Annotated in this window: 95 protein-coding genes, 2 tRNA genes and 1 pseudogene (2 of these 98 only partly in view); 74 read left to right on the forward strand and 24 right to left on the reverse strand. The window is 53.4% G+C overall.

Annotated elements, in window-relative coordinates; translation table 11 throughout:
* From BSR28_RS03525 to BSR28_RS03600, 16 genes are all read left to right on the forward strand, one after another.
* Positions 1-1,219, forward strand: the 3' end of a protein-coding gene (locus tag BSR28_RS03525; protein WP_233120602.1) for an HAD-IIA family hydrolase. 1,358 nt of this gene lie to the left of the window's left edge; the window shows 1,219 of its 2,577 coding nt (coding positions 1,359-2,577); the start codon falls outside the window, past its left edge; the stop codon is at positions 1,217-1,219.
* A complete protein-coding gene (locus BSR28_RS03530) occupies positions 1,212-1,418 on the forward strand; it encodes a hypothetical protein (protein WP_073708985.1) in 207 nt (68 codons plus the stop codon). The genes BSR28_RS03525 and BSR28_RS03530 overlap by 8 nt, the downstream gene beginning before the upstream one ends.
* Positions 1,411-2,256: a TlyA family RNA methyltransferase gene (locus BSR28_RS03535; protein ID WP_073713366.1), complete on the forward strand. Its 846-nt coding sequence runs from the start codon at positions 1,411-1,413 to the stop codon at positions 2,254-2,256. The genes BSR28_RS03530 and BSR28_RS03535 overlap by 8 nt, the downstream gene beginning before the upstream one ends.
* Positions 2,249-3,082, forward strand: coding sequence for an NAD(+)/NADH kinase (locus tag BSR28_RS03540; protein WP_073708987.1), 834 nt, complete (start codon positions 2,249-2,251; stop codon positions 3,080-3,082). Before BSR28_RS03535 ends, BSR28_RS03540 begins: the two co-directional genes overlap by 8 nt.
* 3 nt (positions 3,083-3,085) lie before the next feature.
* Positions 3,086-4,780 carry a DNA repair protein RecN gene (gene recN / locus BSR28_RS03545; protein ID WP_073713367.1) on the forward strand — a complete coding sequence of 565 codons (1,695 nt, stop codon included), beginning with the start codon at positions 3,086-3,088 and terminating at the stop codon, positions 4,778-4,780.
* Positions 4,777-5,988, forward strand: coding sequence for a putative cytokinetic ring protein SteA (gene steA / locus BSR28_RS03550; RefSeq protein ID WP_073708989.1), 1,212 nt, complete (start codon positions 4,777-4,779; stop codon positions 5,986-5,988). The genes recN and steA overlap by 4 nt, the downstream gene beginning before the upstream one ends.
* Entirely contained in the window at positions 5,985-6,932 is a 948-nt protein-coding gene (locus tag BSR28_RS03555; protein WP_073708990.1) for a copper transporter, read from the forward strand. The genes steA and BSR28_RS03555 overlap by 4 nt, the downstream gene beginning before the upstream one ends.
* A 7-nt stretch (positions 6,933-6,939) precedes the next feature.
* A complete protein-coding gene (locus BSR28_RS03560) occupies positions 6,940-7,587 on the forward strand; it encodes an NUDIX domain-containing protein (protein ID WP_073713368.1) in 648 nt (215 codons plus the stop codon).
* 125 nt (positions 7,588-7,712) lie between these two features.
* Positions 7,713-8,429: a helix-turn-helix transcriptional regulator gene (locus tag BSR28_RS03565; RefSeq protein WP_073708992.1), complete on the forward strand. Its 717-nt coding sequence runs from the start codon at positions 7,713-7,715 to the stop codon at positions 8,427-8,429.
* Positions 8,430-9,875 carry a Fe-S cluster assembly protein SufB gene (sufB, locus tag BSR28_RS03570; RefSeq protein ID WP_073708993.1) on the forward strand — a complete coding sequence of 482 codons (1,446 nt, stop codon included), beginning with the start codon at positions 8,430-8,432 and terminating at the stop codon, positions 9,873-9,875.
* Positions 9,875-11,089: a Fe-S cluster assembly protein SufD gene (gene sufD / locus BSR28_RS03575; RefSeq protein WP_073708994.1), complete on the forward strand. Its 1,215-nt coding sequence runs from the start codon at positions 9,875-9,877 to the stop codon at positions 11,087-11,089. The genes sufB and sufD overlap by 1 nt, the downstream gene beginning before the upstream one ends.
* Positions 11,086-11,427, forward strand: coding sequence for a Rieske (2Fe-2S) protein (locus BSR28_RS03580; RefSeq protein ID WP_073708995.1), 342 nt, complete (start codon positions 11,086-11,088; stop codon positions 11,425-11,427). Before sufD ends, BSR28_RS03580 begins: the two co-directional genes overlap by 4 nt.
* Before the next feature lie 5 nt (positions 11,428-11,432).
* Positions 11,433-12,185, forward strand: a complete 753-nt coding sequence (gene sufC / locus BSR28_RS03585) for a Fe-S cluster assembly ATPase SufC (protein ID WP_073708996.1) — start codon at positions 11,433-11,435, stop codon at positions 12,183-12,185.
* A gap of 7 nt (positions 12,186-12,192) precedes the next feature.
* The gene (locus BSR28_RS03590) at positions 12,193-13,497 is read left to right on the forward strand and encodes an aminotransferase class V-fold PLP-dependent enzyme (protein ID WP_073713369.1); all 1,305 of its coding nucleotides are present in this window, start codon (positions 12,193-12,195) and stop codon (positions 13,495-13,497) included.
* Positions 13,490-13,984: a Fe-S cluster assembly sulfur transfer protein SufU gene (gene sufU, locus BSR28_RS03595; protein ID WP_073708998.1), complete on the forward strand. Its 495-nt coding sequence runs from the start codon at positions 13,490-13,492 to the stop codon at positions 13,982-13,984. The genes BSR28_RS03590 and sufU overlap by 8 nt, the downstream gene beginning before the upstream one ends.
* Complete coding sequence (locus BSR28_RS03600) at positions 13,981-14,424, forward strand: metal-sulfur cluster assembly factor (RefSeq protein ID WP_233120603.1); 444 nt, start codon at positions 13,981-13,983, stop codon at positions 14,422-14,424. Before sufU ends, BSR28_RS03600 begins: the two co-directional genes overlap by 4 nt.
* A gap of 105 nt (positions 14,425-14,529) precedes the next feature.
* Here the strand turns inward: BSR28_RS03600 and BSR28_RS03605 are convergent, their stop codons facing one another.
* Positions 14,530-16,221 carry an AMP-binding protein gene (locus BSR28_RS03605; protein ID WP_073713370.1) on the reverse strand — a complete coding sequence of 564 codons (1,692 nt, stop codon included), beginning with the start codon at positions 16,219-16,221 and terminating at the stop codon, positions 14,530-14,532.
* 148 nt (positions 16,222-16,369) lie between these two features.
* On the opposite strand from BSR28_RS03605, the gene BSR28_RS03610 reads away from it, so the two are divergent.
* Both BSR28_RS03610 and BSR28_RS03615 read left to right on the forward strand, forming a co-directional pair.
* Positions 16,370-17,983 carry an ABC-F family ATP-binding cassette domain-containing protein gene (locus BSR28_RS03610; protein WP_073713371.1) on the forward strand — a complete coding sequence of 538 codons (1,614 nt, stop codon included), beginning with the start codon at positions 16,370-16,372 and terminating at the stop codon, positions 17,981-17,983.
* Positions 17,984-18,023: 40 nt separating this feature from the next.
* Positions 18,024-18,524, forward strand: a complete 501-nt coding sequence (locus BSR28_RS03615; RefSeq protein ID WP_158020317.1) for a SixA phosphatase family protein — start codon at positions 18,024-18,026, stop codon at positions 18,522-18,524.
* A gap of 86 nt (positions 18,525-18,610) precedes the next feature.
* On the opposite strand, the gene glgC is transcribed toward BSR28_RS03615, so the two are convergent.
* On the reverse strand, positions 18,611-19,846 hold the full coding sequence (gene glgC, locus BSR28_RS03620) for a glucose-1-phosphate adenylyltransferase (RefSeq protein WP_073709002.1): 1,236 nt from the start codon (positions 19,844-19,846) through the stop codon (positions 18,611-18,613).
* 121 nt (positions 19,847-19,967) lie between these two features.
* Between glgC and glgA the strand changes: the two genes are divergently transcribed.
* The 6 genes from glgA (at position 19,968) to BSR28_RS03650 (ending at position 27,836) form a co-directional block, all read left to right on the forward strand.
* Entirely contained in the window at positions 19,968-21,188 is a 1,221-nt protein-coding gene (gene glgA / locus BSR28_RS03625; protein ID WP_073713372.1) for a glycogen synthase, read from the forward strand.
* A gap of 10 nt (positions 21,189-21,198) precedes the next feature.
* Positions 21,199-21,984 (forward strand): ABC transporter ATP-binding protein, encoded by a 786-nt coding sequence (locus tag BSR28_RS03630; RefSeq protein WP_073709004.1) that lies wholly within the window; start codon positions 21,199-21,201, stop codon positions 21,982-21,984.
* A 2-nt stretch (positions 21,985-21,986) separates the two neighbouring features.
* A complete protein-coding gene (locus BSR28_RS03635; protein ID WP_073709005.1) occupies positions 21,987-22,439 on the forward strand; it encodes an NfeD family protein in 453 nt (150 codons plus the stop codon).
* A 34-nt stretch (positions 22,440-22,473) separates the two neighbouring features.
* Positions 22,474-23,364, forward strand: coding sequence for an SPFH domain-containing protein (locus tag BSR28_RS03640; protein WP_073709006.1), 891 nt, complete (start codon positions 22,474-22,476; stop codon positions 23,362-23,364).
* 117 nt (positions 23,365-23,481) lie between these two features.
* The gene (locus BSR28_RS03645) at positions 23,482-24,819 is read left to right on the forward strand and encodes a glutamine synthetase family protein (RefSeq protein WP_073709007.1); all 1,338 of its coding nucleotides are present in this window, start codon (positions 23,482-23,484) and stop codon (positions 24,817-24,819) included.
* A gap of 11 nt (positions 24,820-24,830) precedes the next feature.
* Complete coding sequence (locus tag BSR28_RS03650; protein ID WP_073713373.1) at positions 24,831-27,836, forward strand: bifunctional [glutamine synthetase] adenylyltransferase/[glutamine synthetase]-adenylyl-L-tyrosine phosphorylase; 3,006 nt, start codon at positions 24,831-24,833, stop codon at positions 27,834-27,836.
* A gap of 87 nt (positions 27,837-27,923) precedes the next feature.
* Here BSR28_RS03650 and BSR28_RS03655 read toward each other — a convergent pair whose 3' ends face one another.
* The 4 genes from BSR28_RS03655 to BSR28_RS03670 all read right to left on the reverse strand — a co-directional run bounded on the left by BSR28_RS03655 (position 27,924) and on the right by BSR28_RS03670 (position 31,492).
* On the reverse strand, positions 27,924-28,709 hold the full coding sequence (locus tag BSR28_RS03655; RefSeq protein ID WP_073713374.1) for an amino acid ABC transporter ATP-binding protein: 786 nt from the start codon (positions 28,707-28,709) through the stop codon (positions 27,924-27,926).
* Complete coding sequence (locus BSR28_RS03660) at positions 28,706-29,665, reverse strand: amino acid ABC transporter permease (RefSeq protein WP_073713375.1); 960 nt, start codon at positions 29,663-29,665, stop codon at positions 28,706-28,708. Before BSR28_RS03660 ends, BSR28_RS03655 begins: the two co-directional genes overlap by 4 nt.
* A gap of 25 nt (positions 29,666-29,690) precedes the next feature.
* A complete protein-coding gene (locus tag BSR28_RS03665; RefSeq protein ID WP_083563007.1) occupies positions 29,691-30,596 on the reverse strand; it encodes an ABC transporter substrate-binding protein in 906 nt (301 codons plus the stop codon).
* A gap of 191 nt (positions 30,597-30,787) precedes the next feature.
* Positions 30,788-31,492 carry a DUF4191 domain-containing protein gene (locus BSR28_RS03670; RefSeq protein WP_073709012.1) on the reverse strand — a complete coding sequence of 235 codons (705 nt, stop codon included), beginning with the start codon at positions 31,490-31,492 and terminating at the stop codon, positions 30,788-30,790.
* Positions 31,493-31,624: 132 nt separating this feature from the next.
* Between BSR28_RS03670 and BSR28_RS03675 the strand changes: the two genes are divergently transcribed.
* Complete coding sequence (locus BSR28_RS03675; protein WP_073713377.1) at positions 31,625-32,953, forward strand: protein kinase domain-containing protein; 1,329 nt, start codon at positions 31,625-31,627, stop codon at positions 32,951-32,953.
* A gap of 106 nt (positions 32,954-33,059) precedes the next feature.
* Here BSR28_RS03675 and sucB read toward each other — a convergent pair whose 3' ends face one another.
* The 5 genes from sucB to BSR28_RS03700 form a co-directional block, all read right to left on the reverse strand.
* Entirely contained in the window at positions 33,060-34,796 is a 1,737-nt protein-coding gene (gene sucB, locus BSR28_RS03680; RefSeq protein WP_073713378.1) for a 2-oxoglutarate dehydrogenase, E2 component, dihydrolipoamide succinyltransferase, read from the reverse strand.
* A gap of 24 nt (positions 34,797-34,820) precedes the next feature.
* A complete protein-coding gene (gene lpdA, locus BSR28_RS03685) occupies positions 34,821-36,197 on the reverse strand; it encodes a dihydrolipoyl dehydrogenase (RefSeq protein WP_073709015.1) in 1,377 nt (458 codons plus the stop codon).
* Positions 36,198-36,349: 152 nt separating this feature from the next.
* Positions 36,350-37,798 (reverse strand): leucyl aminopeptidase, encoded by a 1,449-nt coding sequence (locus BSR28_RS03690; protein ID WP_073713379.1) that lies wholly within the window; start codon positions 37,796-37,798, stop codon positions 36,350-36,352.
* A gap of 47 nt (positions 37,799-37,845) precedes the next feature.
* Positions 37,846-38,307, reverse strand: a complete 462-nt coding sequence (locus BSR28_RS03695; protein WP_073713380.1) for a tRNA (cytidine(34)-2'-O)-methyltransferase — start codon at positions 38,305-38,307, stop codon at positions 37,846-37,848.
* Positions 38,308-38,402: 95 nt separating this feature from the next.
* The gene (locus tag BSR28_RS03700) at positions 38,403-38,933 is read right to left on the reverse strand and encodes a YbhB/YbcL family Raf kinase inhibitor-like protein (protein WP_073709018.1); all 531 of its coding nucleotides are present in this window, start codon (positions 38,931-38,933) and stop codon (positions 38,403-38,405) included.
* A gap of 147 nt (positions 38,934-39,080) precedes the next feature.
* Here BSR28_RS03700 and BSR28_RS08915 point away from each other — a divergent pair, with 147 nt between their 5' ends.
* From BSR28_RS08915 to BSR28_RS03730, 7 genes and pseudogenes are all read left to right on the forward strand, one after another.
* A complete protein-coding gene (locus tag BSR28_RS08915) occupies positions 39,081-39,632 on the forward strand; it encodes a hypothetical protein (protein ID WP_073709019.1) in 552 nt (183 codons plus the stop codon).
* Between the two features lies 1 nt (position 39,633).
* Positions 39,634-40,044 (forward strand): annotated as a pseudogene (locus tag BSR28_RS09280) (Y-family DNA polymerase); the annotation flags it as partial.
* 195 nt (positions 40,045-40,239) lie between these two features.
* A complete protein-coding gene (locus BSR28_RS09170) occupies positions 40,240-41,307 on the forward strand; it encodes a DNA polymerase Y subunit UmuC family protein (RefSeq protein WP_233120604.1) in 1,068 nt (355 codons plus the stop codon).
* 72 nt (positions 41,308-41,379) lie between these two features.
* Positions 41,380-42,018: a thymidine kinase gene (locus BSR28_RS03715; protein ID WP_073709021.1), complete on the forward strand. Its 639-nt coding sequence runs from the start codon at positions 41,380-41,382 to the stop codon at positions 42,016-42,018.
* A 27-nt stretch (positions 42,019-42,045) separates the two neighbouring features.
* Positions 42,046-45,360: a DEAD/DEAH box helicase gene (locus BSR28_RS03720; RefSeq protein WP_073713382.1), complete on the forward strand. Its 3,315-nt coding sequence runs from the start codon at positions 42,046-42,048 to the stop codon at positions 45,358-45,360.
* 238 nt (positions 45,361-45,598) lie between these two features.
* Positions 45,599-46,747, forward strand: a complete 1,149-nt coding sequence (locus tag BSR28_RS03725) for a lipid II:glycine glycyltransferase FemX (protein WP_233120605.1) — start codon at positions 45,599-45,601, stop codon at positions 46,745-46,747.
* Positions 46,748-46,829: 82 nt separating this feature from the next.
* Complete coding sequence (locus BSR28_RS03730) at positions 46,830-49,961, forward strand: error-prone DNA polymerase (protein WP_073713383.1); 3,132 nt, start codon at positions 46,830-46,832, stop codon at positions 49,959-49,961.
* Here BSR28_RS03730 and BSR28_RS03735 read toward each other — a convergent pair.
* Entirely contained in the window at positions 49,852-51,252 is a 1,401-nt protein-coding gene (locus BSR28_RS03735; protein ID WP_073713384.1) for an AI-2E family transporter, read from the reverse strand. The genes BSR28_RS03730 and BSR28_RS03735 overlap by 110 nt on opposite strands.
* A gap of 155 nt (positions 51,253-51,407) precedes the next feature.
* Here BSR28_RS03735 and BSR28_RS03740 point away from each other — a divergent pair.
* The 6 genes from BSR28_RS03740 (at position 51,408) to BSR28_RS03765 (ending at position 55,858) form a co-directional block, all read left to right on the forward strand.
* Positions 51,408-51,495, forward strand: a tRNA-Leu gene (locus tag BSR28_RS03740).
* A gap of 86 nt (positions 51,496-51,581) precedes the next feature.
* A complete protein-coding gene (locus BSR28_RS03745) occupies positions 51,582-52,664 on the forward strand; it encodes a GNAT family N-acetyltransferase (protein WP_073709025.1) in 1,083 nt (360 codons plus the stop codon).
* Between the two features lie 56 nt (positions 52,665-52,720).
* Positions 52,721-53,815, forward strand: coding sequence for an FAD-dependent oxidoreductase (locus BSR28_RS03750; protein ID WP_073709026.1), 1,095 nt, complete (start codon positions 52,721-52,723; stop codon positions 53,813-53,815).
* A gap of 137 nt (positions 53,816-53,952) precedes the next feature.
* Positions 53,953-54,294 (forward strand): hypothetical protein, encoded by a 342-nt coding sequence (locus tag BSR28_RS09015; protein WP_073709027.1) that lies wholly within the window; start codon positions 53,953-53,955, stop codon positions 54,292-54,294.
* Positions 54,295-54,314: 20 nt separating this feature from the next.
* Positions 54,315-55,169: an undecaprenyl-diphosphate phosphatase gene (locus tag BSR28_RS03760; RefSeq protein WP_073709028.1), complete on the forward strand. Its 855-nt coding sequence runs from the start codon at positions 54,315-54,317 to the stop codon at positions 55,167-55,169.
* A gap of 2 nt (positions 55,170-55,171) precedes the next feature.
* Positions 55,172-55,858, forward strand: coding sequence for an HAD family hydrolase (locus BSR28_RS03765; protein ID WP_158020319.1), 687 nt, complete (start codon positions 55,172-55,174; stop codon positions 55,856-55,858).
* Between the two features lie 4 nt (positions 55,859-55,862).
* On the opposite strand, the gene BSR28_RS03770 is transcribed toward BSR28_RS03765, so the two are convergent.
* Positions 55,863-56,747 (reverse strand): RecB family exonuclease, encoded by an 885-nt coding sequence (locus BSR28_RS03770; protein WP_083563012.1) that lies wholly within the window; start codon positions 56,745-56,747, stop codon positions 55,863-55,865.
* A 98-nt stretch (positions 56,748-56,845) separates the two neighbouring features.
* Between BSR28_RS03770 and BSR28_RS03775 the strand changes: the two genes are divergently transcribed.
* The 9 genes from BSR28_RS03775 (at position 56,846) to BSR28_RS03815 (ending at position 66,977) form a co-directional block, all read left to right on the forward strand.
* The gene (locus BSR28_RS03775; protein WP_125899185.1) at positions 56,846-57,919 is read left to right on the forward strand and encodes a tRNA (adenine-N1)-methyltransferase; all 1,074 of its coding nucleotides are present in this window, start codon (positions 56,846-56,848) and stop codon (positions 57,917-57,919) included.
* Between the two features lie 14 nt (positions 57,920-57,933).
* Positions 57,934-59,442: a proteasome ATPase gene (arc, locus tag BSR28_RS03780; protein WP_233120611.1), complete on the forward strand. Its 1,509-nt coding sequence runs from the start codon at positions 57,934-57,936 to the stop codon at positions 59,440-59,442.
* Between the two features lie 11 nt (positions 59,443-59,453).
* A complete protein-coding gene (locus tag BSR28_RS03785; RefSeq protein WP_073713386.1) occupies positions 59,454-61,199 on the forward strand; it encodes a proteasome accessory factor PafA2 family protein in 1,746 nt (581 codons plus the stop codon).
* A 34-nt stretch (positions 61,200-61,233) separates the two neighbouring features.
* Positions 61,234-61,452 (forward strand): ubiquitin-like protein Pup, encoded by a 219-nt coding sequence (locus BSR28_RS03790; protein ID WP_073709033.1) that lies wholly within the window; start codon positions 61,234-61,236, stop codon positions 61,450-61,452.
* A complete protein-coding gene (locus BSR28_RS03795) occupies positions 61,449-62,990 on the forward strand; it encodes a proteasome accessory factor PafA2 family protein (RefSeq protein ID WP_073713387.1) in 1,542 nt (513 codons plus the stop codon). The genes BSR28_RS03790 and BSR28_RS03795 overlap by 4 nt, the downstream gene beginning before the upstream one ends.
* Before the next feature lie 97 nt (positions 62,991-63,087).
* On the forward strand, positions 63,088-64,035 hold the full coding sequence (locus tag BSR28_RS03800; RefSeq protein WP_143237567.1) for a hypothetical protein: 948 nt from the start codon (positions 63,088-63,090) through the stop codon (positions 64,033-64,035).
* 1 nt (position 64,036) lies between these two features.
* Complete coding sequence (gene lgt / locus BSR28_RS03805; RefSeq protein ID WP_073709036.1) at positions 64,037-64,909, forward strand: prolipoprotein diacylglyceryl transferase; 873 nt, start codon at positions 64,037-64,039, stop codon at positions 64,907-64,909.
* A gap of 88 nt (positions 64,910-64,997) precedes the next feature.
* Positions 64,998-66,425 (forward strand): pyruvate kinase, encoded by a 1,428-nt coding sequence (gene pyk, locus BSR28_RS03810; protein WP_073709037.1) that lies wholly within the window; start codon positions 64,998-65,000, stop codon positions 66,423-66,425.
* 351 nt (positions 66,426-66,776) lie between these two features.
* Entirely contained in the window at positions 66,777-66,977 is a 201-nt protein-coding gene (locus tag BSR28_RS03815; RefSeq protein WP_073709038.1) for a hypothetical protein, read from the forward strand.
* Positions 66,978-67,053: 76 nt separating this feature from the next.
* Here BSR28_RS03815 and BSR28_RS03820 read toward each other — a convergent pair.
* Positions 67,054-67,130 (reverse strand) — tRNA-Leu (locus BSR28_RS03820).
* Positions 67,131-67,215: 85 nt separating this feature from the next.
* Here BSR28_RS03820 and BSR28_RS03825 point away from each other — a divergent pair.
* Entirely contained in the window at positions 67,216-67,833 is a 618-nt protein-coding gene (locus tag BSR28_RS03825; protein ID WP_073709039.1) for an ANTAR domain-containing response regulator, read from the forward strand.
* Positions 67,834-67,958: 125 nt separating this feature from the next.
* On the opposite strand, the gene BSR28_RS03830 is transcribed toward BSR28_RS03825, so the two are convergent.
* Entirely contained in the window at positions 67,959-68,399 is a 441-nt protein-coding gene (locus BSR28_RS03830) for a PaaI family thioesterase (RefSeq protein WP_073713389.1), read from the reverse strand.
* Between the two features lie 248 nt (positions 68,400-68,647).
* Between BSR28_RS03830 and BSR28_RS03835 the strand changes: the two genes are divergently transcribed.
* The 3 genes from BSR28_RS03835 (at position 68,648) to rpsA (ending at position 74,868) form a co-directional block, all read left to right on the forward strand.
* Positions 68,648-70,228, forward strand: coding sequence for a peptide ABC transporter substrate-binding protein (locus BSR28_RS03835; RefSeq protein WP_073709041.1), 1,581 nt, complete (start codon positions 68,648-68,650; stop codon positions 70,226-70,228).
* A 125-nt stretch (positions 70,229-70,353) separates the two neighbouring features.
* The gene (gene polA, locus BSR28_RS03840; RefSeq protein ID WP_073713390.1) at positions 70,354-73,209 is read left to right on the forward strand and encodes a DNA polymerase I; all 2,856 of its coding nucleotides are present in this window, start codon (positions 70,354-70,356) and stop codon (positions 73,207-73,209) included.
* Between the two features lie 192 nt (positions 73,210-73,401).
* Positions 73,402-74,868: a 30S ribosomal protein S1 gene (gene rpsA, locus BSR28_RS03845; protein ID WP_073713391.1), complete on the forward strand. Its 1,467-nt coding sequence runs from the start codon at positions 73,402-73,404 to the stop codon at positions 74,866-74,868.
* A gap of 136 nt (positions 74,869-75,004) precedes the next feature.
* Here the strand turns inward: rpsA and BSR28_RS03850 are convergent, their stop codons facing one another.
* The gene (locus tag BSR28_RS03850; protein WP_073713392.1) at positions 75,005-75,694 is read right to left on the reverse strand and encodes an SDR family oxidoreductase; all 690 of its coding nucleotides are present in this window, start codon (positions 75,692-75,694) and stop codon (positions 75,005-75,007) included.
* Positions 75,695-75,887: 193 nt separating this feature from the next.
* Between BSR28_RS03850 and BSR28_RS03855 the strand changes: the two genes are divergently transcribed.
* Positions 75,888-76,946 carry a hypothetical protein gene (locus BSR28_RS03855; protein WP_125899187.1) on the forward strand — a complete coding sequence of 353 codons (1,059 nt, stop codon included), beginning with the start codon at positions 75,888-75,890 and terminating at the stop codon, positions 76,944-76,946.
* Positions 76,947-76,992: 46 nt separating this feature from the next.
* Here BSR28_RS03855 and BSR28_RS03860 read toward each other — a convergent pair whose 3' ends face one another.
* Complete coding sequence (locus tag BSR28_RS03860) at positions 76,993-77,355, reverse strand: hypothetical protein (protein ID WP_073709045.1); 363 nt, start codon at positions 77,353-77,355, stop codon at positions 76,993-76,995.
* Between the two features lie 197 nt (positions 77,356-77,552).
* On the opposite strand from BSR28_RS03860, the gene BSR28_RS03865 reads away from it, so the two are divergent.
* The 4 genes from BSR28_RS03865 (at position 77,553) to BSR28_RS03880 (ending at position 83,413) form a co-directional block, all read left to right on the forward strand.
* Positions 77,553-79,136 carry a hypothetical protein gene (locus BSR28_RS03865; protein WP_073713393.1) on the forward strand — a complete coding sequence of 528 codons (1,584 nt, stop codon included), beginning with the start codon at positions 77,553-77,555 and terminating at the stop codon, positions 79,134-79,136.
* Positions 79,137-79,213: 77 nt separating this feature from the next.
* The gene (locus tag BSR28_RS03870) at positions 79,214-79,726 is read left to right on the forward strand and encodes an NUDIX hydrolase (RefSeq protein ID WP_083563014.1); all 513 of its coding nucleotides are present in this window, start codon (positions 79,214-79,216) and stop codon (positions 79,724-79,726) included.
* Positions 79,727-79,859: 133 nt separating this feature from the next.
* Complete coding sequence (locus BSR28_RS03875; RefSeq protein ID WP_073713395.1) at positions 79,860-81,620, forward strand: variant leucine-rich repeat-containing protein; 1,761 nt, start codon at positions 79,860-79,862, stop codon at positions 81,618-81,620.
* A 56-nt stretch (positions 81,621-81,676) separates the two neighbouring features.
* On the forward strand, positions 81,677-83,413 hold the full coding sequence (locus tag BSR28_RS03880) for a variant leucine-rich repeat-containing protein (protein ID WP_143237568.1): 1,737 nt from the start codon (positions 81,677-81,679) through the stop codon (positions 83,411-83,413).
* 24 nt (positions 83,414-83,437) lie between these two features.
* On the opposite strand, the gene BSR28_RS03885 is transcribed toward BSR28_RS03880, so the two are convergent.
* Both BSR28_RS03885 and BSR28_RS03890 read right to left on the reverse strand, forming a co-directional pair.
* Positions 83,438-83,992, reverse strand: a complete 555-nt coding sequence (locus tag BSR28_RS03885; RefSeq protein ID WP_073713397.1) for a GNAT family N-acetyltransferase — start codon at positions 83,990-83,992, stop codon at positions 83,438-83,440.
* Between the two features lie 11 nt (positions 83,993-84,003).
* Entirely contained in the window at positions 84,004-85,038 is a 1,035-nt protein-coding gene (locus tag BSR28_RS03890; protein ID WP_073713398.1) for a LacI family DNA-binding transcriptional regulator, read from the reverse strand.
* A 134-nt stretch (positions 85,039-85,172) separates the two neighbouring features.
* Between BSR28_RS03890 and BSR28_RS03895 the strand changes: the two genes are divergently transcribed.
* The 8 genes from BSR28_RS03895 to coaE all read left to right on the forward strand — a co-directional run bounded on the left by BSR28_RS03895 (position 85,173) and on the right by coaE (position 95,358).
* On the forward strand, positions 85,173-88,475 hold the full coding sequence (locus BSR28_RS03895; RefSeq protein ID WP_073713399.1) for a glycoside hydrolase family 2 TIM barrel-domain containing protein: 3,303 nt from the start codon (positions 85,173-85,175) through the stop codon (positions 88,473-88,475).
* A 100-nt stretch (positions 88,476-88,575) separates the two neighbouring features.
* Positions 88,576-89,898, forward strand: coding sequence for an ABC transporter substrate-binding protein (locus tag BSR28_RS03900; protein WP_073713400.1), 1,323 nt, complete (start codon positions 88,576-88,578; stop codon positions 89,896-89,898).
* A 69-nt stretch (positions 89,899-89,967) separates the two neighbouring features.
* Positions 89,968-90,897, forward strand: coding sequence for a carbohydrate ABC transporter permease (locus BSR28_RS03905; RefSeq protein WP_073709055.1), 930 nt, complete (start codon positions 89,968-89,970; stop codon positions 90,895-90,897).
* Positions 90,897-91,808: a carbohydrate ABC transporter permease gene (locus BSR28_RS03910; protein ID WP_073713401.1), complete on the forward strand. Its 912-nt coding sequence runs from the start codon at positions 90,897-90,899 to the stop codon at positions 91,806-91,808. Before BSR28_RS03905 ends, BSR28_RS03910 begins: the two co-directional genes overlap by 1 nt.
* Before the next feature lie 51 nt (positions 91,809-91,859).
* Entirely contained in the window at positions 91,860-93,284 is a 1,425-nt protein-coding gene (locus tag BSR28_RS03915) for an alpha-L-fucosidase (protein WP_073713402.1), read from the forward strand.
* Positions 93,285-93,409: 125 nt separating this feature from the next.
* Positions 93,410-93,973 carry an NADPH-dependent FMN reductase gene (locus BSR28_RS03920; RefSeq protein ID WP_073709058.1) on the forward strand — a complete coding sequence of 188 codons (564 nt, stop codon included), beginning with the start codon at positions 93,410-93,412 and terminating at the stop codon, positions 93,971-93,973.
* A gap of 133 nt (positions 93,974-94,106) precedes the next feature.
* Positions 94,107-94,517 carry a hypothetical protein gene (locus tag BSR28_RS03925; RefSeq protein ID WP_073709059.1) on the forward strand — a complete coding sequence of 137 codons (411 nt, stop codon included), beginning with the start codon at positions 94,107-94,109 and terminating at the stop codon, positions 94,515-94,517.
* A 130-nt stretch (positions 94,518-94,647) separates the two neighbouring features.
* Positions 94,648-95,358, forward strand: a complete 711-nt coding sequence (gene coaE, locus BSR28_RS03930) for a dephospho-CoA kinase (RefSeq protein WP_073713403.1) — start codon at positions 94,648-94,650, stop codon at positions 95,356-95,358.
* Between the two features lie 158 nt (positions 95,359-95,516).
* On the opposite strand, the gene BSR28_RS03935 is transcribed toward coaE, so the two are convergent.
* Entirely contained in the window at positions 95,517-96,044 is a 528-nt protein-coding gene (locus BSR28_RS03935) for a hypothetical protein (protein ID WP_073713404.1), read from the reverse strand.
* A 183-nt stretch (positions 96,045-96,227) separates the two neighbouring features.
* Here BSR28_RS03935 and uvrB point away from each other — a divergent pair, with 183 nt between their 5' ends.
* From uvrB to BSR28_RS03950, 3 genes are all read left to right on the forward strand, one after another.
* Positions 96,228-98,333: an excinuclease ABC subunit UvrB gene (gene uvrB / locus BSR28_RS03940; RefSeq protein ID WP_073709062.1), complete on the forward strand. Its 2,106-nt coding sequence runs from the start codon at positions 96,228-96,230 to the stop codon at positions 98,331-98,333.
* Between the two features lie 111 nt (positions 98,334-98,444).
* Entirely contained in the window at positions 98,445-99,749 is a 1,305-nt protein-coding gene (locus BSR28_RS03945; RefSeq protein ID WP_073709063.1) for a dicarboxylate/amino acid:cation symporter, read from the forward strand.
* Positions 99,750-100,043: 294 nt separating this feature from the next.
* Entirely contained in the window at positions 100,044-101,042 is a 999-nt protein-coding gene (locus tag BSR28_RS03950) for a TerC family protein (protein ID WP_073709064.1), read from the forward strand.
* 135 nt (positions 101,043-101,177) lie between these two features.
* On the opposite strand, the gene BSR28_RS03955 is transcribed toward BSR28_RS03950, so the two are convergent.
* Both BSR28_RS03955 and BSR28_RS03960 read right to left on the reverse strand, forming a co-directional pair.
* Positions 101,178-101,819 carry a MarC family protein gene (locus BSR28_RS03955; RefSeq protein ID WP_073709065.1) on the reverse strand — a complete coding sequence of 214 codons (642 nt, stop codon included), beginning with the start codon at positions 101,817-101,819 and terminating at the stop codon, positions 101,178-101,180.
* Between the two features lie 17 nt (positions 101,820-101,836).
* Positions 101,837-102,814 carry a bile acid:sodium symporter family protein gene (locus tag BSR28_RS03960; RefSeq protein WP_073709066.1) on the reverse strand — a complete coding sequence of 326 codons (978 nt, stop codon included), beginning with the start codon at positions 102,812-102,814 and terminating at the stop codon, positions 101,837-101,839.
* 142 nt (positions 102,815-102,956) lie between these two features.
* Here BSR28_RS03960 and uvrA point away from each other — a divergent pair, with 142 nt between their 5' ends.
* Both uvrA and BSR28_RS03970 read left to right on the forward strand, forming a co-directional pair.
* Positions 102,957-105,788: an excinuclease ABC subunit UvrA gene (gene uvrA / locus BSR28_RS03965; RefSeq protein WP_073713405.1), complete on the forward strand. Its 2,832-nt coding sequence runs from the start codon at positions 102,957-102,959 to the stop codon at positions 105,786-105,788.
* Between the two features lie 66 nt (positions 105,789-105,854).
* A complete protein-coding gene (locus tag BSR28_RS03970; protein WP_073713406.1) occupies positions 105,855-106,358 on the forward strand; it encodes a methylated-DNA--[protein]-cysteine S-methyltransferase in 504 nt (167 codons plus the stop codon).
* Positions 106,359-106,390: 32 nt separating this feature from the next.
* Here BSR28_RS03970 and BSR28_RS03975 read toward each other — a convergent pair whose 3' ends face one another.
* Positions 106,391-108,199: an AMP-dependent synthetase/ligase gene (locus tag BSR28_RS03975; RefSeq protein ID WP_073713407.1), complete on the reverse strand. Its 1,809-nt coding sequence runs from the start codon at positions 108,197-108,199 to the stop codon at positions 106,391-106,393.
* Positions 108,200-108,512: 313 nt separating this feature from the next.
* Positions 108,513-109,937, reverse strand: a complete 1,425-nt coding sequence (gene glnA, locus BSR28_RS03980) for a type I glutamate--ammonia ligase (protein ID WP_073713408.1) — start codon at positions 109,935-109,937, stop codon at positions 108,513-108,515.
* Positions 109,938-110,027: 90 nt separating this feature from the next.
* Between glnA and uvrC the strand changes: the two genes are divergently transcribed.
* The 5 genes in view from uvrC to whiA are tightly spaced (at most 49 nt apart) and all read left to right on the forward strand, a layout consistent with a single transcriptional unit that may run on beyond the window.
* A complete protein-coding gene (gene uvrC / locus BSR28_RS03985; RefSeq protein WP_073713409.1) occupies positions 110,028-112,064 on the forward strand; it encodes an excinuclease ABC subunit UvrC in 2,037 nt (678 codons plus the stop codon).
* On the forward strand, positions 112,061-113,269 hold the full coding sequence (purT, locus tag BSR28_RS03990; RefSeq protein WP_073713410.1) for a formate-dependent phosphoribosylglycinamide formyltransferase: 1,209 nt from the start codon (positions 112,061-112,063) through the stop codon (positions 113,267-113,269). Before uvrC ends, purT begins: the two co-directional genes overlap by 4 nt.
* 49 nt (positions 113,270-113,318) lie before the next feature.
* Complete coding sequence (gene rapZ / locus BSR28_RS03995) at positions 113,319-114,260, forward strand: RNase adapter RapZ (RefSeq protein ID WP_073713411.1); 942 nt, start codon at positions 113,319-113,321, stop codon at positions 114,258-114,260.
* On the forward strand, positions 114,257-115,240 hold the full coding sequence (locus BSR28_RS04000; RefSeq protein ID WP_073713412.1) for a gluconeogenesis factor YvcK family protein: 984 nt from the start codon (positions 114,257-114,259) through the stop codon (positions 115,238-115,240). Before rapZ ends, BSR28_RS04000 begins: the two co-directional genes overlap by 4 nt.
* Positions 115,231-115,343, forward strand: the 5' end (the start) of a protein-coding gene (whiA, locus tag BSR28_RS04005) for a DNA-binding protein WhiA (protein ID WP_073713413.1). Its footprint extends 865 nt past the window's final position; the window shows 113 of its 978 coding nt (coding positions 1-113); it begins with the start codon at positions 115,231-115,233; its stop codon lies beyond the right edge, outside the window. Before BSR28_RS04000 ends, whiA begins: the two co-directional genes overlap by 10 nt.

Raw genomic sequence — 115,343 nt, forward strand, 5'->3', positions numbered from 1 at the left:
AGACCTACGTGGTTGCTCCGTTACCCTAACCAGCGCCTACGACGTGGCCCTATACGACCTAGACGGCGTTTGCTACCGCGGCACCGACCCGATCGAGTATGCTGCCGAGTCCATCGAAAAGGCTCGCGAAGCCGGACTAGTCGATGTCTACGTAACTAATAACGCCTCCCGCACTCCTAAGCAGGTTGCCAAGAAACTCAAGGGCCTAGGCATCAACGCCGACCCCGGTCACGTCATGACTGCCGCACTAGACATCGTGGGCATCATGGAAGGCGACCTAGAACCCGGCGCTAAGGTACTAGTGGTCGGCGGTGACGGACTCAAAGAAGCCGTAAGCGAAGCTGGCTTCGAAGTTGTCAAGACCGCCGCTGAAGAACCGGCCGCCGCCGTCCAGGGATGGGCCAGCGACGTCGACTGGGCACAGCTCTCCGAAGTGGCCTACGCAGTCAACAACGGTGCCCGCTACTACGCCTCAAACCTAGACGCTTCACTGCCCACCGAGGTTGGTTTCGCCCTAGGTAACGGTGCTTTGGCCGCAGCCGTAATCGAATGCACTGGCCGTCGCCCCTTCGCCGGTGGCAAGCCCTTCCCGGGCATCTACCGTAAGGCAGCCGCACTAGTAAGCGAAGACGCCAAGGTCCTCAGTGTCGGAGACCGTCTAGAAACCGATATTCAGGGCGCCCGCTCCGCACGCATCCCGGCACTTCACGTCCTCACCGGCGTACACGGCCCGCGTGACGTAGTCATGTGCCAGTCCAACCAGCGTCCCTCTTTCGTCGGTTTGGACCTACGCGCCCTTGACGCCTCTCACCCGCAGCCCCGTCACCACACTGACGGCGCCTGGTCCTGTGGCACCTCGGAACCCGTACACGTTGACCGCTGGGGCAATATCTTCATCGGTGAAGAAGAACTAACCACAGATTCTTCTCTCACCCTTGACCATTACCGGGCACTACTAGCAGCCGCTTGGGAAAAGCTTGACGCTGGACACCGCGTCAAGTGCCCCCAGTTCCAGGTCGTCCCGAACGAAGAAGGCAACAACATCATTCCGCTTCCCGAACCCGAGTTCGACGAAGAAGCAGCTGATGACGAAGACCAGGATCTCTTCGAGGAAAATGAAGCCGAATCTGACCTAGACGAAGAACTAGCAGACGAAGCTGACCTCGACGATGAACTGCTCGATGATGAAGACGACGACAACGACGAGGTAGATGACTAATCAGTCCGAAACCTCGACTCCAGTCGAGACCGCATCAAGTTCCCCCTCCACCAAACCGGTCGAGGGGGAACTACCAGCACGTCTACTGGCCTGCCAAGAACTAATCGAAGCTGAAGCAGGCCCAGAAGGCGCAAAAGAACTAGGAAAAATCCTCGACCACCTCGATCAGATCTTGGCCGAAGCGAAATACGATGGGTAAGTTAAGACGACTCGATAGCGAAATGGTCCGTCGCCAACTGGCACGTTCCAGGACCCAAGCTGCCCAATTAATTGCCGCCGGTCAAGTCAAGGTATCCGGGGAAACCGTTCTCAAAGCCGCCCGACAAATCGACCCGGCCGAACCCATCGTGCTAGACGAAGCGGCCGCCGATCAATACGTTTCCCGTGGTGCCTTCAAACTAGCCGGCGCCCTTGACTACCTAGGGGATAAAGCCCCCAAAATCAACGGGGCCCTCTGCCTAGATGCCGGAGCCTCCACCGGAGGTTTCACCGACGTACTGCTCAGACGAGGCGCGCAAAAAGTCACCTCCGTGGACGTGGGCTACGGCCAGCTAGCCTGGAGCCTACAATCAGATCCACGGGTAGAGGTCATGGACCGAACCAATGTTCGTAACCTCCAGCCAGAACAATTACCCTACCGGCCAGAAATCCTTGTTGGCGACCTCAGTTTTATCTCTCTGACACTGATCATCCCCGCCCTAGCCCGGTGTGCCCTGCCCACTGCCAACTACCTACTAATGGTGAAACCACAGTTTGAAATCGGCAAAGAACTACTAGGCGCCGGGGGAGTAGTCCGCAACCCTGACCACCACGAACAGACCGTCAACACCGTCGCTAAATGCGCCCTCGAAAATGGGCTTAAGGTGCAGGCTGTCGCTCCCTCGCCATTACCCGGACCAGCCGGGAACGTCGAATACTTCTTACATCTTAGCGGACCCGAAACTGAAGGTGGCTTGAGCGCCGAAGAAATTCCCCAAGCCATTGCCACGGCAGTAGCAGCCCGACCACAAGCAGAAAAGGACGGACACCATGCTTAAGCACGTCACCCTGGTTAAGCACGCCTCCCGCCCGCATACCGAACAGGTTGCTTTTCAGATAACTGAAAAACTCCGGGCTCACGGAATTACCGTACATGCTCCCGAAGACCCTGCTGCAGAGCAGAGCGAACTGGTAATCGCCGTCGGAGGCGATGGCACCCTGCTGTGGGCCGCGGAAGAAGCCCGCCCATACCAGCAAGCCATCATCGCTTTCAATACCGGACACATGGGCTTCCTCACCGAGGTCGATAGCGAAGACCTAGATCGCGCCATTGCCGCGCTGTGCGAAGGCGAATACCGGGTTGAAAACCGCGCCACCATTGACGTTACGCTACAGCACGAAGACGGCTCCAGCAGTGAACACTGGGCTCTTAACGAGGCTGCCATCGGCCGCACCGGGCTATCCCACCCAGCCAACCTAGTGGTAGGCGTCGATGGGCGCGCAGTCTCTGCCTATGCCGCTGACGGCATCATCATTTCAACCCCCACCGGTTCAACCGCCTACGCTTTCTCTGCGGGTGGTCCCATTGTTTGGCCTGATGTCTCCGCGATGCTCCTAGTCCCCCTAGCAGCTCATGGACTTTTTACCACCCCCTTGATACTGGGTGAAGGCAGCCAAATTGAAGTACAGATTGCCCGCAGTCAGGCTCAGAATCTACAGGCCTGGTTCGACGGTCGACGCCAGGTAGAACTACGTGCCGGTGACCGCCTAGTTTCACGAATTAGCAAAGACCCCGTGCGGTTAGCGCGCATTCAGACCGACTGCTTTGCCCAACGACTTGTTAACAAATTCCAACTTCCAGTTTCATCCTGGCGGGGAGCCTAATAGATGCTCAGCGAAATCACCATCCAAAACGTGGGTGTGATCGACCAAGCACACCTAGAACTAGGCCCCGGACTAACCACCATTACCGGTGAAACCGGCGCCGGTAAAACCATGGTGCTCTCGGGCCTAGGGCTGCTGCTAGGTGGCCGTGCCGACGCCAGCGTTGTTCGACTAGGAGCCAAAGAAGCCCGCGTCAACGGGGTCTTCGACCTCTCCGTCTACCGTCCCGAAAAGGTCCTTACTGAACTCGACCTAGAACTAGAAGCAGACGAAAACGAAATCATCGTCAACCGGACCCTAAGCGCCCAAGGTCGCTCACGCGGTCGAATCCAAGGCCTCGCCCAACCAATCAGCGCCCTCGCCCAGCTGGGCCAAGAATTCGTTACCGTCCACGGCCAATCAGACCAAATTGCACTCAAACAAGCACAGGTACAACGCGACCTACTAGACCAATTCGGGGGCGCCAAGCTCGAAACGGCAAAACAAAAATACCGAGAAGCCTGGGCACAAGCAGTCCAAGCCAAGCGCACCCTCGACGAATGGCAACAAAATGCCGCCCAATACGAACTAGAAGCCAGCGCCCTGCAGCAGGGACTGGACCTAGTCAACGAACTTGCCCCGAAAGCCGGGGAAGAGGAAGAACTAAAAACCCAAATCGAACGACTCAGTAACGTCCACGAACTCTCTGAGCATGTCCAACTAGCCGCCGGAGCACTACGCCAACCAGACCTCAGCCCCGATGCTTCCTCGCTGACTCAGAGTGCTGCCAATGCCCTAGAGAAGGCCTCAGGCCTCGATAACTCACTAAGCGAACTGGCTAGTCGCGCCCACCAGCTCTCCGTCCAACTAGCAGACCTAGCGGACGAAGTAGAAAACTACCTTGACAATCTAAGTGCCGACCCGGAAGCACTTAGTCGTGCCCATGCCCGCCGGGCCAAGCTAAACCGCGCCCTCGCTGGTCGCGCTGCCGATATTCCCGGACTCCTAGCTTGGGCACAGGAAGCTGCCGAACGCTTGGCGGCCGTGGGGGACACTGAAGGGCATACTCAAAAACTCACCGAACAGCTCCACCAAGCCCAAGAAAATGTTTGGGAAGCCGGGCGCGGACTCTCCCAAGCACGTGCGGAAGCCGCCCAGAAACTAGGGGAGGACGTTACCGCTCAACTAGCCTCACTAGCCATGCCAAACGCGCAGTTCACCGTGGCGTTAAATGAAACCCCCAAACCCAAGTCACACGGTCTAGAAGACATTGTCTTCAACCTCCAAGCACACCCGCATGCGCCGCAACGGCCACTTGCGCAGGGAGCCTCTGGTGGTGAACTATCCCGCGTCATGCTGGCCTTGGAAGTTGCCCTTGCACAAGCTAGTGGAAACCTAGCTGGCCGCACCTTCATCTTCGACGAGGTCGACTCCGGCGTGGGCGGGCAAGCAGCCATTGAAGTGGGACGTCGTTTAGCGCAGTTAGCGAAAACCGCCCAAGTCATCGTGGTCACCCACCTGCCGCAGGTAGCCGCCTTCGCTGACGCCCATGTCAAACTCGAAAAAACCGGCAATAGCACCAGTCTGCAGCTCTTGGATGAATCCCAAAGAGCGGCCGAATTGGCCCGAATGCTTTCCGGAGAAGCCACCCCAGAAGCGGCACGCGCCCACGGCCTTGAGCTACTTAAGGTCGCAAAGATGGCACAATCTAAGATGTGAGTGAAAAGAAAACCTCTGCTAAAAGAACGCAAATTAGCGGGTTGGTGCGTCTAGGTGACGATACCACCTCGGTAGCTGCGCACCTTGAACCCGGTGATATCGCAGTTATTGACCACCCTGATTTGGACCGTGCTACAGCTCTGGAACTGATTGAAGCCCAACCGGCGGCAGTCTTGAACGCAGCCCCCTGTGTCACCGGACGCTATCCCACCAAGGGTGCTCTGACCCTGCTTAACGCGGGAATCCCACTACTTGACACCCTAGGCACGGCGATCCTCTCCCTCCGGGAAGGTCAGCGTGTTGAAGTACGTGAGGACGGTGTTTACCTAGCTGATCAGCTTATCGCTCAGGGGAATCGGGTCACCCAGGAATCAAACGAAGCTGCCTGCGCCGCCGCCCAACTAGGCATGGCTGACCAGCTGGAATCCTTCGCCGGAAACACCTCCCAGTTCCTAAAGAGCGAAGAAGCCCTACTGCTAAACGGGCAGGGCCTAGACAAGCTGAAGACCCGCTTCACTGGCCGTCCAGTAGTGGTCGTAGGTCCCGGACAGCAGGCTGCCGAAGAGCTCAAAACTCTTAAGCATTTCATATCTGATACGAATGCCGCCCTAATCGCGGTGGGCTCGGGTGCGAAAACGATTCGCCAAGCCCGACTCAAGCCCGAACTTATCACCGGCAATATCCGCGCGGTGGAAGAACAAAGCTTAAAAAGTGGCGCCGAAATCGTAATCCATTCGCCACGCCTAGTGCAGGCCAGCGACCCTCGCCTCGATGCAATGGGTCTGGCCTACCATAATATTTCTTCCTCCCTCTCCGATATTGACCTAGCTATCGTGATCGCGCACCATCTAGATGCTGAACTGATCGTGCCGCTAGGCCAATACCGCGACGTGGAAGAGTTCTTCGATTTAGGACGACTCAAGATGTCATCGGCCTTCTTTACCCAATTGGTCGCCCACGGACAGTTGGTCTCACCCAAAGCGATTGCCCGGGCCAACTCCCGGCCCATTCCCGTTTCTTATCTTTGGACCCTACTAGCCGGGGGCCTAGCGGCCCTGCTGGTGGCCCTGTGGATCACCCCCTTCGGGCAGGCCGTCTGGGTGCTAATGCCTGAGTGGGGACACTGGCTAAGCTTTGGCATTTTGGGCTTTATCGGCCTAATTACCTTAAGTTCATTACTACTATCCTTCCGGAGGCCTCGAAAATGAAAGATTTCCGCTATCACCTGGTGTCGCTAGCCAGCGTGTTCCTAGCGCTTGCGATCGGGGTCGTCCTAGGAGCCGGCCCGCTACAAAGCACCCTTCAATCAGCCCTTTCTGGTCAAGTAGGGGATTTAAAAACCCAAAACCAGTCGCTAGAGCAACAACTGGGCGTCGCGCACGAACAGAATGAACTAGATCAGAAGTACTTGAAGGCATTGGCTCAGAGCAGTAACCAAGGAATGCTTAACGGTCTTTCCGTGGGACTAGTGCTGCTACCCGGCGTTGTCGATGCGCAGGTCAAAGACGTTACCGATACTTTAACCGCTGCCGGCGCTAAGGTAACTGGGCAAGTAAAGCTCAAGGATGCCGCTTTCCAACAGCCCTATCAGCAATACCGTAGTTCTTTGGCCCCGCAGTTAGGCCAGTACCTAGCCAGTACGCCTGAGCCTACAGCCTCGGCGGAAACCATTCTGGGTAAAGCAGTACTGACCATTTTGGAAAAGGGGGCCGAACCGTCTGCCACCCTAAAGCAGATTTTGGCTGCCCCAGAAAACCCTATCGCTGAGGTACTCCAGGCTACCGGTGGTACTCAGGCCATTGTGGTGATTACGCCGCCGCAGCAAAAAGCTACCGCAGATTCAACGCAAAACCAGGCTGCCAGCCCCGAGGCAGCACAAAACTTGACCGAGGACGCGCAGAACCTAGCAGAGTTCTTAAATGCCCTCGGCACCGCCCCTAAGTCCGCAGTGGTTCTTGGGTCTGCGGTTGATGACCAGCAGCTGCTCACTCACCTACGTGACACCAGCCTGCAGTTGACCACCATCGATAACTGCCCCTCTGCATCCTGTGATGCTTCCTTGCCGCCAGCGCTGCTAACGGCAGATAACAGTGCCCGTCACTTTGGATCCCAGCAGGGCGCCACAAACGTAATGCCATCACGCATTAAGTAGGTTAAAAATGAGCCAATACCCAGACCTGAAGTCAGAGGAACTCCACGATTCAAAACAGCAGTATCCCGTGCTCGCACATGAGGATATCTGGCAGGGGAGAATCGTTTCGCTCCATGCGGAGGACGTCCAACTTGGTGCGGATGGACCTGTGGTTCGACGCGAGTATGTCAAACACCCGGGAGCCGTGGCTGTGGTTCCGCTTCGAATTCAGAACGGACGAGAACAGGTGTTGATGATTCGTCAATATCGTCATCCCGTTGCTAAGAATCTGTGGGAATTCCCTGCTGGCTTGCTTGATATTGAGGGTGAAAACTATCTGGTGGCCGCCCAGCGTGAGCTAGCCGAAGAGACCGACCTAGCCGCCGACACCTGGAATGTTTTGGTGGATTACTACGCTTCCCCGGGCGGTTACACGGAATCTTTGCGGGTCTTCCTCGCCCGCGATCTAAAGGTGATTGAAAAGCCGGAGTTTGCGCGTGAAGAAGAGGAAGCCCTATTCCAGTGGGGGTGGGTGGACCTTGACGAGGCCGTTAAGGCCGTTCACGAGGGACGACTCCAGAACCCGTCCGCCGTTTTGGGTATCTTAGCTACCACCTCGGCTCGGGCCCAGAACTGGAAGAATCTGCGTCCTGCAGATGCGCCTTGGGAACGTTAATTATTGCTTGGTGTGCCATTAGTCCCATGTGGGTTAATAGACGCACAGTTTTACGTCACGACTCTTTTGCGAAATAGCGTTATCATAGATGAGATAACGCTCGCACTGACGGAGGGGAGAATCGGTTGAATAAAAACACCGACGAAGCCGGCACACGTCAGGCGGTTCTAGACCTAGTGGTCGAAAAGGGCCCCGTCACTGCCACAGTGATCGCCCAAATTCTTCGATTAACCGCAGCTGCTGTTCGTCGGCACATTACTGCCTTAGAACACCAGGGTGCCATTGAGGTCCTAGAGCTTCCAGTCAGCGAAAGCCGCGGTCGAGGTCGTCCCGCCAGACACTACGTGGCTACCGAAGTAGCACACGGCAAACTGCCTCAGGAATACTCTGATCTAGCCTCTCGAGCAATCGAGTACCTTGGTCAAGTAGCCGGAGAAGACGCCATCGACGCTTTCGCCGCCGCCCGTTCGCGCGAAATCGAACGCCGCTATTCGCAGGTAGTTCGAGACGCTGGAACCGATCCGCAGGCCCGAGCAAAAGCCCTCGCAGATGCACTAACCGCTGATGGCTATGCCGCCACCGTCCGACAGGTCGGAAACGGCTTTGCTATCCAGCTCTGTCAAGGCCACTGTCCCGTCCAGGACGTAGCCCATGACTTCCCGCAGCTGTGTGATGCAGAGACTCAAGCGTTCTCTAGGCTGTTAAACGTTCACGTGCAGCGTCTAGCCACTTTGGCTGGGGGAGAGCACGTGTGTACGACCCACGTACCAATCGGTATGCCGGCGGTACGAAATGGGAATTTAAGATCCGCCTCGCGCGGAAACCAGTTAGGAAGGAAGTAGATGACTTCATCAGCTTCAACTCCCGCGGAAAACAAACCCGCATCGGATGAAGAAATTATTGCCTCAATTGGCGCCTATGGTTATGGTTGGCACGATTCAGATGCCGCCGGTCAGGCCGCTAAACGAGGATTAGACGAAAACGTCGTAAAAGATATCTCTGCTCGAAAAGAAGAACCCGAATGGATGACCAAGCGTCGCCTAAAGGCTCTGAGCCTATTCGAAAAGAAGCCGCTACCCACCTGGGGTGCGGACCTTTCTGAGATTGATTTTGACTCGATCAAGTACTACGTTAAGTCCACCGAACAGGTCGCTACCTCATGGGAAGACCTACCGGAAGACATTAAGAACACCTACGATCGCCTAGGCATTCCGGAAGCGGAAAAGAAGCGCCTAGTGGCCGGTGTCGCTGCTCAGTATGAATCCGAGGTCGTCTACCACCAGATTCGCGAAGACCTAGAACGTCAGGGCGTCATCTTCCTTGATACTGACACCGGTCTACGCGAACACCCGGAAATCTTTGAAGAGTACTTCGGTAAAGCAATTCCCTCCGGTGACAACAAGTTCGCAGCCCTAAACACCGCTGTTTGGTCCGGTGGCTCCTTCGTCTACGTCCCCAAGGGCGTACACGTGGAAATCCCGCTCCAGGCCTACTTCCGTATCAACACGGAAAATATGGGTCAGTTCGAACGCACCCTAATCATTGCTGATGAAGACTCCTACGTACACTACGTTGAAGGCTGCACCGCCCCGATCTACAAGTCGGATTCACTGCACTCTGCCGTCGTAGAAATCTTCGTCAAGAAGGGCGCCCGCGTCCGCTACACCACCATCCAGAACTGGTCCAACAATGTCTACAACCTAGTCACCAAGCGTGCCATGGTTGAAGAAGGCGGCACCATGGAATGGATCGACGGTAACATCGGCTCCAAGGTCACCATGAAGTACCCGGCCGTTTACCTACTAGGTGAGCACGCCCGCGGTGAAACCCTGTCCATCGCATTTGCTGGTGAAGGCCAGCACCAGGACACCGGTTCGAAGATGGTGCACCTAGCTCCGCACACCTCGTCTTCTATCGTCTCCAAGTCCGTCGCCCGTGGCGGTGGCCGCAGCGCCTACCGTGGCCTAGTGCAGGTCATGGAAGAAGCTCGCCACTCGAAGTCCAACGTGCTCTGTGACGCCCTGCTGGTCGATCAGATCTCCCGCTCGGACACCTACCCCTACGTCGATGTTCGCACCGACGACGTGGAAATGGGACACGAAGCCACCGTTTCCAAGGTGAGCGAAGACCAGCTGTTCTACCTCATGAGCCGTGGCCTTGAGGAAACTGAAGCTATGGCCATGATCGTTCGCGGATTCGTGGAACCCATTGCCCGTGAGCTTCCCATGGAATACGCCCTGGAACTCAACCGCCTGATTGAACTGCAGATGGAAGGATCGGTGGGCTAATGACTACCCAGAACATGAGCACAGACCACTCCCGCGCCGTCCTCGACGGAGCACACAGCCACGGTGGCGGCACCAAGCCGCTAGGCTCCCGCGCCGACCGTGCAACCTCATTCAACATTGCCGACTTCCCGGTTCCCAACGGTCGCGAAGAAGACTGGCGCTTCACCCCGCTAGCACGCATTGAAGCCCTCTTCGCCGAGGAACTAACCGGCACTGGCCCCCAGGTTCAGGTCTCCGCACCCGAATCCGTCCAGGTCAGCGAAGTTAGCGCCGATCGCGCCGAAGAACTCAAGCTAGTGGGCGCCCCGGAAGACCGCACTGCGGTCACCTCCTGGGCAAACTTCAAGGCCGCAACGGTCGTTGAACTACCCGCCCAGACCGAACTAGACGAGCCTGTCCTGGTCCGCCTAGAAGGCGCCGATTACGAAGCCTCTGCCGGCCACCTCGTCATTAAGGCGGGGGAGCGCGCTAAGGGCGTCGTCGTGGTCAGCCACACCGGCAAGGCAAAGTTCAACCAGACCGTCCAGGTAGTCGCTGGCACCGACAGTGAACTAACCGTCGTAGCCACCCACGAATGGGACGGCCAGTCCACCCACGCCGCTAACCACCGGATCGCCGCTGCTACTGGCGCCCAGGTTAAGCACATCATTGTCACCCTAGGTGGCGACCTAGTGCGCGTCTGCACCGACGCTCGCATGAGCGAACCCGGTGCCAACGTTGAACTGCTAGGCCTGTACTTCACCGACAGCAAGCAGCACCACGAACACCGACTATTCGTCGCTCACGAAAACCGCAACTGCATCTCCCGCGTCACCTACAAGGGTGCACTACAGGGCGAAGATGCACACGCTGTCTGGGTTGGCGACGTCCTCATTGGCGCCGAAGCCTTCGGTACCGACACCTACGAACTCAACCGTAACCTAGTTCTAACTGAAGGCGCCCGCGCCGACTCAGTGCCGAACCTAGAAATTGAAAACGGTGAAATCGAAGGCGCCGGCCACGCTTCTGCCACCGGCCGTTTTGATGACGAACAGCTCTTCTACCTGACCTCTCGCGGCATCCCCGCAGAGATCGCCCGAAAACTAGTCGTTCGCGGTTTCTTTGCCGAACTAATCAACCAGATCGGCGTCCCCGCAGTGAGCGAACACCTAATGGAACTGATTGAAGCTGAACTAGCTGAAACCGAAGCAATCGCAGAGGAACAGGCTAAATGAGCTTAAATCGCGTCTGTTCAGTCCACGACCTGGAACTAGGGGAGGCCCTCGAAGCCACCCTAGCCAACGATGAAGGCACCGAGGTTAAACTCGCCATCATCCGCGACCCAGAAGATCAGTGGTACGCCATTGAACGGATGTGCCCGCACGGTGAAGTCTCACTCGCAGAGGGAGAAATCGAAACCTGCGCCGTTGAATGCTGGGCCCACGGGGCCCGCTTCAACCTAGCCACCGGTGAAGCAACCCTGCCGTCACCAAGAAACATAAAAACTTATGAAATCACACTTCACGGCGAGGACGTCCTCGTCGACGTCAATGCCCTGAGGGAAGGAAAATAAATAAAATGGCAACTCTAAAGATTGAGGACCTCCACGTATCCGTGGACACCCAGGATGGCGAAAAGCAGATCCTCAAAGGCGTTAACCTAACCGTTAACTCCGGCGAAATCCACGCAATCATGGGCCCCAACGGCTCCGGCAAGTCCACCCTAGCCTACTCGCTAGCCGGCCACCCCAAGTACACCATCACCTCCGGTCACGCCTACCTAGACGGCGAAGACCTAACCGAGATGAGTGCCGACGAGCGCGCCAAGGCGGGCCTCTTCCTAGCTATGCAGTACCCGGTCGAGGTGGCAGGCGTTACCGTCTCCAACTTCCTCCGTACCGCCAAGACCGCCATCGACGGCAAGGCCCCGGCCCTGCGCCAGTGGGTTAAGGACGTTGACGAAGCCATGGGCCGCCTCCGTATGGACCCGGCTTTCGCCCAGCGTGACGTCAACTCCGGCTTCTCCGGCGGTGAAAAGAAGCGTCACGAAATCCTACAGATGGAACTGCTAAAGCCCGCTTTCGCCGTCCTCGACGAAACCGACTCCGGCCTAGACGTTGACGCCCTACGCATCGTCTCCGAGGGCGTTAACCGCGTCCACGAAGAGGTTGGCTCCGGCATCCTGCTAATCACCCACTACACCCGCATCCTAAACTACATCAAGCCCGATTTCGTACACGTCTTCGTTGACGGTCGCGTGGCTGATGAAGGCGGCCCGGAACTAGCAGAACGCCTAGAAAACGAAGGTTACGACCGCTACCTCGGACTGTGAGCCGAGCGTGCTAGAACGCCTTGAAAACACCAGCTCGGCCCCTTTCTCGGGGGCCGAGCTGGCCCATTTACGCAATGACTTCCCGATCCTCACGGTACCGGGCCGATCCGGTGAGCCCATCGCGTACTTCGATGCGGCAGCCACCAGTCAAAAACCACAGTGCGTAATCGACTCCCTCGTGCAGTTCTACGGGGGCCAGAACGCGGCGGTAAACCGTGGCACGCACCTGTTAGGTGATCTAGCCACCACCGAGTTTGAAAATGCGCGTGAGGCCGTTGCACACTACCTTGGGGCGCAACCAGAAGGCCTGATCTGGACGAAAAACGCCACCGAAGCCCTAAACCTGCTGGCCTATTCGCTCAGTGCCCCGCAAAGCGCCGCCCGGACCGCAGACTTTAAACCCCTTGGTCCCGGTGACGAAATCTGTATTACCCGCCTAGAGCACCACGCCAATCTCGTACCGTGGCAAGAGGCCTGTAAACGTACCGGCGCGAAACTCACCTGGCTGGAAGCTACCGAAGACGGCCGCCTAGATCCGCAGAGTTTCGAGAGAATCAACGAACGCACCCGCATCTTGGCCTTTACCCACGTTTCCAACGTTACGGGTGCCCTGAGCCCGGTAGCAGACCTAGTGGCGCGCGCGAAAGCCGTCGGCGCCGTTACCGTTCTGGATTCCTGCCAGTCCACCGCCCATGGTCCCTTCAACTTCCGGGAACTAGACGTGGACTTTGCGGTTGCTTCCTCCCATAAGATGCTGGGACCCACCGGTATCGGGGCACTTATCGCACGGCCGGAACTGGTTGACCAACTCCCACCTTTCCTTACGGGCGGGGCGATGGTGACCTGGGTAGAGATGGATTCTGCCACCTTCCATGAGGGGCCAGCAGGTTTTGAAGCCGGAAGCCAACCGGTAGCACAGGCGGTGGGCTGGGCCCGAGCCTGCGAATACCTGCAGCTGGTAGGTCCCGAACGGATTGCGGCCCATGAGCACGCCCTCGGAGAAGAGCTACTGGCAGGACTCCTTGAGATTCCCGGCTTACGCCTACTTGGGCCAACCACAATGGAACAGCGAGCAGCGGTATTCGCGTTCGCACTCCCCGGGATTCATCCCCATGACGTGGGACAGCTGCTGGACTCTAAGGATGTGGCTGTCCGGGTCGGTCACCACTGCGCGATTCCCCTACATCAGCATTTTGGTGTTCGTTCTTCCGCCCGAGCTTCGGTATCCTTGACTAATACGTCTGCAGAGGTTGATCGCTTACTGGCAGCCATCGTAGAAACTCAGAGGTTCTTTGGAGGTACCAATGTCTGATCTAGAGCAGCTCTACCAGCAGGTAATTCTCGATCACGCACGAGCCCGCACCGGCTCTGGCGACCTGCCCGAACAGTACGACGGTAAATCACATCAGGTGAACCCCACCTGTGGGGATGAAGTTACCCTAGCTGTGTCCGTGGATGATAAGGGCATCATCGACCAGATTCACTGGGAAGGCGACGGCTGCTCGATCTCGCAAGCTTCACTTTCAGTAATGAGCGAAATGCTTCCCGGCATGGCCGTTGATGACCGTGAAGCTACCTTGGAAGCCTTCATGAAACTGATGCGTTCGCGCGGGCATGATGAGCTTTCCGAGGAAGAACTAGACCTCCTGGGAGACGCTAACGCTTTTACCGGCGTCGCCAAATTCCCAGCCCGGGTAAAGTGCGCCCTACTTGGTTGGATGGCCCTAAAAGACGCACTTGCCCAAGCCCAGAACTCTGGGACTGACACTGAAGAACTCCCGGAAGGGGAAAATAAATGACGGAGAAATTTGAACCCATGAATACCTCCCTCTCTGAGGAAGAGAACCCTATGGCTGATGCTTCTGAGGTGCCCCAGCGTTTTGCGCCCGCACCCGCACCCGGTGAGGGCCCGGAGCTCTCTTCTCACGGCACCCTCGCCGCCGAGGACGTAGCTGAGGCAATGCGCGACGTAATCGACCCGGAACTGGGCATCAACGTTGTCGACCTGGGCTTGGTTTATGGCATTACCGTAGAAGAGGACAATCATGTTGCCATCGATATGACCCTAACCTCTGCTGCCTGCCCGCTAACCGACGTCCTTGAACAGCAGACCCAGATGGTCCTAGAACCGATCGCTAATGGCGCCACCATTACTTGGGTTTGGATGCCGCCGTGGGGCCCGGACCGTATTACGGAAGATGGTCGTGCCCAGCTGCGTGCGCTTGGCTTTAACGTCTGAGCTACCGCCTTGTTAAAGCGCCCGCGTAGCTAAGCTGCGCCTAAGCTTTTCGGCCGTACTTAAACTTATCCCCGATTACTAGTGGATAGTAATCGGGGATTGAGTTTATTCGGGGGAATCTTGACCTAGAATCTGGCGTCGCACCTCATGCCTTAGGACCTTACCCATAACAGAACGAGGTAGCTCCTCAAGTCGGTGAATCGCCTTAGGCAGCGCATACCTGGGTAGAGTCTGGCTGGCCAGTTCGCGAAGCGACTCTAGACTGGGCATCTGGCTTTCGTCTTCGGGCACAACCGCGGCGGTTACTACCTCGCCCACAATATCGTCGGGAGTACCCACGATGGCCACAGACTTAACCTGAGGGTGCTTCTCTAGGACCTTCTCTACCTCAGAAGGATAGACATTAAAGCCGGAGGTAATGACCAGTTCCTTTAGACGGTCAGCCATCACTAGGAAGCCATCTTCATTACGGGCAATATCTCCCGTGCGGAACCAGCCATTATGGAAAGCATTCTTAGTGGCTTCTTCATCATCCAGATAGCCTGAGAATACCTGCGGACCCTGAACTAGGATCTCACCGGGTTCGCCATCGGGAACCTCCACGTCCGGATTATTCGGATCAACCAGTTTCACATGGGTGGAGGGGAACGGTAAGCCTAGGGCCCCGTGACGGCGTTCAGGGGTTAGGGGAGAGCCACAGATTGTCGGTGAGGTTTCACTAAGCCCATAGCCCTCGATGATGAAGTGACCGGTGGTGTCTTCCCAGGTCTCAGCGATTGAACGTGAGAGGGGCATACCACCGGAAATGGCGTACTTGATGGTGCTGATATCCACCTTTTGCTTCCTTGCGGCTTTTGCGATCCGGTCAAACATGGGCGGGACGCCTACAAAGAAAGAGACTGGGCGACGCTTATGGGCTTTTAGTGCTAAGTCCACATCAAAGGTCGGCAGCACAATCTGGCAGGCGCCCAAGGAGACGGAAGCCACCATAAAGAAGGTCATACCAAAGGCATGGAAGTAGGGTAGTAGGGACCAGAAGGTCTCTGCCGCAGGCTTGAGTTTGTAAACCCAGAAGGTATTTTGGTTCGAGTTGGCCCAAATATTCTGGTGCGTCAGCGGGACCGATTTCGGAATGCCATTGGTGCCACCGGTGTGCAAAATAACCGCAATATCGCGGGCTTCCGCGTGGGGAACGTCATCGGCAATACGACGCTGTCGACGAATTGCCTGATCCCAGCTTTTAGCCCAGTCGGGGCGGGGGCCACGCATCTTTGATTTAACCTTGCGAGCACTCTTTAGCGGAAGTTTAAGAGCAGCCCTCATATGGGCTGGCATCATGGCGCTAATATCGACGGTGAATACTTCACCACCGGACTGGGCGATCGAGGCAAAGTTTTCGGCACACTGTTCCCAGACAACGGCGACCTTGCCGCCGTGTCGACCCAGCTGCTGTTCGATCTGACTCTTGGGAGCTAGCGGATTATGTTCTGCCGCGGTGGCACCCAAACGCATCAAGGCATAGAAAACAATGAAGTGCTGGGGGCAGTTGGGAAGTGCTAGCGCTACCGTATCGCCACGTTTTACTCCGGCGGCCGCAAGCAGATTAGCGCCTTTTTCCGCGGCGGCAAGAATCTGGGAGTAGGTCCAAGTAGCGCCAAAGTAATCGATTGCAGTCTGGTTCGGGTAGGCTTCAGCGGTGCTCTTTAGCAAGAAGTAGAGAGACTGGTCCGGGATTGGGATTTCGTGGGGGACACCGCGGTCATAGTGTTCCCAAGCGGTTTCCCAAATGTTTCCCATATTTAAGCGCTCCCAGTTTTAGTCCGGACTTTTTGGCGATGCTATTACTTTACCGCGCAAATCTAGATTTTGTGTGTATTAGGACTGAAAGTGACTCATTGAAGAAGCTAGGGAAGAGTTCCATTCGGACAGCCGATACAATATCCGGGTGATTAACGTTTCTGATTTGAGTATCCGCATTGGGGCTCGCACCCTTGTTCAACACGCTAGCTTTAAGGTTGATAAAGGGATGCGTATCGGTCTAGTTGGGCGCAATGGCGCCGGCAAGACCACCACGATGCGTTTACTGGCAGGACAGGAGGATCCTCGCGGCGCAGTAGAAACCAGCGGGGAAATTCATGTCAATGGCACGGTAGGTTACCTGTCCCAAGATCCACGTGAGGGGGACGCTGAACAGACCGCCCAGCAGCGCATTATTGAGGTCCGTGGCATTGATAAGATCATTGCCCGAATCAAAAAAGCCGAACATGAAATGTCCACCCAGACGGGTGCCCGCGCGCAAAAAGCGATGGAAAAGTATGTGCGTTTGGACCATGAGTTCACGGTTGCCGGCGGCTGGGCCGCCAATGCGCAAGCTGCTCAGATTGCCGCCAGCTTGGGGATTTCCAAAGAACAACTAGCCCAGCCGCTTAACACGCTTTCCGGCGGTCAACGTCGACGGGTAGAACTGGCACGCGTACTCTTTTCCGAGGCGGACGTACTCCTCCTCGACGAACCTACCAACCACCTCGACCATGATTCGATCCTGTGGTTGCGTGACTACCTACGCGCCTACCCGGGTGGTTTTGTCGTGATTTCTCACGATGTCAAACTGCTAGATGAGACGGTAAACCAGGTCCTTTATCTAGACGCTAACCGGGGCGTCCTCGATCCATACCATATGGGCTGGCAGGCCTACCTGAAACAGCGTGCAGCAGATGAGAAACGCCGTCGGGCACAGCGCGCTACGGCAGAAAAGAAAGCCGCGGCGCTACGTGCCCAGGGTGAAAAGATGCGGGCTAAGGCGACTAAAGCGGTGGCCGCGCAACAGATGCTGCGTCGCGCGGACGAACTCTTGGCTCAGGTTGAGCCCGAAACGCAGATTGAGAAGGTCGCGAACTTGCGCTTCCCCGACCCGGCTCCCTGCGGCAAAGTCCCCTTGGAAGCTGATTCAATCACCAAGTCTTATGGCTCTCTAGATGTTCTCATGGGAGTTGACCTGGCCATCGATAGGGGCGCGAAGGTTGTGGTGCTGGGGCTTAACGGTGCCGGTAAGACCACCTTGCTGCGAGTTTTGGCTGGGGTTGAGGAACCCGATGATGGGAAGGTTGTGGCCGGTCATGGTTTGAAGCTTGGCTACTACGCGCAGGAACATGAGACCCTTGATGTGCATGCCACAGTCTTAGAGAATCTGGCGGCTGTCGCGCCCGATTTTGATGATACTAAGGTCCGAAACGTACTGGGCCAGTTCCTTTTCACCGGGGATGATGTGGAGAAGCCGGCGGCGGTCTTGTCCGGCGGCGAGAAGACTCGTCTCGCCTTGGCGACCCTGGTGGTTTCGGCTGCGAATGTTTTGCTATTAGACGAACCCACTAACAACCTGGACCCGGCATCCCGGGATGAGATTCTTAAGGCCCTTAACAGTTACGAGGGAGCGGTAGTACTAGTCACCCACGATCCGGGGGCCGTCCAGGCGCTAAACCCCGATAGGGTGCTTTTGCTGCCGGATGCGGATGAGGACCTCTGGTCTGATGATTACCTTGACTTGGTCACTTTGACGTAGGAAATAGCTTTTCCTGCTAGTTAACGATAAAATGTGTGACATGAGAAACACTATTGTTCTGGTTCGACACTCGACCGCTGAGAGGTTTTCGGCCAACGGAGACCTTGGGCGTGCCCTGACTCCAGAAGGTCAAGAACAAGCAATAGAGTTGGGAAAACTACTGGTCAAAGAGCTAGGCCCAAGTGTTGACTGTCTAGTTGCCTCCCATGCTGTGCGAGCCCAAGAGACCGCTGATGCCATTGGACAGAACCTAAAGATCGAGAATCTTTGGATGGACCGCGCAATCTACGATTCCGATGTCGATAGCCTGCGCGAGATCGTGCATTCATGTGAGCGTAAGACGCTGGTGATTGTGGGGCATGAGCCGACAATTTCCGTTTTTGCCGCTGCCCTAATCTGTGACGACTGCCCGGGCCGAGAACTGGTCTACGGCGGAGTCCCTACGGCCTCTGCGATTGTCCTAAAGACGGACCTGCCCTTTGACCAAGTTTGTTGCGGCAGTTGTGATCTAGAAGCGTTCCTACACGCTGAGATCGGTTAGCTTTTAAAAGACAAAATATTCGGGGTGCTAGATCTGATTGATCTAGCACCCCGAATATCGTTATTGCTATGGGATTGCTGGTCGGATTACTTTGGAATGACCATGCCCTTAGGTGCGACTACTAGGCCAGTTTCGGTGACGGTCAAGCCGCGTTCACGGTCATGATCCAAGTCCACACCAATCTGAGCGCCGGCCTCTACGACACAGTTCTTGTCGAGGATGGCACGGTGAACGACCGCCCCACGACCTACGCGAACATTGTGCATAAGCACCGATCCGGAGACATCTGCCCACGAGTGAACGTAAACCCCGGGGGAGAGGACCGAACGCTGAACTTTACCGCCCGAAATGATCACCGAGGGGGAAACAATCGAATCGATTGCCACACCCATACGATCAGCCGAACCGTAAACGAACTTAGCCGGTGCTAGGGAACCGGAAAGACCGGTGTAGACGGGCCAATCCTGGTTGTAAAGGTTGAAGACCGGGTTAATCGAGATGAGGTCCATATTGGCTTCATAGTAAGCATCTAGGGTACCTACGTCGCGCCAGTAGTCACGGTCGCGTTCGAGTGAACCAGGAACATCATTATCAATGAAGTCATAAACTCCAGCAGCACCCTGTTCGACGAAATAGGGAACAATATTGCCGCCCATATCGTGTTTTGAGGTGGGATCGTTGGCGTCCTGATGAAGCGCCTCGATGAGCTCCTTGGTGGAGAAGATGTAGTTACCCATGGAGGCTAGTACCTGATCGGGGGCATCCGGCAGGCCCTCAGCATTTTCGGGCTTCTCAAGGAAGTTAAGAATCTTGCCGTCTTTGGCGTCGATTACCCCGAACTGGTTTGCAAGGGAGAGTGGCTGACGAATACCGGCCACGGTACAGGGCAAGCCCGAAGCGATGTGGTGATCCAGCATCTGGCTGAAATCCATCCGGTAAATATTGTCCGCACCGGTAATCACGATGTAGTCCGGCATTTCATCATTAACGATGTTGAGGGACTGATAGATAGCGTCGGCGCTACCTAGATACCAGTGCTTACCCATGCGCTGCTGGGCGGGGACAGGTGCAATAAAGTTGCCCAACAGGTTAGACATACGCCAGGTCAAAGTGACGTGACGGTCTAGCGAGTGAGACTTGTACTGCGTAAGAACCACTACTTGAAGAAAACCTGAGTTGACGATATTCGACAGTGAAAAGTCAATCAGTCGGTAGTGGCCTGCAAAAGGAACCGCGGGCTTAGCGCGGTCGATGGTCAGGGGCATCAGACGCTTGCCTTCGCCGCCTGCCAGAACAATAGCGAGAACTTTTTTGGTTGCCATGGTCACATTCTAGCGAGAAGTTGCACAACATTGCGCGTCGAGATTCGTTAGAATGAGCATAATAAATCATAAGCCAGCTACAAATGCTGTTTTTTCACAAGACTGAAGGTGAGGCTTCACAATGCGTGTAGACCTGTTAACAAAAGAATTTCCCCCCTTTGTATATGGCGGCGCCGGGGTTCACGTTGATGAGCTCGCTAAGGTCCTAAAGGCCCATGTCGAGGTTCAGGTGCATGCTTTCGGTGGTCCCCGAGAGGGGATGTCGGGCGTAACCGGTTACCCCGATGTGTCTGAACTCAAAGACGCCAACGGGGCGCTTCAGTCACTAGGCGTGGATCTAGAAATCGCCCAGGGAACCGCAGGGGCGGACCTGGTCCACTCCCATACCTGGTACGCCAATATGGCCGGGCACTGGTCAAAGCTGCTACACGGCGTTCCCCATGTGATCTCGGCTCACTCCCTAGAACCACTACGTCCGTGGAAAGCTGAACAGCTAGGTGGTGGCTACCGAGTCTCCTCCTGGGCAGAAAAGACTGCTTACGAGGCTGCCGACGGCATTATTGCCGTTTCGAATGCCATGCGTGACGACATCCTACGTTGCTACCCAGCTATCGACCCGAAACGGGTTCATGTAGTTCACAATGGCATTGATCTTGACGCCTGGCAGCCTGACCACTCTGAGGCTGGACAAGAAGCTGCCAAGGCGACCCTGGCTCGGCTAGGAATCAAACAGGGCGTCCCCACCGTGGTCTTCGTGGGCCGTATTACCCGTCAAAAAGGCTTGCCCTACATGCTGCGCGCACTTCGTGAAATCCCCCAGGACGTCCAGATCGTCCTCTGCGCAGGTGCTCCCGATACCCCCGAAATCATGAAGGAAGTAATCGGTCTAGTAGATGAACTGCGTCAGACCCGTGAAGGGGTCATCTGGGTAGAGGAAATGCTGCCTCGTCACGAACTTGTTCAGGTATTGGATAACTCCACCGTTTTCGTAACTCCTTCGGTTTATGAACCACTGGGCATCGTGAACCTAGAGGCGATGGCAGTTTCTCTACCCGTAGTCGGTACTGCGACCGGTGGTATTCCGGACGTAATCGTCGACGGCGAAACTGGCGTGCTAGTCCCGATCGAACAGGTCGATGACGGTACCGGCACTCCGCTAGATCCCGATCGTTTTGTGGCCGACCTAGCTGCCGGAATCAACCAGGTACTAGCTGATCCAGAAAAGGCCCGCAAGATGGGCGAGGCCGGACGCAAGCGCGCTGAAGAACATTTCTCCTGGAAAGCAATCGCAGAACGCACTGTGGCCGTGTACCAAGCCGTACTTGAATCAGTAGCAAGGTAAGATGATTCCTATGAACGCTGTTTTTGAACTTTCTGAGGTAACGGTAGAACGTTCGGGTCAAACTATCTTGGATCACCTGAACTGGACGGTTACGGAAGGCGAACACTGGGCAGTACTGGGCCCCAACGGTGCCGGTAAAACTACCCTTGCCAAGGTCCTAACCGGACGCGAGCGTCTGACTGGGGGAGAACTCGAAGTCTTAGGCGAACCCATCAGCGATCTTCCAGTAAATGAACTGGCTCGCATGATTGGTCTTTCCTCCGCTGCCTTGAGTGCTAAGTTTGCTGCACGGATTACGGCCTTGGATGTAGTTATCTCGGCCGCGCACGGTCTCACCAAGCGCTTCCAAGAAACCTACGAAGAAATGGATTTCCAACGCGCAAACGATCTACTGGCCGCCTTCGGAGTCTCCCACCTAGCAGAGCGCCAGTTCAGCACCCTTTCTGAGGGCGAAAAACAGCGCGTCCAGATAGCGCGGGCATTTATGGCCGATCCGCAGGCACTAATCCTAGATGAGCCCGGAGCTGGCCTTGATCTGGGTGCTCGTGAGAATCTGATGCTGGCACTATCCGAACTGGCCGGGGACCGTCGCTCTCCGGCAATGGTAGTGATTACGCACCACATTGAAGAAATCGCTGCCGGCTTTACTCACGCCCTAATTCTTAAATCTGGTCAGGCAATCGCTGCTGGTCCGATTGCTGAAGTACTAAATAGCCAGAACCTCAGCACTGCCTTTGGCCTTGAGCTAGAGGTATCCCAAGTAGACGGCCGTTTTTCGGCACGTGGAAAGAGGTAACTATGACATCACTGATGTGGTGGTTAATTGCCGCACTAGTCTTCGTGCTAGTTGAACTAGTAACGGTTGATCTGACCTTCCTAATGCTCGCCGTGGGCGCACTGGTCGGTGGAATCACGACTTTTGCTCTAGGACCAGAATGGTTCTATACCCCGGTTATCGTATTCGCTGTCGTCTCCGTACTATTGATCTTCCTAGTTCGTCCTTGGGCCAAAGCCTATCTGCAGCGTTCTATCCCGAAATATGCCTCCAATGCTGACGGCATGGTCGGTAAGAACGGACTGGTCGTAGAAACGGTTGCGGCACATGATGGTCTAGTACGCATTGACGGACAGGACTGGACCGCCCGGTCTGCCGACGGCAGCCAGATTTCGCCAGATGAAACCGTTTATGTAGCCCGCATCGACGGTGCTACCGCATACGTTAGCCGAACTGCCCCTTCGGAAACCCACTGAATGCCCTAGGGCAAAACAAGGAGTACCAAAACCAATGGAAGACACTTCATTCGTGCCGCTAATCGTAGTGGCGCTGTTGGTGATCATTGCGATCATCATTCTTCTTAAAACCGTCACCATCGTTCCCCAGGCACGCGCCGTGGTGGTGGAACGACTAGGTAAGTTCCGTGCTGAATGGAAAGCCGGGATGCATTTCCTAGTTCCTTTCGTCGATCGGGTAGTCGCCAATATCGACCTTCGTGAGCAGGTCGTATCCTTCCCGCCCCAGCCGGTTATTACCTCCGATAACGTCACCGTGTCGATCGACTCGGTCGTTTACTACCAGGTCAACCAGCCCTCACGTGCAACCTACGAAATCGCAAACTTCATTCAGGCAATCGAACAGCTAACCGTTACCACCCTACGTAACGTGATTGGTTCGATGGACCTAGAAGCCACCCTAACCAGCCGCGACCACATCAACGGTCAGCTCCGTGGCGTCCTAGACGACGCTACCGGTAACTGGGGTATTCGTATTAACCGTGTGGAACTAAAGGCCATTGAACCGCCGCCCTCGATCCAGCAAGCCATGGAAAAGCAGATGCGCGCGGAACGTGACAAGCGTGCCGCAATTCTTACCGCTCAGGGTCTACGTGAATCTGAGATTCTAACCGCTGAAGGTGAGAAGCAGTCCGCGATTCTTCGTGCTGAAGGTCAGGCCCAGTCTGCCGTTCTTCGCGCACAGGGTGAATCGGAAGCTATCCAGAAGGTCTTCCAAGCAATCCACGAAGGCGATCCGGATCCCAAGCTTCTGGCCTACCAGTACCTGCAGATGCTGCCGAAACTCTCAGAGGGCGAATCCTCTAAGGTCTGGGTTGTCCCGACTGAGCTAACTGCTGCTCTCCGGGCTGTTTCTGAAGGCTTTGGAAACAACTCCCACAACTAGAAAAACTAGATGAGTCTGAGGGCCGTGTGAATCCTTGTTTATGGAACACACGGCCCTCAGCTATACTCAGAACATTGAAGTGCGCAAACCATGGGAAACGTCCCGGGAAGGTCAAAGATGAACAGCGTTGAAGAACATGTCTTAGAGCGAGTACATAGCCGGGGCATCGAATTTATCACCCTCTGGTTCGCTGACGTCTCCGGGGTCCTTAAAGGCCTTTCCATTGCCCCTGAAGAACTCGAAGATGCCTTTAACGAAGGCATCGGATTCGACGGCTCATCGATTGAAGGCCTGACCCGTATCTACGAATCCGACATGCTACTGGCACCTGATGCCCGTACCTTCCAAGAAATCCCCTGGGAAAATGAACATCGTGTGGCCCGCATGTTCTGCCGCGTCCTTGGACCCGATGGACAGCCCGCTTTCCGTGATCCGCGCGGGGTACTTGAACGCCAGCTAGAACGTGCCGCTGAACTAGGCTTCACCTTCCATGTCCACCCAGAGGTAGAGTTTTACCTACTTCGCTCCGTGGCCTCACTTTCGGAAGAGCCAGAACCCCTTGACCGTGCCGGCTATTTCGACCACGTTTCTGGTGGTAAGGCACATGCCTTTAGACGCCGGGTCGTTTCGGCCCTTGAAAGCATGGGAATCTCAGTCGAATTCTCCCATCATGAGGGCGGGCCCGGGCAGTCCGAAATCGACCTGCGTTCCGCGCCGGCACTAATCGCCGCCGACAATATTATGACCCTACGGACGGTTGTCGAAGAACTAGCCTCCCGTGAGGGGATTACCGCCACCTTCATGCCAAAGCCCTTCGTGGACGAACCCGGTTCCGGCATGCACGTCCACCTCTCCCTTTTCGAAGGGGAAGAGAATGCCTTTTACTCGGCCGGAGGCCAATACCAACTATCACCTACCGGTCGTCGCTTCGTCGCGGGGGTGCTGGCGCACGCTAGAGAGATCAGCGCAATTACCAATCAGCATGTGAACTCTTACAAGCGATTATGGGGCGGGGGAGAAGCCCCCAGTTACGTCTGCTGGGGACACAATAACCGTTCGGCCCTAATCCGCGTTCCCCTCTACAAACCGGGGAAGAGTTCCTCGGCCCGCGTCGAATTCCGCGGCATGGATTCAGCCGCTAACCCCTACCTAGCGCTAGCGGTTATCCTTGCGGCTGGCCTAGATGGAATCGAACAAAAACTAGACCTTACTGATGAAACTGAAGATGATGTCTGGGCATTAAGCGACTCCGAACGGCAGGCCCTTGGGATTGAAGCCCTCCCGACCTCACTCTCTTCAGCCGTGAAGGAAATGGGCCGCTCAGACCTGGTCCCAAGCGTCCTCGGCGAGGAAGTATTCGCCTATTTCCAGCGCAATAAGGTTGCCGAGTGGGCCGAGTACCGCCGGCAGATTACCCCCTTTGAATATGCTCGTTTCCTTTCGGTTAATCCCTGACCCTGATTCCTATGGAAGCCTGCGATCTAAGTCTTAGTGATCTAAGTAGCCTAGGTTTTTCACGTCCCCAAACCGCGAAACAACAACTGGGGGACCCGGGGCTAGATTTTCCCCTGGCGCAGATACAGATCTTTTCGCACTGTGCTGATCCGGATGCCGCCCTAGTTTCACTGCTGAACTTTAGCGCCCAAAATCCGGGGCCCTGGCAAGCGATTAAAACCAAGACTGAAGAACTGGCAGCTTTCTTACGCCTGCTAGGGGCCTCAGAAGCTCTAGGGCAGATGATCCAATCCGACCCCAGCCTGTTGGCTCATTTAGCGGTACCCAATCTACACCAGGTGCATCCTCCCACAGCCCAGGTGGAGGAACCCGCAGCTAACCCAATCGAGCTCCCTGAAACCGAGGTCCAAGACCCCGGATATCGTCAGATCTTTATTGATTTCTTTAGTGCCAACCGGGGGAGCGATCCAGATACGTTCCGGCGGTGCTACTATGCGCTGCTGATCGAAATTGCCACCCTCGATCTGAACTCTCCCGACCCCCGAGCCTACCTGCCCACGGTTTGCCGGCAGGTCTCTGCGTTGGCAGATGCCGCCCTGGAAATGGCCATGGAACAAACCCGCACCCAGGTGGAACTACCTGAGGGACTTGAACTGGCCATTATTGCCCTCGGAAAGTGTGGGGCACAGGAACTTAACTACCTATCAGATGTTGACGTCATGTTCGTGGTCGACTGGGATCGCGAGAAGACAGTTGAAAATGAAGCCTTAGCGGCCGCTAGCAACTGGGTTAGTGCCATCTCTACGCTGATCGCTGGTCCGGGTAAGCTTCGCCCTCTCTGGCCTCTTGATCTGGGGCTGCGACCAGAGGGCGCTAATGGGGCCCTGGTTCGGACCCTCGATTCATACCGTTCGTACTATCTGCGCTGGGCTCAGTCCTGGGAGTTTCAAGCGCTGCTGAAGGCGCGTCCTGCGGCCGGTAATCCCCGTCTTGGTCAGGGCTTTATGGAACTGACCCAAGAACTTGTCTGGACGGCTTCAGCCCGCGCTGATTTCGTGGATAATGCCCGGGCTATGCGTCAGCGGGTGGAAGCAAACCTGCGTTTTGACGAACGCGACCGGCATTTGAAGCTAGGGCCCGGAGGTCTGCGCGATGTGGAGTTCTCGGTTCAGCTCCTGCAACTGGTGCATGGCAGGGTCGATCAGAAAGTCCGCGTCCCGGCCACCCTGTCCGCTCTCAGTGCGCTTAGTGCCCAAGGGTACATTGGTCGACAGGCCGCCCAAACCATGGATCAGGCGTATCGCGAGTTGCGCCTAGTGGAACATCGTCTGCAGCTCCATAAGCTAAAGCGCTCACATGTGCTTCCTAAGGATGCCAAGAGCTGGCGGCGTTTGGCCCGTGCCTGCCAGGTTGAAGGAGCGGAAGAATCCAGTTTCGAGCAGCATATCGCCAAGCTTCGCTCCGAGGTCAGAGCCTGCCACCAGTCCTTGTTCTATCGCCCGCTCCTAGGTAATCTAGCCGGCTTGGATGATGGGGCTTTGGCTTTGAGCCCGGAAGCCGCTACTGACTGGCTGGCCGCCCTAGGGTATCGAGACCCGGCTGGGGCTCAGCGTCAGATTGCTGCCCTCACTAGAGGCGTAACTAGGCGAGCTAATATTCAGCGTCAAATCCTGCCGGTAATGCTGGGCTGGTTGGCTAATGGGCCCAACCCGGACCAGGGACTACTGCGCTTGCGGGTACTGGCTGAGGAAGTGGGCTCGACTGGCTGGTTTGTTCGTTCCTTACGGGATTCGCCCTATACAGCTAAGCGGCTTTCGCAGGTGCTTTCCAGCTCCGAGTACGCTACGACCGCCATGATTAACGCGCCGATTTTGGTGGAGCAGCTTGATAATGACCAGGCTTTACAGATTACGAATTGGCCCAAGTTGGAGTCCGAGGTCCGTTCCCTGGTGGAACGCCAGGAAGACCACGCCCAAGGGGTAGCTCGCTTGCGGGCTTGGCGTGCCCGTGAACTGGGTAGAGCAGCCCTAGCCGATATCTGTCTGGGCATGGATTGTGCCCGCAGCGGCCAAGAGATTAGCGCCGCTAATGATGCGACCTTGCGGGTCACCTTGGACTTGGCTAGGGAGAATATTCCGCGTGGTTTCGAGGTACCCATTGAGATTATTACCATGGGGCGCCTAGGCGGTCAGGAATGCGGTTATGCCTCTGACGCAGATATTATCCTGCTTCACGAGGATGCGGGCTTACCCGCCGAGGAAGCGGCCCAGATTGCCCAACAGGTAGCCGTTGAACTACGGAACCTGCTTCAGGCAGACCCCAGTCGCCTGATGGTGGACTATGACCTGCGCCCAGAAGGCAAGCAGGGTCCTTTAAGCCCGTCTCTCAAGGGCGTGCGAGAGTACTACCATAAATGGGCGTCCACTTGGGAACGGCAAGCGCTTTTGCGGGCACGCCCTTTGAACCCGGATTCTCAGTTAGCCCAAGACTTCTTAGCTGCCGTTGATCCGATCCGTTACGGTAGTGATTTTGGGCCCAAGGAGCTGCGTGAGGTTCGTTTGTTGAAGGCCCGGATGGAACGCGAACGTCTACCCCGGTCGGTTCCGCCTCATCGGCATGTGAAGCTGGGTCCTGGTGGGCTGAGCGATATTGAATGGACCGTGCAGCTCTTGCAGTTACAGAATGCACACGCGCTATCAGAACTGCGTACTACCTCGACCTTGGGGGCTTTGAAAGCTGCGCGTAATACGGGACTTGTCAGTACTGAACAGGCCCGAGATCTGGAGCTGGCTTGGCGTTTTGCTAGCGCGGTTCGAGCCGGTAATACGCTAGCGACCGGACGGATCAATGGTCAGGCTTTGGATCAGTTGCCTAAGGATGCTGCGACTGAGAGAAGTGTGGCTCGGATCTTGGGGTATGCGGCGGGCCAGGAGCACCAGTTGGAAGAGGACTATTTGCGTAGTGCCCGCCATGCTCGACAGATCTATGAGGAGATTTTTGTCGGCGGCGGGCACTAGAACGCTATTTAGCTATCGGCTGCTTCGCCCGAGCTCCCCTAAGGGGTAGAGGATGTACCTCTTCTTGAAGAGGAGCTAGGCATTCATCTAGAGCACTTCAGCTAGGAACTCTTTGGTCCTGGAATACTGCGGGTTATTAATAACTTCCTTGGCTGGGCCAGATTCGACAATCTGTCCGTCATCCATGAAGACTACTCGGTCGGCTACTTCGCGAGCAAAGGCAATCTCGTGGGTGACTACCACCATGGTCATTCCTTCTGCGGCCAGGTCTTGCATTACCTGTAGTACTTCGCCTACCAGTTCGGGGTCCAGGGCAGAGGTCGGTTCGTCAAAGAGCATGACCTGCGGCTTCATGGCCAGGGCACGGGCAATCGCTACACGCTGTTGCTGGCCGCCTGAGAGCTGTGCTGGGTAGTGGTCTAGGCGGTCACCTAGGCCGACCTTTTCTAGCTCGGCAATGGCCAGTTTTTTGGCTGCTTCCGGTTTCAGGCCGAGGACACGCAGCGGCGCTTCCATAACGTTCTCAAGGGCGGTACGATGCCCGAATAGGTTAAACCGTTGGAACACCATGCCAATTTGGGAACGCTGGCGGGCAATTTCTTTTTCGGTGAGCTTGGCTAGTTCGGTTTGTCCTTTTCGCCACGGCTGCCACCAAGGGGTCGAGGCCTCCTTCATGCCCAGCAGCTCTCCGTTCAGGTAAATGCGACCAGCACTGATTTCTTCCAGTTCGTTAAAACAGCGGATTAGGGTCGACTTGCCGGATCCGGAAGGGCCCAGAATCGCGCAGACCTCACCTGGCGCAACATGTAGGTTAACGCCTTTGAGGACGTGTAGTTCTCCATAGAACTTGTGGACATTTTCGGCGCGGATCATGGGGTGAACTCCAGGAAGGGATCGTCAGTGACAGTGTGGGCTGCCAAAATAGCTGCTTGTTTCTTTGAAAGCTGGCGCTTCGGTACGGCTTTACCAGAACCGGTAGCGCTGCCTCGGCCATAGTAGGCCTCTAGGTAGTGTTGGCCCACCATGAGCACGCTGGTGATGAATAGGTACCACAGGGCGGCCACAATCAGCATCGGGATAACCGTGTAGTACTTTTGGCCAATGCGGGTGGCTTGGAACGTAAGTTCGTTCGTGACCGGAATGGCAATCACCAGGGAGGTGGTCTTCAGCATGGAAATCGTTTCGTTTCCCGTCGGGGGAACAATCACGCGCATGGCCTGGGGTGCCACGATCCGCCACTGAATCTGGCGCGGGCTCATACCCAGAGCTTTTGCTGCCTCGGCCTGACCGGGATCAACCGCGGCAAAGCCAGAGCGGAAGATCTCAGCGAGGTAGGCGCCTTCATTGAGTCCCAAGCCCAGCAGGGCGCACACTAGGGGAGTGAAGATCTCCTGGGTGTTCCCAAGTACGTACTGGGGGCCAATGGGAAGCCCAATGCTGACCTGTGAATACAGGGAGGGAAGCACACCCCAGAAAATTAACTGGGTGTAAATCGGAGTCCCACGGAAGAACCAGATATAGAAACCGGCCACCGCGCGATTCACCGGGTTGGTGCTTTTGCGTCCGACCGCCGCTAGCAACGCTAGGACAATACCGATCAGCATGGCGCAGACGGTCAGTAATAGCGTGTACATGACCCCTCGGACGATCGAGGGAGCGAACAGCCATTTTTGGACCGTCGGCCAGTCATACTTTGGGTTGGTGAACAGTGAGTGGATTACCGTGATCGCGATGAGGGCCACGATAATCCCGCTGATTACTCTTCCGGGATGGGGAACTGGGCGAGCTTTAAGAAGCTCGATGGGTTCGGGTTTTGGTTCGGTGCTCATGTGCTTTAAGACGGGTGTTTAGTTTTCACTGGCCGGGGTTGAGGACGGCCTGCTTGATGACGGAGGACTGGTCGACATTCCAGTGCTTGAAAATGTTCGCCATGGTGCCGTCATCGATTAGTGCCTGGGTGGCCTTGGTGATGGCTTCAGCCAGCTGCTGCTGGTCCTTGGCGGTGATGATGCCGGCTTCAGAGGATTCTACAACATCACCCACGGTCTGGAACTTGTTGGGGTTCTTGCTGGCGGTGAAGCCGGCCGCAATGTTGTCAACCATGATGGCGTCTAGCTGACCACCAGCTAGCTTGGTGGCTAGCATCTGGGCGTCAGCTTCAGGGAGTACCTCAAGGGCGGGCTTGTTTTCAGAAGCGCAGGTTTTAGCGGCGTTCTCAAGGTACTGCTGCTGTGAGGAGCCAGATTGGGCGCCCATCTTCATGCCGCAGAGGTTTGCTGGGTCGAACTTCTTGGGGTTCTCGTTTTGTACCATGAAGAGCGAGCCAGACTTCATGTAAGTGGACATGTTGACCTGGGCTAGACGTTCAGGTGAGACGTCGAAGGAAGAGATAGCCACATCGTATTTGGAGCCCACGGCCGGAATGATGGATTCGAAGGGAGCCTGAGAGAACTCAGTCTTAAGGTTTAGTTTCTTGGCTACGGCGTTGATGATATCGATGTCGTAACCAAGGAAGGTCTTGCCGTCGGCGCTCAGGAACTCTGCGGGTTCGTAGTCTGGGGAAGTGACGACTTTTAGGACTCCGGCGGACTTGATGTTTTCGGGAAGTGAATCTGCCAATGCCTGGTCGGCGGTAACAGCGCTTAGATCGGTACCTTGTTTGTCGGCCTGTTCTGCATCGGGGTCACTGCCGCTGCAGGCGGTGAGAGGTAGGGCTAGGGAAAGGGCTGCGAGGAGGGCGGTGGCTTTCTTCATTTTCATGCTTTCTGAATAGATATTAACTGATCTGAATATATATTAAACCAATTCTTAGCCAATTTCCTCAGATATGCCATGTAGTTATTCACAAAATTGTGAATATTTATTGAATATTGTGGGGGAAATAAAAAACCTGTGGGAGTCACACTAGGTGACTCCCACAGGAAAGAAGTGTTTATTCGCTGCTTAGCAAATCAGCCGCGCCCGTACATGGCCTTCTTAGACGGGCGAACACGGTTAGGATCGATACCCTTGGGGATCTGGGCCGTCGGGGGCTTCAAGGTGGCTAGACGACGGTCAACCATCGGGACCTCGCGCTTGTTTAGCACGTTCTTGAAGGAACGCATCTGCTTAGCAACCTTAGGTAGCGGAACCTGACCTTCTTCGTGACCATACTGAACCAAGTGGATCGGGACGGTCGGGGCCAGACGCTTGATGCGACGACGCTCGTTGTCCAGCAGTTTCTGTACCCGATTCGAAGGGCCTTCAGAGATTAGAACTACGCCCGGACGGCCAATGGCGCGCCAGACAACATCTTTCTCCTGAGTAACTACAGCGGGGGTGTCAGAAACAATCCAGCCGCGGGACTGACGTGATAGGACTGCGCCTACTGCGCCCGGGTGTCCATCAATCTGCTGGTAAAGTGCCGGATTGAGTAGTACCGTCAAGAGGATTAGGCATAGCAGGGTGGTTAGCATCAGACCTAGGAACGGGTAAGAAATCCAGTGTCCTGAGGTGATTCCCCATAGGATGGAGCCGCCAAAGACTACCACGACGATGGCGAGCATTGCCCAGCCAAGCCAGCCAAAGGTACGTTTGACCATGGTGTAGGCGTCTTTAAGGTTGTGATAAAAGCGCCGTTTCTTTGGTTTTTCAGCAGGTGTTGTCGATTGCGACATGCTTTGGGCCTTCCATTTAGCTAATACTTAAGCAACTCTGAGGGAGCTTACCACAAAGATTGTAACCGTTAGTTATCCACAATTTCATTTTTGCGGCATAAAGTCACTAAATTAATATTTTAGACTGCCCACATGAATACGGAAAATCTTCTGGAAATCACCCAGTTAGCCAAGACCAAACTGGGGTCCCTAGTCCTCGTCGTAGATGACTATGGGAAAGAGTACGTGCAGCAGACTTTCAGCCGGGAAATCTTGGAAAAGCATCGGGTGAAGGAAAGAGCGACGCTACTGCACCAGCATCCCCATCCTAATCTGGTGCGAATTGAAGCCCTCGAACAGAGTGGAAGCCAATTTCGGTTAATCACAGAGTACGTGGAAGGGCGAACACTAGTAGATCTGTTAAACAATAAACAACTTACAGAGGTACAGGCCGAACAGTTTTGGCACGAAGCTCAGGCCGCTTTAAGTCATCTCCATGGTTTGGGGCTCAAACATGGAGATATTTCCACCGCTAACTTCGTCCTAGGAAACGATGGCTGCTGGCGCTTGTGGGATCTCTTTTCTCCACCCGGGGCCGGAACCGAAGGGTACGGAAGTAAAACTGTCAAAGGAACTTTCGAATACTCCTGTGCAGCAGATCTTAAAGCCCTAGAAAAGATCGCAGACGAAATCTACGCCTATCAAAAACGCGGCGTGAATAACTCTAACGCAGCTGCACTAAACGACCTAGAAGCTACCTCGGTCGCCTCGATCCGTGCTCAAGCCCTGGCAACAACCTATCAGCCGCCCTCCCGGACTTGGATCTGGCAACAGCGAATAAAGACATGGTTAACGCAGTTACCAAAACCCAGCCTTGGTTTGATAGCCGCGATCGTCATCGCCTCAGGTTTAGCATGGGGTCTTTTAATGCAAAGCAGTAGCGTCATAAACGCAAATGCCTCAGATAATAACGCCGCCAGTAAGCCAGCGTCGGACGTAGCTACGCTTGAACAGTCAAACACCCAAGAGGAAAGAAACGCGCCAGTGAACCGGGAAAGTCAAGTAGAAGACCGCGTCCCTAGTAGGCCGCGGGAAATTCTTGAGGATCTTTTGGAGCGTAGAGATGAGAGCCTGATGAAACTTGACTTTAAGGGCATCTCCCAGATAGCGGTTCCACATGGTGCGGCGTGGCTTGCTGACCAAGAGATCTTGAAAAAACTACAACAGCAACACCTTCAGATTAAGGAGCTACGTACGGCTATTAAGGATTTTACGATCCTGAGGGAAGAAGCAAAAAGGATTCGGGTACAGGCACGTTTAAGCCAGGGAAAGTATCTCGAATGCCGCTTGTCGGAAACCTCTATGGACGCTGCTTGCCGTCAAGTGTTCGATATTAATCAGCAAAACTATGTAATCGACCTAGAGAAGTCTGAAGACGGCCATGCCACGTGGCTGATTAAGGAACTAGCTGCCGCGGATTAGGGCGATGAAGGGCAAATAAAATGTGGGTGACGATCTTAAAGATCGTCACCCACAAGTGAAGCTAGTCAGTGAACTTCAGAGTTGAAGTTGTTCACTTAACTTGATTTCAGAGCGCTAGATCCGCATCGAAATCAGCGGCTTCTAGACGCTGCTTAACGGCCATTAGGTAACGGGCAGCATCTGCGCCGTCGACCAGACGGTGGTCGTAAGAGAGAGCCAAGTAGACCATGGAGCGAATGCCAATGGTTTCGTTGCCCTCGGCGTCCTTTACGATCATCGGGCGCTTGACGATGGTGCCAACACCTAGGATGGCAGATTCCGGCATGTTGATAACCGGGGTATCGAATAGTGCGCCACCGGAACCGGTGTTGGTGATGGTGAAGGTGGAGCCGGATAGTTCGTCGGCGCCAATCTTGCCGTCGCGGGTGCGGGCAGCAAGATCATTGATGGACTTGGCTAGGCCTTCGATATCCTTTTCGCCAGCATCCTTGATCACCGGAACGAATAGACCCTTCGGAGTGTCTACAGCGATACCAATGTGTTCAGCATCGTGGTAGGTAACCGTATTGTCTTCGTTAACGGTAGCGTTGATCTTCGGGTGCGCTAGCAGTGCTTCGGTAGCAGCCTTGACAAAGAACGGTAGGAAGGTCAGCTTGGTGCCCTTCTTCTCAAGGAAAGCGTTCTTGGACTTAGCACGTAGAGCGGCCACGCGAGTAACGTCAACCTCAACTACGGTGGTTAGCTGAGCAGAGGTCTGCAGCGACTGGACCATACGCTTGGCAATGGTCTTACGTAGCGGAGTCATCTTTTCAGTCTTGCCACGTAGCGGTGAAGGCTCAGGCTTAGCAGCAGCGGCCGGAGCAGCAGCTTCAGCCTTCGGGGCAGCAGCAGCAGCAGCGGCGTCAAGGACGTCCTGCTTGCGGATACGGCCACCAACACCGGTGCCCTTAACGTTTGCTAGGTCAACGCCCTTATCGGCAGCTAGCTTACGAACAATCGGGGTGACGTAGCCAGAGCCGTCAGACTGACGGGACTCAGCGGCCTTCGGGGCCGGGGCAGCCGGGGCGGCCGGAGCAGCCGGGGCGGCCGGAGCCTTCGGAGCGGCGGGGTAATCCCACTCAACGACCTTGTCGCCATCTTCGCCGTCCTTGACGGTAGAAGGAATATCCTGGCCGGGGGTCTCTTCAGCGGCGCGTTCAGCCTTCGGGGCGGGAGCAGCAGCCGGAGCAGCTTCCTGCTTGCCGGGAGCCTGAGAGCCGATACGAGCGATGACGGTGCCAACCTCAACGGTCTCATCTTCCTCAACGAGGATTTCAACTAGGTAGCCAGCTGCCGGGGAAGGAACTTCAGAGTCAACCTTGTCGGTAGCAACCTCAACTAGCGGTTCGTCAGCAGAGACCTCGTCGCCAACCTTCTTGAGCCAAGAAGCAACGGTACCTTCGGTGACAGATTCACCTAGGGCGGGCATGGTGACATCGGTTAGATCGCCGGAAGCAGCCGGGGCAGATGCTTCTGCCTTGGGAGCCTCGTCAGGGGCAACAGCCTCAACGGGTTCTTCCTTGGCCGGAGCAGATTCTTCCGCAGCCGGAGCGGAATCAGCTTCAGAAGCGTCACCAATGATGGCGATCTCGGTGCCAACCTCAACGGTTTCATCTTCCTGGACCAAAATCTTTAGTAGGACACCGGAAGCGGGGGAGGGAACCTCGGAGTCAACCTTGTCGGTGGCAACCTCAACTAAGGGTTCGTCCGCGCTGACGGTGTCACCCACAGACTTCAACCAGTTAGTGACAGTACCTTCAGTCACCGATTCGCCCAGGGCGGGCATTGTTACGGAAGTGGACATTAAATTCTCCTTCTTAGCTAAGGTTCAGTTGTGGGAGTGGAGCGGTTTGCCGGCTAGGGCCATAGCGGCCTCGCCAATGGCTTCGTTCTGGGTCGGGTGGCCATGGATCAAGCGAGCTAGATCCTCTGGGTAAGCTTCCCAGCTGACCATCAGCTGACCTTCGCCAACCAGTTCCGAAACGCGAGCACCGAAGGCGTTGAAACCAACAATCGGTCCATCCTTTTCAGAAATAAGAGTAACGAAACCAGTGGTGTTTAGGATCTGAGACTTGCCGTTACCAGCAAGGTTGTATTCGACGACCTTGACGTTGTCCTTGCCGAACTTCTCTTCGGCCTGCTTACGGGATAGGCCAACGGAGCAGATTTCCGGTTCACAGTAGGTGACGCGAGGAATCTCAGCGTCAACGACCGGAGCAGGGTTCAAGCCGGCGATTTCTTCGGCGACGAAGATGCCGTGAGCGAAACCGCGGTGAGCTAGCTGCAAGCCGGGGACAATGTCACCAACAGCGTAGATGTTGCCTACGCCAGTGTGAAGACGTTCGTTAGCGAGGACGAAACCGCGTTCCATCGGAATGCCCTGCTCTTCGTAACCTAGGTTAGCGGTGGCCGGGCCACGACCAACAGCAACCAGCAAGAGGTCACCGTCTACTTCAACGCCACCAGCGGCCTTGACGTGAACGCCAGAGTCATCCTGGGTGACGGACTCGAAACGAGTGCCGGTGTGGAACTTAATGCCACGCTTGCGGAAAGCGCGCTCTAGAGCCTTGGAGATGCCTTCATCTTCAGCGGGAACTAGGTGATCAAAGCCTTCGATGATGGTGACGTCGCAGCCGAAGGAAGACCAAACAGAAGCGAATTCAACGCCAATGACGCCGCCGCCTAGGACAACTGCACGCTGGGGAACCCAGTCAAGCTGTAGTGCCTGCTCGGAGGTGATGACGCGGCCTTCGATGTTCAGTCCCGGAAGAGACTTGGAGTAAGAACCGGAAGCTAGAACGATGTTCTTGCCCTTGACGGTCTGGCCGTTTACCTCAATGGTGTCCGGACCGGTTAGACGGCCCCAGCCCTGGATGAGGTCAACCTTGCGGGACTTGATTAGACCCTGCAGACCCTTGTATAGGCGGGAGATGACGCCTTCGCGGTACTTGGAAACCGCAGGCATATCAATGCCTTCGAATGAGGACTTAACGCCGAATACTTCAGATTCGCGAACTGCGTCGGCAGTTTCAGCAGCGTGTAGTAGAGCCTTGGTGGGGATACAACCGCGGTGGAGGCAGGTGCCGCCAACCTTATCGCCTTCAATAAGGGCAACCTTCATGCCCAGCTGAGCTCCGCGTAGAGCACAGGCGTAACCGCCTGAGCCACCACCCAGAATGACGATGTCGTAAACTTCTTCGCTCACGTTTATTTCTCCTTCAATATGAGTCTTGGCTGTGCTTCCGGAGGCGCAAAACACCCCTGAAGGCCATAGGTCTAGTGTCCCACTTTTTGGCAGAACACGTGCCCAAAATACCCTCAGGGGTGCATTATGTCACACTATGCGCTCGGTGAACTTTACTTTAGGTTTGCGAGGTAGTCCACCAAGGTACGAACCATAACGCCGGTACCACCGTAAGCGCTGAAGCCCCACGGCTTGCCGGAGTTGTAGCTAGGACCAGCAATATCGAGGTGTGCCCACGGGAAATCATCCACAAAGTTAGAGAGGAAATCAGCGGCCACCATCATGCCGGCATTGCGGCCGCCAGAGTTGGCGACATCGGCAAACTTAGAGGCATTGGCTTCCTTGAGTTCTTCCGGAATTGGCATAACCCAGGCGGGTTCACCCACGCGTTCAGCAGCCTTGAAGACCTCTTCCGGAGCGCCCCCCTGACCCATGAGGCCGGTCGTGCGGTTACCTAGGGCCACAATCTGAGCGCCGGTCAGAGTAGCCACGTCAAGAATGACATCCGGCTTGATTTCGCAAGCTAGCGAAAGGGCATCGGCCATAACCAGACGGCCTTCGGCGTCAGTGTTCAGGATTTCAACCGTCTTACCATTGCGAATGGTGATGACGTCGGAGGGGCGCTGGGCCTTTCCGCCGGGAAGGTTCTCTGCCAGTGCCAAATAGGTGGTGATCTGCTGAGGAACCTCAAGGCGAGCCGCGGCGATCGTGGCCCCAAGCACGGTGGCAGCGCCGGTCATATCCGACTTCATAGCCTCCATGTTGGCGGCCGGCTTTAGGGAAATGCCGCCACTGTCGAAGGTGATGCCCTTACCAATTAGAGCCGCGTGACGCTTGGCGCCCTGAGGCTGGTAAGAGAGCTTAACTAGGTAGGGTGGGCGAGAGGAGCCCTGGCCCACACCTACTAGGCCGCCACACTTTTCTTCCTGTAGGCGGGCAAAATCCCAAACCTCAATCTCAATCGGCAGGCCTTCGCATTCACGCTTGGCGATCTCTACGAAATCGGCCGGGCATAGGTCATTAGCCGGGGTGTTGACGAGGTCGCGGGTTAGGTTGGCAGCAGAAACCAAGACTTCAGCGGTCTTAGCTCCCTTACGGGCAGCCTCACTATCAGGCAGTAGAACGCTTTCAATTCGATCCGCCTTCTTGGAGAAGTAACGGTCGTAACGGTAAGCGCCAAAACCGGCACCTTCGGCCAGAGCCTGCCAAACACCCTCGTCGGTGATAGCCCAATCGAAAGCTAGCGTCTTGGCCTTGGAGGTGCGAGTTACGCAACCGGCGGCGCGGCGAACTGCCTGAGCGTCACCAAAGTTGTGCTTGCCCAAGCCCACAAAAGTTAGGGTGCGGGTAGCTAGACGAGAAGGCGCAGTGGAAACACAAACCTCGTCGACCTTGCCGGACATGCCTAGCAGTGGTAGTAGACTAGCTAGTTCCTGACTCATTTCGGTGCTCAAAGAGCAGGGGAGTAGGTGCGGGCCATCTTCGCCCTGGGCAACTGCCAAAACCAATGAATCGCAATCGGTCTCAGCGGGCTTATTCACGTGTTGGAAAAAATCACTCATCGCAATGCTTTCTAAATAGATCGAAATTGAGGGGATCAATAACTAGTTTATACACCTTCTGGGAAGCCTAGCTGACGCCAAGCCTCATAAAGGCCAATCGAAGCAGAATTGGCTAAGTTCAAGGAACGTACTCCGGGCAACATGGGGATTCGAACTCTTTCAGCTACCCGCGGATGGGCCATGGCTTCCTCGGGAAGGCCGGTGGGTTCAGGGCCGAAAAGCAGGCCATCGCCATCCGCGTATTCAATCTGGGTATGAAACTTAGAAGCGTGACCGGTAAAGGCCCAAATGCGACCAGGAACTGCTGCCAAGGTTGACTCGTAGTCGGGGTGAACCTGAACATGAGCCAAATCGTGATAGTCCAAACCTGCTCGCCTCAACTTGGCATCATCCATCTCAAAGCAGAGTGGCTCCACCAAATGAAGCATTGATCCGGTACAGGCGGAAAGACGAATAGCATTGCCAGTATTGCCGGCAATGCGCGGTTCATAGAAAATCACGTGCAACATGGTAGCTATTTTGCCACTTACTTAAAGCAAACCCTAAAGCAAGCTAGAGAGCAGAAAAGAAATGAGCTAAATAGCTGCTATTGGCCGGAAATCTACTACTGCTGGAAAGTGCCAGTAATGGTTGCGCGTGCCAGAGTGTGGAAAAGCGCCTGGAATGAAACCACCGTAATTGAAGCCTCATCATCAAGCTCTAAAGTGGGCACATCTAAAGCGTGCACAGCAAACATGTAACGGTGTGGGCGGTCACCAGCCGGGGGATTGGGGCCGTAATAAGCAGCTGAGCCACTGTCGTTTACTGCATGGAAAGCAGCTCCATCCAGTTCTAGATCAGAAGCGCCAGCACCTTGCGGGAGGGAGGTGGTATTGGCGTCCAGGTCCTGGATGCACCAGTGCCAAAAACCTGCCGGGGTTGGGGCGTCAGGGTCGAAACAGGTAATTAAAAATGATTCGGTTTCAGGCGGAAATCCTGACCATTCCAGTGCTGGAGAGAGATTTTGATCGGTGGCAGAGAACTTCTTGTCAAGTGCTTGGCCATCATTGAAATCGGGGGAAGAAAGGCTAAAAGAAGGGAATTGGGGGAGGTGGTCGTAAGGGTTGGGTGCTAGTGGGCGATCGTTGAGGTTCATGGGGGTCCTTTCAAGTTATTTGCTTCCATGTTAAACAAAGCTTGGGTGTGTCGCATCACAGTAAATCTGGAGTGGAAAAAATTCTTTCTAAGTGGCATTATCGAACAAATGTTCGAAATTAGATTTTCTGGTTAACGGGAGGCGAAGATGTGGAATACCTTAAGTCAAACTAAACAAGCTCGCCCGGAACGACTCCAACACGCCAGAGAAGTACTGAAAGCTGCGGAATCACAACTAGGGGTTAACAGTCAGAAAGAAAAACAGTGCCAACGCGTAGTACAGCTAGGAATCGAAGGAGCGGCTAGAGAAACTGGCCGAAGAAAATCTCCCACCCGCCTGCGGAATGACAGTTGGCTGGAACTGTACCGAAGCGTGGGGATGCAGCAGGCAGCACACCGAAGCTGGATTGCCTTTGTGGGACTTGCGCATTTGGGGTGGGCTTGCTGCCTAGAGCAGGGAGTTGACCTAGAGCACGTAATCACGATTCCGCAGCCAGAAAAAGAAAACGCCTGGCAGGTATGTGCCGTACTCAGTGAAGCAATTCCGCTAGTAGTGGTTAATGCAAGATTATTCAGTGCGTCGCAGCTAAGAAAATTGCAGGCACGCGCTTTTCGAAATGGGGCACAGATACTTACCAGTCCACCGATCAGTGGTCGAAATGAAACTAAACGTCAGCTGGCAATTGGGAAAGTTGGCTAGGATGAGGCGATTAGTAGTCTATGTGCCACATTGGCAAACCAGTTCGTTAACCGTTGACGTACCTGTGGGGATACCAGCTGCACTAATAACGCAGGGTCGGGTAAAAGCGGTTAACTATCCGGCCAGTAAATATGGCATTGAAGTAGGTTTAAACTGGCGCTACGCAAAACAGCTCTGCCCAGAATTGATTCCTTTAGAACCCGATCCAGCCCGCTCAGCACGAGCTTTCTCTACGTTGGTTGAAGTCGTCAGTGAGCTAATGCCGCAAGTTGAAACTATTCGTCCAGGAATGCTCTGGGCCCCGGCTAGTGCGCCCGCAAAATGGATTGGAGGGGAAGAAGACCTTCGGCGAACTCTAATCGAAAACCTAGCAGAAGCCACCGGCATCAGCGCTCAAATTGGAATTTGTGACGGCCCCCTAGGAGCCCCTTGGGCAGCCCGTGAAGAACGAATAGTAGCCACTCAAAAAGTTAGTGCTTACCTTGCCGAAAAACCCTTAAAGCCCCTACTGAAGCATGCTGGTTTTTACACTAGGCAAACTGAAGACTTACTCTCTGAATGGGAAGATCTGGGCTTAATCAAATGCCTTGATCTACAGTCTTTACCAGTGGAAACCCTCTATAACCGATACGGGCCAGAGGGGAAAAAACTCTGGCTACTAGCCAAGGGTATGGAGATCCCTAATCGTTTACCTAAAACTAAGCAAACCAAGATCGTCGAAGAACTTAGCTTCGAAACACCTGTTAACAACTTAGAAACTTTACTTTTTGCCACCCGGCCGCTAGCCGAAAGATTCGAAAAGCGGAATCACCATTACGGCTACCTTTTAGAACGATTGAAGATCATAGCTGTCACTCCTAGCGGAAGTCAGCATGAGGCCTATTGGTCGCTTTATGGTCCAGCTGATACCAAAGCGATTATTCAAAGACTCCGCTGGCAGTTAGAAGCCTGGCTGCAAGGGCAAAAAATACTGGACTTTCGGGAGGGAATCAGCACCTTAATCCTAGAAAACCCAGAAACCGACAGAGGTAAAGAAAACCCGCCTACTCTCTGGGGAAAAGACAGTAACCAAGATCGACAGACCGCCCAAGCGATACGAAAAACTGCGGAACTTATTGGACCCGAACGAATCTTGAAACCAAAATACGTAGGCGGATACGACCCCCGTCAAGCGGTACTTTTAGAACCAATGATCGCCAGGGGAACAGCCCTGCAAACCGGGCCCGGAAAAACAGCTTTTGAAATCAAAACCCAAAAAGCCAGGGCCAAAACTATGTCAGAAAAGCCAATATTTACTAAGTGGCCCGGAAGCCTAAAAGAAATTGACGGAACCTGGCCCGCACTTGTCTATGAACCGCCCATTCCAGTAGGGATCTACAGTGAAACAGAAACCGCTGTCAGCATCAATGCCCTAGGCGAATTCAGCCAAACTCCAGTGAAGCTAAAAATACTGCCAGGAGAACAAGCTCTTTTAGGGAAAGAAATCCTGGGCAGAAGCACTCTAATCCTGCCTACAGAGCTGACTCCCTGGCTGATCTGGGGACAGTGGTGGAATCCGGAAAATAACCTTTACGGACCGCGTGCTTATCTAAAAATTCCTCGCGAAAACCAGAGTGACATCCTACTTTGCTACCGAAAAGGAAAGTGGACCTTGGAAGCCACTTACGAAAACTAAAACCCAACCAACATGCCTACCGCTCTAGAGCGGGTTAACCTATCAGATACGGCCAGTACATAAGGAGGACCCATGGCGAAACTCTATTTCCGCTACGGAGCCATGAATTCGGGAAAATCGACCGCCCTTTTGCAGGCTGCCTACAACTATGAAGAACGTGGGCAAAGAATCTTGCTGGCCAAGCCTAAAATTGACCTCAAAGGAGAAAACCAAGTTCTTTCCCGGCTGGGTGTCAAACGAGTCGTAGACTTCCTGATCTCCCCAGAAGACAACGTTTACGAACAGTTCTGCCAATTTGAAAAGGGTGAAGAACCGGCCGCGCTGCCCACCCACATGAGCCTTCCTCCCGTGGCCGCCCTGCTAGTTGATGAAGCCCAATTCTTGACCGGACCGCAAGTCGATCAGCTGATGCTCATCGCCCTACAAAAGAACGTCCCTGTGCTAGCCTACGGAATTAGAACCGATTTCCAAACCGTCGCCTTCCCAGGAGCTCGCCGCCTACTAGAGATCGCCCATACGCTAGAAGAACTCAAAACCATTTGTCGCTGTGGTCGAAAAGCCATCTTCAACGCTCGAAAAGTAGGGGAGACCTTCATCTTTGATGGAGACCAAGTAGCAATCGACGGTATGAATGTCACCTACGAATCCCTGTGTGGATACTGCTACCTAAACGAATCAGATGGACGTTTAGCTCCCTGGGACCAACAATAATCGGATAAAAACTGAGCTAACCTCGCCATGTCCAAACAACTACCACAGTTAGAGCTGCCCACTTGGCTACAAGAAAGCCTAGCTGAGCTAACTGAAGCAGAACTAGCCAACTACTACCAATGGCCCACCCTAGCTCGCGCCCAGGCAGAAGTCGCCGCAGATCGAGTCCTAAGCCTACGAGTAATCGACCACCAATATGACGGCCACCAAGAAAGCCTAAAAATCCGGGCCGATGTCCTAGGCAGAGGACGCCTCCTAGTATGTAATATCACCTTCCAAAAGCCGCTAAATATCACCAGTGAATGCACCTGTCGGAACCATTCCCAATGTGAACACGGAGCAGCCGTTGCCCTAGTCCTAAAACAGGCAGAAAACGGACGCACTAAAGCCAACGACTGGCGCCCCAGCATCGCTGCACTAGTGAAACGACACCAAAAACGTCCCCCACAAAAAACCAGTAAAACCCTAGTCTTAAACCTCAAAGAAACCGAAGAAGACTACGCCTTCACGATCGGCATCACCCAGGCCGAACACCGCCAAACGGCACTGCCCTTCGTCACCTGGAAAATGCTCACCGAAGAAGCCAGCGGAATCAGAAAAGCCACCTACCCCCAAAAGCAGCTAAATGCCCTCCTAGCGCTAACCCAAAGTGCCCAAGCCCGAGGTTTCAAATACGGCACCTACCTGCCCGTTAGTACCCTACGAGGCGGAATCGCAGAACACCTCACTGCTTGTCTAAAAAGTGGGATCCAACTGCAGGTCGAACAAGAAAACTATCAACTAGCTGAAAGCCACCCAGAACTCCAACTCCAGGTAAAAACCAAAACGGACCAAAGCCTTGAAATTACCCTCAAACCAGAACTAATAAATCCCCAAAACTATGAGGAAAGAAAGGCTGAAAACCTCACGCCTCTAGATCGACACGGGGTCTTCAGTATTGACCGCAAAGAAAAACTACTCTACCTAAACGACACCCAAAACAGCTGGCCCATCAGCGCTGCCCTCCTTGGGGAGCATCTGACCATCCCCGCAGCAGATCGCACCGAATTCGAAATAACCCTATTAAAAAACTTCCCCCCAGAGTTACCTATCATTAGCGATGGAAGCTGGAAAATCCCAGAAAAACTCTACCGAGGCTGGGAATTTGATGCGCCCGCCCCGCTCAGTGAAGCACAGCTCGAAGGCCGCGAAAAAGCGTACGTTCGGGCCCAACGAGTAATCGGAACCAATCCAGAAAAACTACTCCCAGATGAACCTACCCCAAATGAAGAAGCAGAGCTTCGCGCCCCGTGGCTAAAAATCGTCAAAGCGGCAGGACTCGACCCGCAAAACCACCTCGATCCTGAACTACCCATCAGCTGGCTTGACTTCAGCGAAAACTATCCCAAAATCAAAGCTGAAATTGAGCAGCAAGGAGAAATCTGCGTCCTCGGCAAAAATCTCCAAGACTACCCAATCGTGCCGCTTACGCCCCAAATAAAATGCCAGCTAAACCCCGCCGAAAACGACTGGTTCGACCTAAAAGTAAGTATCAAAATCGGAAAAACCGAAATCCTCCTACCCAAAATCATTACCGCCCTTGTGCGACATCAAAGATATCTGAGGGTAAAAGGTGCCGGCCTAATCGACCTCAGAGCCCCAATATTTGCCCGGCTTAAAGAAGCCTTAGAAGCCGCCGACGCGCTGCTCGAAAATCAGGATGGAGAAGCGAACGAAAGTATCGCCCTAAACCGATACCAACTCGAAAACCTCGACACTTTCGAAGAACTCATCACCGACCCGATAGCCAGCCAAAACTGGAAAACCCACCTACGGAACCTAAACGATCACCACATTCCTACCCCTCCCGAAGCGGAATACCCCCTCAGGAACTATCAAAAACAGGGCTACGAATGGCTCTATTACCGCGCCCAAAACCAACTGGGCGGGATCCTAGCCGACGACATGGGCTTAGGAAAAACCCTCCAAGTACTGACCATGATTGCCTCCCAGCAGGCGCACAATCCTCAACACGGGCCGGTCCTCATCGTCGCCCCCACCTCACTACTTAACACCTGGGCCAACGAAACCCAAAAATTCTATCCTCACCTAAAAACCCGAATCCTAGCCCAAACCCCCAAAAAGAACCCCGAAGCCTACCAAGACGCCAACCAAGCAGACCTATTGATCACCTCTTACGGGCTACTGCGACTCAGCGCGGAATACCACCAAGAACAAAACTATGCCGGCATCATCCTAGACGAGGCTCAAGCCGTCAAAAACCCCAATAGCGTCGCCCACAAAACCATTCGCTCACTACCGAAAAAATGGTGCTTTGCCATCACCGGCACCCCCATCGAAAACACCGTCATGGACCTGTGGTCCCTGCTGAAACTAACCTGCCCGGGATTACTGCCCAGAATCGATATTTTCCGGGCCGCATATGCTCGTCCCATTGACCAAGCCTCAGACACCTACGCCCTAAATAAACTAAACCAGCGAGTCCGGCCCTTCCTGCTCAGACGAACCAAGCAAGCAGTCGCCGCTGACCTGCCTGACAAAACCGAGCAGACCCTCACCATTCCGCTAAATACCCCCCATAAACGGATCTACGACCGGTACCTAGCTAAAGAACGCAAACGCATCCTAGGGCTGCTAGACGACATGAAAGCTAACCGCTTTGCGATCCTACGGGCCCTGACCAAACTGCGTCAACTGGCCCTAGACCCGGCCCTGCTAGACCCAGAAGATGACGAAGTCGGCTCAGCCAAGATTGACTTCCTGATCGAAGAACTCCAAACCATCATCGCTGATGGCCACCAAGCACTGGTGTTCTCACAGTTCACAAGCTACCTAAAGCGAGTCCAAATGGCCCTGCAAAAAGCCGGGATCGACTATGCCTACCTGGACGGAAGCACCAGTAACCGCGGTCAAATCATTGACGACTTTAAAGCTGGAAAACAACCCGTCTTCCTGATCTCACTTAAAGCCGGCGGTGTGGGCCTCACCCTCACGGAAGCTGACTACGTCTACCTGCTGGACCCCTGGTGGAATCCCGCCGCCGAAGCCCAAGCCGTAGACCGAGCCCACCGCATCGGACAAGACAAAAAAGTCAATGTCTACCGACTGATCTCTGAACAAACCATCGAGGAACGAGTCCTGCAGTTACAAGCCCGAAAACTGGGGATTATTGCCGCCGTCACCGAGGCCGCCGAAGTTGACGCAGAGGCCCAGCCTACTACGTCAAACTCAGCAGCACCGGGCACCACAAAGTCCTCTGCCGGAATCACACAAAACACCGCAACTGAAAAGACCACCCTGCAACTGACGCCCGAGGACCTAAAAATCCTGCTGGGGGAGTGAAGGCTAAAAAAACTGTCAGGGGAGTGGAACCTTTAATCCTGCTGGGGAGCAAAGCGAAAACACCGCTATCAAACCCAAAAATGGGCTGACCATAATCTAAAAACCGAGCAACCTCGTGACGCCTAAAGCATAAACTCATCTCAAACCGTTAAGCTAGGTATTAGTCTGAGAAAATAAATGCGCTCAGGTGCCCACCCGGGGTACCAAATGCACAAACCAAAATATCAGAGGGGGACCCTTGGATCATAAGCTGGAAACGCAACTCAAAGCTATTACCGCTGAAGAAATGCGCATTGCCGCTGCCGGAGTTGTGCCCCTGCCGATCGAACAAGCAGCCGTCTGGGAAGACTTCGCCGAACAGGTAGACGGGCCCCTATTCGGCCGCTACCTATGGACCGAAAACGGTAAATCCTGTGCCGTCATCGCCCTATATCGAGCCACCCTGACCGGTGGGATTCCCTACCTCATTGCCCGACACGCCCCCGTCTGGCTCAAAGAAGCCTCGCCCGCCAGAGAAGCTGCCTTCCGTGAGGACCTAAAAGCCGAAATCAAAAAACGCGACCCCAAGATTAGCTTCGTGCGACTTAACGCGATCTACTCGGCGCCTGACCTAGAAGAACCCCTCCAGGGCATCACCTATGACCGTACCGTCATTATCGACTGTGGCAATGGTAAAGCAGAGAAAATCCTCCAAACCATGGACTCTGAAGGTCGCCGCGGCATCCGACGAGCCACCAAAAAACTCGCCGAGGTGGGCGCCCAAGTCTACGAAGAAACTCACCTAGACCAAAAAGACTTCCACGAATACTACGAAGTCCTAAAAGAAACCGCCCAAAGAGACGGATTCCGCCCCCACCCCGAAAGCTACTACTGGAACTTCCTACAGACCCTCGGGGCCGAACACGCGCGACTATTTTGCGTCCGCGTCCCCGAAAGCCCCGAAGCTACCACCCCGGAAGCCGCCCAAGCGGAAGGAATCCAAATCCACGAAAGTACCGTGCGCACTCCGCAGCCAGGGAAAACAGGACCCGGCCGCCTAGTCGCCTGGGATCTAGTCACCGTCTACGACCAGCAAGCCACCGCCTTCTTCGGTGCCTCAACCACCGCAGATCGTCCCCTGCAAGCCACCTCGTACCTAGACTTCTGCACGGCTCAACTCTTAGGATCAGAAAAAGTAAAGGGCCTTGACCTAATGGGTGCGCACTCGCCTAGAGTGCCGCAACTCTACACCGTAGGCATGTACAAGCGTCGTTTCGCCAGTCACTACACGGATATCCCCGGCGGCTGGGACATGCCCCTGCGTTCCGGTATTATGCCAGTGCTCAGGGCTGCTCTAAAGACCAAACGAGGACTCAGTAGCGTAGTCAAAAAACTACGCAAAAACTAAGCCCCAACAACTCTAGCTAACCCTTTAGCAAATGAAACACTCAAACTAGTAGGGGATAAGTGCATCAACTATAATCGAACACATGTTCGAATATTTTGAATTGCATGCTCACAGCGCCTACTCCTTTCAAAGAGGCGCTGCCACCCCCGCACAACTGTTCGAACAAGCCCAAAAAATAGGGCTCAGCGGAATGGCCATCCTTGACCACGACGGATTCTACTCGGCACCCCAAAGCGCCCAAGCCGCACAAGAAACCGGACTAAAAGCCGCCTACGGCAGCGAGCTTACCCTCGCCAACGGGCAACATCTACCCATCCTTGTCAAAAACCTAACCGGATACCGACAACTCTCACAAAGCATCACCAAACACAACCTCCGTGAAACCCACAAACTAGAACCCGCCTACCAACTAGAAGAAATCGCCCAAAACTCCCAAAACTGGCTCATCCTCACCGGCACCCAACACGGCCCCCTCAACGCCCTCTGGGAAAGCCCCATCCAAACCGAAAAAGTCGAAACCCAACTAAAACACCTACTCAACTATTTTTCCCTCGAACAAATCGCCCTCGAACTCACCCTCCAAAACCGGCCAGGCGACCCCCAAAGAGCCCGCACCCTACAAAAACTCGCCCACAAATACCACCTACCACTAGTAGCCACCGGAGTCATCGAAGGCAGTCACATCGAACAACGCCCGCTCCTCGATATCCTGCACGCCTGCCGTCTCCGCCAACCCCTAAACCAAGCCGAAGCCTACTTACCCGCCACCCGCGGCATCCTCCAAAGCCCCCAAAAACTTGCCGAACTATACCAAAATCACCCCAACGCCCTCGCTAACGCCTACCACCTAGGGCAAGAAATCGCCCTTGACCTAAAACTCCTAGCCCCCAAACTACCCAAAGTACAAGCCGGAAATGACCACACCAAACTACGCGAACTAGTCAAACTAGGCGCCCAACAACGCTATGGAAGCACAGCGGAAAACCCCAAAGCCTACCAAGTAATCGAACACGAACTAAAAATCATCGAACAACTAGACTTCCCCGGATACTTCCTGATCGTCGCCGACATCGTCCAATACTGCCAATCACAAGGAATCCTTTGCCAAGGTAGAGGCTCAGCCGCTAACTCAGCCGTCTGCTATGCCCTAGGAATTACCGCCGTAGACGCCGTCAAACACCAAATGATGTTCGAAAGATTCCTCTCACCCCTCAGAAACGAACCACCAGACATCGACCTAGACATTGAATCCGGGCACCGAGAAAACGTCATCCAGTACGTCTACCAAAAATACGGACGCGACAAAGCCGCCCTAGTCGCCAACGTCATCACCTACCGCTCTCGACTAGCACTCAAAGAAACCGCCTTCGCCCTTGGGTACCCACCCGCCTGGGCCGAAAAAATCTGCGCTGAAGACCGTCGTGCCCTACATCGCTCAGACAATCAACTACCGCCGCAACTAGCCCAAAGAGCTAAGGAGCTACTCAACCTGCCCCGACACCTAGGTATTCATCCAGGCGGAATGGTCCTAGCAGACCGACCACTAGCAGAAATCGGCCCCCTCCAGTGGGCCACCATGCCCGGCCGAACCGTCCTCCAATGGGACAAAGAAGACTGTGCCCAAATCGGCCTAGTCAAATTCGACCTACTAGGCCTAGGCATGCTCACCGTCCTCAGAAAAAGCTTCGACCAACTCCAAAAACAAGGCGTCAAAACCAAAGACGGAAAACCCCTAGGCCTACACAACCTAGACACGGAAGACCCCAAAGTCTACGACCTATTATGTGCGGCAGACACCATTGGCGTCTTCCAAGTCGAATCACGTGCCCAAATGAATACTCTGCCGCGCCTGCGGCCCCGGTGCTTCTACGACATAGTCGTGCAGGTAGCACTAATTCGTCCCGGACCAATTCAAGGTGGGGCTGTCAATCCCTACCTTCGTCGGCGACAAGGGCGCGAACCGGTTACCTATTTGCATGAATCCCTCCGGCCCGCCCTTGAAAAGACCCTTGGGGTGCCCCTATTCCAAGAACAACTAATGAAAATCGCTATGGAAAGTGCCGGCTTTAGTGCCACCCAAGCGGATCAACTGCGACGCGCCCTCGGCGCTAAAAGGTGCCAAGAAAAAATGGCAGAACTGCGTGAACCGTTAATGTCTGGAATGCGGCAAAAAGGAATTAAGCAAGCAGCAGCTGAACAGATCTACCATCAGCTCTCTTCCTTCGCACAATACGGATTCCCCGAATCGCACGCCTTCAGCTTCGCCTATATTGTCTTTGCTTCCGCGTGGCTAAAAGTGCATTATCCAGAGCTTTTCTATGCCTCATTACTCTCTAGTCAACCGCTGGGATTTTACTCTTCAGCTTCACTAGTCAATGATGCAAAAAGACACGGAGTAAAGGTCTCGCCACCCTGTGTGAATGGTTCAGCAGAAGAGACTATAGCACTTGAAAATGGGACGGCAGAAAGTACTTGTTGTCAGGCGCCAAAGCAATGGGTGCAACTGGGACTAGCGGAAATTAAGGGCCTAAAACAGGCAACTATTAAAAGGATTCTAACAGCCCGCGCAGAAGGTCAATATGGCAGCCTATTCGACTTAGTTAGTAGGGCCAAACTGAGCAGTAAAGAAATCAAACTACTAGCCACTGCCGGGGCCCTTAACCACCTAGGTTGCGATCAGCGTAGTGGTATCTGGGCTTCTGGAACTACCTTGATTGGCGAACCAGTAGGGGAGGAATGGTACCAACCAGTGCTGCCCGGATGTGAGCTTTTCCTGCCGCCGCCCCAGACTTTGAAAGTCCCCAGCCCGGCCGAATTAGTCGCTAGTGATTATCGCAGTACTGGTCTCAGCACCAGGGCGCACCCGTTAGAACTAGTGCGCCCGGTACTGCCAGCAGAGCAGATCTTAAAGATTTCACAACTTTCGACTCTGAGCTCAGGGACTAGAGCTAAGGTGGCAGGCCTAATTACTCACCGGCAAAAACCTATGACGGCGCAGGGAATCATCTTCTTATCTTTAGAGGATGAAACCGGGGCCTTAAACGTGCTGTGCTCGCCCGGCTTTTGGGCCCGATACCGTCAGGTTTTAGGATTTAAAAACGGGGTTATTCTGCGTGGTCAGTGTGAGTATGATCAGGGTGCTTTAGTGCTTTTGGCTGATTGGGCGCAAGAGCTGAAGCTGCCGATTTCGAGCCGTTCAAGAGACTTCCGTTAACTGACTTCGGCTTAGAAGCAGAGACCGGTTTTTTAAGAGTGGGAACAAAATCCTTGAAGGATGGTAAGGCGCCAATCAGAGGCGGATCGATATGCCGCAATTCCGCGTAAACCGACCAGATGACAGCGAGGATCGGAATGATAATAACGGCACCCAACAGGCCGCCGAGGAAGGTACCTGCGGTTACCGCCAAACCTACTACCATGGGGTGCAAACTAACCTGGTGAGCCATGATCAGAGGCTGCAAGATCTGTCCCTCAATTTGGCCAATCAGGAAGATCCCCACACCGACAATAAGGGCCGTGATCGCACCCTTAGTAGCTAGGGCTACAACCATGGCAACACTCATCGAAATAGGGGCACCAATCAAGGGAATAAAAGCACCGATAAGCACGATGACGGAAAGCGGAGCAGCAAGTGGGATGCTTAATATCGTCAAGAAAACCAGCACCAAAAGTGCGTCGGTAGCTGCAATAATCATGGTTCCACGGGCGTAACCCGCAAAGGTATTCCAGCCAACGATTGCGGCATGGTGGGTCTTTGCGCGGTAACGATGAGGGAGCTGATTGAGACACCAGCGCCACATCTTTTCGCCGGAATTCAGCGTAAATACGGAAACAAATACGGCTAGGGCGAAGACGGTTAATCCTAGTCCAACCGCGGCAGCGTTGGAGGCAATTTGCCCGGCAAACTCGCCTGAATGTTCCGCCACGAACTGGAGGTATTCGTAGAGTTTTTGTTGGAACCAGTTTTCTAGTTTCGCGACCTTGAAATACTGGTTAATCGAGGGGCGATCTAGATAGTCGATGATCTGGTTGATACCGTAGCCAAACTGGGCCAGTAGCGAAGTCCAAGTTCCAGCTACAGAGGTAATCACGTAAATTACTAGGCCGACGATTAGCCCAAGGGACCCAATGATTGAAAGAAAGACGCTTAGGGGCCGAGGTAGAAAACGCGATAGGGCATTAACGATCGGGTTCAGAATGGTGGTAAATAGGAGTCCCAGGAATACTGCGAAAAAGACTGCCTGGAGCTGGACCACTGAGTCGATTAGCCACCAAAGCAAGACGAAAATGCCGATTAATAACCAGGCGTCAATCCCGGCACGAAGTAACCAGTGCGGGGCGTAAGAGGCTAGGCCAAAAGACTTTTCTGTGGTGTGGTGTCGTCGCGGGCGGGAACGTTTCTTAGCTTTGGTTGAGACCGCTGAACTCTTCGTGGGGCGACGTCCAATTTTTGACGAGTTCGCTTGGGCAAGACGATTAGATGAACTCGGGTTAGTGTTTTTCATCTGGACAGGCACCCCCTTCCTACAGCTCGATACTCTTCGATAATGCTAGCTAAATAGTAGTGTACTTTTAGACATGGCACGCCGTCTAAAGGGTTTGATTTGCGCATTCAAGGCACCGGGTGCTAACCTTTTGCAGTCGCAAAAGCTGACCACCTGCGCGGGTGGCGGAATAGGCAGACGCGCTAGCTTGAGGTGCTAGTTCCCACATATTCGGGAGTGGGGGTTCAAGTCCCCCTCCGCGCACAGATACCCCGGCTCACTGAGCCGGGGTTTTATTTTGCTTTCTAAAACTACTCTGATAATTCGCTTTACTTAGGTATAGTTAAAGCATGGCTTTAAGACTAGAAACTCCACGTTTAATCCTTCAGACTCCCAAAGAAGCAGATATTCCCGCAATTGTGGCCGGAATTGATGAGGAAGTCTTAATGTGGACTTCCGTTCCTAGCCCCTATACCGAAGAAGCAGCCAGTTGGTTTGTTAATACTCACGTTCCAGAAGTCCAGACGACCGGTGGTCAGGTCCTAGGTATCTACGTAAAAGACGGCGTCTTAGGTGAAGAGATCGACTCGAAGTACCTTTTGGGTACGGTTGAATTTCGGCAAAAGAGCAACTTTGAGGGTGGTATTGGCTGTTGGCTGGCACCTGAAGCTCGTCATCACGGCATTATGACCGAAGCGCTAAGGGCACTTTTGACGTGGGCTTTTAGCAACACTGATATTGATCGTGTTGAGTATCATGCGGCAGCAGAGAACTGGGACTCTCGTCGAGTAGCTTGGGCCTGTGGATTCAGGCATGAGGGTATCTCCCGTAAAGCCTTACCGGCTAGCCCTGAGCGGATTGCGCGTGGGGGAGACCCCGTAATCGATCGCGTCACCCTCTCGATTCTGAAGGGCGATCCGATGGAGGCAAAGACCCCTTGGTATGGGCCTTTGCCGGGGCAACCGAAGGGCCCAGTGCTGGCTGATTCTAACCGTCCCGATGATCTAGTTCGTCAGTTCCATGACACCTATGAGTGTCCTATTTTGCTTTCCCCGACGCTAGAAACTGATCGCCTAGGTATGCGTATGGATCTAATCCTCGAGGAAGCTTGCGAACTGGTCGGCGCAGTCTATGGTCCCCAAGCTCGCGCACACTTAGAATCCGCTTGGCAGGAAGCTAAGGGGATGGATGAAGCCGAACGTGATGTGGTCGAGACTGCCGACGCGCTTGCTGACTTGGTATATGTGATTTACGGCATGGCCTTGGAAACCGGTATTGATCTACCGGCAGTGCTATCCCAGGTTCAGGCTTCTAACCTTTCTAAACTAGATGCTGATGGCACCGTAATTAAACGGGAAGATGGCAAGGTTCTGAAGGGTCCAAACTTTTTCCGTCCACAGGTGGCGAAAGTCTTAGGGATATCCCGCGACTAGAGCACTTTCGTGGCACAATAAAACCTAAGTTCAAAACGTGAAAGGTACCTAATTTTATGGCACGTGTAGTTGTAGTTGGTGGCGGTTACGGTGGTATTACCGTTGCCGGCGGCCTCGATGATATTGCAGACGTAACCCTAGTTGAGCAGAAGGATCAGTTCGTTCACCACGCAGCTGCACTTCGCGCCGCAGTCGATCCAGTTTGGTCCCGGGCTATCTTTATGCCGTACAACCGACTTCTACGTAATGGCCAGGTTGTAAATGCGCCCGCCATGGGCGTGGAGGGCAACAAGGTCCTAGTTGCCGGTCATGACCCGATTGAAGCTGACTACATTGTTTTTGCTACTGGTTCCACCTACCCCTATCCGGCCAAGCACATGGTCTCCCGCTCCGCAGTAGCCTTGGCTCGCTTGGATCAGACTCGTGAAAACCTCAAGGATGCCCAGAAAGTCTTGCTAGTCGGCGTTGGTACCGTGGGCATCGAATTCGCCGGCGAACTCTCAAGCGCCTACCCCGATCTAGAGATCATCATGGTTGAAAAGGCCGATCAGATCCTCTCAACCCACGACTACACCGATGAACTACGCGAAATCATCAGCAAGCAACTCGAGGAACGCGGCATTAAGGTTCTAACTGGTGCCGGACTGGCATACCAGCCACCGATCGACATGGGTGCGCTTTCTCGTTTCCAGGTTGAAACTACCGCCGGTGAAAAGATCGAAGCTGACATGTGGTTCCAGTGCTATGGTTCCCAGACTGCCTCCGGCTATCTAACCCGCGAGTTCTCTGATGTGCTTCGTCCCAATGGTCAGATCGAGGTTGATAAGTACCTACGCGTCAAGGGGCGTGAGAACGTCTACGCGGTTGGCGATATCACCAACGTTGACGAATCTAAGCGCGCTGACGCCGCACGTGCACATGCCCGCGTGGTGGTAGCTAATATCCGTGACCAGATTGAAGGACGTTCTCCTTCCACCACCTACTCAGCTGGTAAGGAATGGGTCATTTTGCCCCTCGGCCCTGAAGGCGGTGCTTCTCAGCTGGTCGAGCCCGATGGCTCAGTGAAGATCGTCGGTGCGGAAGAAACTGCTCAGATTAAGGGCACTGACCTAATGGTGTCCATGATCCGCTCGCAGTTGCGTCTACCGTGATCTTGATTGCTTAATACAAACTAAAAATAGCGATTAACCCCCGATTTCGGGGGTTTTTCGTTTTAGTGGCAAAATCGTTATCAAATGTGGACTCAGTTCAGGCCACTAACAGAGGTTTTTCCCGCTAGACTCAAACCATGGCTAATAAACCGCAGCTCGCACTGGAAAAACTGATCAATGCGCTAGAGAATCATCTGGAAATCGCCAGCTCTGATTTGCCGCTAGAAGACCTAGAGGCAGCGGAACTGGCCTTACGTGATGCCTTCTTCACCTACGATGATGTCCTCTTTACCGCCTATGAGGTTGAGCTTCCCTTCGATATGATCACCGATGATGATGATCTAGACGAAGACGATGATGATCTTGACGACGTTGTCCTGCTGGATGACGAAGACGATGAAGATGATGAAGACGAAGAAGATAATGATGAGGATTACTTTTTAATCGACGAGGATGACGAAGACGACGACGAGGACTAACAACCGTTAAGCTGGTGCGTATGGATTACTTGTACGCCACCATCATGGGCCTAGTCCAAGGCCTAACGGAGTTCTTACCGATTTCTTCCTCCGCTCACCTGCGGATCACCTCTGATCTTTTAGGTATCGGGGATCCGGGTGCAGCATTTACCGCGATCATCCAGATTGGTACGGAGCTAGCGGTATTAATCTATTTCTGGAAAGACATCTGGCAGATCCTAACTCACTGGTACCGCTCCATGCCCTGGGTTGGGGAAGGGCACCTACCCAGTAGCGACCCGCATGTTCGTCTAGGCTGGATGATTATTGTCGGTTCCATCCCCATTGGGGTCCTAGGCCTGCTACTGGAAAAGTGGATTGACACGACTTTCCGAAACCTCTGGATTACCGTGTTCATGCTGGCATTCTTTGGTGCCCTGCTGGGCTTAGCTGATGGCTGGAGTAAACGCGAGAAGACGTTGGATAAGATGACTTGGGGACAGGCAATAGCCTACGGTGGCGCCCAGGCTTTAGCTCTAATTCCTGGCGTTTCACGCTCTGGCGGTACGATTACCGCTGGCCGGCTCATGGGCTTTAAACGTCCCGACGCAGCCCGCTACTCATTCCTGCTGGCAATGCCCGCAGTATTCGCTTCCGGTCTTTATAAAGTCGCTAAGGTACTTTCTGGCCCGACAGTCGGAGAAATTCAGTGGGGCCCGACGCTTCTAGCCACTGTTGTTTGTTTCGTAGTTGGTTATGCAGTTATCGTCTGGTTCTTGAAACTAATCTCGACCAAGTCGTTTATGCCTTTTGTTTGGTATCGTCTAGGGCTTGCCGCAGTGGTTTCAGTCCTCCTCTTGACCGGGGTCCTACACGCTAACGCAATCGGAGTCTGAACTTGACACAAGAAAAGGAAACCCCTGTGACGAATAGTGGTCTGCCAGCGGCTGTCCTATTGGATATGGATGGCACCTCCATCGATTCTGAGCCCTTATGGATTGAATCAGAAGTCAAACTAGCAGAGAGCTTTGGACGGGAATTCGATCCGGCCCAGGGAGCGAACTTCGTAGGAACCTCATTGCTCTCCACCGCTGAATGGTTTGCGAACTGGATCCCTACCGATACCGATCCAAAAATCTTAGAACGTCGTCTCCTTCAGTATGTGGTTGATCATTTTGAAGGTGACCGAATCCTATACCGACCGGGCTTCTTTGAACTTCTTGATCTTTGTGATCGTTTGGGGATTCCCGTGGGGATCGTGACCTCATCGCACCGTGACTTCCTGGATAAAATGCTGGCGGCTGTGGGCCCGGAACGTTTCGCGGTTTCACTAGCCGGCAACGAGGTGGAGAATCAAAAACCGGATCCTGAACCCTACCGGACGGCTGCCCAGATACTAGGGGTAGCGATTGAAGATTGTGTAGTGGTGGAAGATTCGAATTCTGGAGTGGCTAGTGCTGTCGCATCCGGAGCTCATGCGGTAGGTATTCCCTGTATGACACAGGTAAAGCCGCAGCCGGGTCTTACCGTCCTTGAATCCCTTCACCAACTGGATGAAGCCAAACTACGCGAATTAGTAGCCTGATTCCTTAGTCTTGGCTGCGAATCTGAAGTAGATATTCAATCCTGTCTTCCGGCATTTCCGGAGTCTTCCCACCGAATTCGGGACAGTATTCTTGGAAGGGGCACCAGTTGCACAGGGGGCCTTTCCGGGTAGTGAAGTAGCGTTTGTTTAGGGCCTCTTCGATACGTGTCCAAGTTTGGTTGATGGTCTTTTCAATCCCATAGAGGTCGTGTCCCTGGGGATCGAGTGGCAAGATCTGCTGGGCTTCTAGATACACCAGCTGGGTCCGTGCAGGGGTCTGCTTTTTAGCTTTGGTAAGCAGCAGGGCATAGAAGCGAAGTTGGTCCAGCGCGTCTTGTTGGTATTGTGGCCGCGGCATTTTGCCAGTCTTGTAGTCAACCACCCGCAGCGAACCGTCATTGGGATTGCGGTCGATCCGGTCGATAAAACCGCGGATATTAACCCCCTCATCGGTGACTGCTTGCACTTCTAATTCTCGCCCGGCATTAATTAGGAGGCTGGGGTTCTCGATTAGGAAGTACTTGTCGATGACAGTGCGAATCCGGCCCTGTAGCTCTTCTTTTTCTGCTTCGGTCTCGAAGAGTTCTTCATATTCGGGGTGCTCATCCATCGTAAAACGGAAAGCCTCAGGAATATCTGCCAAGGCCGCCTCGTGGGTACGTTCGGGGCGGGGCAGAGCGTATAGGTTCTCAAGCACTTGGTGAACTGCGGTACCGAAGGCAAGGTGCATTTGAGGAGGCTGTGGGATGCGGTTAACCATGGAGAGTTGATAGCGCAGGGGACACTGTTTGAACTCTTTGAGTCTCGAGTATGACAGAGTCGGGTTGTGAACAGTTTTTGCGCTTTCTTCCATGTCTGACACCATAACGGTTTCTGTGTCTGCGGGCATAACGATTTTTGAGATTGTGGGTAAAATGGGTGTTGGTATTTTTCTTTTCGTGGGGCGCCGGCTGGTGGTTTAGCGAATCGTTTTGGGAAGGTTTTTGTATGTCTGAGCTTGATTCTGAGCGCTTTGAGTCGGTTGCCGAGGGCGCTGCGCCGGCTTCTACCCCCATGGGACAGGCTTCCCGCCGCGGGCCTTTCCGTCCGGGTGATCGCGTGCAGCTGACGGACCACAAGGGCCGCATGCACACGATTATTTTGCAAGAGGGCGGTTATTTTAATACCCATAAGACCTCTTTTTACCATGATGAGCTACTAGGCCAGCCCGAAGGCACGGTCGTCACCACGAAGGAGGGCGCCACCTACTTGGCGGTGCGGCCCTTGCTGTCGGACTACGTGATGTCGATGCCTCGCGGCGCGGCCGTGGTTTACCCTAAGGACGCTTCACAGATCATTCAGTTTGGGGATATTTTCCCCGGTGCGCGCGTCGTTGAGGCCGGTGTTGGTTCCGGCGCTTTGACCCTCTCTTTGCTTTCCGCAATCGGCCCGCAGGGTAGCTTGCTTTCGGTTGAGCGCCGGGAAGATTTCGCGCAGATCGCCCAAGGCAATGTGGACCTGTGGTTTGGTGGCCGCCATCCGGCTTGGGACGTTCAGGTGGGCGACCTAGCACAGGTCCTCCCGACTGCAGTTGAGCCGCATTCGATTGATCGAATCGTCTTGGATATGTTGGCTCCCTGGGAGAACTTGCAGGTTTGTGCGGATGCACTGGCTCCCGGTGGCGTTTTGCTTTGTTATGTGGCGACCGTGACTCAGCTTTCTCGTTTGGCAGAGGACATTCGTAAGACGCAACTGTTTACAGAACCGCACGCTTGGGAGTCTCAGATTCGTGATTGGCACCTGGAGGGCTTGGCGGTTCGCCCTGAGCATCGCATGGTGGCTCATACTGGTTTCTTGATTACCTGTCGTCGTTTGGCGCAGGGCGTGACTCCACCGCCGGTCTCGCGTCGTCCCGCGAAGGAAGCTCAGGGATTAGACGGTCAGTGGGATGAGGTCACCGACTGGTCCCCAGAACAGGTAGGGGAGCGTCCCGTTTCTGATAAAAAGGTTCGCCGGGTAGCGCGTGACTTGCAGGCCCGGACGGATTATTGGCTAGCTGATGAATCAACGCAGGAGGCTTGATTTCTTTGTCTGAGGTGGAAAACACCGAACTTCAACTCCAGTTGGAACGCACGTCTGGGGCCTTGGCTAAGGCGCGTCAACAGCTTGAGCTTTTGCGTGACGAGGTTGCTCGCTTGCGGGTTCCACCTTCCTCACTGGGCTTCTTTATTGCTGGCTATGCGATGGAGCGGGAAGCTGAGGTTGCCCTCTCGGGTCGCCGTTTGCGCGTCCAGGTTGCCCCCGGGGTTGATTTAGCGTCTTTGAGCACCGGCCAGCGGGTCCGTTTGAATGATCAGATGGTGATGGTGGGGACGGCTCCCGCAGCCCGCGAGGGGACTTTGTGCGTGATCACCGAATTGCGTGGCTTGGATCGGGTGATTGTTACTACTCCTAATGGTTCAGAAGTGTTGGTGACTTTAGCGGGTCCGTTACGTTCGGGTGCGTTGCGCGTGGGTGAAGAGCTCATGGTTGATCTGCCGGCAGCTCTGGCCTTGGAGCGAGTACCCCGTGAGCGGGTTGAGCAGTTACTTTCCCCGGAGGTTCCCGAGGTTGCTTGGTCCGAGGTGGGCGGTTTGGGCCCCCAGGTACAGGCGATTAGGGACGCGGTGGAACTGCCTTTCCGCCAGCCGGAACTATTTAAGAAATTTGGTTTGCGGCCACCTCGTGGGGTCCTGCTTTATGGCCCTCCCGGTTGCGGTAAGACTTTGATCGCTAAGGCGATTGCGACCGCTTTGGCGAATCCTGAAGAGGGGGAGCCGGCTTATTTCCTTTCTTTGAAGGGTCCCCAGCTGCTTAACAAATATGTGGGTGAGACCGAACGTCAGCTGCGAGCGTTGTTTGCGCGGGCCCGCCAACTGGCTACGGCGTCTCGTCCGGTGGTCATCTTCTTTGATGAGATGGAGGCCCTGTTCCGGGTCCGTGGTTCAGGTATTTCTTCCGATTTGGAAACTTCGGTGGTGCCCCAGTTCCTGGCAGAACTTGATGGTTTAGAAACACTTGAGAACGTCATTGTGATCGGTGCTTCTAACCGTGAGGACATGATTGATCCGGCAGTGCTGCGTGGTGGACGTCTGGACGTCCGGATTGAGGTGTCGCGACCTGATCAGGCGGGAGCACAGGAAATCCTTGGGATTCACTTGGGCGCCCAGATTCCTTTCGCTGAAGGCATTGATCGAGCTGCTTTGATTGCTGATTTGGCGGCGGCTCTCTATGCGGATGATCCTGCTAATCGGGTCCTTGAGATTGAAACGGCTGAGGGCGAGCGTGGCTACCTGATGGCAAAGGATTTGCTCTCTGGCGCCGCCCTAGCAGCAATCGCTAATCGTGCTAAGCAACTTGCGGTCAAGGCTGCCTTGGATGGACAAGCCTTAGGGATCTCTCGTTCTGAACTCTGGCAGGCCGCTGAGTCGGAGGTCCAGGAGCTGGCCCAGTTGGCAGCTGCCAGTAAGCCCAGTGTTTATGCTCCGACGGCAGGTTTACGGGGCCGAAAAATTACTACTTGGGAGGCCTGCTTTGCAGGTGCTTTACCCGAGGCAAATAAGTAGGGAGAAAATCGATGGCAGAGGAAACAGAGACGACAGTCCAGAATGCAGTTCCGGGCTCACAGCGTGAGTTTCCCAGTAGCTTCCCAGGTTCGATGCTTCTGGGAATGGAATCAGAATTGGGGATCATGCCTGCCCAAGCTGGTACCCGAGGTAGTGAGGTAACGGCCTGTTTAGATTTGCTTAACTCCTACGCGAATGCTTACCCGAAGTTACCTAGCTGGTGCTATGCGGCTGAAACGCCTCTGCGCGATATTTTCATGGGAGACTTGGATCGAAGGGTGGCTGATCCCTCTCAGCTCACCGATTATGATCCCACTTTGGACTTGGATCCGAATGTGGATATGGAAGCCGAGCTAGCTAAGCTGGATCTGCCTTTGGCCCCTTGCGGAGGACATCAGGAATCTGCGGCACAGCGTCCGGCTTTACGTTCTAACGTTGTCACCACGAATGGTGGCCGCTTTTATGTCGATCACGCTCACCCAGAGGTCTCGACCCCGGAGTGCTGGACGGTCCCAGCTCTTATTCAAGAACATCAGAAGATGCTGTCAATGGTGCGCGAAGCACAGGCCCTAGCTGGTAACCGTTGGCGACTATTTGGCAATAATGTGGACGGTAAGGGATCAACTTGGGGACACCATGAAAACTATCGTATTTCTCGGGAGGTAGATTTCGGGGATCTGGCCGCCCTTTTCGCCGGTCATCTGGTTTCCAGGCAGGTTTATTGTGGTGCTGGACGCTTGGGCGTCGGTTCCGCGGGGGCGGTGAAAAACTTCCAGATCAGCCAGCGAGCCGACTATGTCGAATGCCTAACCGGTCTGCAAACTACCTTTAATCGTCCGCTCATCAATACTCGAGACGAGGCGCACGATGATGCCAGCAAGTGGCGACGACTGCACGTAATTGTGGGGGACTTTAATCAAGTCGACTATTCTACGTATCTTCGAGTCGGCTCTACCTCGCTAGTCCTCTGGGCGCTGGAGCGACGCTGTCTTCGCGGTCTTACCTTAGAAGACGAAGGCATGGCTTTAGTTGATGCCGTGCTAGAGGTTCAGAAGATTTCTCACGATACTACTTTGACCGCTTCGGTGGAACTACGTGGTGGACAGTCCGTGACGGCTCTGGAACTAGCGGGTGACTATCTACAAATGGTGGCGGAAGAACTAGCTAGTTTTGAAGCAGAGCTGAATAACTCGGCTAACGTCGATTCACTGAATGTCGCGCAGACCGTAAAGGAGCGTTGGCTCAACAGCGCTCAACGTCAGAGTGTCCAGCAGTTCATGGCTGATTGGGAACAGGTGCTTGCTGATCTGGGGCGTGATCTTTGGTCCGCAGCTGACCGCGTGGAATGGGTGGCAAAGTATCAGCTGCTTGAGCGTGCTCGTCAACGCTACCAGAGTGATTGGTCAGATCCGCGACTGTTCGCCCTAGATCTTGCTTGGGCGGATCTTAACCCCCAGAGTTCTCCAGCTCTCAAGTTAGCGGCCCGTGGAAGTTTCCGTCCCGTTCCAGGGATGTCAGAGGAAAACCTCTTAGGCTCTGATCTTTCTTGGCGTGCTCAAGTTCGTAGTGCCCTAGTTGAAAATCCCGTTGTTAGCGAGGTCGGATGGGCAGTTGTCCGCGTTGGAAACCTTGTGCTTTCGCTACTATCTGCCGGCTTAGAACAACACCCTTTGGAATTTTGGAGATCAGCTTCGCCCACAGAATTAGTGCAGGCTTTGGTTCCCTATCAGAATCAGCTTGTGGAGCTTAGTATTTAGTCTTAGTTTTTAGTAATAGGTTTGGAGGAAGCAAATGGCACAAGAAAGAATCTTTGCTCAGCGACAGGATCAGTCCCAGGAATTGGGAGCTCAAGAATCAGAAGCCTTAGATAAGGCTATCGAGGGCGCTTCGGTTGCCGCGCAGCAATCAGATGCCAGCGAGGTAGATAGTATTCTTGACGAAATTGATGACGTTTTGTCTTCGGGGGCCGCAGAGTTTGTGGATTCCTACATCCAACAGGGTGGCGAATGATGCCCACCACGGGCGTTAACGGCCGTCGAATCTTTGGGCTAGAGACCGAATATGGTCTGATTGTCCGTGATGAACAGGGGAAGCTACTTTCCGCTCCACGAGCAGCGCGGGAGCTCTTTGCCCACGGGCCTGATTTCTCCCAGCAATCTGCCACCTTCCTAACCAATGGTGGACGCCTCTATGTTGATGTTGGGGCACATCCGGAATATGCGACTGCCGAGTGCGACACGGTAGAGGAATTGCTGGCTCAAGATCTAGCGGGAGATCAACTGCTGCTGGGTCTGGTGTCAGAGCTCAAACAGCGCCAGCCTCAATGGCAAGTATCGTTGTTAAGAAACAATCTTGATGCGGCCGGTAACTCCTTTGGATGCCATGAGAACTATCTGCTTCGGCGCTTTCAGGCTGGTCGTATTCTCACAACCGCACTGACCTCATTTTTGGTAGCTCGGACGGCACTAACTGGGGCTGGTGCAGTGTTACCAGTTCCAGAGTCCCAAGATTGGCGTTTCGTGATTTCAGCTCGGGCAGAGCAACTTACGGGAGAGTATTCCTCTGGGACGACGCAAGAACGACCAATCGTTAACACTCGCGATCAGGCCCTAGCCGATCCGGGCGAATATCAGCGTCTGCACGTGATTGCCGGGGATACGAATATTTCACAGCTTTCCGGGTATCTCAAAATCGGCGGCGTACTTATGGTACTTTCCGCTCTGGAAGCGGGGATTTCCTTCAATGATCTCCTTTTGACTGAGCCGCTTACTCAACTCCGGGCTCTTAGCATGTCAGCCAATCAATCCCTACAGGAGCGTATTGGTCACGGTGTAGCTGCTGCTTCCAAGTCCCTAGATTCATCTGGAGCTGAGTCCGGTGTAAATCCTGGTTTCCCACAGAGTCCGCAGACAGCATTTGAAAGCAAACCTGCAAGCCACGGATTCTTGGGCGCTGATTTTCTGCTGACCTTGACTTCTGGCAAGGAGCTTAAGGCTTCTGAATACTTGATCGCGATTGCTGAACGCTGTGGTGCCCGAAAGACTGACTGGCAGGTGCCTGGTTTGTCTGATCCGCAAAAATTCGCTCAGCTTTGGTTTAGCGCCTGCGAACAACTGGCTGATCCCAATGGGGGAGAGCTGCTCTCACAGCTGGATTGGGTGGCCAAGGCCAAACTGCTAATTGGCAGTGCCAAACGGCACCCCTCCTTAACTCGGATTGAGGCCCAGCGGGTAGATTTTCTCTACCACGAACTCACCGCTTCTCTAGCCGCTAAACTGCACGCTAAGGGGATCCTTCCGCTGCTGATCCCCGCCGGGAATATTCGCCGTTCGCTGGTCGAAGCTCCCACTGAAACGCGCGCCAACCTGAGGTCTGAATTGATTGCCGCGGCGCGTCAAGCAGGTCGGGAACTTTCGGTTGATTGGTTCCGGGTGGCCCTTACTGGTGGTGGGGCAGCAGTTGATCTACCGGATCCTTTTGCTACCAACAGTGAACAGGTCCCGCGCTTTCTTGCGGCCCTCAATGAGGAACCCTGGTTCCCACTTTAAAATATTATGGTTGCCCGTAACCGGCGGCGGTTTTTCAGCCGGCTAGGGTAGACTACCTGAGTAAAGATTTAAGACATTTATCAGAACGGAGGCATCCATGTCCGCCCCAGAGGTTGAGGTGCCACGACGGAGTAGACGTCGTGACCGGTCGCCAGAAGCGCGACCTAAGCCTCGACCGGTGCGTTCGGTTTTGAGCGTACTAATAGTCTTACTGGTGGTTGCGGCTTTGGTTGGAACCTTCTGGATTTTCCGTCCTTTGGTAGCTACTTCGGGTAGCTCCTCGCTGGGGATTGAGGTTGAGGGACGCCCCGGGGCGGTTTTGGTAGTCAAGCTTGACGCCCCGGTAAATAACTCCCAGATGGGCCGCCATGTGATCGTTTCTGGCACGGGTCGACAGATTGTCGCTGGGGGACCGGTGTTATTAGCTGTTTCTACTTTCGATGGCAGTACCGGTAAGGTGACCGGCAAGGAAACGGGTCCCGCCCTTCTCGCTGGAAGGGCAGATGATGAACTGCTTACGCCGGATCTGCTAAGTGGCATTATCGGTGCGACCGAAGGATCCCGGATCTTGTTCGTCCGTAATACCAGCACTGGGACAGAGAAATCTTCTGAAATCGCGGTGGTGGACATTCTGCCTACCGCACCTACTGGGAAGTCAAAAATGAAGCCCGTCGGCGCCCCGGCTTGGGTGGAAGCGCCTTATCAGCCAGGGAAAATTATTGATGTGGATCCGGCTAAGCTGCAAGAGGTTTGGGCCGCGCAGGTGGTTACGGGCGAGGGCGATCAGGTCTCTAAGGGAGACACCGTGATTGGTCAGTATTTGATTTACGATCCGGTAGAAAAGAAAGTGCTTGAGTCCACGTGGGAGAATGGCGGTTTCCCAGTGCAAATCCCGGTGGTCGATATTATGGCTCCGGTGGCTGCGGAACTGGTTGATTCCCCGGTTGGATCTAGAGTCTTGACCGTCGTGCCTGCTAATTTGGGTAATGGTAAGGATCCGTTGATTATTTTGGTTGATGTTTTAGCTTTGGTGAAAGCAGGATAATTTGTTTACTCTTCCCCTCTCTATTCCTTCTCCGTCTCAGAGTGTTTGGTACTTGGGGCCTTTGCCGTTGCGGGCCTATGCACTATTCATTCTTTGCGGTATCTTGCTGACCCTGTTCTGGGGTAACAAACGTTATGCTGACCGTGGGGGAGATCCGGAACTGATCTGGGAAGTTGCCATTTGGGCGGTTCCCATGGGTATTATCGGCGGTCGGCTTTACGAGGTAGCTACCTCTCCCAGCAGATATTTCCCACCTTCCGGTTCTCTTTGGTTGATCCCTCAGGTATGGCTTGGTGGGATGGGGATTATGGGGGCAATCATCTTGGGTTGCGCCACGGTTTGGTTAGTTATGCGTCATCACCATGCTCGAGTGGCCCCATTTTTTGATTCGCTGGCCCCGGCGGTGTTGGTGGCGCAGGCGGTGGGTCGTTTAGGAAACTATTTCAATCAGGAACTTTTTGGATTGCCAACTACCTTGCCGTGGGGTTTGCAGATTGACGATGCTCATTTGCCGGCTGGTTACCCTTCGGGGACGCTTTTTCATCCCACGTTCCTCTATGAATTGATTTGGAATTTACTGGGCGCGTTGGTCTTGGTCTGGATGGGTAAGCACCTGAAGCTCTATGCTGGCCAGTTGGCTTGGGCCTATCTGATTGTCTACGGTTTGGGACGCGCTTGGATTGAGAACGTCCGAATCGATGAGCCCGCCCACTGGGTGGGGCCGCTTAGATTGGCGTCATGGTTTGCGCTTTCTTGGGTTTTGGTGGGCATCCTTGGTTGGTTCTGGGCAAAATACCGTGCCGAACCAAGCACATTGACTACTAAGGAAGTAGAATCTTGGCAAGAAGCAGAAAGAGAACGGGCAGGGAAATAGGGCACAACCTGTTCCCATAATCCGACTTTTTGCACTAGACTATTTATTAGTACAAGCTCGCAACTATCGAAGGGCAAAAACTTAAGCTATGCGTCGCGCAAAGATTGTATGCACTATCGGTCCGGCAACGGACAGTCCCTCTCAAGTCCAGGCTCTAGTTGATGCTGGCATGGACGTGGCTCGTATTAACCGCAGTCACGGTTCTCAAGAATCACATGAGAAGGTTTATGAGGAAGTTCGTCGGGCAGCACGCGCATCAGGCCGCGCGGTCGCCATCCTAGTTGACTTGCAGGGCCCTAAGATTCGTCTGGGAAACTTCAAGAATGGTAAGGAACTGCTAAATAACGGCGATACCTTCACCATCACCACCGAAGACATCGAAGGTACCAAGGAACGCGTTGGGACAACCTTCAAGGGGCTACCGGGCGACTGCCGCCCCGGTGATCGGCTTCTAATCGATGACGGTAACGTTGCGGTTCGCGTGGTAGAAGTTACCGATACCGACGTCGTGACCACCGTTGAGGTGGGCGGTTTCGTCTCTGACCACAAGGGTCTAAATCTTCCTGGCGTGGCCGTTTCTGTCCCCGCACTTTCCGAAAAGGATAAGGAAGACCTACGTTGGGCATTGAACCTGGGCGCTGACCTTATCGCCCTTTCCTTCGTTCGTTCCGCTGTTGACATTGAAGATGTTCACCAGATCATGGAAGAAGAAGGACGCTACGTTCCGGTTATCGCCAAGATTGAAAAGCCTCAGGCCGTAGAAAATCTTCAGGGCATCGTTCAGGCCTTTGACGGCATCATGGTCGCTCGTGGTGACCTAGGTGTGGAAATGCCTTTGGAAGCTGTACCGCTAGTCCAGAAGCGCGCCATCGAACTAGCTCGTCGTGAAGCCAAGCCCGTAATCGTGGCCACCCAGGTGCTTGAATCGATGATCAAGAACCCCCGTCCGACCCGTGCAGAAGCCTCTGACTGTGCAAACGCTATCCTTGACGGTGCCGATGCAGTCATGCTTTCCGGCGAAACCTCGGTCGGCGCCTACCCGATTGAAGCCGTCCGTACCATGTCTCGAATCGTTGAGAACGTGGAAGAAAACGGTGGTGAGCGAATCTCCCAACTAGGCGCTTTCGTACCTTCCCGTCCAGGTGTTATTACCCACGCGGCCGCAAAGATCGCTGAGATGATGGACGTTAAGTTCATGGTCACCTTCACCCAGACTGGTAGCACCTCTAAGCTAATGTCGCGTCTGCGCTCGCCGATTCCCCTGTTGGCCTTTACGCCGCTGGAATCAACCAGAAACACTCTGGCTCTCTCTTGGGGCGTTGAGACTTACCGGGTTCCGGAAGTCAAGCACACCGATGACATGGTTTGGCAGGTAGACCAGGTTCTACAGGCTACCCATATGGCTGAGCCTGGCGACCAGATCGTAATCGTGGCTGGTATGCCCCCGGGCACTTCCGGTTCCACTAACTCGATTCGTGTTCACACCATCGGTGATGATGTCGATTACCGTAGCTGAGTTAGGGCATTAAGTTTGAACGAGCGGCCAAGGGTTTCCCGAAAGGGAATAAAACCCTTGGCCGCTCGGTTAATTACTACGAAATGAGAATCTGATACAAACGTGATAGACTATTACTTCTGGCTGAAAAGCACCAAGCTTTCATTCCACCAGTCAGATCACCCAGAACCTTTGAAAACACTGGGACAGCTTGAAAATCGGAAGTTCCGCAACGCTCGCGTAGAACGCCAATAACTACGATTATTCGAGTTCAAAACCCAATAGTGGACCAAACGGGTCTACTGAAAATAGCTGCTAGGCTGCCGGCACAAACTTCGTTGCCTACCTAGCAAATACTTGAATGGAGAAAATATGAATAACATGATCAGTGTACGGGATGTAAACCGTAGCTTTGAAGCTCACAACTTCAATCTAGCAACCCTAGGCCAGACTATCCGTCCTTGGTTTAAGGATCTACATGACGATCGCATTGAACAGGCGATCGATGACCTAGCCAACGAAACCATGCGTGCTTCTGCCATGGACTACCTAGGGCTTGAGTTCATCGCCTAAGGTTCCTGCCTACGGGGATGGGACCCGGGTATAAAAACAGGCGCTCACTTTTGTGAGCGCCTATTTTGTATTTGGTTGGTACCTCGGGTGGGATTCGAACCCACAACATGCCGAGTTTGAGTCGACCGCCTCTGCCAGTTGGGCCACCGAGGCTTTCCGAAACGTAAAAATACGTTTTGGACAGCGAAGAAAAGTATAAACCAAGCGTAACCCGCCTGCAAGTAATATAGTTAAGGACATGAGTAATACAGAATCAACGAAGAATCCTGATGCACCCCAGGGGGAGCGGATCCTAGTAGCCGAAGATGAAGCGCTAATCCGCATGGATATCGTAGAGACCCTGTTGGGGGCCGGCTATGAAGTGGTCGCCGAATGCGCAGATGGTGAAGAAGCTGTAGAGCGCGCCCTTGAGCTAGAGCCTGATCTATGCATCCTCGACGTCAAGATGCCCAAGATGGACGGCATTACTGCGGCTGAAAAGATCATGTCAGAAACTACCGCTGCCGTTGTTATGCTAACCGCTTTCTCACAAGAAGAACTAGTGGTGCGTGCCGCTGATGCTGGTGCCATGGCGTATCTAGTTAAGCCCTTTACTCCTAATGATCTATTGCCTCAGATTCGTGTGGCCCTCTCACGGCAGGCAGAAGTGATTGCCCTTGAGGATGAAATCGCTAATCTGCAGGATCGTTTTGAAACTCGCAAACGCGTTGACCGGGCGAAGGGTCTGCTCATGGCGCAGATGGGTTTGAGTGAGCCGGAAGCTTTCCGTTGGATTCAGAAGACTTCGATGAATCGTCGCCTTTCCATGCGCGAGGTTGCAGATGCAGTTATCGAGCAGGTCAGCGAGGACGAATAACCTTCTAACTCTGAAGGTATTGACGGTACCACAAGGCTGAATCGTTAAATAGGCGGAGAGAAGCTCCTTTCAGGAGTACTTCTCTCCGCCTATTTCGCTTGGTTCGGGAGGATCACCGTGAGGTGTTATTTCCTATCCGGCTCGCCTGATTCTGCTGGCTTGGGAATGTGATTGCACCGCAGCGTACCGGTGGCGGTAAGCTTTTCTTCCTCGTTGAACACTTCCACGCTAAATAGGCTGGTCGTCTTCCCCAGATGAACCAGTTTTGAGACGGCCGTGACGTGTCCTTTAGTCGCTGGTCGTAGATGGGAAACGTGCAGCTCAGCCCCGACGGCAATTAGGCCCTTCGGGTTGACCAGCTGGTTGGCGGCTCGTGAAGCCAGAGTTTCAATCAGGGTGCCGGTGGCCCCTCCGTTTAGAAAACCTGCCGGCTGCCGGTTTCCGGCCACAGGCATAGTGGCTTGCGCACTACTTTCGTTAATTTCGATAATTTTGATGCCGAGTCTTTCGGCTAGTTCGCCAAGCTCGAAGAAGGGCGGGGTGGGGGAGTTGTGCGCATTTTCCATGGGCTAAGTTTATCGAACTCCTAAGCTATCCTCGCATTGTTTTACTTTTTCTTTGATTTCTTGCGGTTAAATATCCACTTTAAGCGACACTTTCGTATTTTCTTGCAACTTTATAGGGAGGATTCGGCTGAAAGTTTTATCTCATTTTGGAAACAAAAAGCCTAAAGTAATATAAAAGTAAAGTTTGTATGTTATCTTGTTACTAAGTATTGACTGTACTTGAATAAATCCCCCACCTGGAGGTCAAAATGAAAACCCGTTATGCATATGTTGTGGCAGTCGCGCTAGCTAGCTCACTGGCCCTAGCTGGATGTTCCGACTCTAGCACCGGTGGCTCTACCGGTGGCACCAACTACATTACCGCCAACTCGGGGGAACCAGAGAACCCCTTGCTACCGGGCCTAACCAACGAAGTTAACGGTGGTAAGGTACTAGACCTGATTAACGCTGGCTTGTACTACTACGACGCTGAAGGTAAGACTCACGAAGACCTAGCAGAAAGCGTCACCACCGAAGATGGTCAGCACTACACCGTAAAGCTTAAGGCAGGAAAGAAGTTCTCTGACGGCACTGAAATTAAGGCCGAAAACTTCGTCAAGGCCTGGCAGAACGTCGTTAAGAATAGCGAAAAGCAGTCCTTCTTCTTCGAAGACATCGAGGGCTACGAGGCTGGTAAGGAAATGTCCGGCCTAGAGGTTGTCGATGATCACACCTTCAAGGTCACCTTGAGCCAGCCGGAAGCAGACTGGCCCCTACGCCTTGGCTACAGTGCTTTTGCGCCGCTACCTGACGCTTTCTTCAAGGATCCCAAGGCCTATGGTGAAAAGCCGCTAGCCTCGGGCCCCTACAAGGTTGAGCGCTGGCTGCACAACAAGGAAATCCTACTGGTCCCGAACGCATCCTATGACGGTCCTCGTAAGCCGAAGAACGACGGTATCCACTTCAAGTTCTACGCTCAGCAGGATGCTGCCTACAATGACCTAATCGCAGATAACCTAGACGTTCTAGACGCCATCCCGGATAGCGCATTCAGCTCCTACGAAACCGACCTGAAGGGTCGCGCCATCAACCAGCCGGCCGCGATCTTCCAGTCCTTCTCTATCGACATGGATGAGAAGCACTTCTCCGGCGAAGAAGGTCAGCTACGTCGCCAGGCCATCTCCATGGCCATCGACCGTAAGCTAGTAACCGACAACATCTTCAAGGGCACCCGTACCCCGGCTAAGGACTTTACCTCCCCGGTTATCGCCGGCTGGAAGGACAACCTACCCGGTGCTGAAGTAACCAACTTCAACCCCGAAAAAGCTAAGGAACTATGGGCCAAAGCCGACGCGATCTCGAAGTGGGACGGCACCTTTAAGATTGCCTACAACTCCGACGGTGGCCACCAGCCTTGGGTTGATGCCGTAACTAACCAGGTTAAGAACAACCTGTCCATCGATGCTGCTGGCGATCCTTACCCGGACTTCAAGAGCCTTCGTACCAAGGTCTCGAAGCACGAGATGGACACCGCCTACCGTACCGGTTGGCAGGCTGACTACCCGTCGCTCTACAACTTCTTGGGCCCGATCTACGCTACCGGTGCCTCCTCGAACGATGCTCAGTACTCGAACCCTGAGTTCGATAAGCTCCTCAAGACCGGTCTAAGCCAGAAGACCCCGGATGAGGCAAACAAGTACTTCGATGAAGCACAGACCCTACTATTCCGTGACCTACCGGCCATCCCGCTATGGTACGCGAATGTTAACGGTGGCTACTCTACTCACGTTCAGGACGTGAAGTTTGGTTGGAACTCGGTACCGCTGTACCACGAGATCACCAAGAAATAGACCTATCTAAACTCCATAGATAGTGGTAATCCCCGGCGCTGGGCAACTGGCGTCGGGGATTTTTCTATCGGGCAAAACCCCGTCCTGTAATTGCCGCTTTTAGCCGCTACCGATAGCCTGATGTAATGACGAACAAACTGCTAGTCCTCGACGGTCACTCCATCGCTTTCCGTGCTTTTTATGCCTTGCGTGAGGCCAATTTCCGGACCCCGAATGGTCAAGCCACCGGAGCCGTCCATGGTTTCTTAAACATGCTGGCCAAAATGGTCGATGAAGAACAACCCACGCACCTAGCAGTTACTTTCGACCTTGGGCGGGAATCCTTCCGTACCCGCGAATACGCGGAATATAAGGGCGGTCGTGATGAAACCCCGGAAGATTTTATCGGCCAGGTCCCACTGATCAAACAGTTCCTGGAAGCACTAAATATCACGGTCTTAACGAAGCCTGACTTTGAGGCCGACGATATTATTGCCACCCTTGCAACTAAGGGCCCCAAGCAGGACCTAAACGTGCTGATCGCCTCTGGTGACCGTGACGCTTTCCAACTGATCAATGATCGGGTCATGGTCCTTTGGCCGGGTCAATCACCCTCCGACGTCCGTCATATGGATGCGGCCGCGGTAGAGGCGAAATACGGGGTTCCGCCTCACCGTTACCCGGAACTTGCCGCCCTTACTGGCGAGGCTGCTGACAACCTTCCCGGCGTTCCCGGCGTTGGCCCCAAGACGGCTGCTCAGTGGTTGGGTAAATATGAGGATCTTGAAGACCTCTTGACCCATGCTGATCAAATTGGTGGCAAGCGTGGGCAGGCACTCCGCGATCACCTAGAGGACGTGCGTCGAAATCGACGTTTGAATCGTTTGGTCACTGATGTGGAACTGCCGGTGGAACCGCAGGATCTGCTAGTGGGTCCGCTCAATCAGGCCCGAGTCTTGAGTCTTTGCGATGAACTGGGCTTTAACCGTTTGCGCGCTCGACTGCTGAAGCTGCATTCTCAGATGCGCAAGAACGCTGGTTTTGCGGCAGATGATTCAACTATGACCGCTAGCCTAAATGAGGACGCGACTGCGGAAGCTACTAAGGAAGGCAAGGCGGGCAAACAGGTTTCTGAGCCTGCCACCTCGGCTGCCGCTGAAGCCCCCGCGGCTCCTGACGATCTTCCGATCGCTCCCTCGTGTTCGCTTAGCTGGCGAGAAGTTCCCCGATACGACTATGCTCAGTTCACCCAGGAAGCCGGCAGCCTAGGGGAGTGGCTCCAGGCCGCTCCAGGCCCCGTAGCCCTCTTACTTTGGGGCGAGCGCAGCGCTCAGGGTTCTGATGTACAAGCCTTCTTCCTGGCGGACTCGCGTGCTTGCGTCTACTTGGATCCGGCCTTTTTACTCCCTGCCGACGAGGACGCTCTGGCAACCTGGCTGGAAAACGGACCGGTACTGTCTTGGAACTGGAAGGAAATCGCCCACTTGCTCACGGCCCGGGGCCTGCCTGTTCCGCAGCTAAGCGCTGATGTGGCTTTAACTTCTTATGTGGCGGACCCATCGCGCCATAGTGACGATATTTTCAAGCTGGTTGAGGTATGCACCGGGGTAGATGTCACCCCCGCTGAGGGATGGTCGCGTAAGGCTGAAGAAAAGCGCGTCCAGCAGATTGCTGCCTATCAGGCGGCTGCCTGTGCCCTGCCGGCGCTCCAAGAATTCTTTATGGCTGAACTTGAGCTAGCGGGGCAGACTGATGGCCCGGGGCAGAAGTCTTTGGCTTCCTTACTTAGCGAGGTTGAGATTCCGATTGCTCGCGTGCTATTCCAGATGGAACGCGAAGGCATTGCGGTTGACCAACGTCGTCTGGCAGAGACCTTGGCGGATTTTGATCACCAGGTGAACTCGGCTCAGCAAGCTGCTTTTGATGCGATCGGTGGGGAGCAGGTGAATCTGTCTAGCCCCAAGCAGTTACAGAAGGTACTGTTTGAAGACTTGGCCCTGCCGGCCACCAAGAAAACGAAGACCGGTTATACCACTAATGCGGCCGCGCTAGTGGACCTGTATAACCGTACGGAGCACCCCTTCCTGGGGGCGCTACTGGAGCACCGGGAAGCTATCAAGCTACGCCAGACCGTTGAGGGACTGGGGCGTGAATTGGGAGCGGATGGGCGAATCCATACGACCTTCCAGCAGACGGTTACTGCTACGGGGCGTTTGTCCTCGACCGACCCGAATCTGCAGAATATCCCAGCCCGTACCGACGCCGGCCAGCGGATTCGTGAATCCTTTGTTCCCGGGGCAGAAGCTGAATCAATCCTGACCGCTGACTATTCGCAGATTGAAATGCGCATTATGGCGCATTCTTCGGGGGACTCGGCACTGATTGAGGCTTTTAAATCGGGCGAGGACGTCCACGCCACCATGGCGGCATTGGTATTCGGCGTCCCCGCGGACCAGGTTTCGGGTGCGCAGCGCTCTAAGATTAAGGCGATGAGCTATGGCTTGGTTTATGGCCTTTCTGCTTTTGGTCTGTCTCAGCAGTTAAAGATTTCGCGGGTCGAAGCTAAAGATCTGATGGAAACCTACTTCTCCCGTTTTGGGGCCGTAAAGGAATATTTGGATTCTTTGGTGGCGCGCGCGGCACAGGATGGTTTTACCTCCACCATTTTGGGGCGTCGTCGCTACCTTCCGGATTTGCAGTCCTCTAACCGGATGGCACGCGAGGCGGCGCAGCGGGCAGCCCTGAATGCTCCTATCCAAGGTTCAGCGGCGGATATTATTAAGTTGGCGATGCTCGACGCGCAGCGGGCAGTGTCGGATGCTGGGTTGAAATCTAAAATGCTTTTGCAGGTTCACGACGAACTAGTTTTCGAGGTTGCTGCCGGTGAGGAGCAACAGTTGACGGATCTGGTTCGCAAGTCCATGCAGGGAGCAATGGAACTGTCGGTTCCCTTGAATGTTTCGGTCGGTGTGGGCTCGGATTGGCGGGCGGCAGCTCATTAAATTGCCTTTTTCTGGCTTTTAGTGGTCAGATGCACTGAAAATCAGGTAAAAATGGGGGCTTTTTCAACTCGCACTTTTGCTGTGAACCGGTAGAATTGCCTGCGGCAGTGAAGTGTTGATGACTGACAGCTCTTTAGTGCCACCCCTTTGTAATTGTCCGTACGATATCAGTCATTTCGGAGTCTATATTTTATGACCACCAGCCAGCAGCAGCCTTCAATCCCGCAGGTTGCTATTAACGACATTGGTTCGCAAGAAGACCTGCTTAAGGCCATTGACGCCACCATCAAGTACTTCAACGATGGTGACATTGTGGAAGGTACCATCGTCAAGGTTGACCACGATGAGGTCCTCCTAGACATCGGTTACAAGACCGAAGGTGTCATCCTTTCCCGCGAACTTTCTATCAAGCACGACGTTTCCCCCGAGGACGTTGTCAAGGTTGGCGACACCATTGAAGCTTTGGTTCAGACCAAGGAAGATAAAGAAGGTCGCCTGATGCTATCCAAGAAGCGCGCTCAGTACGAACGCGCTTGGGGTGCCATCGAAAAGGTCAAGGAAGAAGATGGTGTCGTTTCCGGTACCGTCATCGAGGTCGTCAAGGGCGGCCTAATCCTAGACATCGGTCTACGTGGCTTCCTCCCCGCTTCTTTGGTGGAGATGCGCCGCGTCCGCGACTTGCAGCCTTACATTGGCCGCGAGCTGGAAGCAAAGATCATCGAACTAGATAAGAACCGCAACAACGTGGTTCTATCCCGTCGTTCCTGGCTGGAACAGACTCAGTCCGAGGTTCGCTCTCACTTCCTCAACACCCTACAGAAGGGCCAGGTCCGTTCTGGTGTTGTTTCCTCCATCGTTAACTTCGGTGCCTTCGTTGATCTTGGTGGTGTTGACGGCCTAGTCCACGTCTCCGAGCTCTCTTGGAAGCACATCGATCACCCCGGCGAGGTTGTCGAGGTTGGCCAGGAAGTTACCGTTGAGGTGCTGGATGTCGACATGGATCGCGAACGCGTTTCCCTGTCTCTAAAGGCTACTCAGGAAGATCCGTGGCAGACCTTCGCTCGTACCCACGCTATCGGCCAGGTTGTACCCGGTAAGGTCACCAAGCTGGTTCCGTTCGGTGCCTTCGTTCACGTTGAAGATGGCATTGAAGGCCTAGTTCACATCTCCGAACTAGCTCAGCGTCACGTTGAGGTTCCCGAGCAGGTTGTGAAGGTTGGCGATCCGGTATTCGTTAAGGTCATCGACATTGACCTAGAACGTCGCCGCATCTCCCTATCTCTAAAGCAGGCTAACGAGGGCGTCGACCCGGCCGCTGAAGAGTTCGATCCTTCGCTATACGGCATGGCTGCTGAATACGATGAGAATGGCAACTACAAGTACCCTGAAGGCTTCGATCCTGAGACCAACGAATGGTTGGAAGGCTACGAAGCACAGCGCGAGGCATGGGAAGCTCAGTACGCTGAAGCTCAGGCTCGCTGGGAAGCTCACAAGGCTCAGGTTGCTGCCGCTGCTGAAGCTGATCGTGAAGCTGCTTCTGAAGCTGCTCCGGAAGAAGCCCCGGCCTCCTCCTACTCTTCCGCTCCGGAAGACATGGGCGGCACCTTGGCTTCTGACGAAGCCCTGGCAGCTCTACGTGAGAAGCTCACCAACAACTGAGCTGATCACCTGTAGTTAAAACTACTTAAAGGTCGGGCACCGGCTGGTTTATCCAGCTGGTGCCCGACCTCTTTTTAGAGCTAAAAGCCGCACTTAAGGGTCATACCGATACTAAACTACCTCGGCGAAACCTGGGTTATCCCTGTTGGGGGCGTACATGGACCTCTTCAACACAGGCGTCTTCGGTGGCCTCAATAATCCAACGGGCAGCTTTGGCAACACTTTCCGGGCGAAGATGCTCTTCTGCATCATAGGGCTTGCCGGACACTTGATACATTCGTTCCTGCATCGGAGTATCAACCCGCCCCGGATGGATCGCGCTGACCCTGACCGTGGGGCGCTCTTCGGCCCGAAGCGCTTTAGTTAACGCATCCAAGGCGTGTTTTGATGCCGAATATAGCCCCAGATAGGGGCCAGAGAATCTTCCGGCCCCGGAGTTCACCATAATCACTTGCCCCTGCGCCTTACGAAGTTTAGGTAGCAAAGCTTGGGTTAGCATTGCCGGGGCCGTCACGTTGAGCGTCAGAACTTGATTCCACTCATCCCAAGTGCCCTCATCAACCCTAGAGACCGAGTCGATGCCCGCATTATTAATCAGCACGTCTAAGGTGTCGACTTGGGCGGCAATTCTCGCCGGGGTTCCGCGCTGCGTTAAATCCGCGGCGATGTAACGAGCCTGGGGGAGCGTTGCACATAAATCCGCTAGCGCCTCCTCGTCACGGGCAACCAAGATCAGCGCGTAATCAGAGGCTAGTTCTTTGACCATAGCCAAGCCAATGCCTTTAGTGGCTCCAGTGATTACTACCGTGCGTTTTTGATTATTCACGTTTAGCCCCTTTCATCCTGCGAGAATTTTCCTGAGATTCATATTAGTTTAGAAATCTCATTTGGATTTTGATGAAACACGCCGGTCATCTATCAGTTAGACAAGAGAAAGCTTTAGGAGTTGTTTACTACCGACTTCTGAGGTACTTTTAAGCGTAAATATGTTGCAGCGCATATTAAAAGTGGAGTTAGAAATGTCTGATAAAAACCCAAATAATGAGATCATCAATGTCGAGTTTGATGAGGCTGCTCTAGCCGATGATGAGATTAGGGTTGAGCAAAATGAACTCAATAAAATGACCGCTCAACAAGATGCGGAGGCAGTTTCATTCGCCACTGAGTTCTTGAAGAAGATCATTCGAATCCGTGGTGTGAAAATTGATCGAAAGACTTTTCTTTCTCAAGAATTTAAACGAACAGGTGTATCAGAGCAGAAAATTTCTGAAGCAATTTTAGAAACTCCCATTGAGGCGGGAATTGAACCCAAGATTCTTGATGAGTTAGCAGCGGAGCTAATTGCTTTTGAAACGAAAAAGTCAGCTTCAATGTCTTTTGCATCTGGTTTACCCGGCGGCTTTGGAATGGTTGCCGCCATTCCGGCGGATATCACTCAATATTACGTACATGCGTTCCGCGTAATGCAGAAACTGGCTTACTTATACGGCTGGAAAGAGTTTTTAAATGATCTGGATAATGTAGATGATCAAACATTAGGTCTTTTAGCCTCGTTTCTCGGAACTATGATGGGCGTTGCAGGTGCTGCGAACTCGCTAACGACTTTTGCTAAGAATATTGCTAGGCCCGCGCTTCAAAAACATATTTCTAAAAAAGCACTTACCAAAACTGTTTGGTATGGGCCCGTTAAACAGACTCTTAAGCTCGTTGGCGTAAAAATAACAAAGGATAGTTTCGCAAAGGGCGTGACAAAGGCCGTTCCCTTGGTAGGCGGAGTTGTATCTGGCGGATTAACATACGTTTCATTGAAGAAGCAGGCAAACAGATTGCAGATGCACCTTCGTAAGAACCCTCCACCTAGCCGTGATGCTGAAAAGTATCTTCAGGCATTCAGTGAACTTGATAAGCTAGACGAAGTGAATCTTGAGTCGGACGAGAGTGCTACTAGGAGTTTGGCAGGGCGTACTCTGAATGCTGGAAATAGCGCGTTAAATGTTGCTACGAAAGGTATTCTTGCCGCTTCTACGGGCATAGGCACTATAGCGTCTAAAGTTTGGCAGGGTAAGAAAGCGGATTAGCTTGGAAGATCTTTGATCTCTCAATGTCTTGTGTTTAATTAGTTCATTAGTCGGGGTAGCGGACATTCAGGTACCAGACACCAAAAAAGCCAAAGATCGCGCCCATGATGAGGGCCGAGTAGTTAACTCCAATTAGATCGCCCGGGGTGGTTCCGTAAATGAGCAATCCCGAGATGACGCCATAGAGGGCATCTAGTAAATACAGCTGCCAATCCTCGCCCGTGTAGTAGAGGTTTTTAGCGAAAAGAGTTAAAACAATCGCCAAGGCGATAAAAGCCACCACCGAGAGGATCGTGACGATCGGAAGGGGGACCTTACCCAGGACCCAAACTGATAAAGTCGCGACGCCAAAAGCAATTATCAAAATAATCGCCATAGTCGTGGCATAACCAATCAGTTTTTCGCGCATGAAGGCTCCTTCTGAGTCCAAAGTTTTAACACTCAGTATTCTACTCTACGCCGGCACCACACCCATTTAGCGGAAGCACGAGCCTCCTTCCGGGAGTTAGGCGCTGGCATTATTAGAGTCATACTTTTCTAATAAATCGGGCCATTAATCTGGCCGATTCAGCTATGATAAGCCATGTGAATGCCAATCCAGAGCTAATGCCAAAGCCAGAAGCTGGTTACCTTCCCAAGATCAATCCTAGGGAAGCAACAGTTAACGTGAGTGACTTCGATTCCTTCGAGCAGGCTCGAATCTGGTTGGCTTACGGACCTGAGCGGGCCGTGGCTCGAACTGTGGCCATGCTACGAACCGCGTTCTTAGTGGCCGATCGAATCTATCTAGATCGAAATCAGCTGCTTGATGGGATTATTTTTCTTGCCCTTGGACCCGCTGGGGTGGCTCGAGCTTTAGGGCTTGAACCAGGCCAAGACCTGCCCTTGATGGTGGGGTGTCAGCCACTGCCACATACTTCACCGTTCGGTCCTATCACCAATGAAGCTGAACGTATTGAGCTTTTTTCAACGCAGTGTCGCGCAGTTTCAGATAGTGGCTTTGCTTCGGCCGCAAAGGTAGCCTGGGAACTAGGTAAAGAACCTCGCCTTAAAGAGAGCTTTTCCGCCGCTGATACGCCGCCCTTAACTCTGGATTTGGCCGAACTGCTCTGGGATTTTCAGCCCCGCCGGGATCAGAAAAATTTACCTGATCCTGGACTCTTTGAAAGGGCTCGAGTTAATCGGCAGACCTTCTTGAAAGACTCCCGGCAGCAGTGGCAGGAAGCCGCGAATGAGGGGCGAATCCAACTGACTGCCTGGCCCGATATTACGCAGATTTCTGACCGGGAGTTTTGGTCCGGAGATGACCAAAATGCCCGAGCCCCGCAGACACAGGTCTTAGTCGATCAGTTGCAGGATTATCTGGCAGGGGAGCAGCAACAGATATTCGCCCGAAAGCTGGTGGTTAAGTGGGCGGCACAGCAGGTGCGTAGTGGACAACTACAACCTACTGAGGCTCGCTCAGTAATCCGTTGGTGGACCCAGATCTACGAAAACGCCGTATTTAAGGTCCTAAAAGGACGTCAGGCAGCGGTGCCCGGTAATGATGGAATCCAAGTTTCCCGCCTTGCCTTCACAAATACTACCCTGCCCGAGGATGCGGCCAGTCTACTGGGCGTAGACCCCCTTAATCCGGCTGAACAACAAATTGAGAAAACGTGGGGACTTCGAAAAGAACGTCGTACCCGGTGGCAGGTCTTCAAAACCAGGGTTAACCCCCAGCGGATTTATACCGGTGGGCCGCTGCGTATCGAAGGGCAAATCATTCAGGCTGTTCATGATATGCAGCCCGCTCAGTATCGGCAGCTTCACAACCATCCTCTGGTAGACCGGGTACAACTACGCGATAGCAATTCTCCGCGTGCTTGGAATGACTTGATCTTGGCAATTCGAGACTTGGCCGATGATACTCGTTCCTGGGGGAGCCGCCTTAAAACTGGAGTTTTTAGATTCCTATTTTTAGCTTTCTTTGCCATTATTCTGGGACTTCATGATGCCGGACTTTTGGATGGCATCTTTGATCGTACTTTCCATGGCTTCTTCGGCACTAATCTAGGAAGTGGATTCTTTGATTTAACCCTGTGGACCTTGATAGCGATTTTGGTGGCTTTCCCCTATGCTGAACTCAAAGAGCTTTGGCGGATGGGCCCAACTTCGATGAGTTCGACGATGTATTTTGAAGCTGTCTAGGGTATTCGGGAGATATTTAGGACGCCTTTAGACTTTCGAGTCGGGGCTGATTTTTAGAAAAAGGGAAGCGAGTTAATGTGAACGGGTGGCAGACAGTCTGGAAAGCGGATGATTTTGCTTTAGAGATGCAAAGGAACGCCCAAGGACGTCACCGGGTGGTGGCTGCTGAAGGAAAACCCGGTGCGGTGGTGATTGCCCAGTTTGAGGATAGGGTCCTGTTGGTTCGCCAAGAGCGCCCGGCAGTGGGGCAGACCCTCTGGGAGTTCCCTCGTGGTTTCGGAGATCCAGAGGATACTAATCTGTTGACTACGGGGGTACGTGAATTGGTGGAAGAAACCGGTGCTCAGGCGCAGATTGCCAATTCAAAGCTGCTTGGTGAGATTTGGATTGATTCTGGATTGCAGGCAAATGCCGTGGGTATTGTGCTCGTCAACCTTGAAAGCTCAGACCTTAAGGGCGAAACCGATGGCGAGGTAGATGATTCGAAATGGGTGCCTATTCATGAGCTAAGCAAAATGATTAATGAGGGTGCGGTCTGTGATTCTTTGAGCATCGCTGCCTGTGCCTTCCTCTTTAGTCAAAGCGCATAGAAAGCTGCCTCTCCGACCGCTTAGGGCTTAGTGACTCTCTAGGTTCTAGCCAATCTAGAGAATTCGCTTGCTCACTTTGGATCTTTGGGTATAGATTTGCCCTGAAACGACCTAGGTAGATTGGTAGATCATTATGTCGATGCCCCCGAATTCGCAGAACTCATTACCAGGTGGAAACGGTAGCGATCCAACAGCGCAGTTGCTACGTGATCCGAACCTAGATCCCAGCATATTGGCTCAGATCGTAAACTCTCGTCGGGATCTATGGCTACAAGTGGCTATGCACCCCCGCATCTACCCAGAGCTACTCCACTACCTTGCAGAAAAGGGTGATCCGCAAACTGCGCAATATGCGAGGTTAGCTCTTCAAGTACAGCAGGGGATCCCAGCGCCGACCGCTGCGATGGCTTCATCGACCGCAGAAGGTAAAAACGATCAGCAAATTGCTGGGAATCAGGTCCATGACGGGCAACAATCGTCGTTGCCTAGCTATCAGCAAGCTAACGTTGCCGCGGGGACTCAAGACGTATCTCAGCCAAAACGAAAGAAAACCTGGTGGATTGCTGCTGGGGTAGCTGTGATTCTAACTGTTACCGGAATTGGCGGATACTTCCTCCTTTCCAATAATCAGCAGTCGGCAAGCCCGTATCTCTCCGTTGCAGAAATGAGTTCAGACTTCCTTACTGGCAAAGTGGAGGTTATTGATGCCGAATCTCCCAAGTTTCCTGGAGAGTTTTCCAAAGATTCGGCGCACATTTGGACAGTGGAGACTTCTCCAGACAAGAAACAGGTACTTATGGGCGTCGAAGGCGTTGGGCAGGAATCCAAGTCTGATTTCATCACCTATGTTGTTTACGATGTAGCAGCTCTTCGTAAGGGAGAAGGCCCCCGGGCAATGACCCCAGATAATTTCAATGTTTCAGTAGCTCGACTTTTGGACAGCAATCAAATCCAAGTCGTGCGGCTCGTTGATGGCAAGCAGAAGTTAGAAACCTATGATTTGGATAATTTTGATAAGCCGCTAGAGAGTATCGAGTTCAAGTTTGCTAACCCAAGTAACGAAGAGCATAGGAAACATTGTTGGCTTTCGCCAATCTATCCTTCACAAAAACAATATCTTTCCTGTGAATACAAAGGTGTTGTAGTGTTCGATCACAAGTCAGGTGATTTTCAAAACTACGACACCATGGCAACACATGTTTTTAGGTCCTCTTCAGAGCCAAATTATCTGCTTCTTTCGGATTCCACTTCAGCTAAAATCTATCCCCTCAATGACAGGGTAAAAGCCCGCAGGCTCGAGGGAGCAGAAAGGCTTTATGGTCACTCCTACCTTTTCATTGCTTCAGATGGAAGTAGCCAGATCTCGAACTTTAAACTTGATGCTGAAGGAAATAATCTCACTGAACTTGAGGAGGTTTTTGCGGATGAATTTAATAAACCCGGTTTAACCAAAGCTAGTCCCCAGGAAATGGCTAATAGCCTCAAACTGATGCCAGAAGAAGAAAGGAAAGACCTAAAGGACACTTTCTTACTTCCCGGAGAGCGAATTGTCCGTTTTGACCGCTCGCGACTTGAGCATAAAGCACCAGCAGATAATATCTTCTTCGCTAATGACCGAATCCTTTTCACGACTAGATTGGATCCTTCGAAAGACGTGATGCTCATTTGCGAAGGCTATGAGAAGCAGGGAAATGTGGAAATGTGCCTTGATAAAGAGGGTAAACCTGCTTCGAAACTTGTGCCTTTCAACCACCCCGCTGTACTTTTTAAAAAGCCTGTAGATGAAAATGGGCGTGATCTCACCCGTGGGGTGGTCATTGATCAAAACACAGCATTCATGGCTCAGGTAGAAGAAAACAAGGTGCGACTCGCAATTGCTGAAACTGCGAAGTGACAAAACCGCAAATTGACTCGAAGTAACTTGATACCAGCCCAAATATACTGATTCCAATGAACCAACCACCAAACACGGGAACTCCAATGAACTACTCTTCACCAAGCGATCCGACCACAGCGCTACTGAACAACCCCAATTTGGATCCCGCTATCCTTGGGCAAGTCGCGGCCGCTAGGGCTGATCTTTGGCCGTTGATCGCCCAACATCCGGCCGCATATCCAGAGTTACTGCAGTATTTAGCGGCAAATGGAGACCCGCAAACTGCACAAATTGCTGCGAGCCGTTTGCAATCGAATAATGGCCATGTTGGCAATCAGTCCGGCGTGCTTAACCAAGGCAACGTAGGAAACCACGCGAATGAACCGAAACCCAAAAAGCGCAAACCTTGGTTGATTGCACTAGTTTCAGTTCTTTTACTCGCCATGGTAGGCACCGGGAGCTATTTTGGATACACCTACTTTAGTGGTGATGATCAAAAAGCCCCTTCCGCGAAGCAGGTAAAGAAAACTAAGCCCACGAAGGCTGCTAAGAAACCGCTCAAAAAATCAGAGGGAAAAGAACAAGCAAGCACCGTCGAAGAGGAAGAAAAACTCGATCCGAACCGGAACGAGATTACGGAAACGGACCCGGCACCCTCGATCACAAAGTATTCTGCGTTAAGCAATGATCTTGTCATTCACGCCCGTCAACTAGCGGTCCTTCCAGATCAACTCACAAAACTAAAAAGTCGTCCCCACCAAAGCGGCACCCCCGGCATGCCTAATGACGTGCTCTTCACTAAGGACGGGCAGAAGGTAGTCTTCACCTACCAAGATGGATTCACCGTAGCCAGTATCAGCGAAGATCCCGAGCACCCAAGGGTTATTTTTGAAAGCCCCAGCAATGAGCGCTACCTTGCCGCAGCACCGCGCGGAAACCTGCTAGTGACGCTGAACCTAAATGGGCAACTTGGACTTCGAGATAAGGCTGATCCCAGTCAGATCATCCAGAGCGCCCAGCTAGACTTGGCGGGAATCGAACGATGCCAGTTTAGTGAGTTTAAAGCCGGGACTCGTGAAATCCACGTCGCGTGCCACGGCGCTACCGGAGATAAGGGATTTGAGGTTAACCTGGCAAACGGGAATGTTAAAACTCACCCGCTCTGGGTGACCCCGGTAAAGCGCCTACAGGAATATACCGGATATCCCGTCTATGTAGCCGTACCCAATGGTAGTAATGCTAGCGTTATGCGCCTGTCCGATAATCAGAAAATTATGGATATCAGTGACGCAACTTATGCCTTCGGGCTTAGTGACGGGGGGATTGTCGTCAACTACCATCCAAACGGGGACAAAAAACGTGTCTTCCGTAAGGTCATCGACCCCAGTGGGGTAACCCTGTACGATGGTGAATTCCGTCGGATTGCCTACGATGACTGGAGCACGGTAGATACTAAACAGTTAGCTAGGAATCAAGCAGAACTAAACAACTCCGGTATGCGTACCACATATGGTGGTTACGCCTACGTGCAGAAGAATGGAACATGGGTCTTTGGAAAAGACTTCGACGGCCCCATCGGGGACAAGTTCGTCTTTACCAATACCGGTCAGATCTACCCCTGCAGCAATATCTCAACTGCCGCAAAAGAGGGCCAATGTGCTGACGATAGTGGCAATGTGTCCGCACCGGCAGGAAACCTCCCAGCTTGGAAGAGCTCTGTAGCACCTAATACTGTGGGCTTCTGGCCCTACGTAGGCTCCAACCGGGTACTTATTGAGACCCCAACCGGATATGAAATCTGGGGACTATAAGGAAAACCCTAGCAGTTAAATTGCCTACTCCCGGAAAGGGGAGAGGTCTATCCGCATGAACACGTCCTGCTCAGTTTGCTGCCAGATTTCGGCTCCAAAATGGGCAAAAAGTGCTTGGGATGCCCGATTATCAACTTCCATCGCCGCATAGAGATGATCTTCTGGCACTAGGTGAGCCGCCACGGGTAGGAGCAGTTCAAGCCCCCTAGTGCCCAGACCCTGGGATCGAAAGTCGGGATGTACGAAATAACCGACGTGGCCACCACCCTGCTTTAGTTCAGGGGTTAGATGGTGGCGTAATTTGAACAGGGCTAGGATCTGATCCTCACCCTCTGGTTTGGCTTCCCAAAGGAAATAGTACGTTTGCGGTACCCGGTTAGGTTTCAGGTCGATGCCTGCCGCTTCTTTTAATAGTCGAGGAAGCACTTCGCTTTCCCAATCCGCTAAGGATTTGCCGGCATCAGGGTTTTGGAACCCATTAGTATTCGCCGGAACTAGGTTCATGAAGTTGTAGATTGAGTCCAAGTCCTTAGGGTCAAGCGCTCTTAGGTAGTATTGGTCGCTCACTTCTTCAAACACCGCTAGCCTCCTTATATCGTGCGGTCACTAGTTGACGGCTCTGGCGTCCTTTTAGCGCTAGAACGCCAAACTGCCCGGGTTTGGCAATGACTCTCTGAGTTGGGCTCTTTACCTGACAAGGTTTGCGTTAGAAGCTTTACAGCTTCCTTGGTCATTGTTTCAAGGGGCCAATCTACAGTGGTAAGTCCTAAAATATCTGCTTCTTCTGGCACGTGATTGCCGAAGCCAATTACGCTGAGCTGTTGGGGGATCTGAATCTCTAGTTCTCTGGCGGCTCTAAAAACGCCACTTGCTTGAGAGTCGTCTGCGCACCAGATTAACTTGATATCGGGATTCTCATTTAAGAGTTTCAAGCTGGCTCGATAAGCGCTCTCTGCTTGCCAGTCGGGGAGTCGTAGCATCGAGCCATTGGCCTCGAAATGCGCCAAAATGGGCAGATGCCGATGGTGATGCTGGTAGGGTCCCGCTAGGAAAAACACTTTGGCATCCTGGGGAATATCGAGCTCCGCCAAGATTTCTTTCACACCAGCGGTTTCATCCAGTCGGACAATCCCGTCGCCTTTGAAGTCTTGGTCAGATTCGATTAGTTCTAGCCAAACTAGGGGGATCCTCTGTGAATCCATTACTTGGGAAACAAAATCGGGAGCCGAGGTGGTTTCACAGAGGACTCCGGCTAACTCGACATTTTTTAGTGCCGAGATTAGGTCTGCTTCGCCCAGATCGTGTTGTTGATGTAACGGTAGGATGAAGTAGTCTGAGCGTCGAGCCTCGATCATAGCGCTGGTCAGCACTTTATGGATCACGGGAACGAAGGGGTCATCGGGGAGCTCGGCTAGTACTAGACCGATCAGTCGCGAGCCTCCTAGACGTAGACTGCGGGCGGTGCTATTGGGAATATAGTTAAGCTCGCGGGCGGCTTTTTGAACTCTTTCGATGGTGTCGCTAGAGAGTTTAACCTGCTCTCCGCGACCGTTAAGGACAAGTGAAACCGTACTGGGTGCTACACCCGCTAGTTTTGCAACATCACTGCGTTTTACTCGTGCCATTTCACACCTACCGGTCTTTATAGGGCTCTGCCATAGAGCCAACTACGTTCTGTCAGTATAACTTAACTTTCGATTTTTCAATAATACTATCTCGTGTTAGCCTATGGTTATCAAAAGCCTCACAGGAGAATACAATGGCCGTAGATCTTCTCAATCCAACTATTGATGACTATCTCCCAGATGGTGGTTCGCTGGCGCCGGCGCGAAGCTACCCGCTAGATTCTGAACCCCACATTTCACTAAATGGGGACTGGCAGTTCAACTACTACGACACGGACCCCAATCCGGAAATAGCACTTCAGGAACCGAAGGATCTTTCTGAGTTTACTGTCCTCCGATCCTCGGCACCAAAAACTGCGCAGCTTCCTAACCACTGGGTCCTAGATCCAGAGATTCCCTCCAATCCCTGTTACACCAACTTGGCGTATCCGTTTCCGCTAAATCCGCCCTTCGCGCCAGCGAAGAACCCGACAATGGATTACTGGCGGGAAATTGTAATTCCTGCTGATTGGACCGAAAAGGAAGGGATTCGACTACGGTTTGAGGGGGTGGAATCTCAATACCGGGTTTGGCTCAACGGTCAATGGGTGGGCTTTGCGACCGGTTCGCGTCTAGCTCACGAATTTGAAATCGGATCATTCTTAAAGCCGGGCAGTAATCAGCTATTTATTCGGGTCAACCAATTCGGTAGGGGAAGCTACCTAGAAGATCAAGACCAGTGGTGGCTCCCGGGTGTTTTCCGCGATATTAGCCTGCAATACCTTCCTCAAGGACAGGTTGAAGATCGTTGGATAAAAACTGATTACGATGCGGCCACTGGACGTGGCCTGCTAGAGATCAACCTGAGAATCCGAGGCCTAGGCTCGCTCGACGAAAGTGAGCGGCAAGAACTAAGTGAAGCTATCAAGGTAAAAGTAAGCCAGCAGCCTCGTCTCAAATCACCCTTCTTGAAGCCAGTAGCTGAACTGGCCGAGGTCGCGTCAGAAGATTTCGTGACCCACCAGGTGCAATGGCAAGTCACGGAACGTGAAGGACAAACCTGGCTTAGCAGTAGTCCCATTGAAATCCCGGATGCACAACCATGGAGTGCTGATCGTCCTAATCTGTACTCGCTAGTGATCGATGCTGCGGGCGCCGTACTCGAAGCCGAAGTTGGCCTTCGAAGGGTTGAATTAGTAGCAGGCCAAGTCCTGGCTAATGGGCAGCCGTTGAAACTGCTGGGAGCTAACCGTCACGAAGTAAACCCGGAGCGGGGACGAGTTTGGGATCAAGACTATGCGCTACAGGATCTTTTAACCTTAAAGGCCTTCAATTTCAACGCTATCCGTACCTCTCACTACCCGCCCCATCCGAAGCTATTGGAACTTGCCGATAGGATCGGACTTTGGGTCTGTTTAGAGGCCGACATGGAAACTCACGGTTTCGAATTCTGTGGATGGGATAATAATCCGCCCGCAGTGCCCGAATGGAAGGAAGCCTTTGTAGATCGAATTCGGCGAACTTTCGAAAGGGATAAGAACCATCCTTCAATCGCAATCTGGTCTTTAGGGAACGAAGCTTTTACCGGACCGAATCTGGCGGCGATGGGCCAGTGGATCAAAGCCCAGGACCCCAGGCTGCTAGTCCATTACGAGGCTGACCGGACACTTTCCTACAGCGACATATACTCGCGAATGTACCCGACTCTAGAAGAGGTTGAGACGCTACTTAACGGGGAACCGGAAGCCCCGGTTGCCGGTGCTCATCACGCGGCATCAAAGGTAGAACCAAAGGACCGTCCTCGCCTCAGAGAAGCCCCCTACCTGACGGTGGAGTATCTCCATGCCATGGGAACGGGACCGGGCAACGTCGAAGGGTACCTGTCGAAGCTTGGTCACCGTCGCCACCTAGGTGGATTCATCTGGGAGTGGCGAGATCACTCTCTCTGGCAAGAAACTGAAAAGGGCCGGCGCTTAGCCTATGGTGGTGATTTTGGTGAACCAATCCACGATGGCAATTTTGTTTCGGACGGTTTGCTGACTGCGGAAGGCAAAATCACCTCTGGCTTGTTGAACCTAGCTAACCAGCAGTCGCCACTTCGGGTACGTTTCGATTTGGGAGACCGTACGGATGCCCCCAATGATTATGACGATTCAACACCGGAAAAGGCTTTGACTGAAGCCGAATTTGCGGGAGTATCAATCTATATTGAAGCGCAATGCACATTAGATTACCTACAGGGCGCTTTCCTCAAGTGGGAGCTACAGGAACTGGGGGCAGAACAGAAGATTCCTAGGCGCACCCTCGGCCCCTTGGTGGCCCTGCCTAAGCTAGCAGCGGGACAACGCTGGGAGATAGATAAAGGCCCTATCGAGGCCGCGCTTAACCAGATGCGACATGAGGGCGTGTCTGAAGCGGCCTTAGTGATAAAGCTCTTGCATGATAGCTGGAGTCTGCCTGACCTCTATCCTGTGCGTGCCTTCGATAATGGGCAGCCGGTCGGCTACCAAGAAGATAGCAAACGGGTAATGAACCTGAATTCGATCACGGTCTCGCTGGCTCCCAGAGAGCGGCAAGATATCGGTATTCAGGTAGCTGATTCCCTCGAATTGTCCCGGGATGGGCAGCTTCAAAAGCTTCTCGGGGTAGAGGTGTTGGGAGCTACGCTAGCTGCTTGGCGGGCTCCAACCGATAACGATAATGGCCACGGGGCGCTGGACTATTTTGGGTTTACTGAACTAGATGACCTAGGTTCTGGTCGTGGTTCTAGAGCGGAATCAAGTTCAGAGCGCTGGGCAGGATTTAACCTTGATAAGCTCGAAAGGCAGCTAGTAAGGACTTGCTCTACCGAAGAATCTTTTACAGTTGTTGAACGTTGGGCGGCACCTGTTTATGACTATGGGGGAGTGCTTACGTGGGTCTACCGAAAAGTAGCATCAGCGATTGATGTCGACCTCGACTTTGAACCTTTCGGGACGTGGCCTACCTGTATCCCTCGCCTCGGGGTAACTATTCCTTTGCCAGGAGTGGGTTGGAAAGCATCCTGGGGTGGATTCGGCCCTGGTGTGGCCTATGCTGATATGCGCCAAGGTGGCTGGTGGGGCAATTTTGAAGCGGATGCTAAAGATCTAGTCGAACCGAATGTGGTCCCCCAAGAAGGGAACTATCATCCAGCAGTTCGAGTCTTGGAACTGTCAAACCCGGACGGCAAAGTGCTGCGTTTCGATAATTTCGCTGGAAGTAATCCGCTTGGTTTCTCCATCTCTGAATATTCAGCGGCAGAAATAACCGCCGCTGGGCACTGGGATGACCTGCCAGCAGCTACTCGCACCTATCTGACCTTCGATTGGGTTCAACACGGTATGGGAACTCGCTCATGTGGTCCGGATGTCAGGCCCGAATATCAGGGGCGGATTGGGAAATTTGATGGAAGCTTTAGGATTTTAAGGAAGTCCTAGACGACATAGCTTGAAAAACGATCAGCTGTGTTGTATAACATAAACATAAACCTAATACGTGTTAGTTAGGTTTTTGAAATATCGGCCAATGGAGGTCAGCATGACAACTCGACGCAGAGCTTTTGCTCTAGTACTTGCAGGGAGCCTTGCTCTTACTGGGTTAACCGCATGTTCCAGTTCGGAAGATGAAAAACCGGTAGATACCAGTAAAGCACAGGGCGAAATCACTTGGATGACCCAGAGTCTGCAAAAGGACTTCGGGGACTTCTTCCGGGAACGAATCGCCAAGTTCGAAAAGGAAAACCCAGGAACCAAGATTAACTGGGTCGACGAATCTGGCGGCCCAGAATTCGACCAAAAGATGATGCAGCAAGCCGTTAACGGCAAGATGGCAGACGTTATTAACGTTCCCTCGCCCACGATTCTGGCACTCACCAAAGCGGACCAGCTCTTGGATCTAGACAAGGCACTACCGGAAAGCGGGAAGCGCTTTATCCCTGATATTTGGAAATCAGTCGGAATGGGTAAAGACGGTGCCCATACAGCTTTCCCGTGGTATTTCAGCCCCTTCGTCACCACTTACAACAAGCAGGTCTTCCGCGCTGCGGGCCTAGATGAAAACACTCCTCCAAAGACTATGGACGAGATGTTCGAATTTAGTCACAAGATTGCTAAGACGGGCGAATACAACGCGCTATGGGGCAACGCTAACTGGTACCTAATCAGCCAGTGGCATGGCATGGGCGTAAAGATCATGAACGACGAAGGCACTGAATTTACCTTCGCCAAAGATCCAAACGCACTCAAGTGGATGAATGAAATGATCAGCCTCTACAAGGACGGCGGCATTCCCAAGGACTCCTTGACCGGCGAACTCGACCCCGGAAAGGAATACCTAAACGGGCGTTTGGCTTTCGGTACCCCCAACCCTGGATTTATCCGCAACATCAAGAAGAATAATCCTGAGGTTTACAAGCAGACCGGTGTTGGATCCTACCCGATTAACCCCGGTTTGAAATATGAGTTCTCAGGCCAGTTTATTGCGGTAAATGCTAAGACCAAGAACAAAGCCCTAGCACTAAAGTGGGCTGATTACATCACTAGTGCTGAGGAAGAACTAGCTTGGACTCGCGACGGCGGAGCGGTCATTTTCCCTGGTGCGACTGAAGCTCTAGATAACTTGATCAAGAATCCTCCGGAGGCAGTTGCTAAGGATCCCGTCTTTAAGCAGACCTACGAGGTCGCCGCAAAGGAAGCTAAGAATTCAGAGGCTTTCAAGGCTTCCTTCTACGTCACCGGTCAGGTCAAGAATGCACTAGTTGAAAATGTCAACAAGGGCATTCGCGGCGAAGTATCTGCAGAGCAGGCACTTGAAAATGCTCAGAAAGAAATGAACGAATTGCTTTCTGCGCTGAACAACTAATATGCGAGTTGCTCCCCGTGGTTGTGACTGCTGCGGGGAGCAACCAATTCTCGTTTCATAGGTGAGATGATGAGTAAGACTAGAAAACCAAAAACTGGAAAGAGGGCAGAAAGCCTCAACGGAGCCGCGCGCTTCCGGCCATGGTGGGTACCCCTGCTTTGGGTTATCGCTCCGGTGGCAGCAGTTCTTTCCTTTTACATAATTCCGTTTGGGGTAACTCTAGTTACCTCCTTTACGAATACCAAGCCTCTTCGTCCAATGGGCGACTTCAATGCCTTCGAAAACTACGAAAAGGTGCTTAGCTCTCCAAAATTCTGGGATGCAGTCTTAAATTCATCAATCTACGCCCTTTGCGTGGTTCCGATTATGGTGATTCTGCCCTTGCTCTTGGCCCTCCTGGTTAAAGAACATGTCCCCGGGATCGGTTTTTTCCGCGCTATCTATTACATTCCCGCGATTTCCTCGCTGGTAGTGATCTCGATTGCCTGGCGTTACCTATTGGAAGCTGATGGTCCCATTAATGCGCTTTTGAAATCTATGAACGTCATTCAGGAATCTATTCCATTCCTTTCTGATAGATGGCTGATCCTCTTCTGTGCCATGCTCATTACCCTCTGGCAGGGAATGCCCTACTACATGATTTTGTATTTAAGCGCTTTGGCTAATGTCGATAAATCTGTCTATGAGGCTGCTGAAATTGACGGGGCCGGACCAGTGAGGCGCTTCTTTACGGTAACCGTTCCGGGCGTTAAGATCATGATGTATCTGGTTGGCGTGCTCAGCACAATTGGTTGTCTAAAGGTCTTTACTGAGGTGTTCTTACTAGGTGGTCCAAACTCGCCTACGCAAACGATTACGATGTACATCCGCTCTCAGCTGGACGTTACTTACGGACACCTTGGTAGAGCAGACGCGACATCCGTATTCCTATTCCTATTCACTCTTGGATTTATTATTCTTTCGCAGAAGATCCAGCGCAAGGCAGAGGAGCAGCCGTGATGAGTACCAATACTGCTAATCCGATCAAAGATTTCCTTAAAAAACGGAAGCTCCAACGTGAAGCACGGATCGTAAATTCAAGGCAGATTCGGGGCCCACGCTTAGTACTGCGATACGTACTACTTATCTTGGTTTCGATCTTCATGCTGGGACCTCTAATGCTGCCCCTTTTAGTAGCATTCAAAGCCCCAGGGGAGCCGATTTTTGGCGAGGGCGCGACAATTATTCCGCAGACATGGTCCTTGGCTGCATTTAAGGAACTCTTCAGTACCACCAACATTCTTTCGGGTATTACGAATTCCTTGATCATTTGTGCGCTGGCTGTCGTCTCACATATCGTATTGGCTTCCGTCGGCGGCTATATTCTTTCCCGCCGTGGATGGACGGGACGAAACATTGCTTATCTGATCGTCATGTCAGCGATGATTTTCCCCTTCGAAGCGATTATGAGCTCCCTGTTTGCAATCGTTAACGATCTGAACCTCTACGACAGTCTGATCGGCGTTTGGTTGCCTGGCATGCTTGGTCCCTTCCACCTGCTCTTAATGAGGGCTGCGTTCCTTGGGATCCCTGACGAAATTGAAGATGCCGCCTTTATCGACGGCGCTGGCGAGTTTAGGCGTTTTTGGTCGATTTTCTTGCCTCAGGTCAAGGGTGCTATGACAATCGTTGGGCTCACATCCTTCATCTACGCTTGGTCTGACTTCCTCTGGCCGCTACTGGTCTTGCAGTCAAGAGAGAATAAGACCTTAACCTTGGTGCTAGCGGAACTCTCAAGTTCCATTCAGGGGGTTTCTTACCAAGAAGTAATCGCCGGTGCGGTGGTTGCCATGACCCCGGTTGTGATTCTCTTCTTCTTCACCCAGAAGTACTTCTTCCGAGGAATTGAAGACGGAGGATTGAAGTTCTAAACGGATTGGAGTCTGCGCATCGCAGACTCCAATCTTTTGGAAGGATAAATAATGGGCGAACTAGATGACTTTGCACCTGACGATTTAGCTGCTGCCGGCGCAGTAGGTAGTAAACCTGACCCCGGATACATCTATCCAGATAGTCCTCTCACCCAAAAATCTCTGTCTCGATGGCGAGATTTAAAACTGGGAGTGATCATTCACTGGGGACTTTATACCGCCATTAACCAAGCTGGATCATGGTCTTTGCATCGTGGTCATCTAGGTACCTTCACGGACAAGCCGGATTCATTCTTGGGAACAGATTCTGAATACCAAGATTGGTATGAGCACCAAATCGTTAACTTCGATGCCTCACAGTTTGATGCCGAAGAATGGGCTGAAGCCTGTGCTGACGCGGGAATGCGCTACCTAGTCTTTACTACCAAACATCACGATGGATTCGCCCTTTACGACACCGACTATTCAAACTTCAAGGTGACTTCTGAACAGTGTCCGGTAGGACGTGATCTTTTTAAAGAGATCTCCCAGGCGTTTAGGAGTAAGGGGCTTGAAATAGGTGTCTACTATTCGAAGGCGGATTGGCATCATGAATGTTACTGGGATCGAGCCCGACCGCTTCATGGACGCTTCTGTAATTATTCGATTCGTAACAAACCCCAAAAATGGGAAAACTTCAAAAGATTTACCCAGCAACAGATTTCTGAACTACTTAGTAGATACGGAAAAATTAACGTACTTTGGCTAGATGCGGGATGGGTAGCCGCCCCGGAAGAACCGATCGACATTGAACAAATCGGCGTACTGGCCCAAACACTACAACCAGAAATTCTAGTCGTGGACCGGGAAGTCCATGGACCATGGGAGCACTACCGTACCCCGGAACAAGAAATTCCAGAAGATATTCTTGAATACCCTTGGGAATCGTGTATTACTCTGACGCGCTCCTGGTGCAGTATGGAAGTTGACGAAGCGACGAAACCCATGCAAACGATCATTGCTAATCTATTAGCAATTGTTAGTAGGGGAGGGAACTATCTGATCGGCTTCGGGCCGGATGAGCACGGTGCGATGAGTAAGCATATTCGGGACTCCCTGTCCGAACTTGGCAGCTGGATGAGAGTCAACGGGGAAGGAATCTACGCCACTAGAGCTCTAAATCCCAAAAATGAACTCGAGGCAAAATTGCTGCAGAGCTCACCGGTAGATGATGCTCGATGGGACTGGTACTTTACTAAGAAATCCAACCAGTATTATCTTTTCGGGGCTTTCCATGACTCTGATATAGATAAATCATCGACACATCTTGTTCCTGAGGTTGAGGTAGAACTTCCCATAAAAATTAGGGAAGCTTCGATCATGGGGAGCGGGTCCGTGACTATCAACCGCCAACATAATGACAGCACTAGACTGAGGATTACTTGCGCTGGACAAAAATACGCGGTTGGGATTCGACTCTCCATTGCAGGGGATTAAGTCTCGGCAGTGCTGCTAAACACCCATAAAGTGATATGGGACTAAAGGCTTAAATGCTGGAATATCTTGGCAAAGATTTATGTTAACTTAGTGTTGCCTAATTAATCTTATTGCTAGGAGTTCCAATGACTGAAATTGCAATTGTGCTGGGGTCAGTGCGCGAAAACCGATTCGGAGCGCAAATCGCAAACTGGGTCTTAGAGCAGGCGAAAGCAGTAGGGGACCCTGGAACTAGCTTCAAACTAGTGGACCTAGCAGATTATGAGCTACCGGTATTTACGGGGAGTACGCCCCCGGGCGCCTTGAAAAAACACTATCCGAATCCAGCCGTGGCAGCTTGGTCTAAAGCACTTGACTCCGCTGACGGGTACGTATTTATTACCGCTGAATATAATCACTCCATTCCTGGGGCTTTCAAAAATGCGATCGATCATATTGGCCCCGAGCTAAACAAAAAAGCCATCGCATTCGTTGGTTACGCCTGGGATGGCGCTATTCGTGCGGTAGAACAGTGGCGAACCATTGCCGGACAGTTCAATATGTACGATATTCGTCCTCAGCTTGCGCTGTCTTTCCCCCATGACAGTGAGGAGGGTACCTTCAAGCCAATGACGCGTCGAAACATGGAACTGAAGTCCTTAATAACCGAACTAAGTGCGGCATCCAAAGCTTTGAAAACCTTGCGCTAGAGAAAATCCCCGCTAGAAGCCAGGCATTAGAATAGATAGGATCCAAAATCAACAGGATTCCTGACTCCATAAGGTATGATTAACCTCAGAACTCGACTGAGAGTCTTAACAACCGTACCTGAAAGGTGAATCAATGAAGAAGCAGCTGACGGCCCTAGCCTTAGTGCCGCTAATGACACTCCCGATGCTTACCGCTTGTGGCGGCGGTGCAAACTCTGATGAGGTGGCATGCCAGGGACTCGAAAAGAACCTAAAGGCTTTTGCTGAAGATTCCAAGGATCTTCAGAATCTAGATCCCTCAAAGCCCGAAGACCTAGAGAAGGTCGGCGATAAGTTTAAGGAACTATCCAAGCAAGTAAAGGCTTCCGCCAAGGACGCTAAGACCGACGAAGTCTCCAACGCTATCTCTGAACTATCCACCGATCTTGATAATCTAGGTGATGCTCTTAAGAAGCACGATATCACTAAGATGTCGGAACAATACCAGAACTTCAACAACTCTGGCCAGAAGGCTGCTGATGTTTGTAAGGCCTACTTCAAGTAAGAGCCGAACTTAAGCTAAATAGTTACCCCGCATCTAATAGACAATCGTCAATCTTAGATGCGGGTTAACTATACAAAACTATTGATAAGAACTATTTCGAAACTCATTTCCTACTAGTCGACAATGATTTATGACTCGCAATGAGAGCTACTTTCGGTACCTAGGACAGAACCAAGAAAAAGCCCAAACCAGCACCCCTGCGGGCGGACTAAGCTCTAGCCAGCAGTCTCATCGGCCCTTAGTCGTCGGGCTGACCGGTGGTATCGGTACCGGGAAGTCAACATTTGCGGAAGCTCTGCTACGACAGAACCATCAGCTTGGACGGGGGACCTCTGTAACCCACCTAGATGCTGATCAGATTTCACGAAACCTAACGGCCCCGAATGGGCTGGCCCTACCTGAAATTCGTACCGAATTTGGTCAATCCGTCTTTAACGGGACAGAACTTGATCGCCAGGCACTTGCCCAAGTTATCTTCCAAGATGAATCCGCCAAAAAACGACTAGAGGCCATCTTGCATCCCCTGATTCGACAAGAAATTCTAACCGGCATCCAAACTGCTAAAGAAATAGAGCACTCAGTTCTCCTCGATGTCCCCTTATTATTCGAGGCGGGACTAAATAGAATCTGCGATCAGATCATCACCATCACGGCTCCGTTAGAGCTACGTATTGAGCGCTTAACCGAAAGAGGGATTTCCCAACCGGATGCTCAAGCGCGAATCGCCAATCAAATCTCCGATCAGGAACGCCTAAACGGCAGCACCTGGGAAGTACACAATGGGGGAGATAAGAGGCAACTTTCCCTTCTTGCTGCGGCTTTCCAAAATCTCGTATTCTAAACTCTGACTTCGATCCTCCTGTGTCTGCCAGAGGATAAGTCTTCTGAATCCTCAAGATGACACCTTTAATAAAGGCCTGCACCCGCTACCTATAGAAAACAGCTAGGAAGAGTTAACCCGCATTTGAGAAAGCCTCAGGTGCGGGTTACTTTTTCGTATTATCGAGACAAGCGCTCAACCAATTGTTGATAAACAGCATTGGGAATGAGCCGCCTCTGAGCCTCTGGGAGTTGCTGCAAAAGTTCTAGGGGGCTGATTTCTTGCTCGGCAGCGATCTGCTGAAGCTTCTTAGCCATCATTGGGACGTCAGCCAACTTTAAAGAGCTAAGCTTAAAGCCCTTAGTGACCTGTGAAACTGCCTGGCCAATATTCGAAGAAATCGCGGACTCAATCCGATTCTTAGCCACGGGTCCAGCCCCGCCACCAATTAGCAAAATCCCCACTAGAGCCACAAGCGCTAACTTACGTGACGCCCGAGCCAATAACGCCGCCAAAAACAGTGCCACACTGAACATCATCAAGAAAATCACGGCCAGCGTCGATACTGACATTGAAGTTAGTAGGCCGCTAAAATCGCCGGCCATAATCTGTGAAGCCTCGATCTTATAAGGCACATAGAGCAGCGCGATTACTGCTGCGGCACCCATCGAAAGTAACGACAAGAACGGTAGAAACCAACGGCTCATAAAGGCCTCCCTAGAAATAAAACTGAGTCCACCCTAGCGATAAAAGCGCACCTCCTGCAACCCATTAAGCTACGGGCGCGCCGTAGGTAAAACATTAAAAGCCAGGGGCAGAGTCCCGCTAATCTATCACTACCTGCTCACCTGGTAGACCTAAAAAGAGACACAAATGCTAGAGTGAAACCGATGAATCCCGCAGCTAGCATTATCAGAAGCGAAGCCCCCTTCGAAGTTATTTCGCCCTTCCAACCCTCCGGTGACCAGCCCACCGCAATTGCTGAACTGGTCGAACGTATCGAAGCAGGCGAAAAAGACGTTGTCCTTATGGGCGCTACCGGTACCGGTAAATCAGCCACTACCGCCTGGATGATCGAAAAATTAGGCCGACCAACTCTAGTAATGGCCCCCAATAAGACCCTAGCCGCCCAGTTAGCTGCGGAACTACGCGAACTACTTCCCAATAACGCCGTCGAATATTTCGTCAGCTATTACGACTACTACCAGCCAGAAGCCTACGTCCCCCAAACGGATTCCTATATCGAAAAAGACTCCGCCATTAACGACGAGGTCGAACGCCTCCGTCACAGCGCGACAAACGCGCTGCTCACTCGCAGAGACGTAGTAGTTGTTGCCTCTGTCTCCTGCATTTACGGCCTAGGTACCCCCGAGGAATACGTGGCCCGCATGGTCCCGCTAACCGTGGGAATGGAAATTGACCGGGACGCCCTACTGCGACGCTTCGTCTCCATGCAGTACACCCGCAATGACATGGACTTCCAACGTGGAACCTTCCGAGTCAAGGGTGACACCATTGAAATCATTCCGGTCTATGAAGAACTAGCCATCCGGATTGAAATGTTCGGTGATGAAATTGAAAACCTCACCTACCTGCACCCGCTCACCGGGCAAGTATTGCGGCAAACTGACCACGTGTACCTATTTCCGGCCACCCACTACGTTGCCGGTCCAGAACGCATGCAACGCGCCATCAAGTCCATTGAAGAGGAACTAGAAGAACGACTCGAGGTCTTCCACAAACAGGGAAAGTTCGTGGAAGAACAACGCCTACGTGAACGCACCAACTACGACCTCGAAATGATGCGCCAAGTGGGCGCCTGTTCCGGCATTGAAAACTACTCCCGGCATATTGACGGTCGTGGCCCCGGCACGCCACCACACACCCTACTCGACTACTTCCCCGACGATTTCGTCCTCGTCATCGACGAATCTCACGTGACCGTACCCCAGATCGGGGCCATGTACGAGGGGGACATGTCCCGCAAACGCACCCTAGTCGACTACGGCTTCCGACTACCTTCCGCAATGGACAACCGCCCCCTCAAATGGGAAGAGTTCCTCGAACGGATCGGACAAACTGTCTACCTTTCAGCCACCCCCGGAAAATACGAACTAGAACAATCCGATGGGGTAGTGGAACAAATTATTCGCCCCACCGGCCTACTTGACCCCAAGATCGTAGTGAAACCAACCGAGGGACAAATCGACGACCTCTACGACTCAATCAAGGAACGCGTGGAGCGAAACGAGCGTGTACTAGTGACCACGCTAACCAAACGCATGGCGGAAGAACTCACCGCCTACCTCTCAGAGCGGATGATCAAAGTCGAATACCTCCACTCAGACGTCGACACCTTACGCCGCGTTGAACTACTGCGCGAACTGCGCCAAGGTAAGTTTGACGTCCTCGTCGGTATTAACCTGCTGCGAGAAGGCCTAGACCTACCCGAAGTTTCCCTAGTGGCCATCCTTGACGCAGACAAGCAGGGCTTCCTGCGTTCAGCCACCTCGCTAATCCAGACCATCGGTCGTGCAGCTCGAAACGTCGACGGGGAAGTACACATGTACGCAGACCAAGTAACCCCCGCGATGGCCCAGGCGATTGACGAAACCGAACGGCGACGCTCAAAGCAGCAAGAATACAACCGAATTCACGGAATCGACCCGCAACCCCTGCGTAAGAAGATCGCGGACGTAACCGATATGTTGCAACGCGAAGAACTCGACACCCAGGAACTGCTGGCCGGAGGCTACCGAAATAGCTCCAAGTCAAAGAAACCAGGAGTTAAAGGCCATAACCCGGTACCTCGGGTTAAAACCGGTGAAGCCCGAGGAAATAACGCCCAAGCGGAAGCAGAACTACTGCAGTTGATCACCGATCTAGATGAACAAATGCGCTCCGCCGCGGCCGAGCTAAAGTTCGAACTTGCCGCACGCCTTCGTGACGAACTAGCGGAACTCAAAAAAGAACTCCGTCAGATGCGCAACGCCTAAAATAGGATATTGTCCACTGTTTGAACAAAATGGATAGTCCCTAAGTGCGAAATATGTAAAATGGTCCGAAAGTAGCGAGTTCTACTACCGGATCTGCAGAAAGAAAAACATATGCGTGCACTAAGTGATATTTTCCGTAAGGGCGGTATCCTCCTGTGGGTTTTGATCGCAATGCTGCTAGCAGTAGCTTTGGGATCGATCAAAGTTGGCTCCGGCGTCCTAATGCCCACCAGCGTGGCCCGAGTATTTGTCACCTTCACAGCGATCTTCTCGCAGTTCCTCTCTTTCACTATCCCGCTGATCATCATCGGGCTAGTCACCCCCGCCATTGCCGACCTGGGGCGAGGCGCCGGGAAATGGCTCTCGATTACTGCCGCCATCGCCTACGCCTCAACGCTCTTCTCAGGCATATTGACCTTCATCGTTTGCCGACTAGTTTTCCCCAGTCTGATCGGTGGACAAACCCTAGGTAAAGCTGATGAACTAGGCGGACACGAGCTCAGCACCTATTTCACCATCGAAATGCCACCCGCAGTGGGCGTCATGACGGCCCTCATCCTGTCCTTCCTGATCGGCATTGGCCTCTCGATGGTTCCGCGTGGCGTTCTGCGGAAGGGGTTCATCGAATTCCGACACATCATCACCGCCGTGATCGAAAAAGTTATCATCCCTTTACTGCCACTGCACATTTTTGGCATCTTCCTAAACCTAACCATGGGCGGGACCGTCTGGAACGTAATTAACGTCCTGCTACGAGTCGTAGTAGTCGTCCTCGTACTTGAAGTAGTCATCCTCGGAACCCAATACGGGGTCGCCGGGGCCCTAACCGGTCGGAGCCCGATAAAAGCTCTAGGGACTATGATGCCCGCCTACCTAACCGCCTTGGGTACCTCCTCCTCGGCGGCGACAATTCCGGTCACCCTGAAGCAGACCCGCAAGAATGGGGTTAGTCAAGCAGTCTCGGCCTTCACCGTGCCACTCTGTGCAACTATCCACCTAGCTGGATCAACCTCAAAGATCGTCGCCTTCTCCCTAGCCATCATCGTGACCCAAGGATTGCCGATTTCTACCGCCCACTACATCGGATTTATCTTTATGTTGGGTATCACTATGGTGGCCGCTCCCGGGGTCCCCGGCGGCGCGATCATGGCTGCCACCGGCATCCTCCAGTCCATGTTGGGCTTTGATGATGCGGCCGTTGCCTTGATGATCGCCACCTACATTGGTCTAGATGCCTTCGGTACTGCGACTAACGTTACCGGCGATGGTGCCATTGCCATGGTCATCGATAAATTCGCCCGAGGTCGCATCGGCCTAGAAGGGGACCCGGAAAACGCCCGGGAACTAGCCTTCGATGGCATGAAATACCTACACCAAGTGACCGAAAACCCGGTGCTCGAGGAAGCAAACCGTTAAGAAGTCCTGGGGCGCGAAATCTCCAACGAGATTAGTGGGGTAGGAAACACGTTCTAAATCCCCCGGGGGCTGGTGCAATCGGCTAAACTGGGAAATCCGGTAGGGGAGTATTTCCACTAACAGATACGTCGTCATCACGGGCTAAAACCCCGGCGTAGAGGCTTAAAACACTAAAGTATTCAGCCAGCTAAATCGAGTAATCAACTCGAAAGAACTGCGCGAAACTTTAGGAAATGAGCGGAAAGAGACCTCCGGTACCCCGAATTTATCCTCGTACCGGAAAAGGAAATCCTAATGGATGTACATATTTTAGGATGGCTGGGTCTTGCCGCCATCGTTATTGCCCTATTAACGGTTGACTTCGTGGGCCACGTGCGTAGCCCGCACGCCCCCTCGATGAAAGAAGCCGCTACCTGGTCGGCCGCCTACATTGCCCTTGCTGTATCTTTCGGCTTCTTAATCTGGGGCATTTGGGACCTGAATTTTGCGACCCAGTACTGGGCCGGTTGGATCACCGAATGGTCACTTTCGCTAGATAACCTCTTCGTTTTCGTGATCATCCTAGGCGCTTTCCGCGTGCCCCGCGAATACCAGCAAAAAGTGCTACTAATCGGCATCACCCTTTCTCTAATCTTCCGCTTCGTCTTCATCCTGGTAGGCGTTGTCATCATTGAAAAGTTCGTCTGGGTGTTCTACATCTTCGGCGCGTTCCTAATCTACACTGCCATTAAGCAGGCTCTAGAAGGCGTGGAAACCGGCGAGCATGAGGACGAAGAGTACAAGGAAGCTTTCCTCACCCGCGCAGCCCGTCGAGTTTTCCCCACCACCAACGGCTTCGTCTCTGACAAGATGCTGCACCGCCACAACGGCAAAACCTACATCACCCCCATGCTGTTGGTCATTATCGCCGTGGGCACCGCTGACGTCATGTTTGCTGTGGACTCGATTCCGGCAATCTTTGGCCTAACTAAGGAACCCTTCCTAGTATTCGCCGCTAACGCTTTCTCCCTACTTGGTCTCCGTCAGCTCTACTTCCTGATCGATGGCTTGCTGGAGCGTCTGGCATACCTACACTATGGCTTGGCTGCCATCCTTGGTTTCATCGGTGTCAAACTGGTCCTGCACGCCCTGCATGAGAACTCCTTGCCCTTCATTAACGGGGGCGAAGGCATTCACGTTTGGGAGCCCTCCATTAACTTCTCCCTAGCCTATATCGTGGTGGTTTTGGGCGTTACCATTATTGCCTCACTACTACGAGGACGCCGCGAAAAGCAGGCTGAACAGCCCGCCTAATCTGTTACACGCTCTAGTCTTGGGTACCCGTTACCGATAGAGATACAGCTAAATATATTTCAGCCCCGCTAATTCCCAGATGACTGGGAGCGGGGCTGAAAACTATCTTGGAGCGAACCTAGACTATCTGTAGGATTACTTAACTAACCCGGGGAAGACTCGGGCTAGACCATTAGCCATCATTTCGATCGAAATGGCCACCAGCACCATACCCATTAGGCGCGCCATGATGGTCCGAAGCGTGAGCGACATGTGGCGTGAAATGGTGCCAGAGAAGTAGAAGGTGACAAGCAGCATCAGCAAGACGATCGCCATGGCGGCAAACACTAGGGCATGTTCACCTACGGTCTGTGCCTGAGACTGGAAGACAATGATGGTGGTGATAGAACCGGGACCCACTAGCATGGGGAAGCTCATAGGATAGAAAGCGACCGAATCGGGATCTTGCTTAGAAGCTTCTGCCTTTTCTTTGGCGCTGCCTTCATGGGTGGCCGAACCAGAACCACGCAGCATGCCTAGTGAGATCATCAGGAGGACTAGGCCACCGGCAATGCGGAAGTGGTCAATGTCAATCCCAAAGACATTCAGCATTAAGGAACCAGAAAAGAAGAACACGCAGCACAGGATGGTGGTGTAGAAGATCGTCCAGACACCAGTGCGGCGTTGCTGATCGGGATCCTCATTGCTAGTCAACCCTAGGAACACCGGAAGGTTCACGAACGGGTTCATAATCGCGAAGAATGCAGCTAGGGCACGTAAAAAGAGGTCAGTCGCCATATTATTCGATTAATCCTTTATTTTTCACTACCTAAGCGCCGCGCGATGGCTGCGCAGACAACCAGTTGAAACTGATGGAATACTAACACGGGAATTGTGACCGCTGCAGTCAAAGAAGTTGGGAAAATTGCTGCCGCAATGGGCAAACCAGAAGCCAAAGATTTCTTAGAACCACACATTAGCACTACAATTCGCTCTGCCCGGGGTAGCCCCAACCAGGCGGACCCAAACCAAGTAAAAGCCAACATGAAGCTCAAGAGCACCGCCGCTGCCAGCAGCAGGGCGACGATATTCCAGCCGGTAACCTCAGACCACAGTCCCTGCGCAGTAGCAGAACTAACTGCTGCGGCCACAATAAAGACAATCGTTAAACGGTCAGAAAACTTGGTAAAGGCGGCGTGAGCACGCAAGGTAGGTCCAAGCCAAGGCTGCACCAGCTGCCCCAAGATGAAAGGCAATAGCAGGTGGGTAAGAACGCCCCAAAAATTATCCAAACGCACGCCCGCACTCTGCCCCATAAGTAGCCAAACCAAGGCTGGAGTTAGGAACATTCCCAGGGTATTAGAGATGGTGGCCGCTGTGACCGCCGCCGGGATATCGCCTCCAGCCAAGGAAGTAAAAGATACAGAGGCTTGCACCGTCGACGGTAAGAGCGTCAGAAATAGGAAGCCTAGGGCAAAACGCTCCGAAAGTACGTAACCCATAAATGGGTGCGAAATCAAACCCAGGATCGGGAACATGACGAAGGTACAAAACAGCGTGAAGAGCTGAACCTTCAAGTTTTTGACACCCCGCCAGACTTCCTCGGTGCGCAGACGCGCCCCATAGAGGAAGAACAAAAGCGCCGTAAAAATACCCGCTAGCACATGGAAGGTCTGTACCAAGAACGGGGGAAAGGGGACCAGAATCCCGATCGCCAAAGTCGCCAGAATAATGGCCACAAAGGGATCAAACCATTTCCCTAGGGACTTGCCCAAGCGGGTACTAGCAGGCATGAGGGCTATTCACCGGCCTTTCTAAGCAGGGACGTGTTTCTTGTTGATTTCGTCGAATACATTACTGATTATCCCCTGATAGCTGTCTAATCTCACGCTCTGGCTCCTAGAAGCCCCCAAGACAGTTCGATAAAATATTGGGGTGAAAGAAGAGATCATTGTAAAAGGCGCCCGAGCACACAACCTCAAGAGTGTGGACCTGAACCTACCCAGAGAGGCGATGATCGTCTTCACGGGCCTATCTGGTTCCGGTAAATCCTCCCTCGCCTTCGACACGATCTTCGCCGAAGGACAACGCCGCTACGTCGAATCGCTCTCTTCCTACGCCCGCCAGTTCCTAGGACAAATGGATAAGCCGGACGTGGACTTTATTGAAGGCCTGTCTCCCGCGGTTTCCATCGACCAAAAATCGACCTCAAAGAACCCGCGTTCAACCGTCGGTACCATTACCGAAATTCACGACTATCTACGTCTACTTTTTGCCCGCGCCGGTGTCCCGCACTGCCCCAAATGTGGGGAAGTAATTGTGGCACAGAGTGCCGAACAGGTTGTTAACCAACTAATGGAAGAACCTGAAGGTACCCGCCTAGTCCTGCTAGCTCCCGTCATTCGTGGCCGTAAGGGCGAATACTCAGAACTCTTTGAGGACCTCCAGGCTCAGGGCTATACTCGCGCCCGCGTAGACGGCGAGGACGTACGCCTAGACTCGCCACCCACCCTCGCCAAAAACTTAAAACACGACATTGAAGTAACCGTCGACCGGATCGTCCTGAAGGAAGGCATCCGGACGCGTCTGACCGATAGTGTCGAAACCGCTTTTGAGCTGGCGCAGGGCCTGCTACTGGTTGACTACGTCGACCGCGATCCGGAGGCAGAAAACCGCACCCGTAAATTCTCTGAAAAGCGCGCGTGCCCTAATGAGCACCAGCTGCAACTAGATGAAATCGAACCGCGTACCTTCTCCTTCAATGCCCCCTACGGGGCCTGCCCGGACTGTACCGGTATTGGCATGAAACTTGAGGTCGACCCGGAACTGGTGGTACCCGATGAAACCAAATCCCTCTCCGAGGGTGCGATCGGGCCCTGGAGTGGCGCCAATAAGTACCATCAGCGACAGCTAAAGGCTCTAGCTTCTCAGCAGGGTTTCTCCATGAAAACTCCCTGGGAAGACCTCCCCGCAGAAGTCCAAGACATGCTGCTTAACGGCAACAACTTCGAAGTCAAGGTTAGTTTCGTCAACCGCTGGGGACGCAAACGTGAATACACCTCCGGCTTCGAAGGGGCAATCCGCTATATCGAACGGAAGCGTGAAGAGACTGAATCTAACTGGTCTCGTGAGAAACTCGATGCCTACATGCGTGAAGTTCCCTGTGCTACCTGTCAGGGAGCACGTCTCAAGCCTGAGGTACTAGCGGTGACCGTGGGGGAGAAAAACATCTTTGAGCTCTCTTCCATGTCGATCGCTGATGCCTACGAGTTCATCTGCGGTCTAAAACTCGAAGGCCGGGCAGCCAAAATCGCACCCCCGATCATTCAGGAAGTTAAAGCTCGTCTGAAATTCCTAGTCGACGTGGGCCTAACCTACCTGACGCTAGCGCGCTCGGCAGGTACTCTTTCCGGCGGTGAAGCGCAGCGCATTCGCCTAGCCACCCAGATCGGCTCCGGACTAGTGGGCGTACTCTACGTCCTCGACGAGCCTTCAATTGGCTTGCACCAGCGAGACAACTCGCGCTTGATTGCGACGCTACAGCGACTACGAGACCTTGGCAATACCCTCATCGTGGTGGAACACGACGAAGAAACGATGCAGGCAGCCGACTGGATTGTCGATATCGGTCCGCGAGCGGGCGTGCACGGCGGTGAGATCGTCTATTCTGGCCCCCTAAAGGGACTAGAAAAGGCTGAACGCTCCCTAACCGGTGCCTACCTGACCGGAAAGAAATCCATCCAGGTACCTAAGAAACGACGCCCCGTCGATAAAGACCGGAAGCTAACCATTAAGGGCGCTAAGGAAAACAACCTCAAGAACCTGAGCGTTGATATCCCACTGGGCTGTTTTGTGGCCGTGAGCGGTGTTTCCGGCTCCGGTAAGTCTTCCCTGATCAATACGATCCTTTATCGTTCCCTAGCTAATCAGCTCAATGGGGCGCGACTAGTGCCTGGACGGCACAAGACCATTACCGGCCTAGAACACCTTGACAAGGTCGTGCACGTCGACCAGTCACCGATCGGTCGTACCCCTAGGTCGAACCCGGCTACCTACACCGGCGTTTGGGATAAGATCCGAACCCTGTTCGCAGCGACCGAGGAAGCTAAGGTTCGTGGCTACGGACCGGGACGCTTCTCCTTTAACGTCAAGGGTGGACGCTGTGAAACCTGTAAGGGCGACGGCACCATCAAGATCGAAATGAACTTCCTGCCCGACGTCTACGTACCGTGCGAAACCTGCCATGGAAAGCGTTACAACCAAGAGACTCTAACAGTCACCTACAAGGGCAAGAATGTCGCGGAAGTTCTCCAAATGCCGATCAGCGAGGCCTGCGAGTTCTTCGAAAACGTCCCCGGCGTGGCCCGCTACCTAAAGACCCTAGATCGAGTCGGCCTAGGCTACGTACAGCTGGGACAGTCGGCAACCACCCTTTCTGGTGGTGAAGCCCAGCGCGTTAAACTGGCCTCTGAGCTACATAAACGTTCCAATGGGCGCAGTATCTACGTCCTAGATGAACCCACCACCGGTCTGCATCTGGAGGATATCAATAAACTCCTAGCCGTCTTGCAGACGCTGGTAGATAAAGGCAATACGGTGGTGGTCATTGAACACAACTTGGACGTCATCAAGTGCGCTGACTGGATTCTGGATCTTGGCCCAGAAGGCGGCGCGGGCGGTGGTACGCTAGTTGCCGAGGGAACGCCAGAGCAAGTAGCGAAGAATAAAGACTCCTACACCGGGCAATATCTGGCACAAATGCTCTAAAGTGTAGGAAGACCCAAACTTCGGTTTCCTCACAAACTGAGCTTGTCTGCCCTCAAAGGAGTCTCCATGTTTACCCGGCACACCGTGATCAGCACGCGAATAGGCGAGTTGACGGTAGTGGCCAACTCGGAGGCAATTACCGGGGTTTATTTCCCCGGCCACGAACCTGCCGGACAAATCGGAGCTCTAGTCGGCCCCACCTCACCGCTTTTCATGGACTTTAGCGAGCAGGTCTCTGACTTCTTGGCAGGCCGCCGGGAAGATTTCACCATTCCCTTCGAACTCCCCAAATCGAGTGAGTTCAACGAGGCAGTCTGGCAGCGTCTCACCAAGATTCCCTACGGAAAGACCACCACGTACGGAAACCTAGCAGCGGAACTGGGAGGACGAAACCAAGCCCGCGCCGTTGGGCGCGCCGTCGGGGCTAATCCACTGGCCCTAATCATTCCCTGCCACCGCGTCTTAGGATCAGATGGCAAACTTACCGGTTATGCCGGTGGGATCGAGGCCAAGGCCTACCTATTGCAGCTAGAAGCTGCCAATGCAGAAAACACCGATCAACTCTTCTGAGCTGACCGGTGCTTTCAAACATGCAGAACTATTTACTTTTCGCCGTAAATTTCTTTTACTGTATCGGCAAAACGTTCTAGCACTGCCGGACGCTTGACCTTCAAGGACGGGGTCAAAAGCCCATTGGCCTCCGTGAAGTCCCCGGGAACAATGCGGAATTCTCGGATTGATTCAGCCCTCGAAACGGAGGCATTGGCACGCTTTACAGCCTTCTCAATCGAGGCCTTCACCCGGGGGTGGCTCACCGCCGAGGTAGCATCCATTGGCGGTAGAGAATGTGCCCGCAACCAGGTGGGTAGAGCTTCTGCATCCAGTGCTACCAGGGCAGAGATGAACGGTTTCATATCACCTAGAACCACCGCCTGGGAAATCAGCGGGTGCAGACGCAGCTGAGCCTCCAGCGGACCGGGGGAGACATTCTTACCACCGGCGGTTACAAGTAGATCCTTTGCTCGGCCAGTAATGACTAAATGTCCCTCGGCATCAAGATGACCTAGATCCCCGGTATGCAACCATCCGTCCCCATCGATAGCCTGGGCGGTTGCTGCCGGAAGATTGTGGTACCCCTTGGTGATCTGGGCACCGCGCAAACAAATCTCACCTTCATCGGTGAATTTAACTTCAGTACCCTGAAGTAGGGTCCCCACAGAACCCATAACGGCATGACCGGGACGGTTCACCGTAGCGGGACCGGTGGTTTCAGTCATGCCATACCCCTCAATGAGGTCAAGACCGACGCCACGGAAAAAGTGTCCCAAATTGGCGTCCAGGGGAGCGCCCCCACAAACTACCAAATCGATTTCGGGCCCGAAGGCTTGCTTTAGCTTATTGAGTACCAGTTTGCTAGCTAGGGCGTGTTTACGACGCAGCCCCCAACTTGGGCCCTGAGGCTCTTCTAAAGCTTGTGAATAAGCGATCGCAGTATTTTCCGCGAACTTGAAAACGCGACGTTTGAAACCAGAGGGGGCCTTTGCGGCGGCCGCATTCTTGATCTTTTCTAGGACGCGGGGGACCACCATAATGGCGGTCGGAGCAAAAGACTGCATATCAGAAAGTAGATTCTTCACATCTGGTGCCTGAGCAAGGGCAGATTCAGAAGCCAAAATGGCGAACTGTACATAGCGTGCCAGAACGTGTGCCACCGGCAGGAAGAGCAGTAGCTTGCCGGAACGATCCAAAAGTAGCTGAGGGGCAATGAACTGAATATCGTAAATCGTTTTGGCAAAGTTATAGTGAGTTAGTTCCACACCTTTAGGGGCTCCAGTAGTACCAGAGGTGTACACAATCGTCGCTAGATCAGAACCGGAAACGTTTTCACGGGCTTTAACGACTTGTTTGAGGTTAAGCTTCGAGCCTGCGGCAATAATCATCGCCAAGGCTGAATCATCAAAGCTCAGAATCTGGAGTTCTTGGTCGTCTGGCTGGCAGGATTGCACAAGTGCAGCTTGAGTAGCCGATTGAGTGACGACTAGTTTAATATCCGCATCCTTGAGGATATGGCTAATCTGGGCGGCCGAATCCGATTCATAAATTGGCACCGAAATGAGCCCGATCTGGACAGCTGCCAGATCCAAAAGCATCCAGTCGAATGACGTCGAGCCCATAATCGCCAAGGCATCGCCCTTTTGGAATCCTAACCCTAGCAGGCCCTTAGAAATAGCGTCGACCTGAGCTAAGACCTCAGTAACGGTAGCGGGAACCCAAGATCGACCGACAGAGGATTTTCGGTAGACCATATTAGCCTTCGGGGCTCTTTTTAAACGCCCCTGGAGTAGCTCACCAATGGTGTCGACAGCAGGTACTTGCGGGACGATCTTTGACTTGCGCGAAAAAATAGACATGGGGTAATCCTAAGAGCCACGCGCCGGAATCCCGTTTTTAGCAGCCACTTCTGAAAAAGCTTGTAAAACCAACACAAAAAGCAGGGGGTGATTTTGTGCCCCGGTACAAAAGCGATTTTCTAAAAGGTGGCGTGTGCGACAAAGTTGGGGAGACCCCGAAATCGCCATTGAAAACTGCCGATATCAGCAAAGTCGCTGTCCAATAAATCGCCAAAAAATGTCCCCCGCGGCCACAGGCCAACGGGGGACAGATGCTTAAGGCTTCTAGGCTCTTAAGAATGCGAAGTTCTTAAGAGTGCCAGGCATCTAAGATTTACAGGTCGTAGTACAGACCAAACTCGAACGGGTGGGGGAACTGACGCATCGGAGCAATCTCATTCTCCCGCTTGTAAGCGATCCAAGTATCAATCAGATCCTGAGTGAAAACATCAGATTCAGTCAAGAAGTCCTGATCCTGTTCTAGTGCTTCAAGTGCCGCCTCCAAGGAGGTGGGAAGCTTAGCAATATCATGGTATTCCTCAGGCGGAAGCTCGTACAGATCTTTATCGATCGGAGCTGCCGGCTCAATCCGATTACGAATACCATCAATACCGGCCATTAGACAGGCGGCAAAAGACAGATACGGGTTGGCGCTGGGATCCGGTACGCGGTACTCAATGCGCTTCTTCTTCGGGGAAGTGCCAGTGACCGGGATACGGATACAAGCCGAACGGTTACGAGCGGAATACACTAGGTTCACCGGAGCTTCAAAGCCCGGGACTAGACGACGGTAGGAGTTAACCGACGGGTTAGTGAAGGCCAAAAGCGCCGGAGCGTGCTCTAGCAAGCCACCGATGAAGTAGCGGGCCATATCAGACAAGCCACCGTAACCAGATTCATCATGGAACAGCGGCTGTCCGTCCTTCCAGAGGGAGAAGTGCTGGTGCATACCTGAACCGGCATCACCAAAGACCGGCTTCGGCATGAAGGTCGCGCTTAGTCCCTGAGCCCAAGCAGAGTTCTTAATGACGTACTTGAACTTCATCAGATCGTCAGCTGCGTGAAGCAGGGAGTTGAAACGGTAGTTGATTTCCTGCTGGGCGCCACCGCCAACTTCGTGGTGTCCACGTTCAACAACTAGACCAACCTCGGCCATCTTAAGGGACATTTCATCACGCACATCAGCGTAGTGATCGTAGGGGGTGACGGGGAAGTAGCCGCCGCCGCGACGAACCTTATAGCCCTTGTTGCCGCCTAGTTCTTCCGCACCCGTATTCCAAGGTGCCGCCAAGGAATCTAGCTGGTAGAAGGAGCTCTGCGGGTTGGTCTCGTAACGAACCGAATCGAAGAGGTAGAACTCTGCCTCGGCACCGACATAGCAGGTGTCAGCAATGCCGGTGGACTTCAGGTAAGCCTCTGCCTTCGCGGCAACCTGACGCGGGTCGCGGCTAAAGGGCTCCATGGTGAACGGGTCCACGATAGAGAAAGAAACCGCTAGGGTTTTAGCCTTACGGAAGGGATCAATGAAGGCGGTTGAAAGATCGGGGAGCAGACGCATATCGGATTCGTGGATCGCGGTAAAGCCGCGAATCGACGAGCCATCAAACATCAGCCCATCAGTGAAAACGTCCTCGTCAAAAGCCGAAGCTGGAATAGTTAGGTGCTGCTGTACGCCCGGAAGGTCACAGAAACGTACGTCAACAAATTCAACATTTTCGGATTTAATAAACTCAACGGCCTCAGCGGAGTTTGAAAACATAAGAGTGCCCTTTCGTGGTCAAAGTAAGGCTCAGCGCAAGTGTATTGCGAAAACAAGCGAAAAGCCACCTAAAGGCTTTAAAGTAGAAGCGTGGCAGATCCGCAGAGTTACCGGCCGAAAACCAGCGAAATCCCCGCATCTCCGGGGGTCTATCGCTTTCGCGACCCCAAAGGGACCGTCATCTATGTGGGGAAGGCCAAAAATTTACGAAACCGCTTGACTAGTTATTTCCAAGATCCACAGCGGTTACACCCCCGAACCTACAAGATGGTCCATACCGCCAGCTCCGTACAATGGACGGTGGTAAACAACGAGATGGAAGCCCTCACGCTCGAGTACTCGTGGATCAAAGAGTTCAGTCCGCGTTTCAACGTCATGTACAACCGAAACGATATGTCCTTCCCATATCTAGCGGTCACCATGAACGAACAGTACCCGCGCGCCCTCGTCATGAGAGGAAAACGGAAAAAGGACGTCCGCTACTTCGGGCCCTTCCCCCAGGCCTGGACCATCCGAGAAACCCTAGACCTGCTGACTCGAATCTTCCCGGTCCGGACCTGCGCCCCCGGAACCTTCCAACGCGCCAAGCGGGAAGGCCGCCCCTGCCTCCTGGGGCATATCGGGAAATGCTCCGCCCCCTGCGCCGGCTGGATCACCCCCGAAGACCACCGCGAACTCGCCGAGGAACTCTGTCGCTTTATGAACGGCAAAACCGGCCCGATTAAACGCGAACTCAAAGCCAAAATGCTCAACGCCTCAGAGAACCTAGAATTTGAAAGAGCGGCTGTCTACCGGGATCAATTAGAAGCCATCAACCTCGTGCTCGAAAAGAACACGGTCGTACTTCCTAATGGCACTGATGCTGACGTAATCGGAGTCGCCCACGACGAACTCGAGCTCGCTGTTTACGTCCTCGCCGTCCGCGGCGGACGCATTCGGGGCGTCCGACACTGGGTCAGTGAAATCCCCTCACAAACCCAAGACCTCAGCCACCTGCCCGGAGACGCTGCGGCCGACGTCCTCGAACAGCTCTACGGCAACCTACCCGAAATCCCCGATTCAGAAATCCGCAAACAAAGGCAAGAACAACAAACCCAAGCTGCCTCCGTCGACGATGTCGAGCACCTCTCAGCCGAAAACGTGCCGCCCCTAATCCTTGTCGGGCAGACCCCAAAGAACGCTACCGCCCTCAAACAGTGGCTAACCAAACGAGCCGGCGTAAACGTCACCTTCAGCACCCCGCAAAGAGGCGACAAAAAGTCCCTCCTCGAGATGGCACAAAAGAACGCCCAAGAAGCCCTACAACTGCACAAAAACCGCCGGATTGCCGATCTTTCAAGGCGCTCACAGGCACTCGAAGAACTACGCACCTATCTTGATCTCCCGGCCATCCCGCTACGTATCGAAGGCTTCGATATCTCCCACACCCAAGGCACCAATCAAGTGGCCTCAATGGTCGTCTTTGAAGATGGGGCCCCCAATAAGAACGCCTATCGTCAATACCTGATCACCCCAAAGGATGACGGTAGCCCACTGGACGATACTGCCGCCATGAGTCAGGTGCTCACTCGCCGTCTCAAACGGCTCCAGGCAGAACAGGCGGGCGAACAGGGCTACGACGAACAGGGAGAAGCCCTAGAGAGCGGTCCGATCGATCCGTTAACCGGCAAGGCACGACGCTTTTCCTACCGGCCGGACCTGATCGTAGTTGATGGCGGTTTACCCCAAGTAAATGCTGCCGCCCGGACCATCCACGAGCTAGGGATGGACCTGCCCGTAGTCGGATTAGCAAAGCGACTTGAGGAAATCTGGATCCCGGGAGAAGACTTCCCGCTGATCCTGCCGCGTACCTCTGCCGCTCTCTACATGCTGCAGCATTTGCGCGACGAATCGCACCGCCGGGCCATCACCCACCACCGCAAAAAGCGAAATAAAGCGATGACTGTCTCAATTCTTGATAGCATTCCAGGTGTCGGAACCACCCGGCAAACTGCCTTACTACAACATTTCAAGACCTATAAAGCGATCCGGAACGCCAGCGTGGAAGAACTCGCCGAAGTTCCCGGAATCTCTGAAAAACTTGCCCATACGATCAGCGAACACCTACAAGCAAAGGACCAGAAATGAGCCTCAGAATCGGAACCCCTAACACTCCGAATGCCCACCGAGTCCTACTCTTAGGTGGCGGCGAACTAGGACGTGAGGTGGCCATTGCACTTATGCGCCTCGGCGTCGAAGTCCACGTTGCCGACCGCTACGCCGGAGCCCCCGCCATGCAGGTTGCTCACCATGCACACGTGCTCAAGATGACCGACGCCCAGGCCCTAACGGACCTCATTAACGAAGTCAAGCCCTACCGGGTGGTCCCCGAGGTTGAAGCACTCAATATCGAGACTCTAGTGTCCCTAGAAGCCGCGGGCACCACTAAGGTCACCCCGACTGCCTACGCGGTCCAGTGCACCATGGACCGTCAAGCCATCCGCCACCTAGCCGCGGAAGAACTACAACTACCCACCAGCCCCTATGCCTTCGCCAGTACTTTCGAAGAACTAGCTGCGGGGGCCGAAAAGGTCTCTTACCCGTGCTTTGTTAAACCCACCATGTCCTCATCTGGTCACGGTCAAAGCTACGTGAAAACCCCTGAAGAACTTAAAGCCGCCTGGGATTATGCCCACGAGGATGCACGCGCCGAAACCGGACGCGTAATCGTAGAAGGCAAGGTCGATTTCGATTTTGAAATTACCCTGCTCACAGTCCGTTACCGTGACGCCCACACCGGCAAGGACGAAACCCGCTTCTGTGAACCTATCGGTCACCGCCAAGATGGGGGAGACTACGTCGAATCTTGGCAGCCTCAGCCGCTAAGTGCCCGGGCCCTAGAACGTGCCCAGGAAATCGCGAAAACTGTTACCAGCGCCCTCGGCGGGCACGGAATTTTCGGGGTTGAACTCTTCATCAAGGGCGACGAGGTAATCTTCTCTGAACTCTCCCCGCGGCCCCACGATACCGGCATGGTAACCATGGCCTCACAACGATACTCGCAGTTCGATCTACACGCGCGAGCCCTAATGGGACTGCACCTAGAAGAAATTACCCAGGAGCGCCCCGCGGCTACCGCCGTTATTAAGGCCGCAGCAGAATACTCCGATCCGGCATATCTAGGTTTGGAAGCCGCGATGGCAGTGCCCGGAACGGATCTGCGTATCTTCGCCAAGCCAGAAGCTCACCCCGGACGACGCATGGGCGTGGCCCTCGCTTCGGGCCCAGACGTGGCCACCGCCCGGGAACGCGCCCAAACCGCAGCCAATCTGATTCAGTTAGAAAATAACTGATTTACCCCATCCGAATCCCCTCAGACAACGGCAAAGCCTAAGGACCAAGATGACCGACAACGAAATCGAATTCAGCGACGACACCTCACCCGAGGGCCTCGATCTGGGCGGACAGCCCCTAGCCGATCGGGGACCGGAACTGGTGATTATCTCTGGTCTCTCAGGCGCGGGCCGGACCCGGGCCGCCAACGCGCTAGAGGACCTCGACTGGTATGTGGTCGATAATTTGCCCCCGCGGATGCTATCTGCCCTAGCGGGCATGATGACCACGACCGGTGAAGGTGTTCACCGGCTGGCGGCTGTGGTTGACGTCCGCTCCAAGGCATACTTCCATGAGCTAGAGGCCGCCCTCCAAGAACTGCGCGATACTTCCATCAGTTATCGCATCATCTTTCTTGATGCCCAGGACCAAGTGCTGGTACGCCGCTACGAAGCTAACCGTCGCCCACATCCGCTACAACGCGATGGCGGCCGGATCATCGACGCGATCAAGACCGAACGCTCCCTACTTGAGCCCCTGCGCCGTCAGGCAGACGTCATCATTAACACTTCGGAATTAAACGTCCATGACCTATCACGCCAGGTTCAACAAAGTGTCGCCGTCCAAGAATCCCGACCGTTGCGCCTAACGATCATGTCCTTTGGCTTTAAATACGGTTTGCCTGTCGATGCTGACATTGTGCTGGATATGCGCTTCCTAGCAAATCCCTACTGGGTGCCCGGCCTACGTCACCTAACCGGCCGTGACGACCCGGTAGCTGACTATGTACTGGGCTTAGAGGGGGCGAAAGAGTTCCTAGACGGATGGGTTGAGCTCTACCTAAAGGTTCTACCGAACTACCTTCGGGAACTAAAACCCTATGTCACCATCGCCGTGGGCTGCACCGGCGGTAAACATCGGTCAGTAGCCAGTGCGGAATACCTGTCCGCAGCTTTCGGAGCGCACGATTACCCAGTCAAAACCATCCACCGAGATCTGGGGAAGGAATGAGCTCCGAATTAAAGCCGGCAATTCTAGACCCGGCGAATACCGACCTGAAAGTCTGTGCCCTAGGTGGGGGACATGGGCTGTTTGCCACGCTCTCAGCCCTTCAGCTCCTTACCAATGAACTAACCGCAATCGTGACCGTTGCTGACGACGGCGGATCTTCCGGGCGCCTACGGGAAGAACTAGATTGCCTTCCTCCCGGGGACCTTAGGATGGCTCTAGCTGCCCTCTGTGACCGCCATGCGTGGGACGGGCTCTGGCCCAAGGTGCTGCAGCACCGGTACGAAAGTCAGGGAGACCTAGGCGGGCACGCCCTCGGGAACCTGCTAATGGTCGCACTATGGCAGGTGCTAGACGATCCGGTAAAGGGACTTGATGCCTTGGGCGAACTACTTAGCTGCCGAGGACGAGTCTTACCTATGGCCTCTGAACCGCTGGAAATTACGGCGCTAGTCCAAACTCAGCAGGACGAAAAGATCGTGCGCGGGCAACAGCATGTTGCCAAGGCTAATGGCCGTGTAAAAGACGTCTATCTAACGCCGGCCGAACCGAAGGTTCCATCTGCCACACTCGAGGCCATTGAAGAAGCTGAGTACATTTTTATGGGCCCGGGTTCCTGGTATTCTTCAGTAATCCCACACTTACTGGTACCGGAATTACAACAGGCATTGGTTAGCTCCAAAGCCCGGAAGGTGCTAGTCCTAAATCTAGGCACCCAACCCGGTGAAACCAGCGGGATGTCGCCCGCCGAGCATCTGCGGGTCCTTAAGAAATACGCCCCGGATTTGCGCTTCGATGCAGTCCTTTACGGCGAGGAAGATACCCCCACCGATACGGAGCTACAACAGACACTGGCCGAAGAGGGCGCTAAACTCTATTCTCAACGGCTGCATTCAGCGACTAAACCTCAGGTTCATAATCCGCTATTGTTAGCTTCCTTGATGGCCGATCTCTTTAACGAATGGGGACGAAATTGTCACTAACCGCAGAGCTAAAAGCAGAAATAGCTTCGGTAATCGGTAAAACCACCGACGAACGCCAAGCTGAAGTAGCTGCGACCATTCGCTTCGCGGGAGGGCTACACCG

The sequence above is a fragment of the Boudabousia liubingyangii genome, assembly GCF_001907245.1.
In the GTDB taxonomy this organism is placed as follows: domain Bacteria; phylum Actinomycetota; class Actinomycetes; order Actinomycetales; family Actinomycetaceae; genus Boudabousia; species Boudabousia liubingyangii.

Bases quoted from the DNA above. Each gene is read 5' to 3' on its own strand.
- BSR28_RS03960 (WP_073709066.1), bottom strand. From the start codon at position 102,814: ATGCCTGCTAGTACCCGCTTGGGCAAGTCCCTAGGGAAATGGTTTGAT.
- BSR28_RS03635 (WP_073709005.1), top strand. From the start codon at position 21,987: ATGACATCACTGATGTGGTGGTTAATTGCCGCACTAGTCTTCGTGCTA.
- BSR28_RS03790 (WP_073709033.1), top strand. From the start codon at position 61,234: ATGGCACAAGAAAGAATCTTTGCTCAGCGACAGGATCAGTCCCAGGAA.
- BSR28_RS03900 (WP_073713400.1), top strand. From the start codon at position 88,576: ATGACAACTCGACGCAGAGCTTTTGCTCTAGTACTTGCAGGGAGCCTT.
- BSR28_RS09015 (WP_073709027.1), top strand. From the start codon at position 53,953: ATGGCTAATAAACCGCAGCTCGCACTGGAAAAACTGATCAATGCGCTA.
- BSR28_RS03730 (WP_073713383.1), top strand. From the start codon at position 46,830: ATGTTCGAATATTTTGAATTGCATGCTCACAGCGCCTACTCCTTTCAA.
- BSR28_RS03735 (WP_073713384.1), bottom strand. From the start codon at position 51,252: ATGAAAAACACTAACCCGAGTTCATCTAATCGTCTTGCCCAAGCGAAC.
- BSR28_RS03905 (WP_073709055.1), top strand. From the start codon at position 89,968: ATGAGTAAGACTAGAAAACCAAAAACTGGAAAGAGGGCAGAAAGCCTC.
- BSR28_RS03560 (WP_073713368.1), top strand. From the start codon at position 6,940: ATGAGCCAATACCCAGACCTGAAGTCAGAGGAACTCCACGATTCAAAA.
- BSR28_RS03855 (WP_125899187.1), top strand. From the start codon at position 75,888: ATGTCTGATAAAAACCCAAATAATGAGATCATCAATGTCGAGTTTGAT.
- BSR28_RS03945 (WP_073709063.1), top strand. From the start codon at position 98,445: ATGCGTGCACTAAGTGATATTTTCCGTAAGGGCGGTATCCTCCTGTGG.
- sufD (WP_073708994.1), top strand. From the start codon at position 9,875: ATGACTACCCAGAACATGAGCACAGACCACTCCCGCGCCGTCCTCGAC.
- BSR28_RS03950 (WP_073709064.1), top strand. From the start codon at position 100,044: ATGGATGTACATATTTTAGGATGGCTGGGTCTTGCCGCCATCGTTATT.
- uvrB (WP_073709062.1), top strand. From the start codon at position 96,228: ATGAATCCCGCAGCTAGCATTATCAGAAGCGAAGCCCCCTTCGAAGTT.
- BSR28_RS03645 (WP_073709007.1), top strand. From the start codon at position 23,482: ATGAACAGCGTTGAAGAACATGTCTTAGAGCGAGTACATAGCCGGGGC.
- BSR28_RS03745 (WP_073709025.1), top strand. From the start codon at position 51,582: ATGGCTTTAAGACTAGAAACTCCACGTTTAATCCTTCAGACTCCCAAA.
- BSR28_RS03915 (WP_073713402.1), top strand. From the start codon at position 91,860: ATGGGCGAACTAGATGACTTTGCACCTGACGATTTAGCTGCTGCCGGC.
- BSR28_RS03600 (WP_233120603.1), top strand. From the start codon at position 13,981: ATGACGGAGAAATTTGAACCCATGAATACCTCCCTCTCTGAGGAAGAG.
- BSR28_RS03815 (WP_073709038.1), top strand. From the start codon at position 66,777: ATGAATAACATGATCAGTGTACGGGATGTAAACCGTAGCTTTGAAGCT.
- BSR28_RS03785 (WP_073713386.1), top strand. From the start codon at position 59,454: ATGGCAGAGGAAACAGAGACGACAGTCCAGAATGCAGTTCCGGGCTCA.
- BSR28_RS03535 (WP_073713366.1), top strand. From the start codon at position 1,411: ATGGGTAAGTTAAGACGACTCGATAGCGAAATGGTCCGTCGCCAACTG.
- BSR28_RS03695 (WP_073713380.1), bottom strand. From the start codon at position 38,307: ATGTTGCACGTGATTTTCTATGAACCGCGCATTGCCGGCAATACTGGC.
- BSR28_RS03605 (WP_073713370.1), bottom strand. From the start codon at position 16,221: ATGGGAAACATTTGGGAAACCGCTTGGGAACACTATGACCGCGGTGTC.
- BSR28_RS03770 (WP_083563012.1), bottom strand. From the start codon at position 56,747: ATGCCCGCAGACACAGAAACCGTTATGGTGTCAGACATGGAAGAAAGC.
- BSR28_RS03935 (WP_073713404.1), bottom strand. From the start codon at position 96,044: ATGAGCCGTTGGTTTCTACCGTTCTTGTCGTTACTTTCGATGGGTGCC.
- BSR28_RS03630 (WP_073709004.1), top strand. From the start codon at position 21,199: ATGAACGCTGTTTTTGAACTTTCTGAGGTAACGGTAGAACGTTCGGGT.
- BSR28_RS03660 (WP_073713375.1), bottom strand. From the start codon at position 29,665: ATGAGCACCGAACCAAAACCCGAACCCATCGAGCTTCTTAAAGCTCGC.
- BSR28_RS03880 (WP_143237568.1), top strand. From the start codon at position 81,677: ATGAACCAACCACCAAACACGGGAACTCCAATGAACTACTCTTCACCA.
- glgC (WP_073709002.1), bottom strand. From the start codon at position 19,846: ATGGCAACCAAAAAAGTTCTCGCTATTGTTCTGGCAGGCGGCGAAGGC.
- sufB (WP_073708993.1), top strand. From the start codon at position 8,430: ATGACTTCATCAGCTTCAACTCCCGCGGAAAACAAACCCGCATCGGAT.
- sucB (WP_073713378.1), bottom strand. From the start codon at position 34,796: ATGTCCACTTCCGTAACAATGCCCGCCCTGGGCGAATCGGTGACTGAA.
- BSR28_RS03970 (WP_073713406.1), top strand. From the start codon at position 105,855: ATGTTTACCCGGCACACCGTGATCAGCACGCGAATAGGCGAGTTGACG.
- BSR28_RS03750 (WP_073709026.1), top strand. From the start codon at position 52,721: ATGGCACGTGTAGTTGTAGTTGGTGGCGGTTACGGTGGTATTACCGTT.
- BSR28_RS04000 (WP_073713412.1), top strand. From the start codon at position 114,257: ATGAGCTCCGAATTAAAGCCGGCAATTCTAGACCCGGCGAATACCGAC.
- BSR28_RS03775 (WP_125899185.1), top strand. From the start codon at position 56,846: ATGTCTGAGCTTGATTCTGAGCGCTTTGAGTCGGTTGCCGAGGGCGCT.
- BSR28_RS03920 (WP_073709058.1), top strand. From the start codon at position 93,410: ATGACTGAAATTGCAATTGTGCTGGGGTCAGTGCGCGAAAACCGATTC.
- BSR28_RS03925 (WP_073709059.1), top strand. From the start codon at position 94,107: ATGAAGAAGCAGCTGACGGCCCTAGCCTTAGTGCCGCTAATGACACTC.
- BSR28_RS03720 (WP_073713382.1), top strand. From the start codon at position 42,046: ATGTCCAAACAACTACCACAGTTAGAGCTGCCCACTTGGCTACAAGAA.
- BSR28_RS03580 (WP_073708995.1), top strand. From the start codon at position 11,086: ATGAGCTTAAATCGCGTCTGTTCAGTCCACGACCTGGAACTAGGGGAG.
- glnA (WP_073713408.1), bottom strand. From the start codon at position 109,937: ATGTTTTCAAACTCCGCTGAGGCCGTTGAGTTTATTAAATCCGAAAAT.
- pyk (WP_073709037.1), top strand. From the start codon at position 64,998: ATGCGTCGCGCAAAGATTGTATGCACTATCGGTCCGGCAACGGACAGT.
- BSR28_RS03675 (WP_073713377.1), top strand. From the start codon at position 31,625: ATGAATACGGAAAATCTTCTGGAAATCACCCAGTTAGCCAAGACCAAA.
- coaE (WP_073713403.1), top strand. From the start codon at position 94,648: ATGACTCGCAATGAGAGCTACTTTCGGTACCTAGGACAGAACCAAGAA.
- polA (WP_073713390.1), top strand. From the start codon at position 70,354: ATGACGAACAAACTGCTAGTCCTCGACGGTCACTCCATCGCTTTCCGT.
- BSR28_RS03615 (WP_158020317.1), top strand. From the start codon at position 18,024: ATGAGAAACACTATTGTTCTGGTTCGACACTCGACCGCTGAGAGGTTT.
- purT (WP_073713410.1), top strand. From the start codon at position 112,061: ATGAGCCTCAGAATCGGAACCCCTAACACTCCGAATGCCCACCGAGTC.
- BSR28_RS03640 (WP_073709006.1), top strand. From the start codon at position 22,474: ATGGAAGACACTTCATTCGTGCCGCTAATCGTAGTGGCGCTGTTGGTG.
- BSR28_RS03800 (WP_143237567.1), top strand. From the start codon at position 63,088: ATGTCCGCCCCAGAGGTTGAGGTGCCACGACGGAGTAGACGTCGTGAC.
- BSR28_RS03895 (WP_073713399.1), top strand. From the start codon at position 85,173: ATGGCCGTAGATCTTCTCAATCCAACTATTGATGACTATCTCCCAGAT.
- sufU (WP_073708998.1), top strand. From the start codon at position 13,490: ATGTCTGATCTAGAGCAGCTCTACCAGCAGGTAATTCTCGATCACGCA.
- BSR28_RS03910 (WP_073713401.1), top strand. From the start codon at position 90,897: ATGAGTACCAATACTGCTAATCCGATCAAAGATTTCCTTAAAAAACGG.
- BSR28_RS03835 (WP_073709041.1), top strand. From the start codon at position 68,648: ATGAAAACCCGTTATGCATATGTTGTGGCAGTCGCGCTAGCTAGCTCA.
- BSR28_RS03540 (WP_073708987.1), top strand. From the start codon at position 2,249: ATGCTTAAGCACGTCACCCTGGTTAAGCACGCCTCCCGCCCGCATACC.
- BSR28_RS03795 (WP_073713387.1), top strand. From the start codon at position 61,449: ATGATGCCCACCACGGGCGTTAACGGCCGTCGAATCTTTGGGCTAGAG.
- BSR28_RS03890 (WP_073713398.1), bottom strand. From the start codon at position 85,038: ATGGCACGAGTAAAACGCAGTGATGTTGCAAAACTAGCGGGTGTAGCA.
- BSR28_RS03875 (WP_073713395.1), top strand. From the start codon at position 79,860: ATGTCGATGCCCCCGAATTCGCAGAACTCATTACCAGGTGGAAACGGT.
- BSR28_RS03555 (WP_073708990.1), top strand. From the start codon at position 5,985: ATGAAAGATTTCCGCTATCACCTGGTGTCGCTAGCCAGCGTGTTCCTA.
- BSR28_RS03825 (WP_073709039.1), top strand. From the start codon at position 67,216: ATGAGTAATACAGAATCAACGAAGAATCCTGATGCACCCCAGGGGGAG.
- BSR28_RS03830 (WP_073713389.1), bottom strand. From the start codon at position 68,399: ATGGAAAATGCGCACAACTCCCCCACCCCGCCCTTCTTCGAGCTTGGC.
- BSR28_RS03715 (WP_073709021.1), top strand. From the start codon at position 41,380: ATGGCGAAACTCTATTTCCGCTACGGAGCCATGAATTCGGGAAAATCG.
- BSR28_RS03650 (WP_073713373.1), top strand. From the start codon at position 24,831: ATGGAAGCCTGCGATCTAAGTCTTAGTGATCTAAGTAGCCTAGGTTTT.
- BSR28_RS03670 (WP_073709012.1), bottom strand. From the start codon at position 31,492: ATGTCGCAATCGACAACACCTGCTGAAAAACCAAAGAAACGGCGCTTT.
- recN (WP_073713367.1), top strand. From the start codon at position 3,086: ATGCTCAGCGAAATCACCATCCAAAACGTGGGTGTGATCGACCAAGCA.
- BSR28_RS03655 (WP_073713374.1), bottom strand. From the start codon at position 28,709: ATGATCCGCGCCGAAAATGTCCACAAGTTCTATGGAGAACTACACGTC.
- BSR28_RS03665 (WP_083563007.1), bottom strand. From the start codon at position 30,596: ATGAAAATGAAGAAAGCCACCGCCCTCCTCGCAGCCCTTTCCCTAGCC.
- glgA (WP_073713372.1), top strand. From the start codon at position 19,968: ATGCGTGTAGACCTGTTAACAAAAGAATTTCCCCCCTTTGTATATGGC.
- BSR28_RS03975 (WP_073713407.1), bottom strand. From the start codon at position 108,199: ATGTCTATTTTTTCGCGCAAGTCAAAGATCGTCCCGCAAGTACCTGCT.
- rpsA (WP_073713391.1), top strand. From the start codon at position 73,402: ATGACCACCAGCCAGCAGCAGCCTTCAATCCCGCAGGTTGCTATTAAC.
- BSR28_RS03955 (WP_073709065.1), bottom strand. From the start codon at position 101,819: ATGGCGACTGACCTCTTTTTACGTGCCCTAGCTGCATTCTTCGCGATT.
- BSR28_RS03690 (WP_073713379.1), bottom strand. From the start codon at position 37,798: ATGAGTGATTTTTTCCAACACGTGAATAAGCCCGCTGAGACCGATTGC.
- BSR28_RS03530 (WP_073708985.1), top strand. From the start codon at position 1,212: ATGACTAATCAGTCCGAAACCTCGACTCCAGTCGAGACCGCATCAAGT.
- BSR28_RS03760 (WP_073709028.1), top strand. From the start codon at position 54,315: ATGGATTACTTGTACGCCACCATCATGGGCCTAGTCCAAGGCCTAACG.
- BSR28_RS08915 (WP_073709019.1), top strand. From the start codon at position 39,081: ATGTGGAATACCTTAAGTCAAACTAAACAAGCTCGCCCGGAACGACTC.
- BSR28_RS03860 (WP_073709045.1), bottom strand. From the start codon at position 77,355: ATGCGCGAAAAACTGATTGGTTATGCCACGACTATGGCGATTATTTTG.
- rapZ (WP_073713411.1), top strand. From the start codon at position 113,319: ATGACCGACAACGAAATCGAATTCAGCGACGACACCTCACCCGAGGGC.
- sufC (WP_073708996.1), top strand. From the start codon at position 11,433: ATGGCAACTCTAAAGATTGAGGACCTCCACGTATCCGTGGACACCCAG.
- BSR28_RS03865 (WP_073713393.1), top strand. From the start codon at position 77,553: ATGCCAAAGCCAGAAGCTGGTTACCTTCCCAAGATCAATCCTAGGGAA.
- BSR28_RS03700 (WP_073709018.1), bottom strand. From the start codon at position 38,933: ATGAACCTCAACGATCGCCCACTAGCACCCAACCCTTACGACCACCTC.